The 112408-nt window shown below is 70.5% G+C and carries 111 protein-coding genes and 1 riboswitch (2 of these 112 cut by a window edge); of the genes, 46 read left to right on the top strand and 65 right to left on the bottom strand.

The window, feature by feature from the left end:
• Positions 1-1421, bottom strand: the 5' portion of a protein-coding gene (locus EAH86_RS08650) for a purine-cytosine permease family protein (protein WP_140739214.1). It extends 100 nt beyond the left edge of the window; the window shows 1421 of its 1521 coding nt (coding positions 1-1421); it begins with the start codon at positions 1419-1421; its stop codon lies beyond the left edge, outside the window.
• Between the two features lie 109 nt (positions 1422-1530).
• On the opposite strand from EAH86_RS08650, the gene EAH86_RS08655 reads away from it, so the two are divergent.
• The gene (locus EAH86_RS08655; protein ID WP_161988602.1) at positions 1531-3048 is read left to right on the top strand and encodes a PucR family transcriptional regulator; all 1518 of its coding nucleotides are present in this window, start codon (positions 1531-1533) and stop codon (positions 3046-3048) included.
• Between the two features lie 61 nt (positions 3049-3109).
• Positions 3110-3595 (top strand): nucleoside deaminase, encoded by a 486-nt coding sequence (locus EAH86_RS08660; protein ID WP_140739220.1) that lies wholly within the window; start codon positions 3110-3112, stop codon positions 3593-3595.
• A gap of 444 nt (positions 3596-4039) precedes the next feature.
• On the opposite strand, the gene EAH86_RS08665 is transcribed toward EAH86_RS08660, so the two are convergent.
• On the bottom strand, positions 4040-4963 hold the full coding sequence (locus EAH86_RS08665) for an Ig domain-containing protein (RefSeq protein ID WP_140739223.1): 924 nt from the start codon (positions 4961-4963) through the stop codon (positions 4040-4042).
• A gap of 1763 nt (positions 4964-6726) precedes the next feature.
• The gene (locus tag EAH86_RS08670; RefSeq protein ID WP_140739225.1) at positions 6727-7287 is read right to left on the bottom strand and encodes a GNAT family N-acetyltransferase; all 561 of its coding nucleotides are present in this window, start codon (positions 7285-7287) and stop codon (positions 6727-6729) included.
• A gap of 143 nt (positions 7288-7430) precedes the next feature.
• Here EAH86_RS08670 and EAH86_RS08675 point away from each other — a divergent pair, with 143 nt between their 5' ends.
• A complete protein-coding gene (locus EAH86_RS08675) occupies positions 7431-10820 on the top strand; it encodes a PAS domain-containing hybrid sensor histidine kinase/response regulator (protein ID WP_140739228.1) in 3390 nt (1129 codons plus the stop codon).
• Between the two features lie 185 nt (positions 10821-11005).
• Here EAH86_RS08675 and EAH86_RS08680 read toward each other — a convergent pair whose 3' ends face one another.
• Together EAH86_RS08680 and EAH86_RS08685 are read right to left on the bottom strand one after the other, a co-directional pair.
• Entirely contained in the window at positions 11006-11398 is a 393-nt protein-coding gene (locus tag EAH86_RS08680; RefSeq protein ID WP_140739231.1) for a hypothetical protein, read from the bottom strand.
• 395 nt (positions 11399-11793) lie between these two features.
• Positions 11794-11982, bottom strand: a complete 189-nt coding sequence (locus EAH86_RS08685; RefSeq protein WP_140739234.1) for a BldC family transcriptional regulator — start codon at positions 11980-11982, stop codon at positions 11794-11796.
• A gap of 201 nt (positions 11983-12183) precedes the next feature.
• Here EAH86_RS08685 and EAH86_RS08690 point away from each other — a divergent pair, with 201 nt between their 5' ends.
• The 4 genes from EAH86_RS08690 to EAH86_RS08705 all read left to right on the top strand — a co-directional run bounded on the left by EAH86_RS08690 (position 12184) and on the right by EAH86_RS08705 (position 15885).
• Complete coding sequence (locus tag EAH86_RS08690) at positions 12184-13275, top strand: Glu/Leu/Phe/Val dehydrogenase dimerization domain-containing protein (protein WP_241668293.1); 1092 nt, start codon at positions 12184-12186, stop codon at positions 13273-13275.
• A 173-nt stretch (positions 13276-13448) separates the two neighbouring features.
• Positions 13449-13646 carry a DUF3073 domain-containing protein gene (locus EAH86_RS08695; RefSeq protein WP_140739237.1) on the top strand — a complete coding sequence of 66 codons (198 nt, stop codon included), beginning with the start codon at positions 13449-13451 and terminating at the stop codon, positions 13644-13646.
• Between the two features lie 200 nt (positions 13647-13846).
• On the top strand, positions 13847-15337 hold the full coding sequence (locus EAH86_RS08700; RefSeq protein WP_140739239.1) for a purine-cytosine permease family protein: 1491 nt from the start codon (positions 13847-13849) through the stop codon (positions 15335-15337).
• Positions 15334-15885, top strand: a complete 552-nt coding sequence (locus tag EAH86_RS08705; RefSeq protein ID WP_140739242.1) for a cysteine hydrolase family protein — start codon at positions 15334-15336, stop codon at positions 15883-15885. The genes EAH86_RS08700 and EAH86_RS08705 overlap by 4 nt, the downstream gene beginning before the upstream one ends.
• A 28-nt stretch (positions 15886-15913) precedes the next feature.
• Here EAH86_RS08705 and EAH86_RS08710 read toward each other — a convergent pair whose 3' ends face one another.
• The 6 genes from EAH86_RS08710 to EAH86_RS08735 form a co-directional block, all read right to left on the bottom strand.
• Complete coding sequence (locus EAH86_RS08710; protein WP_140739245.1) at positions 15914-16414, bottom strand: hypothetical protein; 501 nt, start codon at positions 16412-16414, stop codon at positions 15914-15916.
• Between the two features lie 35 nt (positions 16415-16449).
• Positions 16450-16872, bottom strand: coding sequence for a hypothetical protein (locus tag EAH86_RS08715; RefSeq protein WP_140739248.1), 423 nt, complete (start codon positions 16870-16872; stop codon positions 16450-16452).
• A gap of 134 nt (positions 16873-17006) precedes the next feature.
• The gene (locus EAH86_RS08720) at positions 17007-17498 is read right to left on the bottom strand and encodes a hypothetical protein (protein WP_140739251.1); all 492 of its coding nucleotides are present in this window, start codon (positions 17496-17498) and stop codon (positions 17007-17009) included.
• A gap of 223 nt (positions 17499-17721) precedes the next feature.
• A complete protein-coding gene (gene purM, locus EAH86_RS08725) occupies positions 17722-18837 on the bottom strand; it encodes a phosphoribosylformylglycinamidine cyclo-ligase (protein WP_140739254.1) in 1116 nt (371 codons plus the stop codon).
• A gap of 48 nt (positions 18838-18885) precedes the next feature.
• A complete protein-coding gene (gene purF, locus EAH86_RS08730) occupies positions 18886-20445 on the bottom strand; it encodes an amidophosphoribosyltransferase (protein ID WP_140739256.1) in 1560 nt (519 codons plus the stop codon).
• A gap of 64 nt (positions 20446-20509) precedes the next feature.
• On the bottom strand, positions 20510-20734 hold the full coding sequence (locus tag EAH86_RS08735; RefSeq protein WP_140739259.1) for a hypothetical protein: 225 nt from the start codon (positions 20732-20734) through the stop codon (positions 20510-20512).
• 81 nt (positions 20735-20815) lie between these two features.
• Here EAH86_RS08735 and EAH86_RS08740 point away from each other — a divergent pair, with 81 nt between their 5' ends.
• The 4 genes from EAH86_RS08740 (at position 20816) to EAH86_RS08755 (ending at position 24796) form a co-directional block, all read left to right on the top strand.
• Positions 20816-22477 (top strand): molybdopterin-dependent oxidoreductase, encoded by a 1662-nt coding sequence (locus EAH86_RS08740; protein WP_140739262.1) that lies wholly within the window; start codon positions 20816-20818, stop codon positions 22475-22477.
• A gap of 280 nt (positions 22478-22757) precedes the next feature.
• Complete coding sequence (locus EAH86_RS08745; RefSeq protein ID WP_140739264.1) at positions 22758-23393, top strand: fasciclin domain-containing protein; 636 nt, start codon at positions 22758-22760, stop codon at positions 23391-23393.
• 24 nt (positions 23394-23417) lie between these two features.
• Complete coding sequence (sigK, locus tag EAH86_RS08750; RefSeq protein ID WP_241668294.1) at positions 23418-24014, top strand: ECF RNA polymerase sigma factor SigK; 597 nt, start codon at positions 23418-23420, stop codon at positions 24012-24014.
• Positions 24011-24796, top strand: a complete 786-nt coding sequence (locus EAH86_RS08755) for an anti-sigma factor (protein ID WP_140739267.1) — start codon at positions 24011-24013, stop codon at positions 24794-24796. The genes sigK and EAH86_RS08755 overlap by 4 nt, the downstream gene beginning before the upstream one ends.
• 115 nt (positions 24797-24911) lie before the next feature.
• Here the strand turns inward: EAH86_RS08755 and EAH86_RS08760 are convergent, their stop codons facing one another.
• Positions 24912-25775, bottom strand: a complete 864-nt coding sequence (locus tag EAH86_RS08760; protein WP_140739270.1) for an LLM class flavin-dependent oxidoreductase — start codon at positions 25773-25775, stop codon at positions 24912-24914.
• A gap of 69 nt (positions 25776-25844) precedes the next feature.
• Here EAH86_RS08760 and EAH86_RS08765 point away from each other — a divergent pair, with 69 nt between their 5' ends.
• Genes EAH86_RS08765 through EAH86_RS08775 form a run of 3 tightly spaced genes read left to right on the top strand, consistent with a single transcriptional unit; the run spans position 25845 to position 28761 of the window.
• On the top strand, positions 25845-26891 hold the full coding sequence (locus EAH86_RS08765) for a zinc-dependent alcohol dehydrogenase family protein (protein ID WP_140739273.1): 1047 nt from the start codon (positions 25845-25847) through the stop codon (positions 26889-26891).
• A gap of 5 nt (positions 26892-26896) precedes the next feature.
• A complete protein-coding gene (locus EAH86_RS08770; RefSeq protein ID WP_140739276.1) occupies positions 26897-27700 on the top strand; it encodes a spermidine synthase in 804 nt (267 codons plus the stop codon).
• 26 nt (positions 27701-27726) lie between these two features.
• Positions 27727-28761 (top strand): Gfo/Idh/MocA family protein, encoded by a 1035-nt coding sequence (locus EAH86_RS08775; RefSeq protein ID WP_140739279.1) that lies wholly within the window; start codon positions 27727-27729, stop codon positions 28759-28761.
• Positions 28762-28905: 144 nt separating this feature from the next.
• On the opposite strand, the gene EAH86_RS08780 is transcribed toward EAH86_RS08775, so the two are convergent.
• Positions 28906-29298: a VOC family protein gene (locus EAH86_RS08780; protein ID WP_140739282.1), complete on the bottom strand. Its 393-nt coding sequence runs from the start codon at positions 29296-29298 to the stop codon at positions 28906-28908.
• A gap of 37 nt (positions 29299-29335) precedes the next feature.
• A complete protein-coding gene (locus tag EAH86_RS08785; protein WP_140739285.1) occupies positions 29336-29701 on the bottom strand; it encodes a sterol carrier family protein in 366 nt (121 codons plus the stop codon).
• Between the two features lie 199 nt (positions 29702-29900).
• Here EAH86_RS08785 and EAH86_RS08790 point away from each other — a divergent pair, with 199 nt between their 5' ends.
• Entirely contained in the window at positions 29901-31019 is a 1119-nt protein-coding gene (locus tag EAH86_RS08790; protein ID WP_140739288.1) for a hypothetical protein, read from the top strand.
• A gap of 98 nt (positions 31020-31117) precedes the next feature.
• Here EAH86_RS08790 and purL read toward each other — a convergent pair whose 3' ends face one another.
• From purL to purS, 3 genes are read right to left on the bottom strand one after another with little or no spacing between them, the layout of a single operon-like run.
• Positions 31118-33418: a phosphoribosylformylglycinamidine synthase subunit PurL gene (gene purL, locus EAH86_RS08795; RefSeq protein ID WP_140739291.1), complete on the bottom strand. Its 2301-nt coding sequence runs from the start codon at positions 33416-33418 to the stop codon at positions 31118-31120.
• The gene (gene purQ, locus EAH86_RS08800) at positions 33415-34086 is read right to left on the bottom strand and encodes a phosphoribosylformylglycinamidine synthase subunit PurQ (protein WP_140739294.1); all 672 of its coding nucleotides are present in this window, start codon (positions 34084-34086) and stop codon (positions 33415-33417) included. The genes purL and purQ overlap by 4 nt, the downstream gene beginning before the upstream one ends.
• On the bottom strand, positions 34083-34340 hold the full coding sequence (gene purS / locus EAH86_RS08805; RefSeq protein WP_140739297.1) for a phosphoribosylformylglycinamidine synthase subunit PurS: 258 nt from the start codon (positions 34338-34340) through the stop codon (positions 34083-34085). Before purS ends, purQ begins: the two co-directional genes overlap by 4 nt.
• Before the next feature lie 131 nt (positions 34341-34471).
• Between purS and EAH86_RS08810 the strand changes: the two genes are divergently transcribed.
• Positions 34472-34912, top strand: a complete 441-nt coding sequence (locus EAH86_RS08810; protein ID WP_161988603.1) for a nitroreductase/quinone reductase family protein — start codon at positions 34472-34474, stop codon at positions 34910-34912.
• A 7-nt stretch (positions 34913-34919) separates the two neighbouring features.
• Here the strand turns inward: EAH86_RS08810 and EAH86_RS08815 are convergent, their stop codons facing one another.
• Positions 34920-35843 (bottom strand): phosphoribosylaminoimidazolesuccinocarboxamide synthase, encoded by a 924-nt coding sequence (locus EAH86_RS08815; protein ID WP_140739303.1) that lies wholly within the window; start codon positions 35841-35843, stop codon positions 34920-34922.
• 314 nt (positions 35844-36157) lie between these two features.
• On the opposite strand from EAH86_RS08815, the gene EAH86_RS08820 reads away from it, so the two are divergent.
• Entirely contained in the window at positions 36158-37597 is a 1440-nt protein-coding gene (locus EAH86_RS08820; RefSeq protein ID WP_161988604.1) for an MFS transporter, read from the top strand.
• Positions 37598-37600: 3 nt separating this feature from the next.
• Here EAH86_RS08820 and purD read toward each other — a convergent pair whose 3' ends face one another.
• On the bottom strand, positions 37601-38884 hold the full coding sequence (purD, locus tag EAH86_RS08825) for a phosphoribosylamine--glycine ligase (protein WP_140739309.1): 1284 nt from the start codon (positions 38882-38884) through the stop codon (positions 37601-37603).
• Between the two features lie 245 nt (positions 38885-39129).
• On the opposite strand from purD, the gene EAH86_RS08830 reads away from it, so the two are divergent.
• On the top strand, positions 39130-40167 hold the full coding sequence (locus EAH86_RS08830; protein ID WP_161988605.1) for a helix-turn-helix transcriptional regulator: 1038 nt from the start codon (positions 39130-39132) through the stop codon (positions 40165-40167).
• A gap of 124 nt (positions 40168-40291) precedes the next feature.
• On the top strand, positions 40292-42514 hold the full coding sequence (locus EAH86_RS08835; RefSeq protein WP_140739315.1) for a HelD family protein: 2223 nt from the start codon (positions 40292-40294) through the stop codon (positions 42512-42514).
• Here EAH86_RS08835 and EAH86_RS08840 read toward each other — a convergent pair.
• The 3 genes from EAH86_RS08840 to EAH86_RS08850 form a co-directional block, all read right to left on the bottom strand.
• Positions 42511-43071, bottom strand: coding sequence for a DUF402 domain-containing protein (locus tag EAH86_RS08840; RefSeq protein WP_140739318.1), 561 nt, complete (start codon positions 43069-43071; stop codon positions 42511-42513). The genes EAH86_RS08835 and EAH86_RS08840 overlap by 4 nt on opposite strands.
• Positions 43064-44365, bottom strand: coding sequence for an adenylosuccinate synthase (locus EAH86_RS08845; RefSeq protein ID WP_140739321.1), 1302 nt, complete (start codon positions 44363-44365; stop codon positions 43064-43066). Before EAH86_RS08845 ends, EAH86_RS08840 begins: the two co-directional genes overlap by 8 nt.
• 87 nt (positions 44366-44452) lie before the next feature.
• A complete protein-coding gene (locus EAH86_RS08850; protein WP_140739324.1) occupies positions 44453-45295 on the bottom strand; it encodes a hypothetical protein in 843 nt (280 codons plus the stop codon).
• A gap of 312 nt (positions 45296-45607) precedes the next feature.
• On the opposite strand from EAH86_RS08850, the gene EAH86_RS08855 reads away from it, so the two are divergent.
• Complete coding sequence (locus EAH86_RS08855; RefSeq protein WP_140739326.1) at positions 45608-46144, top strand: hypothetical protein; 537 nt, start codon at positions 45608-45610, stop codon at positions 46142-46144.
• 45 nt (positions 46145-46189) lie between these two features.
• Here EAH86_RS08855 and EAH86_RS08860 read toward each other — a convergent pair whose 3' ends face one another.
• The 8 genes from EAH86_RS08860 to EAH86_RS08895 form a co-directional block, all read right to left on the bottom strand.
• Complete coding sequence (locus EAH86_RS08860; protein WP_140739329.1) at positions 46190-46594, bottom strand: DUF3151 domain-containing protein; 405 nt, start codon at positions 46592-46594, stop codon at positions 46190-46192.
• A gap of 118 nt (positions 46595-46712) precedes the next feature.
• The gene (gene fbaA, locus EAH86_RS08865) at positions 46713-47741 is read right to left on the bottom strand and encodes a class II fructose-bisphosphate aldolase (RefSeq protein WP_140739332.1); all 1029 of its coding nucleotides are present in this window, start codon (positions 47739-47741) and stop codon (positions 46713-46715) included.
• Between the two features lie 126 nt (positions 47742-47867).
• Positions 47868-49130, bottom strand: coding sequence for an RNA polymerase sigma factor (locus EAH86_RS08870; RefSeq protein ID WP_140739336.1), 1263 nt, complete (start codon positions 49128-49130; stop codon positions 47868-47870).
• Positions 49131-49134: 4 nt separating this feature from the next.
• Entirely contained in the window at positions 49135-49497 is a 363-nt protein-coding gene (locus EAH86_RS08875; RefSeq protein ID WP_140739339.1) for a YciI family protein, read from the bottom strand.
• Positions 49494-49856, bottom strand: a complete 363-nt coding sequence (locus tag EAH86_RS08880; RefSeq protein WP_140739342.1) for a YciI family protein — start codon at positions 49854-49856, stop codon at positions 49494-49496. Before EAH86_RS08880 ends, EAH86_RS08875 begins: the two co-directional genes overlap by 4 nt.
• A gap of 10 nt (positions 49857-49866) precedes the next feature.
• Positions 49867-50229 carry a YciI family protein gene (locus EAH86_RS08885; protein WP_161988606.1) on the bottom strand — a complete coding sequence of 121 codons (363 nt, stop codon included), beginning with the start codon at positions 50227-50229 and terminating at the stop codon, positions 49867-49869.
• Positions 50230-50330: 101 nt separating this feature from the next.
• Complete coding sequence (locus tag EAH86_RS08890; RefSeq protein ID WP_140739347.1) at positions 50331-51347, bottom strand: hypothetical protein; 1017 nt, start codon at positions 51345-51347, stop codon at positions 50331-50333.
• Between the two features lie 45 nt (positions 51348-51392).
• On the bottom strand, positions 51393-52046 hold the full coding sequence (locus EAH86_RS08895) for a TrmH family RNA methyltransferase (protein ID WP_425325223.1): 654 nt from the start codon (positions 52044-52046) through the stop codon (positions 51393-51395).
• 72 nt (positions 52047-52118) lie between these two features.
• Here EAH86_RS08895 and EAH86_RS08900 point away from each other — a divergent pair, with 72 nt between their 5' ends.
• From EAH86_RS08900 to EAH86_RS08910, 3 genes are all read left to right on the top strand, one after another.
• Positions 52119-52967: a CoA transferase gene (locus tag EAH86_RS08900; protein ID WP_140739353.1), complete on the top strand. Its 849-nt coding sequence runs from the start codon at positions 52119-52121 to the stop codon at positions 52965-52967.
• A gap of 163 nt (positions 52968-53130) precedes the next feature.
• Positions 53131-55059, top strand: coding sequence for an elongation factor G (locus tag EAH86_RS08905; RefSeq protein ID WP_140739356.1), 1929 nt, complete (start codon positions 53131-53133; stop codon positions 55057-55059).
• A 77-nt stretch (positions 55060-55136) separates the two neighbouring features.
• The gene (locus EAH86_RS08910; protein WP_140739359.1) at positions 55137-55823 is read left to right on the top strand and encodes a DedA family protein; all 687 of its coding nucleotides are present in this window, start codon (positions 55137-55139) and stop codon (positions 55821-55823) included.
• Between the two features lie 13 nt (positions 55824-55836).
• On the opposite strand, the gene EAH86_RS08915 is transcribed toward EAH86_RS08910, so the two are convergent.
• On the bottom strand, positions 55837-57144 hold the full coding sequence (locus tag EAH86_RS08915) for an MFS transporter (RefSeq protein ID WP_140739362.1): 1308 nt from the start codon (positions 57142-57144) through the stop codon (positions 55837-55839).
• 50 nt (positions 57145-57194) lie between these two features.
• Here EAH86_RS08915 and EAH86_RS20625 point away from each other — a divergent pair, with 50 nt between their 5' ends.
• Positions 57195-57761, top strand: a complete 567-nt coding sequence (locus EAH86_RS20625) for an ArsR/SmtB family transcription factor (protein ID WP_206665788.1) — start codon at positions 57195-57197, stop codon at positions 57759-57761.
• A gap of 55 nt (positions 57762-57816) precedes the next feature.
• Here the strand turns inward: EAH86_RS20625 and EAH86_RS08925 are convergent, their stop codons facing one another.
• The 6 genes from EAH86_RS08925 to pyrE form a co-directional block, all read right to left on the bottom strand.
• Positions 57817-58464, bottom strand: coding sequence for a response regulator (locus EAH86_RS08925; RefSeq protein ID WP_206665789.1), 648 nt, complete (start codon positions 58462-58464; stop codon positions 57817-57819).
• Positions 58461-59681 (bottom strand): sensor histidine kinase, encoded by a 1221-nt coding sequence (locus EAH86_RS08930; RefSeq protein WP_140739364.1) that lies wholly within the window; start codon positions 59679-59681, stop codon positions 58461-58463. Before EAH86_RS08930 ends, EAH86_RS08925 begins: the two co-directional genes overlap by 4 nt.
• 30 nt (positions 59682-59711) lie before the next feature.
• Positions 59712-60515, bottom strand: coding sequence for an ABC transporter permease (locus EAH86_RS08935; RefSeq protein WP_140739367.1), 804 nt, complete (start codon positions 60513-60515; stop codon positions 59712-59714).
• Complete coding sequence (locus EAH86_RS08940) at positions 60512-61426, bottom strand: ABC transporter ATP-binding protein (protein ID WP_140739370.1); 915 nt, start codon at positions 61424-61426, stop codon at positions 60512-60514. Before EAH86_RS08940 ends, EAH86_RS08935 begins: the two co-directional genes overlap by 4 nt.
• Positions 61427-61507: 81 nt before the next feature.
• Complete coding sequence (locus EAH86_RS08945; protein ID WP_140739372.1) at positions 61508-62287, bottom strand: LemA family protein; 780 nt, start codon at positions 62285-62287, stop codon at positions 61508-61510.
• A gap of 112 nt (positions 62288-62399) precedes the next feature.
• Entirely contained in the window at positions 62400-62954 is a 555-nt protein-coding gene (pyrE, locus tag EAH86_RS08950) for an orotate phosphoribosyltransferase (protein WP_140739375.1), read from the bottom strand.
• Positions 62955-63051: 97 nt separating this feature from the next.
• Here pyrE and EAH86_RS08955 point away from each other — a divergent pair, with 97 nt between their 5' ends.
• Positions 63052-63405 (top strand): VOC family protein, encoded by a 354-nt coding sequence (locus tag EAH86_RS08955; protein ID WP_140739378.1) that lies wholly within the window; start codon positions 63052-63054, stop codon positions 63403-63405.
• A gap of 42 nt (positions 63406-63447) precedes the next feature.
• On the opposite strand, the gene EAH86_RS08960 is transcribed toward EAH86_RS08955, so the two are convergent.
• Positions 63448-64215: an SDR family NAD(P)-dependent oxidoreductase gene (locus tag EAH86_RS08960; protein ID WP_140739381.1), complete on the bottom strand. Its 768-nt coding sequence runs from the start codon at positions 64213-64215 to the stop codon at positions 63448-63450.
• 37 nt (positions 64216-64252) lie between these two features.
• Between EAH86_RS08960 and EAH86_RS08965 the strand changes: the two genes are divergently transcribed.
• Positions 64253-65038: an exodeoxyribonuclease III gene (locus EAH86_RS08965; RefSeq protein ID WP_140739383.1), complete on the top strand. Its 786-nt coding sequence runs from the start codon at positions 64253-64255 to the stop codon at positions 65036-65038.
• Between the two features lie 91 nt (positions 65039-65129).
• Positions 65130-66020 carry an alpha/beta fold hydrolase gene (locus tag EAH86_RS08970; protein WP_140739386.1) on the top strand — a complete coding sequence of 297 codons (891 nt, stop codon included), beginning with the start codon at positions 65130-65132 and terminating at the stop codon, positions 66018-66020.
• Between the two features lie 22 nt (positions 66021-66042).
• Here the strand turns inward: EAH86_RS08970 and EAH86_RS08975 are convergent, their stop codons facing one another.
• Genes EAH86_RS08975 through EAH86_RS08985 form a run of 3 tightly spaced genes read right to left on the bottom strand, consistent with a single transcriptional unit; the run spans position 66043 to position 68766 of the window.
• A complete protein-coding gene (locus EAH86_RS08975; protein WP_140739389.1) occupies positions 66043-66444 on the bottom strand; it encodes a hypothetical protein in 402 nt (133 codons plus the stop codon).
• The gene (locus tag EAH86_RS08980; RefSeq protein WP_194150768.1) at positions 66441-68096 is read right to left on the bottom strand and encodes an MFS transporter; all 1656 of its coding nucleotides are present in this window, start codon (positions 68094-68096) and stop codon (positions 66441-66443) included. Before EAH86_RS08980 ends, EAH86_RS08975 begins: the two co-directional genes overlap by 4 nt.
• Positions 68077-68766 (bottom strand): LppX_LprAFG lipoprotein, encoded by a 690-nt coding sequence (locus tag EAH86_RS08985; RefSeq protein ID WP_161988607.1) that lies wholly within the window; start codon positions 68764-68766, stop codon positions 68077-68079. Before EAH86_RS08985 ends, EAH86_RS08980 begins: the two co-directional genes overlap by 20 nt.
• Before the next feature lie 107 nt (positions 68767-68873).
• Here EAH86_RS08985 and EAH86_RS08990 point away from each other — a divergent pair, with 107 nt between their 5' ends.
• Positions 68874-69710 (top strand): NlpC/P60 family protein, encoded by an 837-nt coding sequence (locus EAH86_RS08990; RefSeq protein ID WP_140739395.1) that lies wholly within the window; start codon positions 68874-68876, stop codon positions 69708-69710.
• Between the two features lie 39 nt (positions 69711-69749).
• On the opposite strand, the gene EAH86_RS20795 is transcribed toward EAH86_RS08990, so the two are convergent.
• Positions 69750-69980 carry a hypothetical protein gene (locus EAH86_RS20795; protein ID WP_161988608.1) on the bottom strand — a complete coding sequence of 77 codons (231 nt, stop codon included), beginning with the start codon at positions 69978-69980 and terminating at the stop codon, positions 69750-69752.
• On the opposite strand from EAH86_RS20795, the gene EAH86_RS08995 reads away from it, so the two are divergent.
• Entirely contained in the window at positions 69922-70704 is a 783-nt protein-coding gene (locus EAH86_RS08995; protein ID WP_170212793.1) for a glycerophosphodiester phosphodiesterase, read from the top strand. The two genes, EAH86_RS20795 and EAH86_RS08995, sit on opposite strands and share 59 nt — an antisense overlap.
• On the opposite strand, the gene clpB is transcribed toward EAH86_RS08995, so the two are convergent.
• Complete coding sequence (gene clpB, locus EAH86_RS09000) at positions 70691-73264, bottom strand: ATP-dependent chaperone ClpB (protein WP_140739401.1); 2574 nt, start codon at positions 73262-73264, stop codon at positions 70691-70693. The genes EAH86_RS08995 and clpB overlap by 14 nt on opposite strands.
• A gap of 140 nt (positions 73265-73404) precedes the next feature.
• On the opposite strand from clpB, the gene EAH86_RS09005 reads away from it, so the two are divergent.
• Together EAH86_RS09005 and EAH86_RS09010 are read left to right on the top strand one after the other, a co-directional pair.
• Positions 73405-73824 carry a nitroreductase family deazaflavin-dependent oxidoreductase gene (locus EAH86_RS09005; protein WP_161988610.1) on the top strand — a complete coding sequence of 140 codons (420 nt, stop codon included), beginning with the start codon at positions 73405-73407 and terminating at the stop codon, positions 73822-73824.
• Entirely contained in the window at positions 73821-75320 is a 1500-nt protein-coding gene (locus EAH86_RS09010) for a glycoside hydrolase family 3 protein (protein WP_241668295.1), read from the top strand. The genes EAH86_RS09005 and EAH86_RS09010 overlap by 4 nt, the downstream gene beginning before the upstream one ends.
• A gap of 9 nt (positions 75321-75329) precedes the next feature.
• On the opposite strand, the gene EAH86_RS09015 is transcribed toward EAH86_RS09010, so the two are convergent.
• The 5 genes from EAH86_RS09015 to dnaK are packed head-to-tail and all read right to left on the bottom strand — an operon-like array spanning position 75330 to position 79699.
• On the bottom strand, positions 75330-75602 hold the full coding sequence (locus EAH86_RS09015; RefSeq protein ID WP_140739407.1) for a ribonuclease E inhibitor RraB: 273 nt from the start codon (positions 75600-75602) through the stop codon (positions 75330-75332).
• 46 nt (positions 75603-75648) lie between these two features.
• Entirely contained in the window at positions 75649-76104 is a 456-nt protein-coding gene (locus EAH86_RS09020) for a heat shock protein transcriptional repressor HspR (RefSeq protein WP_140739410.1), read from the bottom strand.
• Between the two features lie 6 nt (positions 76105-76110).
• Positions 76111-77118 (bottom strand): DnaJ C-terminal domain-containing protein, encoded by a 1008-nt coding sequence (locus EAH86_RS09025; protein WP_140739413.1) that lies wholly within the window; start codon positions 77116-77118, stop codon positions 76111-76113.
• A 32-nt stretch (positions 77119-77150) separates the two neighbouring features.
• Positions 77151-77798 carry a nucleotide exchange factor GrpE gene (gene grpE, locus EAH86_RS09030; protein WP_241668296.1) on the bottom strand — a complete coding sequence of 216 codons (648 nt, stop codon included), beginning with the start codon at positions 77796-77798 and terminating at the stop codon, positions 77151-77153.
• Positions 77795-79699, bottom strand: a complete 1905-nt coding sequence (gene dnaK, locus EAH86_RS09035) for a molecular chaperone DnaK (protein WP_140739416.1) — start codon at positions 79697-79699, stop codon at positions 77795-77797. Before dnaK ends, grpE begins: the two co-directional genes overlap by 4 nt.
• Before the next feature lie 187 nt (positions 79700-79886).
• Between dnaK and EAH86_RS09040 the strand changes: the two genes are divergently transcribed.
• On the top strand, positions 79887-80687 hold the full coding sequence (locus tag EAH86_RS09040; protein ID WP_140739419.1) for an SDR family NAD(P)-dependent oxidoreductase: 801 nt from the start codon (positions 79887-79889) through the stop codon (positions 80685-80687).
• Positions 80688-80908: 221 nt separating this feature from the next.
• Positions 80909-82288 (top strand): sensor histidine kinase, encoded by a 1380-nt coding sequence (locus tag EAH86_RS09045; RefSeq protein ID WP_161988611.1) that lies wholly within the window; start codon positions 80909-80911, stop codon positions 82286-82288.
• A gap of 57 nt (positions 82289-82345) precedes the next feature.
• Here EAH86_RS09045 and EAH86_RS09050 read toward each other — a convergent pair whose 3' ends face one another.
• Both EAH86_RS09050 and EAH86_RS09055 read right to left on the bottom strand, forming a co-directional pair.
• On the bottom strand, positions 82346-83029 hold the full coding sequence (locus EAH86_RS09050) for a response regulator transcription factor (protein WP_140739425.1): 684 nt from the start codon (positions 83027-83029) through the stop codon (positions 82346-82348).
• The gene (locus EAH86_RS09055) at positions 83010-83804 is read right to left on the bottom strand and encodes a phosphatase PAP2 family protein (protein WP_140739428.1); all 795 of its coding nucleotides are present in this window, start codon (positions 83802-83804) and stop codon (positions 83010-83012) included. The genes EAH86_RS09050 and EAH86_RS09055 overlap by 20 nt, the downstream gene beginning before the upstream one ends.
• A gap of 163 nt (positions 83805-83967) precedes the next feature.
• Between EAH86_RS09055 and EAH86_RS09060 the strand changes: the two genes are divergently transcribed.
• The 5 genes from EAH86_RS09060 to EAH86_RS09075 all read left to right on the top strand — a co-directional run bounded on the left by EAH86_RS09060 (position 83968) and on the right by EAH86_RS09075 (position 87308).
• Positions 83968-85026, top strand: a complete 1059-nt coding sequence (locus tag EAH86_RS09060; RefSeq protein ID WP_140739431.1) for a lysylphosphatidylglycerol synthase domain-containing protein — start codon at positions 83968-83970, stop codon at positions 85024-85026.
• Entirely contained in the window at positions 85023-86159 is a 1137-nt protein-coding gene (locus EAH86_RS09065; RefSeq protein WP_140739434.1) for a glycosyltransferase family 4 protein, read from the top strand. Before EAH86_RS09060 ends, EAH86_RS09065 begins: the two co-directional genes overlap by 4 nt.
• On the top strand, positions 86156-86338 hold the full coding sequence (locus EAH86_RS09070) for a hypothetical protein (protein ID WP_140739437.1): 183 nt from the start codon (positions 86156-86158) through the stop codon (positions 86336-86338). Before EAH86_RS09065 ends, EAH86_RS09070 begins: the two co-directional genes overlap by 4 nt.
• 151 nt (positions 86339-86489) lie before the next feature.
• Positions 86490-86630 carry a hypothetical protein gene (locus EAH86_RS20200; RefSeq protein ID WP_161988612.1) on the top strand — a complete coding sequence of 47 codons (141 nt, stop codon included), beginning with the start codon at positions 86490-86492 and terminating at the stop codon, positions 86628-86630.
• 36 nt (positions 86631-86666) lie between these two features.
• Positions 86667-87308 carry a DNA-3-methyladenine glycosylase family protein gene (locus EAH86_RS09075; protein WP_140739440.1) on the top strand — a complete coding sequence of 214 codons (642 nt, stop codon included), beginning with the start codon at positions 86667-86669 and terminating at the stop codon, positions 87306-87308.
• 78 nt (positions 87309-87386) lie between these two features.
• On the opposite strand, the gene EAH86_RS09080 is transcribed toward EAH86_RS09075, so the two are convergent.
• Genes EAH86_RS09080 through EAH86_RS09090 form a run of 3 tightly spaced genes read right to left on the bottom strand, consistent with a single transcriptional unit; the run spans position 87387 to position 92742 of the window.
• Complete coding sequence (locus EAH86_RS09080) at positions 87387-89480, bottom strand: elongation factor G-like protein EF-G2 (RefSeq protein ID WP_140739443.1); 2094 nt, start codon at positions 89478-89480, stop codon at positions 87387-87389.
• A gap of 54 nt (positions 89481-89534) precedes the next feature.
• Complete coding sequence (locus tag EAH86_RS09085) at positions 89535-91958, bottom strand: ATP-binding cassette domain-containing protein (protein WP_140739446.1); 2424 nt, start codon at positions 91956-91958, stop codon at positions 89535-89537.
• 10 nt (positions 91959-91968) lie between these two features.
• Entirely contained in the window at positions 91969-92742 is a 774-nt protein-coding gene (locus EAH86_RS09090; protein ID WP_194150769.1) for an ECF transporter S component, read from the bottom strand.
• Between the two features lie 90 nt (positions 92743-92832).
• Positions 92833-92935, bottom strand: a riboswitch (TPP riboswitch).
• Positions 92936-93021: 86 nt separating this feature from the next.
• Here EAH86_RS09090 and EAH86_RS09095 point away from each other — a divergent pair.
• Positions 93022-93300 (top strand): DUF4235 domain-containing protein, encoded by a 279-nt coding sequence (locus EAH86_RS09095; protein WP_140739449.1) that lies wholly within the window; start codon positions 93022-93024, stop codon positions 93298-93300.
• Positions 93301-93304: 4 nt separating this feature from the next.
• Here the strand turns inward: EAH86_RS09095 and hutI are convergent, their stop codons facing one another.
• Genes hutI through EAH86_RS09110 form a run of 3 tightly spaced genes read right to left on the bottom strand, consistent with a single transcriptional unit; the run spans position 93305 to position 97040 of the window.
• Positions 93305-94483: an imidazolonepropionase gene (hutI, locus tag EAH86_RS09100; RefSeq protein WP_140739451.1), complete on the bottom strand. Its 1179-nt coding sequence runs from the start codon at positions 94481-94483 to the stop codon at positions 93305-93307.
• On the bottom strand, positions 94480-95835 hold the full coding sequence (locus EAH86_RS09105; RefSeq protein WP_241668297.1) for a formimidoylglutamate deiminase: 1356 nt from the start codon (positions 95833-95835) through the stop codon (positions 94480-94482). Before EAH86_RS09105 ends, hutI begins: the two co-directional genes overlap by 4 nt.
• Entirely contained in the window at positions 95832-97040 is a 1209-nt protein-coding gene (locus EAH86_RS09110) for an allantoate amidohydrolase (RefSeq protein ID WP_277752325.1), read from the bottom strand. The genes EAH86_RS09105 and EAH86_RS09110 overlap by 4 nt, the downstream gene beginning before the upstream one ends.
• A 182-nt stretch (positions 97041-97222) precedes the next feature.
• On the opposite strand from EAH86_RS09110, the gene EAH86_RS09115 reads away from it, so the two are divergent.
• Complete coding sequence (locus EAH86_RS09115; RefSeq protein WP_140739454.1) at positions 97223-97696, top strand: aminoacyl-tRNA deacylase; 474 nt, start codon at positions 97223-97225, stop codon at positions 97694-97696.
• Between the two features lie 54 nt (positions 97697-97750).
• Here EAH86_RS09115 and hutU read toward each other — a convergent pair whose 3' ends face one another.
• The 7 genes from hutU to EAH86_RS09150 form a co-directional block, all read right to left on the bottom strand.
• Complete coding sequence (gene hutU / locus EAH86_RS09120) at positions 97751-99406, bottom strand: urocanate hydratase (RefSeq protein WP_140739457.1); 1656 nt, start codon at positions 99404-99406, stop codon at positions 97751-97753.
• A 61-nt stretch (positions 99407-99467) separates the two neighbouring features.
• Positions 99468-101036, bottom strand: a complete 1569-nt coding sequence (gene hutH / locus EAH86_RS09125) for a histidine ammonia-lyase (RefSeq protein WP_140739460.1) — start codon at positions 101034-101036, stop codon at positions 99468-99470.
• Positions 101037-101189: 153 nt separating this feature from the next.
• Positions 101190-102581 carry an aldehyde dehydrogenase family protein gene (locus tag EAH86_RS09130; protein ID WP_140739463.1) on the bottom strand — a complete coding sequence of 464 codons (1392 nt, stop codon included), beginning with the start codon at positions 102579-102581 and terminating at the stop codon, positions 101190-101192.
• Complete coding sequence (locus EAH86_RS09135; protein ID WP_140739466.1) at positions 102578-103009, bottom strand: cupin domain-containing protein; 432 nt, start codon at positions 103007-103009, stop codon at positions 102578-102580. The genes EAH86_RS09130 and EAH86_RS09135 overlap by 4 nt, the downstream gene beginning before the upstream one ends.
• Positions 103002-104099 carry an isocitrate/isopropylmalate dehydrogenase family protein gene (locus tag EAH86_RS09140; RefSeq protein ID WP_140739469.1) on the bottom strand — a complete coding sequence of 366 codons (1098 nt, stop codon included), beginning with the start codon at positions 104097-104099 and terminating at the stop codon, positions 103002-103004. The genes EAH86_RS09135 and EAH86_RS09140 overlap by 8 nt, the downstream gene beginning before the upstream one ends.
• A complete protein-coding gene (locus tag EAH86_RS09145; RefSeq protein ID WP_140739472.1) occupies positions 104096-104410 on the bottom strand; it encodes a putative quinol monooxygenase in 315 nt (104 codons plus the stop codon). Before EAH86_RS09145 ends, EAH86_RS09140 begins: the two co-directional genes overlap by 4 nt.
• Entirely contained in the window at positions 104407-105519 is a 1113-nt protein-coding gene (locus tag EAH86_RS09150; RefSeq protein WP_241668298.1) for an Ldh family oxidoreductase, read from the bottom strand. Before EAH86_RS09150 ends, EAH86_RS09145 begins: the two co-directional genes overlap by 4 nt.
• An 80-nt stretch (positions 105520-105599) precedes the next feature.
• On the opposite strand from EAH86_RS09150, the gene EAH86_RS09155 reads away from it, so the two are divergent.
• Positions 105600-106265, top strand: a complete 666-nt coding sequence (locus tag EAH86_RS09155; protein WP_140739478.1) for a GntR family transcriptional regulator — start codon at positions 105600-105602, stop codon at positions 106263-106265.
• Positions 106266-106364: 99 nt separating this feature from the next.
• On the opposite strand, the gene EAH86_RS09160 is transcribed toward EAH86_RS09155, so the two are convergent.
• A complete protein-coding gene (locus tag EAH86_RS09160; protein ID WP_140739481.1) occupies positions 106365-107039 on the bottom strand; it encodes a response regulator transcription factor in 675 nt (224 codons plus the stop codon).
• A complete protein-coding gene (locus EAH86_RS09165; protein ID WP_206665790.1) occupies positions 107036-108670 on the bottom strand; it encodes a sensor histidine kinase in 1635 nt (544 codons plus the stop codon). The genes EAH86_RS09160 and EAH86_RS09165 overlap by 4 nt, the downstream gene beginning before the upstream one ends.
• Positions 108671-108814: 144 nt before the next feature.
• Between EAH86_RS09165 and EAH86_RS09170 the strand changes: the two genes are divergently transcribed.
• The 5 genes in view from EAH86_RS09170 to rraA are tightly spaced (at most 2 nt apart) and all read left to right on the top strand, a layout consistent with a single transcriptional unit that may run on beyond the window.
• Positions 108815-109819: a Bug family tripartite tricarboxylate transporter substrate binding protein gene (locus EAH86_RS09170; protein ID WP_425325224.1), complete on the top strand. Its 1005-nt coding sequence runs from the start codon at positions 108815-108817 to the stop codon at positions 109817-109819.
• The gene (locus EAH86_RS09175) at positions 109819-110325 is read left to right on the top strand and encodes a tripartite tricarboxylate transporter TctB family protein (protein ID WP_140739488.1); all 507 of its coding nucleotides are present in this window, start codon (positions 109819-109821) and stop codon (positions 110323-110325) included. The genes EAH86_RS09170 and EAH86_RS09175 overlap by 1 nt, the downstream gene beginning before the upstream one ends.
• Positions 110325-111893, top strand: a complete 1569-nt coding sequence (locus tag EAH86_RS09180; protein WP_140739491.1) for a tripartite tricarboxylate transporter permease — start codon at positions 110325-110327, stop codon at positions 111891-111893. The genes EAH86_RS09175 and EAH86_RS09180 overlap by 1 nt, the downstream gene beginning before the upstream one ends.
• Before the next feature lie 2 nt (positions 111894-111895).
• Positions 111896-112294 carry a universal stress protein gene (locus EAH86_RS09185; protein WP_140739494.1) on the top strand — a complete coding sequence of 133 codons (399 nt, stop codon included), beginning with the start codon at positions 111896-111898 and terminating at the stop codon, positions 112292-112294.
• Positions 112294-112408: the beginning of a ribonuclease E activity regulator RraA gene (rraA, locus tag EAH86_RS09190; RefSeq protein WP_140739497.1), read on the top strand. Its footprint extends 359 nt past the window's final position; only the first 115 of its 474 coding nucleotides appear in the window; its start codon is at positions 112294-112296; its stop codon lies beyond the right edge, outside the window. Before EAH86_RS09185 ends, rraA begins: the two co-directional genes overlap by 1 nt.

Here is a 112408-nt window from a genome sequence, read left to right on the forward strand (position 1 = left end):
GCGGCATACCGACGGTGCACCTTTCCACCGATCAGTGCATAGGTGCCCGCCGCGGACAGGCCACCGGCCAGCCACGAGAGGTCGAGCCCGCCCATGGCGCGGGCGGCGAAGCCCTGGAGAGCCGGGGTGAGGCCGTAGAGGAACAGCCAGGTGAAGAACACGCCGACAGCGAAGGAGGCCATGGTCGCCCAGTTGACGTCGGGGAGCTTCTTCGACCCGACCGGCTCGAAGAGCACATCTGCGTCGATGTGACCCTTCGCGAACTTGTAGTAGTGGACGAGCATGATGCCGCCCCAGGCCGCGATCCACGCGACGATGCCGATCAGCCAGGTGTCGAGGACGCTGCCCAGGTCGCCCGCGTAGATGAAGAAGATCACCGCCGCCATGGAGAACACACCAACGACGAGGCTGAGCGTGCGACGGTTGATCTTGATGTCGAGCGCCTGGGCGGCCACCGAGAAGGTGTAGATGTTGAGGATGTTGGTCGCGATCGGACCATGGACGACCAACAAGAGCACGGGGATGGCGAGCGCGCCGAAGTTGTCGACGACGAGCGCACCAGGGTCGACGGTGCCGTTCTTGGTGGCCAAGGTGGCTCCGAGGACACCGAGCCACACGACGGGGATGAACTGGCCCAACACGCTGGCGGAGTAGAGCTTGCGTCGCGACATCGTGCGGCTCACGAATCGCGAGTAGTCCGCGGCATACGTGAACCACGTGATCCCCCAACCGATTCCGATCGCGGTCATGACACCCGACATCACGACCCAGCGGTCGGCACCGGTGAGGATGTGACCGGCCTGGCCTGCGTAGCCCCAGTCGATGTCGAGGAAGAACCAGGCCGCGATCGACATGGCGACGAGCACGACGATAGTGGGGGGCACGGTCCAGCGTTCGAAGGCGGCGATGGTGCGGTAGCCCGCCCACGAGATCGCGACCTGGATGCCCATGATGAGCGCGGCCACCCCGATCTTCCACGGGTAGTTGCTCGCATCCGGGTCGACGACACCGATCTTGCCCAGCAGGGCCATGACGAGGTCGAGGATGATCCAGGTATTCACCGCGCACCAGCCCACGGCGAGCGCGGCCTGGATGGTGGCGGGGAGGTAGGCGCCACGGCGCCCGAAGGCGGCGCGAGAGAGCACCATCCCGGTCACACCGGTGCGCTGACCCATCAGGACGAACAGGCCGAAGAGCGCCATGCCGATGAGGTTGCCGACGACGAGGACGATGAGGGTGTCGCGCAGGCCGAGGCCCAGGGCCACCCCGAGCGCGCCGAGCACCCAGTTGATCGGGGCGATGTTGGCACCACACCAGATCCAGAACTGGCCGGACACGCTGTGGGTTCGGGCTTCTTCGGGGATCGGCTGGAGAACCTGCTCGACCTCGTAGATGATGTGGGACTGGTCCGCAGAGCTCATCTGCGCCTCCATTCATGGCGGGGTGTTACCGCACAGAGTGACCTTCCGCGCAGCCCTACGACAAGATACATTTCGACAGTCAACAGCCCCAATGATTGGACGAAATGTCATGCCGATGCCACTGCGGGAGGTGCTCAAGGATCCAACCGTGCTGGCTGCCGAGCCCCTGGTGCTCGCAGGCAGAACCCGGCTGGGACGCCTGGTTACCTGGGTACACACGAGCGAGGTGCTCGACATCGCCACACTGCTGCGCGGTGGCGAGCTGCTGCTCGTGGGCGGCGTCAGCCTCGCGACCGCATCACGGGAACAACGGGTCGCCTACATCCAGGAGCTGGCGGCGCGGGAGGTCGCGGGCATCGCCATCGAGACGGGTGGGCGCCTGCCCACTGTGCCCGAGGAGATGGTTCAGGAAGCCGAACGGCTGCACCTACCCCTGCTCGAGCTGCGCAAGGTCGTGCGGTTCGTCGAGGTGACACAGTCGATCAATGGCCTGCTCGTGAACGAGTCGGTCCGCCGCCTGCAGCTCGCGGACCGGGTTTCGCACGCCCTGGCCGCCGGCCTCGCCGGTGGTGCCGAGGTCAGCCAGCTGATGGACATCCTCGCCGCGGAGGTCCAGGCCGACGCAACACTGACCGCGCCGAACGGCGACGTCATCGCCGAGGCAAGCGCCGACCTCGAAGGGCCCTCTCCCCGGAGCAAGGAGCACCCGATCGTGGCGCCCGTGAGCAGCGCAGGCGTGACCGTCGCCCTGCTCACCCTCAATCCACGCCCCGGAGCGGACCTGCTGCTGCTCGACGCCGCACGGGATCGCGCGCCTGAAGCGCTCGGCCTCGCCCTACTGCGGTCTCGGCCACTGTCCCGGGTCGAGCGGGACGCGCACGAACTGCTGGGACTGGCAGTGTCCGGTGGACGATCGCCGCGACGATTTGTCGAACTCGCGACCCGACTGGGCATCAACGCCCACGACGCCTGGGTCTGCACGGTCGCCAGAATCGGACCTGGCCAGGGTCTGACGGCCGGGATCGAGGCCGCCGTCAGCCGCAGTGGCCGCACCGCGATCAGCCAGATCGACCACGACTCCTACCTGTCGGTCATCGCGCTGCGGCTGGATGGCACGACCCTGGGTGCCGCCCGGGCCAGCATCATCGCGGACTTACGAGACGTGCCGATGCCCCCGCAGGTGAAGGTAGCTGTCGGGCCGGCCACCCGGGCGCTGGCCGGCATCGGACACTCCTTGGCCGAGGCGGAGTCAGCTCTGGACCTGGCCGAGGACTCTGGCGAGGTGGTTGTCGACGCGGTCGCCCTCGGCGTCCCGCGGTTGCTCGGGGCGCTGGGACGCCCCGACCTAGTCGGCGCTTTCATCGAGGAGCAGCTGGGCGACCTCCTCGAGCTCGACCGTCGCCGCAGCGGTCAGCTCTTCGAGACCTTCGCGATGTACCTGCGGCAGTCAGGTCACAAGACCGACACCGCCGCCGCCCTGCACCTGCAGCGACAGAGCCTCTACCAGCGGCTGGACCGCATCATGACCGCCTTAGGGAATCCCGAGCCAGGCACGAGCCGATGGGGCGCCCTGACCCTGGCGACCGAGCTGGAAGCGGCCCGACGGCGCACCGGGGAGCGACAGTGAGGGATGGGACACTGCACCGACGACCGCAGCAGCCACGAACCGTGGAACGGCAGGAGGCGCGATGACGGCGAACGTCGAGGATGACCAGCGTTGGCTGGCCCTGGCCGTGGAGCAGGCACGGATCGGGTGGTCCGAGGGCGGCATCCCGATTGGGGCGGCCCTCGTGCACAACGGGCAGCTGATCGCGGTCGGACGCAACCGACGGGTCCAGCAGGGCAGCGTCATTCGCCACGGAGAGACCGACTGCCTCGAGAACGCCGGCCGACTGACGGCGCGGACCTATCGCTCCAGCGTGCTCTACACCACGCTGTCACCATGCTTCATGTGCGCGGGAACTGTTCTGCTGTACCAAATTCCGCGCATCGTCGTCGGTGAGAACCGCACCTTCGAGAGCTCGGAGGACCTGCTTCGGTCGCGTGGCGTTCGGGTAGACGTCTTCGACGACCTGGAGTGTCGTTCCCTCATGGACCGGATGATCGTGGAGAAGCCTGAACTTTGGAGGGAAGACATCGGCCTCGAGCCCTCAGCGCAGAGCCGGACCGTCTGACGCGTTTGCACCGATCTGGCACCGTCGAAGGTCATGGCCTCGGACACAAGAGGTTGCACGAGATATCGCACGGCCGGTATAGCAACCCTGACGCGCGCAAATGCGTAGGTCCGAGATTGGAAGGGCAACAGCACCTCCGATACAGCACAGAGGTACAGCAACCGGTCCGACGGAGCTTGGCGCTCTGCGCAGGCTGATGGCGGGTCCCAAGCACGATCACGGCTCCCGAGGCCGATGCCTAGAGTTCGGGACGAAGGGGCGGCGAGATGTTGCACGAGATGTAGCACGGCGTCCGAAAAGGGCCCTCTGACCTGCGCAATTGCGTACGTCTGAAGATCGGAAGGTCGGCGGTTCGACCCCGCCCCTGGCCACCACGAAAGCCGCAGGTCCGCGCCGTGCGCGGCCTGCGGTTTCTGGTTGGGCGACGAAGTCCGGACGCCGAGACTAGGCCGTCACCGTGATCACAAACCGGCGCGAGGTCGAGAGCCCGCCCTGGTCCTCCGCGCGGATCACGAACGGGTAGGTGCCAGCCGTCGTCGGCACTCCCACGAAGAACTTGCAGTCGACGCTCGAGTTCGGTGCACAGGGCAACGTCCGGACGGCTAGACCGGGCGGAAACTCACCGTCCGGGAAGCTCAGGTTGTAGCCACCATTACCGCCAGTGATCGCGACCATGGCCTGATACTCCGACCCCACCAGGCCGTCCGGCATCGAGTCGACCTGGAACTGGGGGACACCGTGGAACGCGAGGATCTCGACGACGTAGTTCAGGTAGGCCAGTCGCCCCTGCGCGTCATGCACGCGGATGAACGGCGCATACGAGCCGACAGTGGTGGGTGAGCCCTCCAACCGCCCGGTCTGGCTGTTGAGGGTCAGTCCCGGAGGGATCGTGCCCGACCTCACCTCCAGGGTGTAGGGCGCACCTGCCGGATCCAGCTCCCCTCGCGCGGAGTACGGCTGACCCACCGTGCCCGGCCCGTAGCCGAGGGAGGTGATGAGGTAGTCCTGGACATCCAGCCGAAGGTTCTGGCTCGTCGTGGTTCCCCAGGCGTCAGTGACCAGGACCGTGAACGAGAACTCGCCTGAGCTCTGGGCCGGCTCAGCCACTAGGAGGCCGCTGCTCGACAGGGTGAACCCCGGGGGGAGCGTGCCAGCCGTGAGTGACCATGAGTATGGCGCCACCCCACCCTGGGCAGTGAGCTGCAGCCGGTAGTCGTTGCCCACCACCCCCCGGTCGGGATAGGGCCATTCGGCGACCAGCGGTGCCGGGGCGGCATACAGGCTGTAGGCGACATCCATGGAGGTGCCGTCCACGCACTCGTAGTGCAGCGTGAAGTAGTACGTCCCCCAGTGGGGTGGCAGGAACATGAACTGCCAGTGCGAGCCCTTCGGGTCCCCCCTCCCGGTGGCTGGTCGCCGCCTCCGGTTGTCTGGTCATACAACTCGCTGTTCGGCGGCAACGGCGTCACGGGTGTGACCTTGCAGGAGGTGAAGAAGCCCTGGTCGGCGATCTGGCCGTAGTAGCCGCGGTCGGCCATCCCGTCTGGGAGGGCAACCGCCCCACCCGGAGAAGGATCGGCAAACCACCCTGCCACATCCACTGCGAGGTTCACGTTCCCAGCGAAGTCCAGGAGTCGGACCTTTCCCGTCACGCCGACCTTCACCACGACCAGGTTGGATCGGATTTCTCCTACGCCGAGGTTGACCGTCGAGGTCTCCGGCCAGTGCTCCCAAGCGGGAAAAGCGCTCACGAAACCAGCGCGGTCCGGTCTGATTGCCGTGATGTTGAGGACGACGGCAGTGGCAGTGGTGGGGATCCCGGCGCGGCCGACTACCTGGACGTCGCGCAAGCCGGTTGGCACGCCTCCTCCGGACTCCTTCCCGTCGATGGTCAGGCCACCGGGTCGCGAGTCGGTCAGCCGTGCGGGGGTCATCGGTCTGTACATCGTCCCGGTGGGGATCCATCCCGCAACGTCAACCACCATGTTGAGCAGTCCCGCGGCGTTCGAGATGGAGACCGCTCCGCCGTCGCCCACCATGGCGATGACGAGGACCGGCTTCGTGTCCCCGTTGGCGAGGTTGAGGTTGGAGGCATTGGGCCGCGGTGCACCGGCGGGCCAGACCGTCGCGTAGGTCGCCGCTGTCGCCTTGACGCCGGTGACATTGAGGACCACGGCCGCCACACCAGTCGTGGGAATGCCGTATCGGCCCGCGAGTCGCAGTTGCCGCACCTCGCCGCTTCGGAGGGGACCGCCTCTCTGGGCTTGGCCGTCGACGCTCAGGCCGGTAGCCCGGGTGTCCATCAACCTGCCGGGATCGAGTGCGGTGTAACCGGCGCCTGCAGGGAAATACCCGGACACGTCGACCGTGACGTCGACCCTGCCAGCCCCGTTGGCGAAGGTGATGGACCCCTGCGGTCCAACCTTCACGATGACGAGGTTCGCGGAGGTCTCACCCCTGCCGACGTTGAGGTTGGAGGCTCTCGGTGGCGCCCCTCCGGCCGGATACACGGTCAGGTACGTGTCGCTCGTGGGCTGCACGGCGGCGACGTTCACCACGACGGCTGAGACGCCGTCGGCCGGGACACCGCCCCGACCCAGGACGTGGAGACTGCGGGGGGTCGCGGCGCCGATCACCCCGGCCTTGGCCCCGACTCCGTCGACGGTCTGTCCAGACGCCCTGGTGTCCATCAGGCGAGCCGGCGTCAGGGGGACATAGGTCGGGCTCGTCGCCCCTGGGCTCGCCGACGCAGACACGGCCTGATCGGGTGCAGCCGCCGCCAGGGCGCTGGTACCAAGCACGCCCGGAAGGACCGGCAGGAGGAGCGCGAGAGGGACAACAGAGCCCAGGACCACACGAGCTCGGCTGCGCTGGCCGCCCATCCATCACCCCCACAGGTGCCGCACCCCGCGTGCGACGGGCCATCGTTGCACGGGGCCACCGCGGCGCAGCGACGTTTGGGGACAATTCGACACGGACGGACGAGGCCGATGGCGGCCCCGATCGGCAGTTCGTCGCCGTCTTCGCCGAGATCGACGGCCTTTATGTCGGGAAGCTGCTCTACGTCAACGCCGGCGAGTCCCTGAGCTTGCAGCTGCACCACGAGAAGACGTCAGGCGGCGGTCCGTGCGTCAGAGCCGTCTCGTCGTGAACAGGGTGGTCCCGTGGACGACATCCAGCTCCTTGCGCCCGGTCTCGGTGAACCCGAGCTTGGCGAGGACACGGCGAGAGGGCGTGTTCCACTCCCAGACCGTGGCCCACACACGTTCGTATCCGGACGATCTCGCCCAGTCCAGGACCGCCAGCGAGGCCTCGGTCGCGTACCCCTGACGCCAGAATCGGCGCAGCATCTCGAACGCCAGTTCCGGTTCGTCCTCCGCCCCCCTGCCACTGTCGACCAGCCCGCAATAGCCGAGGACCTCCCGATCGGCCCTCCGCTCGACCGCCAGCAGGCCGATCGACGATGTCTGGTTGGCGCGGATCAAGTCCTCGAGCTCCGCGACCGTGGGGTGTCCGGTCGCGTCGATTCGACGATGCGGCGGCACTCGTGGATCACGCTCGGTCCACAGCTCCCACTGAACGACGGCTTCGGCCACCCGCCACGGTCTGAGCCACAGGCGATCCGTCTCGAGCACGACGTCGGGGCGCGCGGGGTCGCATGATCCGCCCCCCGGAGTCGCTCCGTCTGCCATGACAGCACCCTCTCACCGCCGACGCTACGTCGTTCCCGACCCCCGCAGCGTCATCGTGCGGCCACCCGGACAGCTCCCGCGGCCGACCTCGGCCCACCGGTTTCGGGGCGAATCGAGTGTTTGAGTGGGCTTCCGTGCATCTGATGAAGGAAGATCACTGGGTGCAGGATCCGCAGACTCGCGACCTCGGTGCCGTCGGCGATACGTCCGGCCTCGGCGACCGCCTGGACCCAGGCGACCTCAGCCGATGGCTGATCGAGGCCTCCCCTGACGGCCTGTGGGTGTTCGATGCCGAGGGCAACACGGTGCTCGGCAACGCGCGGTTGGCAGAGATGCTGGGTCGCACGGCCGCGGAGATGGAGGGGCTGTCCGTCTTCGAGACCCTCGACGAGACCGGACAGGCGCAGTTCGCCGACCACCTGCGTGGGCTCGAGTCCACCAGCGAGCCCGGCAGCAACCTCGAGTGCAGCCTGCTGCGCAAGGACGGCGAGCGGTTCTGGGCGCTGGTCAGCCACAGCCCCATCAAGGACGACGACGGCAACCACGTCGGCTGGTTGCACCGTGTCACCGAGTACAGCCAGCAGCGGCGTCTGATCGACACCCTGCAACGCCGCGAGGCGCAGCTCGCCGAGGCTCAGCACATCGCCAAGATCGGCAGCTGGGAGTGGGACGTCGTCAGCGACGTCGTGTCGTGGTCCGACGAGCTGTACCGCATCTACGGCCTCGAGCCCGGCACGGACTTCGCGCCGAACTACCAGGGGTTCCTCGACCGGATGCACCCCGACGACCGGGACGGCGTCGAAGCCGCCATCACCCGCGCCCTAGAGGAGACCGACGAGTTCGTCTTCGACGCCCGGATCTCCCGGAAGGACGGGTCGCTGGCGTGGATCCGCGGCCGGGGCCGGGTCGCCAGGGACGAGACCGGTGCGGTGGCACGCATGGGTGGCACGTCGCAGGACATCACCGAGACCAAGGACGCCGAGCAGGCGTTGGCACTGCTGACCTCGATGGCGACCGCGGCCAACGAGGCGACCACCCTGGCCGAGGTCATCCCCAAGATCCTCCTGGACGTGGCGCGGCATACCGGATGGCAGCCGGTGGCTGTCTGGTTGGTCAACGCCGACGGCGACCTCGAACCCTTCCCCGGTGAGACGCGAGACGTGCCGGAGCAGGACCTCGCCGAGGCGACCCGGATCGCCCACGAGGCGGTCGAGTCGCACGGCCTGAGCGCGTCGCTGACCACGGAGGGCACCAGCCTCGTCGCGGCGCCGGTCGTGGCCGGAGAGCGCGTTGCCTGCGTCATCGTCATGGACACCCGCGCCAACACCGCGCCGACCGACTCCGACGGGCTGACCGTGGGTCGGGCCACCGCGATCTTCGCCCGCGTCGCCGAGCGTGAGCTGGCCGCGGAGCGTCTCGAGCAGGCCCGCGACAAGGCGATGAGTGCGTCGATGGCCAAGTCAGAGTTCCTCGCGACGATGAGCCACGAGATCCGGACCCCGCTCAACGGCGTGATCGGGCTGTCGGAGCTGTTGGGGCGGACCGAGCTCACCGCTCACCAGAAAAGGCTTGCCGACGGCATCGACGGGGCGGGCCGCAGCCTGCTGTCGCTGGTCAACGACATCCTCGACCTGTCCAAGATCGAGGCCGGGCGGCTCGACCTCGAAGCCGTGGACTTCGACCCGCGCGCCATCGTCGAGCAGAGCACCACGATGATGGCCGAGCGCGCCCGCGCCAAGGACCTCGAGCTCGCTGTGACCTGCCACCCCGACGTCCCTGCCGCCGTGAGCGGTGACCCGGTCCGGTTCGGCCAGGTGATCTCCAACCTCACCTCCAACGCGGTCAAGTTCACCACCAGCGGCGAGGTCGTCGTCCGCGCGATGCTCGAGACCATCGAGGAGCCCAGCCAGTCCGGCTCCTCCGACGCGTCCGGCTCCTCCGAGGCGTCCGGCTCCTCCGACGCGTCCGGCGAACGCCGCGAGCCCGGGGAGGCAGAAACCTCGGGCAGCTCCGACGGCGGCGGCATCGTCCTGCGCGTCGAGGTCAGCGACACCGGCTCCGGCATGACCGCCGAGGTCCAGGAACGGCTGTTCACCGCGTTCTCCCAAGGCGACAGCTCCACGACCCGCGAGTACGGCGGCACCGGTCTCGGTCTGGCCATCAGCCGCCAGATCGTCGAGGCGATGGGCGGCGAGATCGGGGTCAACAGCGAACCGGGGTCCGGGAGCACCTTCTGGTTCACCGCCCGGTTCGCCCCGGCGACCGAGACCGAGCGTGAGCAGCCGCCGCTGCCGGCGGTGGAGGGTCTGCACATCCTGGTCGTCGACGACAACGAGACCAACCGGTTCATCCTCGAGGAGCAGCTCGCCGGCTGGCGGATCGAAGCGGCCCTCGCCTCCTCGGGCGTCGAAGGCCTCGGCCTCCTCGACGACGCCCACCGCAAGGGCACACCCTTCGACGTCGTGCTGCTCGACTACGTCATGCCCGGCGTCAACGGCGAGCAGTTCGCCCGGATGGTGCGCGGCGACGGCCGGTTCGGCGACACCCGGATCATCCTGCTCACCTCCGCGATGGACCTCGACCCGACCGTCCTGACCGCCGCCGGCATCGACGTGTCGCTCACCAAGCCGGTGCTGCCGTCCAGCCTGCTCGACACCCTCGCCAACGTGGCAGGGGACCGGGCCGAGTCCCAGCCCGCCGCGGCGGTCGGCCGACTCGACCGCATCCCGATCGGCACCCGCGGCCGGATCCTCGTCGTGGAGGACAACGAGGTGAACCAGCTGGTGGCGGTCGGCATCCTCGAGAGCCTCGGGTATGCCGTGGACGTCGCCGAGAACGGGCTGGCCGGCTACTACTCGTTCCAGTCCGCCGACGGGAACTACGACGCCGTCCTGATGGACTGCCAGATGCCGCAGATGGACGGCTATGACGCGACTCGCATGATCCGCTCGTTCGAGGACGACCAGTACCGCACCCCGATCATCGCGATGACCGCGGCAGCGATCGCCGGCGAGCGCGAGCGGTGCCTCGAGTCGGGGATGGACGACTTCCTCACCAAACCGGTCGACGTGACGCTGCTGCGCGAGACCCTGGACCGCTGGGTCCCTGCCGACGGCGGCCACGGGACCGAGGCCGAAGCCACGAGCAGCCGGCGGCTCGCGGCCCGCGCCGACACCACGGTGCTGGACCCGTCGCGCCTCGAGGAGCTGCTCGACCTCGACCCCGGCGACCCCACCATGCTGCTCCGGTTCATCGACAGGTTCGGCCCCAACGCCCGGGCCACCCTGGCGACCATGCGCGACCACCGCGTGGCAGGTGCGGCGCACGAGCTGAGCCGTGCGGCGCACGGCCTCAAGGGCAGCGCCGCCAACCTGGGAGCGGCGCGACTCGCCGAGCTCTGCGCGGACGTCGAGCACCAGGGCGAGGACGGCGTGGTGGTCGACCAACCGGCGCTGGTGGCGGTCGAACGAGCGCTGGACGCAGCAGTGCGAGCCCTCGAGTCGTTCGCCGTCACCCTCCGACGTCTGACCTGAACGCCGCACGGGCAGCCCGGAGCCACCGGCACACCCGAAACCGCCGGCCATCTGTGTCGATGACCGGCGGTACGGGTTGAAAGGGACGTGCTCTTTCGGTGTTCCAGCACTCGTCTGGCTGAGGGACGGGAGCTGGGCCTTACTGTCGTGCGACCAGGCGCCGCAGGGGGTGGCGCCTGTCGCTGCTACGCCGGCTTTGCGCCGGTGTCGACACCCCGGTGCTGGGGTGCGCTGGTGAGGTACTGCCCTGTACGGGCACCGAGGGCGAGCCGGCGACGCACTTCGCGCATCAGCTCGTCGTTGGTGGCCAGCAGTACGGCCTCGGTGTGCTCGATGCCCCCGAGGACGGACAGGCCGCAGCCCTCCGCGGTCCGCAGCACGATCTCGCGGACGGAGACGCACAGCGCCCGGCTCAGGGCGAGCATCTCGTCGGGCTGGGGCCACTCCGGCAGGACCGGTGAGTCGAGGATCCCTTCGAGCGTCCACTCGTCCAGACCGGTACGAGTGGCGAGCGTGGCGCGACTCCAGCCGAGCACACGAAGCTGCTCCTGAAGGAAGGTGCCGAGGCTGTTGGTCACTGGGGCTCCAAAGGGGGTGAGAGGTCTACCCCTTGATGGAAGCGTGGATTTCGCCTTCAGAACATTAACTTTAACAAGCCTTGACCATTGGGTCGGCTGTTCGGTGGAGCGCCCATCCGCCTAAAGTTCAACGCCTCAAAACGGCATAAACCACCCTCCCGAATGCCGTTCCGGCACGTCGACTGGACGGCTCCAGGAAGCGGGCACGCGGCATACCGGTGCCTGGAGGATTGCCCCTGCGCGGGCGCGACAAAGCGGCGCAAACCAGGTCCGCGCGGAGTGGCCGTGCGAGAGGGGCGGAGAGGCGCGTTGTGCCCTGCGATGACACGCGCCGTCAGTGGTACCGCCTGTTGCGCGCCGGGCCCTGCTCCCGACGCGCTGGTCCTGAGGTGACGTCAGATGACGTCAGTGAGCAGCGCGCGAACCTCTACCTCGCGGTAGCGGCGGTGGCCGCCGAGCGTGCGGATGGAGTTGAGCTTGCCCGCTTTGGCCCAACGCGTCACTGTCTTGGGGTCTACCCGGAACAGCGATGCCACCTCCGCAGGCGTGAGCAACTTCTCGACCTCGGTGGTGCGAGTAACCATGACTAACTCCTAGTGCAGGGGACGTCCCTCCATAATCGGACAAGCGGGACCCTTTGGGAACATTCCCAACGGGTCATCCGATATGGCTCGTTGGGACTAGTCACAGGACCACTGCATGAGCGGGATTACCCTTGGAACCGGCGCGTGATCCGCGCCACCCTCCCCGCCACTGCGCCTCACCGAGCTCAAGGAGTCACCACCGTGACCGCGTCCTCGTCGCCCACCACCTCGATGTCCCAGCACGAACAAGTGGTCTTCTGCCACGACCGGACGACCGGCCTGCGGGCCATCATCGGGATCTACAGCACGGCCCTCGGGCCGGCCCTGGGCGGCACGCGGTTCTACCCGTACGAGAACGAGGACGCGGCGCTGGCCGACGTGCTGCGCCTGTCCAAGGGGATGGCCTACAAGAACGCCGTGGCCGGCCTGGACCTCGGCGGCGGCAAGGCCGTCATCATCGGCGACCCGGCGACGGACAAGACGCCGGACCTGTTGCGCGCCTATGGCCGGTTCGTCGAGTCGCTCGGCGGCCGCTACGTCACAGCCTGCGACGTGGGCACCTACGTGGCAGACATGGACATCGTGAGCGAGACGACCCGCTTCGCCACTGGCCGCTCCGAGGCCAACGGCGGTGCCGGCGACTCCTCCGTGCTCACGGCCTACGGCGTCTTCCAGGGTCAGCGCGCAGCCGCCCAGCACCTGTGGGGGCAGCCCACCCTCAAGGGCCGCACCGTCGGCATCGCCGGGGTCGGCAAGGTCGGGCGCATCCTGGCCGGGCACCTGCTCGACGACGGCGCCAAGGTCGTCGTGACCGACGTGAACGAGCAGGCACTGGCTGCCCTCACCGCCCAGCACCCCGAGATCGAGGTCGTGCCCGACACAGCGACCCTGGTGACGTCCGACATCGACGTCTACGCGCCCTGTGCGCTCGGAGGTGCTCTGGACGACACCACGGTCGAGGCCCTGCGGGCCACCGTCGTGTGCGGCGGCGCCAACAACCAGCTGGTCGTCGAGGGCGAGGGCGGCACGGCTGACCGGCTCCGCGAGCGCGGCATCACCTACGCGCCTGACTTCCTGGTCAACGCGGGCGGGGTGATCCAAGTCAGTGACGAGCTGCACGGGTTCGACTTCGAGCGCGCCAAGAAGGGCGCCACGGCGATCTTCGACCACACCCTCGAGGTGCTCGAGACAGCCGACGCCCGCAGCATCACCCCCGCGGCGGCGGCCGACCACATCGCCGAGGAGCGGATGGCGGCCAGGCAGGCTGCCGGGATCTGGCTGCCTGCCCGCTGACCCACCTTTTCACGCAGTGAGACGTGGGTCTCGCCGCAGAACTTGCATCGCTCATGTAGCGTTGACCTCACGACAAATACACGATTCCCGGGACCGCTCCGCGGAGTCGAGGCACCGACAAGGTGACTTGGCTAGGCGATGCCGTCCCGGCAGACGCATGAGGGGGTCACGCCATGGGGCGCGGCCGGGCCAAAGCCAAGCAGACCAAGGTCGCTCGGGAGCTGAAGTACTTCTCTCCCAACACCGACCTGACGGCGCTTGAGCGAGAACTGCACGGGTCCTCCTACGCGGAGCCGGAACCTGTTTCCGACAGCTCCGTGGGCGAGGACGAGTACGACGAATACGGAAAGTGGGCCTCTGGTCAGCAATGACCTGATGTCCTGACTGACCTCCACCTCATGCGCGGGCCCTCGGGCTCGTGTGTCACCTCCGCCGCGCCGCGGCGTGCGGCCATGGCTGCATGCCGCGGCGTTGCCGTGTCGCCGACCTCCACGACCGCGGGAGTGACCGCTCCGGCCGGCGTGTGCCGTGCTGCCACGCCCGGACGACGGCCGCGGTCTACGCTCGCGTCATGAGCACAGACACGCGCGCCGAGACCCAGCGCCTTGGTGTGGAGACCACTGGTATCGAGATCATCGACGAGGCCGATCGGACGGCCAAGCCGAAAGACCTCTTCTGGCCCTGGTTCGCGGCCAACGTCTCGGTTTTCGGGATCAGCTACGCCGGCTTCGTGCTCGGCTTCAAGATCTCGTTCTGGCAGTCCGTGCTCGTCACGGTCGTCGGCGTCGTCGTGTCGTTCCTGCTCTGCGGACTCATCGCGATCGCCGGCAAACGCGGCTCGGCACCGACGATGATCCTGTCCCGCTCGGCGTTCGGCGTCACCGGACAGAAGGTGCCGGGGGTGATCTCCTGGCTGACCTCGATCGGGTGGGAGACCTTCCTGGCGATCCTCGCGACGCTGGCCACCGCAACGATCTTCAAGCAGCTCGGCTGGGGTGGCGGCACCGGCACCAAGATCGTGGCGTGCGTCGTCGTCGCCGCGCTCATCGTGGCCGCCTCGGTGGCGGGCTACCACATCATCATGAAGATGCAGTCGTACCTGACGTGGATCACGGGGATCGCGACGATTGCCTACATCGCGCTCACCATCGACGACGTCAAGATGGATGCCGTCAACGCGCTGCCGAGCGGGTCCAGCCAGCAGGTGGTCGGCGCCCTGGTCCTGGTGATGACCGGCTTCGGACTGGGCTGGATCAACATCGCGGCCGACTGGTCGCGCTACCAGCGCCGCGACGCCTCGGGCGCGTCCATCGTCGCCTGGAACACCTTCGGCGGAGCCCTCGCGCCCGTCGTCCTGGTCATCTACGGACTGCTCCTGGCGGGGTCCGACGAGAAGCTGCGCGACGGCATCCAGACTGACCCGATCGGCACCCTCGCCACGATCCTGCCGACGTGGTTCCTGCTGCCGTTCCTCGTGGCGGCGATCCTCGCGCTGGTCAGTGGCGCTGTGCTCGGCATCTACTCGTCTGGGCTCACCCTGCTGTCCCTCGGTGTGCGCATCCCCCGGACCCGGGCGGCCTTCGTCGACGGTGTCATCCTCACGGTGGGGACGATCTGGGTGGTCTTCTTCGCGAAGAGCTTCATCAACCCGTTCCAGTCGTTCCTCATCACGCTCGGCGTCCCCCTGGCGGCGTGGGCGGGGATCATGATCGCCGACCTCGTGCTGCGCAAGCGGGACTACGACGACGACGCGTTGTTCGACCCGAACGGCCGCTACGGCCGCTGGGACTGGACCTCGATCGGCATCATGGTCGTGGCGACCGTGCTGGGCTGGGGGCTGGTCGTCAACAGCTTCGCCGGTGACGCATCGTGGAACAACTGGCAGGGCTACCTGCTCGAGCCGCTCGGTCTGGGGAAGTTCGTCGACGACCCCGCGGGCCCCTACTGGGACGGCAACTGGCCCTACGCAAACCTCGGCGTGCTGCTCGCCCTCGTGCTTTCCTTCGTGCTGACCCTGGTCCTGCGGCGCGGCACGGTGCGTCGTCAGGAGGCCGGCACGTGACTGGTCGCCCCTGGTTCGTGGCGATCGACATGCAGCGGGTCTTCGGCGACCCCTCCAGCGCCTGGTGCGCTCCCCGGTATGCCGCGGCCGCGACCAACGTGGTCCGGCTCGCGTCCCGCTTCGGTGACCGCGCGGTCTTCACCCGCTTCGTGGCACCGGCCGAGCCGACCGGGGCGTGGGTGCCGTACTACGAGGACTTCCCGTGGGCTCTTCAGCCGGCGGACAGCCGGCTGTACGAGCTGACCGACGATATCGCGGCCCAGGCGCAGACCACGGTCGCGGCCACGACGTTCGGCAAGTGGACCGCAGACCTGCGGGCGGTGGTCGGCGAGCAGCCGACGCTCGTCGTGGCCGGGGTGGCGACCGACTGCTGTGTCGTGTCAACGGTTCTGGCTGCGGCCGATGCTGGTGCGTCGATCACTGTGGTGACCGACGCCTGCGCCGGGTCGACGGACGACAACCACCAGAAGGCCGTGGACGTGATGGCCCTCTACGGACCGCTGGTCACGTTGGCGAGCACCGCAGAGGTACTCGCCAACCTCGCGTGACCAGCACCCGGCCAGAGCTGACGTCGGGCTAGAACCCGCCGCCGGCCCAGGGCTGCACCGCCATGGCATGGCTGTTGGCCAACGCCTTGGCCTCGGCACCCGCGTCCTCGAGCCTGGTCGTCTGCGGAGCACCGCCCTGGTCCACCCCCACGTAGGCGGGCTCCGGGTCGACACCGTCCCACGCGGCATACCCGGCGAAGCGGCCGAACATGGCCTCCGACTGGTTGACCGCCGAGGCGAGGGAGCGCAGCGTGGTCGGCTCACAGGAGTCGAGAAAGCCGCGCGGGTTGCGACGCTCGCCGATGCTGACCAGACGAGCCACGGCAGCCGTGTCACCGGGGCCGAGTCGCTGCCCCGACACCAGCCCGTCCTGCACCGCCGTCAGGACGTGGGCACGAGCCCCTTCGGTGAGGCGGTCGAGCGCCTCGTGGTGAGCGGCCTGCAGCGCGTCCAGCGGCGCGGTGCGGAGCAGGAAGCGGTACTGCCGGACCGTCTGGTCCTCCGACGCACGATCAGCGTTGTTCCCCATGCCTCATAGTAGGTGAGGTCGGGCTCCGTCACGGGCTAACCGGGCAGCTGCCTGCGCAGGGCGGGGTCAGGGTCGAGGCCGTCCCAGTCCTCGTGGCCCTCGAGCAGGGGCAGCGCGGCTGGCCTGCTGATGACCCGGTGGGCGAGCCGTTCGAGGGCTGCGTCGGTGAGCGCCGACACGAGGATGCCCGGGGTACGGGCCTCGCCGGCGGCGACGAGGTGGGCCAACCCGGCCACGTCGTCCACGGTGAGCTCCCGACCGCTGAGCAGGCGATCCTGCGCCGTCCGCAGGATGTGGGCGCGGATCAGTGGGTCGAGGGTGGCGATCGCCTCGCGGTGCAGGGTCTCGAGGGAGGCGAGGTCCGCCGTCCGAAGTAGATAGCGGTACTGCCGGACGTCGGGCCGCTCGACCGGGGCCAACGGCTCAACCGGACGCCGCCTGAACAGCGTGATGCTCACCTGACCGACGGTAGGCACCCGCGCGGTCAAAGGGCTCACCCAGAATGCGCTTTCGGACTCCCTCAGATGGTGGATCTCACCTGGGCTGTCGGGGTTTCGGGAGGCGGGAGAGCGGACGGGTTCTCGGCGCCTGCTCAGTGGCCACCGAAGGCGGTGTCCGGCGAGCTCGGCCCGCCCGCGAAGTTGCGGTAGAGCACGTGCGCCACCAGGGCGTCGTGCCAGTGCTCACCGAACCCGCCGTCGACCCACTCACCACCTTCGGTGAGCTCGGGTTCGGCACCGTCCCACGCGGCATACCCACCGAACCGGCCGAACATCGCCTCGGCGACGATGACCGCCTCCGCGAGGGGCAGTAGCACAGTCGCGGAGCAGGCACCCAGGAACTCACCCGGGCGGCGCCGCTCCCCCAGCGCGACGAGGTGGGCGATCGGTCGGACGTCGTCGGGCGACAGGCGCAGGCCCGCGACCAGACCGTCCTGCACGGCGCGCAGCACCATCGAGCGGCGGGACCGCGCCATCGGTGCGAGGACCTCGACATGCGCCTCCTCGAGGGCGTCGAGCGGGGCGGTACGCAGCAGGAAGCGGTACTGGCGCACCGACTGGTCCTCGCGCGATGGAGCCCACACAACCCGACGGTAACCCCGAGGCCGCCACCTGCGGAAGCCGCTGGAGGGCCCGGACGAGCGCCGCTCCAGCGTGCTCAGATCGGGGTGAACCCGAGCGCGATCGCAAACAGCGCGCCGCCGGTGACGACGCCCACCAGTCCCGCTCCCAGACCGGCCAGCCATCGCTGGGTCAACCCCTCGGGAGCGCGCGCCGGTTGCCGTCTGCCCGCATGGGATTGGGTACTCAGCTGGTGGGGTGGTCCCCGACCAGCTGCACCGCGCCGCCTTCGACGCCCTTGGCGCCGCGGACCACCTCGTGGCCACCGTCCACCGGCGCGTCCTCGGCTCCCGTGACCGCACCGATCACCCATGCAGGTATGCCGCGCCCCTCGAGCTCGCGGGTGGCGGCGTCGACCTGGTCGGCGGGGAGCATCGCCACGAAGCCGACGCCCATGTTGAGGGTGCGTTCGAGGTCGGCGCGGGGCACCTGGCCGAGGGCGCCGATCGTGGAGAACACCGCGGGCGGCGTCCAGGTCGAGCGGTCGAGCCGGGCGAAGACGTTGGGCGGCAGCACGCGAGCGAGGTTGGCGACGAGCCCGCCGCCGGTCACGTGGGAGAGGGCGTGCAGGTCGATGCCATCGGTGCGGATCAGGTCGAGGAGATCTGCTGAGTAGACCCGGGTCGGCGTGAGGAGCTCCTCGCCGAGGGTCTGGCCGAACTCCTCGACATGGCGGTCCAGCTGCCAGCCGGCCGCGCCAATCACCTTGCGCACCAACGAGTATCCGTTGGAGTGCAGACCGCTAGAGCCGAGCGCCAGGACCACGTCGCCGGCGACCACGCGGTCGGGACCCAGCACGTCGGCATACTCCACGACACCGGTGGCGGCACCCGCCACGTCGTACTCGTCGGGTTCCAGCAGCCCGGGGTGCTCGGCGGTCTCGCCACCCACGAGGGCGACCCGAGCCTGCTCGCAGGCGGCGGCGATGCCGGACACGATCGCGGCGATCCGCTCGGGCACGACCTTGCCCGTGGCGATGTAGTCGGTCATGAAGAGCGGTTCGGCTCCACACACCACGATGTCGTCGACGACCATGCCGACGAGGTCGAACCCGATCGTGTCGTGCCGGTCGAGCGCCTGCGCGATCGCGACCTTGGTCCCGACGCCGTCGGTGCTCGTCGCGAGGACGGGGCGGCTCATCCGCGCGATCGCCGAGGCGTCGAACATCCCGGCGAACCCGCCCAGACCCCCCAGGACTTCGGGACGGGTGGCCCGGCGCACCGAGGCCTTCATGAGCTCGACGGCCTTGTCACCGGCCTCGACGTCGACACCGGCGGAGGCATAGGTGATCGGCTCGCTCACGGGCCCAGCCTAGACGGGTACGACGGGGCGACCCGACGCGGTCCGGGGTCAGGGGCGGGTGAGGGCGTCCTCGGCGCCGCCGCGCACGCCGAACGAGACGCCGTCCACGTCGACGTCGCCCGAGCCGAGGTCGATCGGCAGGGTCTCGAAGAGGTTCTTGCCGAGCCGGCTCACGTCGGGCAGCTCGACCGGGTAGGAACCGGTGAAGCAGGCGGTGCAGAGGTTGGCCTTCGGCTGGTGGGTGGCCGAGACCATGCCCTCCTCGGAGATGTAGCCGAGCGAGTCGGCGCCGATCGAGGTGGCGATCTCCTCGACCGCGGCCCCGGTGGCGATCAGCTCCGCCCGGGTCGGGAAGTCGATGCCGAAGAAGCAGGGCCACTTGACCGGTGGAGCGGAGATCCGCAGGTGGACCTCGGCGGCCCCGGCCTCGCGCAGCATGCGGACCACCGCGCGCTGGGTGTTGCCGCGCACGATGGTGTCGTCCACGACCACCAGCCGCTTGCCCTTGATGACCTCGCGCAGTGGGTTGAGCTTGAGCCGGATCCCGAGCTGGCGGATGGTCTGGGACGGGGCGATGAAGGTGCGCCCGACGTAGGAGTTCTTGACCAGCCCCTGGCCGTAGGGGATGCCGGACTCCTGGGCGTAGCCGATCGCGGCCGGCGTCCCCGACTCGGGCGTCGGCATGACCATGTCGGCTTCGACCGGGTGCTCCCGGGCCAGGATCCGGCCCATCTCGACCCGGGCCTCGTGGACGCCGCGACCGTTGATCGTGGTGTCGGGGCGGGCCAGGTAGACGTACTCGAAGACGCAACCGCTGGGCTTGGCCTCCGCGAACCGCTGCGAACGTAGGCCGTCCTCGTCGATGGCGACCATCTCGCCGGGCTCGATCTCGCGGATCAGCGAGGCGCCGACGATGTCGAGCGCCGCGGTCTCCGAGGCCACCACCCAGCCACGCTCGAGTCGCCCGAGGACGAGCGGACGGAAGCCCTGGGGGTCGCGCGCGGCATACAGGGTGGTCTCGTCCATGAAGACGAAGCAGAAGGCGCCGTGCAGCTTGGGCAGGATGTCGAGCGCGGCAGCCTCGAGGGAGCGGTCGGGGTCGTCCGCGAGCAGGGCGGTGACCAGGGCGGTGTCGGTGGTGTTGCCCCGCAGCACCTCGCTGCCGCTGCTGCCGTAGCCGTCGGCCGCCCGCTCGGCCATCAGCTCGCGCAGCTCGGCCGAGTTGGTGAGGTTGCCGTTGTGGGCCAGGGCGACCGTGGACTCGGCGTGCCCTCCGAGGGTGGGCTGGGCGTTCTCCCAGGTGGAGCCCCCGGTCGTGGAGTAGCGGCAGTGCCCGACAGCCAGGTGTCCGCGCAGCGAGGCGAGCGATCGCTCGTTGAAGACCTGCGACACCAGCCCCATGTCCTTGTAGACCAGGATCGAGCGCCCGTCGGAGGTCGCGATCCCTGCCGACTCCTGCCCACGGTGCTGCAGGGCGTAGAGCCCGTAGTACGTCAGCTTGGCGACGTCCTCCCCTGGGGCCCAGACACCGAAGACCCCGCAGGCGTCCTGCGGGCCCTTCTCGCCGGGAAGCAGATCATGCGAGAGCTGTCCGTCGCCGCGTGCCACGTGACTCAGTCTCCCACAGAGCCGAGCCGCGCCACTCCAGGTGGCAGCCGCGTCGCTCCGGGTGTCAGTCGCGTCGGTCGAGCAGCACCGCGACGACCGCGGCGAGCAGCCCGAAGACGAACGCCCCAGCGACGCCCAGGAAGAGCACCGCACTGGTGACGCTGTAGTCGTGGCCGTAGGTCGTCCCGTCGTCACTGCGGTAGGCGATCAGCGAGCCGACGACGAACCCCAGGATGACTCCGGTCGCGATGAACGCGACGAAGTTCGGGTAGCGGCGGGTGGGTGGCACGTGCTCAACGCTACCTGCGTCACCACCTCGTAATAGGTCGGGGACCCCATCCGGGGAGGGGTGCGAGTACGAATAGCAGATATGGAACACAACTCACGTCCGCCCGGCACCAAGAGCCAACGCGTCAGGTATGCCGTCAGCGGCGTGCTCGCGGCGGCCGCCGGGATGGCGGTGGGTCACCTCGTCGCCGCGTTCGTGAACCCGGCGGCGTCGCCCGTGCTCGCGGTGGGCTCCACCGTCATCGACGCCACCCCGACGCCGATCAAGGAGTGGGCCGTCCGGAACTTCGGGACCGCCGACAAGCCGGTCCTGCTGGGCAGCGTGACTCTCGTTGTCGTCATCGCGGCCGCAGTCATCGGGCTGGTGTCACGCACCAAGCCGAGTCTGGCCAACATCCTCGTGGTCGGCTTGGCCGCACTCGCCGGCCTCGCCGCGTGGTTCCGCCCGGCCTCCGCGACGTTCGACATCGTCCCTGCGTTCGTGACCGCCATCGTCGGAGTCATCACCCTCACCGGCCTGCGAGCGCTCATCCCCAACCTGCCCACCCCCGGTGCGGCGACGGCCAGCGGCCCCACGAGCGGCGCCGCGGGGACCCCGGCGACCGCGGCGACCGCGGCTGGCAGGGCCAGCCCCGCGCAGGAGTCGCCCCTCGACCACACGGCATACGCGAAGGGGGCCAGCGCCACGCCGGCTCGCCGCAACTTCCTCATCGGCGCCGCCGGTGTCACGGTCGGAGCCGCCGCGCTCGGCACCCTGGGCCAGAAGCTCGCCGCCCCTGCCACGCCGCCGTCCTCGGTCGCGCTCCCGGAGCCACAGAACACGCTTGCGGCCCTCCCGACCGGGATCGAGGGCAAGGTCAAGGGCGTCAGCGCCTTCAGCACCCCACTCAACGACTTCTACCGGGTGGACACCGCGCTGGTCATCCCACGCATCGACGTCGACAAGTGGGTGCTGGAGATCGACGGAAAGGTCGACAAGAAGCTCTCGATCACGTTTGCCGAGCTGCTCAAGATGCCGATGATCGAGAAGGACATCACGCTCAACTGCGTCAGCAACGAGGTGGGGGGCCCCTACATCTCCTCCACCCGCTGGCTGGGTGTCCGTGTGCGCGACCTGCTCGAGCGCGCCGGAATCCAGGACGGGGTCGACCAGATCCTCAGCGAGTCCACCGACGGCATGACGATCTCGACCCCGGTCGAGGCCCTGACCGACGACCGCGACGCGCTGATCGCGGTGGCGATGAACGGCCAGCCGCTGCCCACCCGCCATGGTTTCCCTGCGCGAATGGTCACCCCCGGGCTCTACGGCTTCGTGGGTGCCACCAAGTGGTTGACCAAGCTCACGGCGACGACGTATGCCGCGGAGAAGGCCTACTGGACCAAGCGCGACTGGGCGATCGACGGCACCGTGAAGACGCAGGCGCGGATCGACACCCCCGCCGGACTCGCGACCTACAAGCCCGGCAAGGTCGCCATCGGCGGTGTCGCCTGGGCTCAGCTCCGTGGCATCAAGGAGGTCGAGGTGCGCGTCGACAACGGCCCGTGGCAGAAGGCCACCCTCGGCCCGGATGGCGGCACCGACTACTGGCGTCAGTGGTTCTGGGTGTGGGACGCGACGACCGGACGGCACGACCTGACCGTGCGGGCAACCGACGGCACCGGCCAGGTGCAGACCAAGGATCGGGCCGACCCCTTCCCCGGTGGCGCATCCGGCTGGCACTCGATCGTCGTCCTCGTCTCCTGAACTTCTGCGGGTGGAGCCGCCCCCCCGGCTCGGCTCCGCCCGCAGTCCCGCCGTCCCGGCGCCGCACGTCTGGTCGTGCGGCGCCGGGATCTCTCCGTTCACGGTCCGACCGAAAGCTCCCGGTCGGGCCGTGAGCTCGTGCTGCGTTCGCCACGAGTCACGTACGCGTGGCTGCGGCACGAATCATGCACTGGCAGAAAAAGATTCGGGCTGGCCAATCCACCCGCGGGGCAGGTCCGAATATCGGGTGTCAGACAGTCCACAACAAGGAGCCACCATCATGCGACTCGCACGCCGCAGCACCATTGCTGCCCTCAGCCTCGCCCTTCCGCTCAGCCTCGCTGCCTGTGGGAACTCCGGTTCCGACGACACCGCGGCCTCCAGCGCCTCGTCCGCCCCGAGCTCGTCCAGCTCCAGCTCCTCGAGCACGACCGAGGACATGGCTGCCAAGCCGTTCGGTGCCGGTTGCGCCGCAGTTCCCACCTCGGGCAAGGGTTCGTTCTCCGGCATGGCCACCGACCCGGTCGCCACCGCCGCCAGCAACAACCCCGCACTGTCCACCCTGGTCACCGCGGTGACCGAGGCCGGCCTCGGCGAGACCCTCAACTCGGCCAAGGACATCACCGTCTTCGCCCCCAGCAACGACGCCTTCGCTGCTGTCCCGAAGGCCACGATGGACGCCGCGATGAAGGACCCGAAGGGTCTGCTCACCAAGGTGCTCACCAACCACGTGGTCCCCGAGAAGCTCACCCCGGAGATGCTCGCCGGTGACCACAAGACCCTCGGCGGCGGCACCATCACAGTGGCCGGCTCCGGTGAGGACTTCACCGTCGGCAAGGCCAAGATCATCTGCGGCAACGTGCAGACGGCGAACGCCACGGTCTACATCATCGACGGCGTTCTTCTCCCGAGCTGATCTGAATCAGTGATGATGGTGTCCATGGCAGCCACCCCCTCAGGTCCCCAACCGACATGGGGAGGTGCTGCCGTGGGCACCGACCTCGCCGGTTTGCTACGGGCCAGCGCCCTCGGTGACGAGAACGCCTTCGCCCAGCTGTACGACGCGGTGTCCGCCCGGATCTACGGGTTGGTGCTTCGCGTGGTGCGAGACCCGGCACAGTCCCAGGAAGTTGCTCAGGAAGCCTTGCTCGACATCTGGCGCACCAGCGCCCGGTTCGACCCCGCGCGGGGCAGCGCGGTGAGCTGGATGCTCACCATCGCCCACCGCAAGGCGGTCGACCGGGTGCGGTCCGCGCAGGCGTCGACGGACCGTGAGCACACCTACGGGTCACGGAACCAGGAGCGCACCTTCGACGAGACCGCCGAGACGGTCGACCGTCGCCTGGACGCCCAACGAGTACGCAACGCGCTGGACTCGCTCACCGAGACCCAGCGCGGCGCAGTCGAACTTGCCTACCTCGGTGGTTACACGCACACCGAGGTGGCCTCCCTCCTGGACGTGCCCCTCGGCACCGCCAAGACCCGAATACGTGACGGACTTATCCGCCTGAGAGACACCCTGGGGGTGCAGTCATGAGTGCCGACATCCACGGTTTGGTCGGCGCCTATGCAGTCGATGCGATCGACGAGCAGGAACGCAGCGCCTTCGAGCTGCACCTCGCCGAGTGCCCCGAGTGCCAGGCGGAAGTCGCCAGCCTGCGTGAAGCAGCCGCACAGCTGTCCTTGATGAGCGAGACCGCGCCCCCGTCGTCGATGCGGGACTCGGTGCTCGCCGGCATCCGGACCGTGCGTCCCCTCCCCCCTCTCGAGGCGCAGTCCCCTGGCGCGGTCGCCTCTGGACCCGTTGGCGGCACCTCGCCCACGGCTGACGCGCCACACCCGGCCGGGACGAACGTGCTCACCTTCCGTCCACGGCGTCGGGTGACCACCTGGCTCGCGACGGCTGCGGCAGCCGCGGCCCTCCTCATCGGGGGAATCACCTGGAGCCCGTGGGACAACGGCGTCAAGGAACCCGTGACCGCCACGCAGGTGCTGCAGGCCAAGGACGCCCAGCGGTTCGAGCGGACGATCGGTGGTGCCAAGGCGACCATCGTGCGCAGCGCCTCGCTCGGCACGGCCGTCATCATCGCGGACAACATGCCTGCGGCACCCGATGGCAAGGACTTCCAGGTGTGGCTGAACGAGCCCAACAAGGGAATGGTCAGCGCAGGCCTCATGCCGCACGCGTCAGCGCCGACGGTGACCATGGTGCTGAGTGGCGACGCCGCCACCGCCACCGCGGCAGGCATCACGGTGGAACCAGCGGGCGGGTCGACGTCGCCCACGACGGCACCGATCGCGCTGTTCGCGTTCACCTGACCGAACCCACAGCAGACTGAGGCGGACCCTGGACACGGACCGGGGCCCGCCTCAGTCATGTCCGCGGGTCCAACGACGCTGTGCGCGACCGCTCGCGATGGACGCTGGGGCTCGGCTACCTGAGGCCGGGCAGCTGGGTCGCGACCTCCTCGAGGACCGCCTCGCTGCCCGCATAGACGCCCTCGGCCCGCGGCCAGTGCGTGACGGCGTCGGTGAACCCGAGCTCGCCTGCCCGCCCGACCATCTCGGTGAACAGGTCGACGCTCTCGAGAGAGAAGCGCGGCGCTCCGTCGAGCGAGAGGTAGCGGTCAAGGGGGGCGGTGCGGGCTGCCGCCGCCTCAGCCTCGTCGAGCTTCGCCGACAGGTCGGCGATACCGGTCCACCAGTCGTCCATGGTCTCGCCGCCCTTGCCGAAGGTCACCCAGCCCTGGCCGTGGGCCGCGGCCAGGCGCAGGGATCGCGGCCCGTTGGCGGCGATGACGAACGGCACCCGCGGCTCCTGCACCGGGCCGGGGAGGGTCCGCGCGTCGACGGTCCGGTAGTGGCTCGCCTCGTGCGACACGTGGTCCTCGCGGAACAGCCGGTCGAGCACCTCGACGAACTCGTGGAACCGATCGACGCGGTCCTTCAGGGGGCGCTGCTCGCCGAGGATCCCAGCGTCGAGGTCTCCACCGGTCCCGAGTCCGCAGATCAGCCGGCCCCCCGAGATGTCTTCCAGCGCAAGCAGATCCCGCAGGAACACATAGGGGTGACGGTAGTTGGGCGAGCTGACGAAGGTCCCCAGTCGGATCGTCGAGGTAGCCATCGCGGCTGCCGTCAGGGTGGGCAGTGCACCGAACCAGGGCGAGTCCTGCAGTCCCGCCCAGACGAGGTGGTCGTACGTCCAGGCGTGGTCGAACCCGTACCCCTCGGCGCGCTGCCACAGGGGTTCGGCGACGGACCAGCGGTGCTCGGGGAGGATGGTGATGCCGAAGCGCATGCAGGGAGCGTATGCCGCGTGGTGACCACGCGGCATACCCCTGCCTGTCCGCGTGGCAGGCTGGGAGGCATGAAGGCCACCATCCTGAACGCGCCCGGCGACATCCGCGTCGAAGGCGTCCCTGACCCGACCATCGCCAAGCCCACCGATGCCCTGGTCCGGGTGACGGCCGCCTGCGTGTGCGGCAGCGACCTCTGGCCCTACCGCGGGATCAACGCGGTCACCGAGCCAACCCGTATCGGCCACGAGTTCGTCGGGATCGTCGAGGAGGTCGGCAGCGAGGTGCGCAGCGTCCGCGCGGGTGACTTCGTCATCGCGCCGTTCATGTACTCCGACAACACCTGCCCGCACTGCCGCGTCGGGATCCAGTCGCGCTGCGACCACGGCGGTTTCTGGGGCGGCCCGGACCGCGACGGCATCATGGCCGACGGCGGTCAGGGCGAGTACGTCCGCGTTCCGCTCGCCGACGGCACCCTGGTCGCCACCCGGGACGTGCCGGGCGACGACCTGGTCCCCAGCCTGCTCAGCCTGTCCGACGTGATGGGCACCGGCTGGCACGCGGCGGTCGCCGCCCAGGTGCAGGAGGGTGACACGGTCGTGGTCGTCGGTGACGGCGCGGTCGGGCTCAGCGCCGTCCTCGCCGCGGCTCGGATGGGTGCCGAACGCATCATCGTGATGTCCCGGCACGAGAGCCGCCAACGGATCGCCCGCGAGTTCGGCGCCACCGACGTCGTCGAGGTCCGCGGCGACGAAGCCGTCGCGGCGGTCAAGGAGCTGACCTCCGGCGTAGGTGCGGACGCAGTCCTGGAGTGCGTCGGCACCAACGAGTCGATGTCGACGGCGATCGCTGTGGCGCGGCCGGGAGCCACCGTGGGCTATGTCGGCGTGCCACACGGGATCGAGTACCCGGTGCGGGACCTGTTCGCCCGCAACGTCGGGATCGCCGGCGGGATCGCGCCGGCCCGGCAATACCTCCCGCAGCTGCGTGACGACGTGCTGGCCGGGGCGATCAACCCCGGACTGGTCTTCGACCTCGAGGTGCCGCTCGCCGAGGTGGCCGAGGGCTACGCCGCCATGGACGAACGCCGGGCCATCAAGTCACTGATCCGTCCCTGACGCAGATGCAGGAGTTCCGCTTCGAGGTGGACGAGCACGGCGGGAGCACCGTCCTCGTCGACGGCTACCCGCAGTCGTACGTGAGCCTGGACGACCCGGAGCTCTTGGTCTTCGGCTACATCCAGCACCTCGCAGCGGTGATCGACTCGCTGCCCGACGGGCCTGTGGCGGTCACCCACGTCGGCGGTGCCGCGATGACGCTGCCGCGCTACGTGCAGCACACCCGGCCAGGCTCACCGCAGATCGTCCTCGAACCCGATGCGTCCCTCACCGAGGAGGTGCGCCGTGAGCTGCCGCTGCCGCGCGGGCACCGCATCCGGGTGCGTCCGCAGCGCGGTCGCGAGGGGCTGGCAGTGCTCAGGGACTCCAGCGCCGACGCAGTGGTCGTCGACGCGTATGCCGACAGCCAGGTGCCCGCCGACCTCACCAGCGAGGAGTGGTTCGCAGACGTGGCAAGGGTGCTGCGGCCGAGTGGGGTCCTCGTGATGAACACCGCCGACGAGCCAGACCACCGCCATGCGGCCCGCGTCCGGGCCGGCCTGGCCCGCCACCTGCCCTACACGGCGGCGATCGCGCAGGTGGACATCTGGAAGCGGCGCCGGTTCGGCAACCTCGTGCTGGTCGGGTCCCGCCAGCCGCTGCTGCTGGGTTCGATCATCCGCAGCGTGGCCAAGGGCGCGTTCCCCAGCACGGTGCGCGAGGGAGCCGAGCTGACCCGCGCGCTGGGTTCGGGACGGCCCTTCACCGACGCCGACGCCGCGCCCTCGCCACCTCCCCCGACGCCAGCAGATGGATGGCGGGTGCGCTGACCTCGGCGAACGCCGATGATGGGTCGATGTCTTCCCTGACGCTGCCTGCTCCCCGCACGCCCGACCCGCGTGACGCACCCACCCTGCGTTGGGGCATCCTCGCCCCGGGCGGAATTGCCCGGTCCTTCGCCACCGCACTGCAGGCCCGCACCGGCCAGCACCTCCAGGCGGTCGCGTCCCGGAGCCTGCGCCGGGCCCAGGACTTCGCCGACGACTTCGGGATCCAGACCGCCCATGGTTCGTATGCCGACCTGGTCTCGGACCCGGATGTCGACGTCGTCTACGTCGCCTCACCCCACTCCGAGCACCGCACCCAGGCGATGCTCGCGACTGCTGCCGGCAAGCCGGTGCTCGTCGAGAAGGCCTTCGCCCGGAACTCCAGCGAGGCACGAGACATCATCGAATCTGCCAGCGCCGCAGGGGTTTTCGCGATGGAAGCCATGTGGACCCGATTCCTGCCCCACATCGACGTGGTGCGGCGCTGCCTCGAGGACGGCCTGCTCGGCGAGGTCCACACGGTGCAGGCGGACCACGGCCAGGCGCTCTATCCGGACGGCCCGCAGCGCCTCTCCGACCCGGCCCTCGCCGGTGGCGCCCTGCTCGACCTGGGGATCTACCCGGTGTCGTTCGCCCACTTCGTCCTCGGGGACTTCGTCGACGTGACCGCGACCTGCGTCCGCACCGAGTCGGGCGTGGACGCGCAGGACGCCATCGGCGTCACCAGCAGCAATGGTGCGATGGGCCTCCTCGGCGCCACCATGCTGACCAAGACCCCGACCGTGGCGACCGTCTGCGGCACCCGGGCGCGGCTCGAGATCGACGGGGACTTCTACGGGCCTCGGGCCGTGGTGCGACTCGTGGCCAACGACGGCACCGAGCTCGACCGGTTCGTCAACGAGGACACCGATTTCGGGCTGCACTTCGAGGCCGCCGAGGTGGCGCGTCAGGTCACCGCCGGCAACCTTGAGTCCCCGCTGATGCCGCTCGCCGAGACCCTCACGATCATGGACGCACTCGACGACATCCGGGCCCAGATCGGGGTCCGTTACCCGGGCGAGTGAGCGCGCCTTCCCGAGGTCGACTTGTTGCCGCCTCGTGGTCACCGGAGCTGCGATTCGGGGTCCGGTGACGATCTGCGCGCAACAAGTCGAGCACCCAGTCCTCGGCCCTTGCCCGCCAGTCGGCGCCCGCCCTCGGCTGAACCGCTAGAAGGTCTCGCCCCGGCGCCACTCCATCTCCTGCAGCTCGAACGAGTTGCCGTCGGGGTCGGCGAACTCCGCGCCCTTGACCCCACCGCCGAACTCGTGGACCTCGCTCACCTCGACCCCTCGGCGGACGAGCTCGGCCCGCGCCTCCGCAATGTCCTCGACCACCAGGTGCAGTCCCCTGATCGTGCCGGGCTCTCCGCGGTAGACGTCCAGCCCTGTGCCGAAGCCGATCGAACAACCGGAGCCCTCGGCCGTCACCTGCACGATCCGGACTCCCTCGGCGGGCTGCACGTCGACGTCCTTGGTGAAGCCGAGCTTGCCGACGTAGAACTCGATGGACCGCTCGACGTCCGCAACCGGCACGGGGACGAGCTCCAGCTTCATCTGCATGGGAAGAGATCTCCTTCGACTGTTCGGGTGCGGCCGATCATTTCACCAGGGGCAGGTATGCCGCGAGGTCGGCGCGGTGCCCGCTCACCCGGAGGGTGCCCGCCTCCCAGGCACCGTCCCAGCTGAGCGCGCCGGTCGCGACGGCGAGCCAGGTCTGGGCGTCGGTCTCCACCACGTTGGGCGGCGTGCCGCGGGTGTGGGTCGTCCCGGCGACGCACTGCACGGCGCCGAACGGTGGCACGCGTACTTCGACGCTGCGTCCGGGCGCGACGACCGACAGCTCCTCCAGCGTGTAGCGCACCGCCATCGCGAGGTCCGACCGCTGGGTCGACTCCCCGTGGGCCTGCCACGCAACCACGGCCGCCCGGCCGTCGACGACGGGAACTCGGCGGCGCGGCGGCATACCGGCATCGTCGCACGACGCACCCACCCGCCCGGTGGCCGGCAGGTCCCCCCGTTCGGTGGGCGAGAAAGGGTAGTTCTACCCATCGACGGCGTCAGACCCCAGACGTACTGTTCGTGGCGGGGACAAAGAGGGGTCGAACGGCCCGGACGCGTTGGGGACGCGACCGGGCCGCTCGCATGGTGGGAAGGTGAAACCCATGCCGACCGATCCGCCGAGCGGACGCTCGAGAAGCGCCCGCTGGTTCGTGCCGCTGGTGGCGATCGCGTTGGCCGTCACCGGCGGGACGGCCTGCACGGGTAGCCCGGAGCCGGGGCCGACGACGCCGAGGCTGAAGCTCGCGTGGCAGGGGGTCACGTTGCCGGACGGTGCCGAGCCGGAGTCGTTGGCCGGCGCGGGCAACACCGTCGTCGTCGGGGGTCGCTCCGACGGGGCACCGAGGATGTTCGTCCTGCGTGACGACCTCGCGGTCCGGAGGGTCGATCTCGTCGGGCACGGGGTCTATGCGGCCACGGCCACCTGGGTCGATCTCGCCATCGACGGCCCGCAGGTGCTCGCCCTGGGCCGCGCGAGCGGCGGAGCCCACGGACTCCCCAGATGGACGGTGTGGAGCGGTTCGACGCAGCGGGTGGAGGAACAGCCACAACCCTTCGAGACGTTCGGTGGGCCTCGGTCGGGGGGCCTCGCCGGCGTCGCGCTGGGGTCAGGGAGGGCCCTCGTCGTGGGTTCGTGGGATGACGGCGGCGCTGGCCTGGACGCGGCGGTGTGGGGCGTCTCCGGCACCTCGTGGGGACGCACGGGGATGACCTCGGGGGCACTGGCCAGCACCGCCACCCGACTGGTTCAGCCTGCGGCAGCGGCGGTGACCAGCACGGGGGTCTACCTCGTGGGGTCGACGACCGACCTGGGCGGGGACGACGTCGTCCTCGGCGCGAGCGCCTGGACAGCTCCTCACCCAGAAGGCCCGTGGACCCGGGTCGACCTTCCTGCGACCACCACCAGCTCCAGGGCCACCGGACTGTCCTGCGACAGCACAGGATGCTGGGTCGTCGGTCTCGACGGTGACGCTGTGGCGCTGTGGCGCCTTGACCCCGACAGGGCAGCCCGGGTCACCCTGCCGCGCGATGCGTCCTCGTCCCCCGGCCGGGTCGCGGCCGTGGCTGCAGTGAGCGGACAAGTCTGGGTCGCGACTTCCGTGCAGGACGGGTCGCAGCTCCTCAGGCGCGACGCCGAAGGTTCCTGGACGGTGTTCGACGGACCCACGGCCAACCGGCCCGAGTCGCCCTGTGGGGACACCGGGTCGGCGTCGTCAGCATGACCAGCAGCGCCAGCCGGCTCGCGGTCGCGACACCCTGAGCCCGATGGTCCCGCGGCGGCGCGGCCGGCTCCGGCTCTCACTGAGCCCGCGCCCGCGTCCTAGCCGCCGAAGACCGCGGCCAAGGTGCCCGTGTGGGCCTCGCGCAGGTCGGCGAGCGACACCGTGAACTGGCCCTGGACGTCGAGGCCGTCGGTCTCGTCGTCGACGACGCCGATCCGCGCGTGCACCTGCCCACGGGCGGTGCACATGTCGGTGAAGCGCACCTCCTCTGAGCGCGGCACCGACACGATGACGCGGGCGGTGGACTCGCTGTAGAGGGCGGTGAACGCGTCGATGGCGTCCCGTTCGCACAGCTCGTCGAGCCAGATCCGGGCGCCGACGCCGTAGCGCATCGCCGCCTCGGCGAGCGCGATGGCGAGGCCGCCGTCCGACAGGTCGTGCGCGGCGTCGACGAGACCGTCACGGCTCGCGTTGACGAGGATCTCGCCGAGCAGCTGCTCGGCACCGAGGTCCACAGCCGGCGGCAGACCACCCAGGTGGCCGTGGACGACGTGCGCCCATTCACCGCCGGCGAGCTCGTTGCGTGTCATGCCGAGCAAGTAGATGACCTGGCCGGCCGTCTTCCAGCCCGACGGGGTGCGCCGGGAGACGTCATCCATGACGCCGAGGACGCCGATCACCGGAGTCGGGTGGATCGCGATGTCACCGGTCTGGTTGTAGAACGAGACGTTGCCGCCGGTGACGGGGATGCCGAGCGTCTTGCAGCCCTCGGCGATGCCCTTGACCGACTCGCGGAACTGCCACATCACGCCCGGGTCCTCCGGCGAACCGAAGTTGAGGCAGTCCGTGACCGCAAGCGGGGTCGCGCCCGCGGTGGCGACGTTGCGATAGGACTCGGCCAGCGCGAGCTGCGCCCCGGTGTAGGGGTCGAGCTTGGCGAACCGGCTGTTGCAGTCGGTCGAGACCGCGACACCGCGGCCGGTCTCCTCGTCGACGCGAACCACACCGGCGTCGTCGGGCATCGCGAGCGCGGTGTTGCCCAGGACGTAGCGGTCGTACTGGTCGGTGACCCAGGACTTGTCGCAGAGGTTGGGTGAGGCCAGCAGGGTGAGCAGGTCGGACTTGAGCCCGTTGCCGTCGACGGGACGACCGAGCGTGTCAGTTCCGTTGGCCTGCAGGTCATCGAGGTATGCCGGCCGCTCCAGCGGGCGGTGGTAGGTCGGCCCTTCGTGGGCGACCGACCGCGGCGGGACGTCCACGATGACCTCACCGTGCCAGGTGATGACCAGGTGGTCGCCGTCGGTGACCTCGCCGAGGACGGTGGCCTCGACGTCCCAGCGGTCGGTGATGGCCATGAACTCGTCGAGCTTGCCGGGCTCGACCACGGCCATCATCCGCTCCTGGCTCTCCGACATGAGGATCTCCTCAGGGCGGAGCGAGGCGTCGCGCAGCGGCACCCGGTCGAGCTCGATCTGCATGCCGCCGTCACCGTTGGACGCGAGCTCGCTGGTCGCGCACGACAGGCCGGCGCCGCCGAGGTCCTGGATGCCGTCGACCACGTGCGCGGCATACAGGTCGAGACAGCACTCGATGAGCACCTTCTCTGCGAACGGGTCGCCGACCTGGACCGCGGGACGCTTGGTGGGGCCGCCCGCGTCGAAGGTCTCGGACGCGAGGACGGAGACGCCACCGATGCCGTCGCCGCCGGTCTTGGCGCCGAAGAGGATCACCTTGTTGCCGACGCCGGATGCCTTGGCCAGGTGGATGTCCTCGATGCGCATGGCCCCGACGCACAGGGCGTTGACGAGCGGGTTGCCCTGGTAGCAGTCGTCGAAGACGACCTCGCCGCCGATGTTGGGCAGGCCGATGCAGTTGCCGTAGCCGCCGACTCCTGCGACGACGCCCGGGAGCACGCGCTGGGTGTCGGGGTGGTTGAGGTTGCCGAACCGCAGCGGGTCCATGATCGCGATCGGGCGGGCACCCATCGACATGATGTCGCGGATGATGCCGCCGACGCCGGTGGCCGCGCCCTGGTAGGGCTCGACGTAGGACGGGTGGTTGTGCGACTCGACCTTGAAGGTCACCGCCCAGCCGTCGCCGATGTCGACCACGCCGGCGTTCTCACCGATGCCGACGAGCAGCTTCTCGCGCATCTCGTCGGTGGTGTTCTCGCCCCAGAGGGAGAAGTGCACCTTGCTCGACTTGTAGGAGCAGTGCTCGGACCACATGACCGAGTACATCGCGAGCTCGGCGCTGGTGGGGCGGCGGCCGATGATCTCGCGGATGCTGGCGTACTCGTCCGCCTTGAGACCGAGCGCGGCCCACGGCTGGTCGACCTCGGGGGTCTGCGCCGCATGCCCGACGGTGTCGACTGTGGGGCGATCAATCTGTGCGGTCATGCGTTGACAACTGCCTTCAGGACGGAGGTGAAGAACGGGAGCCCGTCGGTCGAGGGGCCGTAGCCCTCCTCGACCGCGTGCTCGGGGTGGGGCATGAGGCCCACGATGTTGCCGCGCTCGTTGGTGATGCCCGCGATCTTGCGGTACGAGCCGTTGGGGTTGTCACCGGCATACCGGAAGACCACCCGACCCTCGCCCTCGAGCCGGTCCAGCGTCGGCTCGTCGGCGACGAAGCCGCCCTCGCCGTTCTTGAGGACGATGGTGATCTCCTGGCCGACCTCGAAGTCCGAGGTCCACGCGGTCTGGGTGTTCTCGACCACGAGCCGCTGGTCGACGCAGTTGAACTTGCGGTGGTCGTTGCGGATCAGCGCGCCGGGCAGCAGGTGCGACTCACAGAGCACCTGGAACCCGTTGCAGATGCCGATGACCGGCAGGCCGCCCTGGGCCGCGGGGATGAGCGCGTCCATCACGGGCGCGAAACGGGCGATCGCCCCGCAGCGCAGGTAGTCACCGTAGGAGAACCCGCCGGGCAGGATGACCGCGTCGACGCCCTTGAGGTCGGCGTCGCCGTGCCAGAGGGTGACGGCCTCGGCTCCGACGGCACGCACGGCCCGCGCCGCGTCGCGGTCGTCGAGCGACCCCGGAAACGTGACGACCCCGACCTTCACTGGTCGGGGTCCTCGGCACGCACGGACACGACGTCCTCGATCACGGGGTTGGACAGCAGCTTCTCGGCAGCCTCCGCGGCGGCCGCGAGGTGCTCGTCGGTGACCTCGCCGTCCACGGTGAGGACGAACCGCTTGCCCTGCCTCACCTCCGTGAACTGCTCGAAGCCGAGCCGGGGAAGAGCCCCGCCGACGGCTTGACCCTGGGGGTCGAGGATCTCTGGCTTCAACATGACGTCAATGACGACGTGGCCCATTCGGGTGTCTCCTGGGTTGAGCACGGTGGCGCGGGGAAGGGAAGCGACCACAGTCTATCCGCGCCACAACCGTGGGTATGCCGCGCGGTCACCGCGCGGACGGCGCACAATCAGGAGTGGAGGTGGGCCTGGTGAACAGAGTGTCGAAAGCGATGATGAGGACTGCCGGCAAGGCGGCGGTGTTCGTCTACCGCCGAAGTGGCGGACGGATGGGGGGCAAGGCACTCGGAGGCGCCCCGGTCCTGCTCCTCACCGTGGCGGGCCGCAAGTCCGGAACTCCGCACACCACCGCGGTCAGCTACTTCGAGCACGACGGGGGCTACGTGGTGGTCGGGTCCGCCGGCGGCACGCCGAATGAACCGCAGTGGTTCAAGAACGTGCGCAAGGCGGCGACCGCAGCCGTCGAGGTCGGGCCAGCACCTCGGCGCTCCGTCGGGATCCGCGTCCTGACCGGCGAGGAGCGCGACCGGGTGTGGACCGATGTCGTCCTCGCGCAGGTCCCGGCGTTCGCCAAGTACGAGACCAAGTCCGGTCGTCCCATGCCGCTCGCCCTCCTGACTCCCGTCGGCTGATCCGCCCTCAGCCGGCTGAGAAGGAACGGCCCGTGAGGCGCTCGTAGGCCTCGACATACTTGGCCCGGGTGCGCTCCACGACGTCGTCGGGAAGGGGCGGTGGGGCCTCGCCGGAGGCCTTGTCCCAGCCACTGGCCGGGGAGATCAGCCACTCGCGGACGAACTCCTTGTCGAACGACGGTTGCGTGTGGCCGGGCTCCCACTGGTCGGCGGGCCAGAACCTCGACGAGTCCGGGGTCAGTACCTCGTCGGCCAGCACCAACGTGTCGCCCTCGAGGCCGAACTCGACCTTGGTGTCCGCGATGAGGATCCCGCGCTCGGCCGCGATCTCGTTGCCCCGCTTGAGGATCGCCACGGTCAGTTCCCTGGCCCGCGCGGCCAGGTCGGCGCCCAGCTCACGCTCCACGTCGGCATACGGCATCGGCTCGTCGTGCTCACCCACCGGCGCCTTGGTCGACGGGGTGAAGACCGGTTCGGGGAGCCGTGACCCGTCGACGAGGCCCTCCGGGAGCCGGACGCCGCTGACCTGGCCGTCGGCGACGTACTCGCGAAGGCCGCCACCGGTGAGGTAAGCCCTCGCGACACATTCGACGGGGAGCATCTTCAGCCGGTTGACCAGCACCGCCCGCCCAGCAACCGCGGACGGGACGTCGGTCGAGACCACGTGGTTGGGCACCAGGTCGACCAACTGCTCGAACCACCAGAGCGAGAGCTGCGTCAGCACCGCGCCCTTGTCGGGGATCGGGCTGTCGAGGATGAAGTCGAACGCCGACAGCCGGTCGCTCGCCACGAGGAGGAGCTGGTCGTCGCGCGGTGCGCCGGAGTCGTCGAGCGGCGCGTAGAGGTCGCGGACCTTGCCCGAGTAGACGTGGGCGTAGCCGGGGAGGGCCAGCGGCGCGTCGGGCGCCTGGTCGGGCTGGGAGGACGTCATGCCGACATCCTTCCAGCCGCCTCGACTTGTTGCTCCCTGCTCGTCATGTGGACCCGAATCCGCCACTCCATGACCACACGAGAGCAACAAGTCCCGACGTGGCCCGACTTGTTGTCTCCAGGTCGTCATGCGGACCCGAATCCGCCGCCCCATGACCACACGAGAGCAACAAGTCGTGACGTGGCCCGACTTGTTGTCTCCAGGTCGTCATGCGGACCCGAATCCGCCGCCCCATGACCACACGAGAGCAACAAGTCGTGATCGGCATGGGGCGGCTTGACTTGAAGTCCACTTCATCTTTCAGACTCGTCGCCATGCCCACTGCCACCCACGACGCCACCGCGCGCACCGCCTCCCTGCGGGACCGCGCGCACCTCCCCTTCGCCGTGGGGGCGGTCGCGCTGGTGACCTTGGGCGCCTTCGAGAACCGCGCGACGATGACGGTGCTGCCGACGGTCGCGCGAGAGCTCGACGGGTTGTGGCTGTTCGGTGCGGCGAGCGCCGCGCCCCTCGTGTCGTTCGTCCTCGCCACGGTCATCGCGGGCGCCTGGGCGGACCACCGTGGTCCGGTGCGGCCGTTACAGGCGGGCATGGCGGTGTTCGTGGTCTCCCAGGTGCTGATGGCCCTGGCACCGGGAATGGTGCTGTTCACCCTCGGGCGGTTCGGCTCGGGCATCGCCGAGGCGCTGATGGACGTGTCGCTCACGGTGCTGCTGGCGCGTGCCCTGCCGAAGGAGCTGCGCGCCAAGGTCTTTGCCGCGTTCGCGGCCGCCTGGGTGCTGCCCTCCCTGGTGGGCCCACCTGTCGCCGGGCTGCTCACCGAGGTCGTGTCGTGGCGGGCGGTCTTCGCAGTGGGTGTCGCCCTGCTCCCGCTCGCCTGGCTCCTCCTGCGACCGTCGATGCGGACCGCCGGAGTCCCGGCTGCGACCGGCACCGCGTCCCCCGGCACCCGGTCGGCCGGCTCGGAGCCTGCGTCCACCGCCTGGTCGCCCCGCGAGCACCGCGCCGTCCGGGCTGCCGCGGTGGCGGCAGCGGGCCTGGCGGCCCTCACGGCCGGCGGATCCCTGCTCGGCCGGTCCGGACCCGTCGAGCTCCTCGGCGCCGCTCTCGTCCTCGTCGGCGTCGCCTGCACCGGGCCGGCGATCCGCACCGTGCTGCCGGCCGGGACCCTCCGGTTCGCCCACGGCATACCCGCGCTGGTCGCTCTCCGCGGCCTGGTGGCGGCCGCGTTCGGCACCGCCGGAAGCCTCCTGCCGCTCATGCTCACGACGATCCACGGACTCGGCCCAGCGGCTGCCGGCATCAGCCTCACCGTCACGGGTCTCTGCTGGGCGGCCGGCTCCCAGGTGCACGGGCTCGACGCCGTCCAGCGTCGGGTCAGCCCCGTGCGCCGGCTCCAGATCGGCTTCGGGCTCATCGCCGTCGGCGTCCTGGGTCCGGCTCTGACCAGCCTGCAGAGCCTCCCGGTCGCCGCCGGCCTCGCGCTCTGGGGCCTGGCCGGTCTCGGGATGGGTGTGGTGTCACCGACACTGTCCACCCAGCTGCTGCGCTTCGCCCCGGTGCACGACCAGGGGCGGATCACCGCCGCGTCGAGCCTGACGGCGTCGGTCGCCCAGGCCGTGGGGCTGGCTGTCGCCGGCTCCCTCATCGCGTGGCAGGCGCCTGACCTGCCCGGCTGGCTCTTCGCCTCGACGATGGCAGGCTGCGCCGCGGTCGGCGTCGTCGGCTTCGTGGCGGCGCGCCGAGCCGGGTGACCCTCAGCCGACGTGCAGCTCGTTGCGCTCGGCAGCGAGGGCGATGTCGGTGCGGTGGTGCGAACCCTCGAGCTCGATGTGGTCCACCGCCTCGTAGACGCGTTCGCGCGCCTGGGTGAGGCTCTCGCCGAGTGCCACCACGGACAGCACCCGTCCCCCGGCAGAGACGAGCATGCCGTCCTTGTCGCGGGCGGTGCCCGCATGGAGCACGTATGCCGCGGGCACGTCGGCCGCGTCCTCGACCCCAGTGATCGCGTCGCCGGTGCGCGGCGTGCCCGGGTAGTTGTGGGAGGCGACGACCACCGTGACGGCGTGCTGCTCCGACCAGTGGAGCGAGCCCACGCCATCGAGCCGGCCGGTGGCAGCAGCCTTCAGCAGGCCACCGAGGGGCGTCTGCAGACGGGCCAGCACCACCTGCGTCTCGGGGTCACCGAACCTGGCGTTGAACTCGATGACGCGCGGACCGCGGGAGGTGATCGCGACGCCGATGTAGAGGACCCCCACGAACGGCGTTCCGCGGCGCGCCATCTCGTCCACGGTCGGCTGCGCCACCCGGCTGACCAGCTCGTCGACCATCGAGGCCGGCGCCCAGTCCAGCGGCGAGTAGGCGCCCATCCCGCCGGTGTTGGGGCCCTGGTCGTCATCCCCCACGCGCTTGAAGTCCTGGGCCGGGGCGAGGGGGAGGACCGTGCTGCCGTCACACAGGCAGAACAGCGACACCTCCGGGCCGTCGAGGAACTCCTCGATGACGACCGTGCCCCCCTCCTTGGCCAGGCAGAGCTGGGCATGGGCCAGCGCCTCGTCGCGGTCGTTGGTGACGACCACCCCCTTGCCTGCGGCCAGTCCGTCGTCCTTGACGACGTGCGGTGCGCCCAGGGCGTCGAGCGCGTCGGCGACCTCGTCGAGGGTGCTGCAGACGCGAGCCAGGGCCGTCGGTACGTCGGCCGCGGCCATGATGTCCTTGGCGAAGGACTTGCTGCCCTCCAGGCGTGCGGCCTCGGCCGAGGGGCCGAACACGGCGAAGCCCGCCTCGCGAACCTGGTCCGCGACTCCCGCCACGAGCGGGGCCTCCGGACCGATCACGACCAGGTCGACGGCGTGCCGACCGGCGAGGGCGGCGATACCTGCCCCGTCCAGCAGCCCGCCGGGGAGGGCTTCGCACAGGGCGATCGCGTCCATCCCCGGGTTGCCGGGAGCCACGATCACCGCATCCACGTCCGGGTCGGCGCCAAGGGCCTTGACGATGGCGTGCTCGCGAGCACCGGTACCGATGACGAGAACCTTCACGGGGCCAGCGTAGAGACTCGGCCCGGACATGAGTGCGCGGCGTCCCGGGGAGGCAGGGGGGACAATCTCCCAGGGACGCCGCGCAGCCGACGTGCGGTCGCCTGGCGGGGGAACCTGCAACCATGCACGTGGGTCGACGCTGTCGACTGAATAAAGAGTGGACCATGGTTGGCCTGGAGGTAAAGCCCATACGTGGCGGACTTGCGTCATTGACGGAAGTTCGCCAGCGGACGAGCATGAGGGGCATGGTCGTCGAGAACCAGGCAGACGTGGTGGAAGGCATCGACCGGGCCACCCTCGCGACCAAGCTCGACATCGCCGCTGACGACGACGACGCCGAAGGTGCCGTCACCCGGATCTTCCTGGCCGCCCTGCAGCACCCCGAACCGACCCGCGCCCTGCTGATCGCCCAAGGCATGAAGGGCCCGCTGGTCGACCACTCCCTCGAGGTGCTGGGCAGCCGCGGACTTGTCCGCCTGCACCCGGGCGGTCGCATCGAGGTCATCCCGCCCGACATCTCGCTGCCGGCCCTCGCGCTCGACTACGAGCGCCGCGCGCGCGAGACCCGCTCCGCCGCACACGAGCTCGCCCAGGTCTTCTTCCTGGCGCGGTCTGCGTCGCGCACTCCGGACGTGGGCACCGTGCGCATCCTCAACTCGCTGGACGAGATCGCCGCCGTGACAGCCGAGGCGGTGGCTGCCGGCACCCAGCAGATCCGCAGCTTCCGCTCCCTCTCGCCACGCACCCGGGCGGTGTTCGCCAGCCCGCTGCACAGCCACGAGGAGCCCACCCTGGGCGTCAGCGGCAACCAGCTCGAGTACACGACGGTCTACGACACCGAGGTGCTGGAGATCGACGGGGCCCTGGAGATCCTCGAGGCCCGCGAGCGCGGCGGCGAACGGTTCCGGTTCACCTCGTCGGTACCGTTCTCCGCGGTGATCGTCGACGACGCCTCGGCGATCGTGGACGTGAGCGCCTTCGACCCCTCTGGCTTCGGGTCAGCACTGATCCGGGCCCGCTCGATGGTGCTCGCACTGATCGCGCTCTCCGACCACCTCTGGGACCTCGGTTCCCCCCTCAGCGTCGGGGGGGTGGCCACCGAACGTCGCGACCAGATGATCCTCTCCCTGCTCGCGGCGGGGGCCCCGGATGCCACCATCGCGCGCCAGACCGGCGTCTCGCAGCGCACCGTCGAGCGCCGGGTCCGGGCCCTGATGGACCAGCTCGGCGCCGGGACGCGCTTCCAGGCCGGTGTCCAGGCCGCCCGCCGCGGAATGATCTAGCCGCCTCCAGTCTGTGAACTGCTGCACGGTGGGGTCTCCCCTGCTCGCTAGACTCGTGCGTTCCCCCCAGGGGGACACCAAGCCGCACAACCAGACCACGCCGTCCAACAGAAGGTGTTGCACCGTGACGGGATCGGACCACTCGAGCGCCAAGGCGTCCAGCGCCGAGGTCGCCCGTGAGATCGCCATCGAGCAGACCCATGTGGACCTCGTGTATGCCGAGCTCCTCAAGGCTCAGGCCCGGGCCGGCCTCGTCGAGGCCGATGGCCTGGCGCGCGGCCGCACCGACCGCACCGGCGACGTCCGCGACGAGGAGCTGACCGGGCTGTTCGAGCGGGACGCCTTGGTCTTCAACGCCGCCCGACGCCGGTCCACCCTCGACACCCAGTACGAAGGGTTGGTCTTCGGCCGGCTCGACCTCGACCACGCGCTGGCCGACGAGGCCAAGGACCCCGACCGCGAGACCCGCTACATCGGTCGGCTCGGCGTCCGCGACGACGACTACGAGCCCCTCGTCATCGACTGGCGCGCACCCGCCGCCGCTGCCTTCTACCGGGCCACCCCCGTCGAACCCATGGACGTGCTGCGCCGCCGGGTGCTGCGCTGCAAGGGCGCCGACGTCGTCGGGGTCGAGGACGACCTCATGGTCACCGACGCCCCTGACGACCTCGTGATCGTCGGGGACGGAGCCCTGCTCGCCGCCCTGACCCGCAGCCGCGGGGCGCAGATGCGCGACATCGTCGCCACCATCCAGCGCCACCAGGACGAGGCCATCCGGGCCTCGGCCCGCGGGATCACCGAGATCACCGGCGGCCCGGGCACCGGCAAGACCGTGGTCGCCCTGCACCGCGCGGCCTATCTCCTCTACTCCGACCGTCGTCGGTTCGAGGCCGGAGGCATCCTCGTCGTGGGCCCCTCGTCGGCCTACACGGCATACATCGAGCGGGTGCTGCCCTCGCTCGGCGAGGAGTCGGTGACCCTGCGCTCGCTCGGTGACGTCGTCGACGGCGTCACGGCAAGCCGGTTGGACACCCCTGAGGTGGCCGCCATCAAGGGGTCGCTGCGGATCCGTCGCCTCCTGGCGCGCGCCTCCTCCGACGCACCGCCCGAGGCGCCCCCGTCGTTCCGTGCGTTCGTCAACGGCAAGGCCGTCCGCGTCGACGCGTCGGTCCTCGACCGGATCCGCGCCCAGGTGCTGCGGAACCACCAGCGCAACCTGGCGACCAAGGCGGTCCAGAGCGCGCTGGCAGAGGCGGCCTGGGCGAGCGTGCGGGACGGCGACCGCGCCGAGTTCATGGACCGGTTCGACGACCACCTCGAGGTCGACGCCTTCCTCGCCGTGTGGTGGCCCCAGGTGGACCCCCGGGACGTCCTCCTGTGGCTGGCCGACCCCGAGCTGGCCCGTCAGCACGGCGCGGGGGTGCTGTCACCGCACGAGTGCGACCTGTTCGCCGCGTCGATGCGCCACGCGCTCGAGACCGGCACCTGGTCGGCTGCCGACGCCGCCCTCGTGGACGACCTCGCCGCCCGTCTCGGGCCGGTCCAGGACGGACCGTCCGAGGAGCGCGGGTTCTACGAGATCGAGGAGTTCGAGGACGTCTCGCAGTTCGGCGTCGCCGAGGTGCGCGCCGGTGCCGACTCCCGCGGCGTCGGCACCAGGTCGTCCCGGACGGCACCCACCGACCCGCGCGAGCTGCTGCTCCAAGGTCGCATCGAGGGCCCCGGCGAGTACGCCCACGTCCTCGTCGACGAGGCCCAGGACCTGTCCCCCATGCAGTGGCGGATGCTTGGCCGCCGCGGCCGCTACTCGTCGTGGACCGTGGTCGGCGACGCTGCACAGGCCTCCTGGCCCGACGCCGTCGAGGCCGGCCGCGCTCGCGAGGAAGCCTTCGGGACGCAGGAACGTCGGCTGTTCCACATGGACACCAACTACCGCAACGCCCGCGAGATCTTCGACTACGCAGCCAGGATGGTCCGCGTGCACGTGCCGGACGCCGACATCCCGCAGGCCGTGCGGGAGACCGGGGTAGACCCGGTCGACACCACGGTCGCCAGCGACGGTTGGGCGGCAGCGGCCACCTCCGCGGTCGAGACCCTCCTCGACGAGGTCGAGGGTTCGATCGCGGTCATCACCCCGGCGAGGCATGCCGCGGCGCTGGCTGGGGTGGGTGACCTCAGCGACCGGGTTGCGGTCATCGACCCCATGTCGACCAAGGGCCTCGAGTACGACGCCACGGTCATCGTCGACCCCGACGAGATCACGGCCGAGTCACCCGGTGGGGCCCGGGTCCTCTACGTCGCCCTCACCCGAGCGGCACACCGGATGACGGTGCTGCACCCGGCCTAGCGGGACTGCAGGGTGCGGAACACGGCCCGCCATGGCGCAGCCGTCTCCATCGCGAGAACCGTTGCGCCTGAACGGATCTCCGCACTCACCCGGGCACACTCGGCCTCGGCGGCGGCCACCAGCTCGGACGGGTATCCGTAGCTGACCTGGTGCTCGGCGAACTCGTCCTCGTCGTCGACGTACCAGCTGCCGTCGAACCGGCGGATCACGTCGAGGTCGAGGTCGACGGCAGTCACACGGTCACCGTCCCAGGCAGGTGGGGTGGTGATGTCGACGTAGAGCTCGAAGGCCTGCTCCGGGTGCTCGCTGTAGAACATCGCGGTCATGCCCCGGCCGCGTGGGACGAGCAGGACGTTGTCGGTCACGCTCATGAACGACTTCGGCCCGCCGGACCACTGGTTGCCGACCGGGTCTCCCAGCCAGTCGCCGTGCTCGTCGGCACCGAGGTAGACGAGGTCGGCGCCATGGTGCCGTTTGCCGCCCCACTTCGTGTAGCGAGCGCGCACCGGGCCGCCCGGTGCGAACCGGGGTCGTGGGTCAGCCGTCGGGTCAGTCACCGAGCAGGGAGTGCCGGCTGATGATCTCGTCGCGACCCGGCCCGACCCCGATGGCCGAGACGCGGGCGCCGATGAGCTGCTCGAGGCGCAGCACGTAGGCCTGGGCGTTGGCCGGCAGGTCCCCGAAGGTGCGGCAGGTCGAGATGTCCTCCCACCAGCCGGGCAGGTCCTCGTAGATCGGCTTCGCGTGGTGGAAGTCCGTCTGGTTGACCGGCATCTCGTCGTGCCGGACCCCGTCCACGTCGTAGGCCACGCACACGGGGATGGTGTCGAGCCCGGTCAGCACGTCCAGCTTGGTGACCACGAAGTCGGTGACCCCGTTGATCCGGGTCGCGTAGCGGCCGACCACCGTGTCCACCCAGCCGCAGCGGCGCGGTCGACCCGTGGTGGTGCCGAACTCGGCGCCGGTCTTGCGCAGGAACTCACCGTTCGCGTCGAACAGCTCGGTGGGGAAGGGCCCCTCCCCCACCCGCGTGGAGTAGGCCTTGAGGATCGCGATGACGGTGTTGACCCGGGTCGGCGGGATGCCCGAGCCCGTGCAGGCACCACCGGCGGTGGCGTTGGACGACGTGACGAACGGGTAGGTGCCGTGGTCGACGTCGAGCAGGGTCGCCTGGCCGGCCTCCAGGAGCACCGTCTTGCCCTCGTTGAGGGCCTGCTCGAGGACCAGCGAGGTGTCGGCGACCATGGGACGCAACCGCTCGGCATACCCGAGGAGCTCCTCCAGCACCTCATCGACCTCGACCGCCCTGCGGTTGTAGATCTTGGCGAGGATCTGGTTCTTGAGCGCCAGCGCGGCCTCGACCTTCTGGCGCAGGATCTTCTCGTCGAAGAGGTCCTGGACCCGGATGCCGTTGCGCGCCATCTTGTCGGCATAGGTCGGGCCGATGCCGCGGCCGGTCGTCCCGATCTTGCGCGACCCCAGGAACCGCTCGTTCACCTTGTCGAGCACGCGGTTGTAGGGCGCGATGATGTGGGCGTTCGCGCTCACGAGGAGGCGGGACGTGTCGACGCCGCGGGCCTCGAGCCCGTCGAGCTCCTCGAACAGCACGGCCAGGTCGATCACCACGCCGTTGCCGATGACCGGTGTGCAGGTCGGCGTGAGGATGCCCGAGGGCAGCAGGTGCAGGGCGTACTTCTCCCGCTTGCCGTTCTTCTCGATGACGATGGTGTGGCCGGCGTTGTTGCCGCCGTTGAACTTCACGACGTAGTCCACGTCGCTGCCCATCAGGTCGGTGGCCTTGCCCTTGCCCTCGTCGCCCCACTGAGCGCCCACGAGCACGATTGCCGGCATACCCGCACCTCTCCCGTATTTCTGCGTTGGTCCCGCGGTCATGCAGCAGGCCCCGTGGTGTTCGCACGGGGCCCGTACCGGGAAAGGCTACCGGTCCGCGCTCTCTTGGGGGGAGCCGAGTTCACCCGCGGCCGCCGCCAGCCCGAGCTGGAACCTCGTCTGCACGCCGTGCCGGGTCATCATGGCGGCCACCCGGCGCCGCACGGTCCGCAGGCTGCACCCGAGGTAGCGCGCGATCGACTCGTCCTTCAGGCCCAGTCCCAGCAGCTTGACGAGCCGGACCTCCTCGTCGTCCTGGTCCTCGTCGCGCACCACCGGCAGGCCGCGCTCGAAGGCCCGGTCGAAGAGCTGGGTGAAGGCCGCGATCAGCATCGGGTCACGCACGACGACGTAGTCGCCGTGGACGTTGCCCCACTCCGCGACGGCCACGAGCGCGTGCTGGTCGAAGATCGTGAACTCGCTCGGGGGGGCCAGCGACAGCCGCTGCTCCTCGCCCACGCCCGCGAAGGAGTGCACCCAGGCGCGACCGTCCTCGCTGTCCATGATGTCCATCGGGTAGATCGTCCGCTGACGGAACCGGCCGGCCGTCATGAGGTCCTGGTTGAGCCGATAGTTCTCCTGCTCGATCCCGGCACCCGCGTTGACGCTCAGCGTGCAGACCCGCGAGATCTCGGTCGTCTGCTCGAGGAGGTAGCGCAGCACGGGAGCGGCGCGTTCGGCCGTCAGCGGCTCGAAGGCGCCACCACCGCGCCTCGACCCCTGCGTCGCCCCCTCTGCAGAGAGCTCGAACAGGGCGTAGCGAACCTCGGCGAGCTCCGCCCGGCGTGCGTCGAGCTGCTCCTCACCACGGTCCAGGATGGCGATCAGCCGCTCCATCGGCTCGGTGACGAGCCGGGCCACCTCGCGCGAGGATGCATCGCCGCTGGTCACGCCTGGCCTCCCACGCCGGGATGTCATCATCTGTCCTTTGGCATCATAGTGCCACCTTAGGTAGCCCTTATGCAGGCACAATGACCTGACGCCACTCGTCAGACGGCAGGGGACGACTCGACGAGTTGCACCGCGGGCTTCGGCCCGCGTCAGGGGGCGACGCCGGGGGACGGGATCCAGGAAATCGGGTCCGGTCCCCCGGCGTCACTGTTTCCGGCGCCAGCTGTTCCAGCGCCATCTGCTGGGCAACCCCGGTAGGCCGAACGGCGTCCACAAGGGTGAGAGCACATCTCGTTCGAGCTGAGGGATTCCATGCAGACTCACCTGGTCGCCCGGGCAGCCGCGGCTGCCGCCGCAGTTGCGGCTGCGGTCCTCCTCAGCGCCTGTGGCAGCTCCGCGGGCGCGGGGTCGAGCGACTCCAGCACCACGACTGGAACGTCCGGACCGGCGACACCGACCGTCACGGTGACGGTCACCGCCACGCCGACCCTTCCCGCACCCACGCTGAGCAAGCCCACCAAGCCCAACCCGACGATGCTGACGCCACCGCCCGCCAAGGACCCCCTAGTGCTCCCGGACAGCCCGAAAGCCTACGCCCAGGCGTTCGTCACCGCGTGGGTCGACAGGGACCGCCCCCGGGCGGCCAAGCTGGCCACCGCGTCCGCCGTCGACGCCGCCTTCGCGTCGACCGTGCAGAAGTCACCGACGTTCACGATGTGTGAGGGTGCGGCTGGCTCGAGCTACTGCAGCTGGCAGGGCGACGAGTACACGATGGTCGTCCGGGTCGGCAACGAGAGGGTGGCGCAGCACCAGGAGCAGGCCGTCGGGGAGGTCAGGTTCACCCACTGAGGTGAGCGGACGGCCTACCCCGTCGTGGCGGGCCGCCCGATGCGCTCAGAGCCCGAGCTCGCGGGCACCCGTCATGGAGGAGTCGCGCAGGAACTGCGCACAGCGCAGCTCCTCCTCGGTCTCACCGATCGCGCCGGCGGCCCTCGAGAGCGCAGCGAGCGCGCGCAGGAACCCGCGGTTGGGCTCGTGCTCCCACGGCACCGGACCCTGGCCGCGCCAGCCGTTCTTGCGCAGCGAGTCCAGCGCGCGGTGGTAGCCGGTGCGCGCGTAGGCGTAGCCCTCGACGGTGCGCCCGTCCGCGAGCGCGTCCTCGGCCAGCGTGGCCCAGGCCAGCGACGACGTCGGGTATGCCGCGGCGACCTGGTCCGCTGCGACGCCCTCGTCGAGCTTCGCGGCGGCGGGGTCGACGGGCAGGCGGGTCTCGGGGATGCCGAGGAGGTTGTCGGTCATGCGACGACCTTCCGAGGAAACGAGCCGGGTCCCACGCTCCGCGTGGGCGGCACGAGGGAGGCCCGCGGGTCCCACGCTCCGCGTGGGCGGAACGAGGAGCGGGGCCAATTGAGCTCGGTCATGCGTGGGTGCCGGCCGACCGGAGGTTCTGGCAGGCCTCGACGACGCGGGCAGCCATGCCACCCTCGGCCTCCTTGCCCCAGGCACGCGGGTCGTACTGCTTCTTGTTGCCGACCTCGCCGTCGATCTTGAACACCCCGGAGTAGTTGCTCAGCATGTAGCCGGCGACCGGGCGGGTGAAGGCGTACTGGGTGTCGGTGTCGATGTTCATCTTGACGACGCCGTAGTCCACCGCGGCGGCGATCTCCTCCGCCGTCGAGCCGGACCCGCCGTGGAAGACGAGGTCGAACGGCTTGGCGTCGGCGGACAGCCCCTTGGCCGCGATGACGGCGTCCTGGGCGGCCTTGAGGATCTCGGGGCGCAGCTTGACGTTGCCCGGCTTGTAGACGCCGTGCACGTTGCCGAAGGTCAGCGCGGTGAGGTAGCGGCCGTGCTCACCAAGGCCCAGTGCGTCGACGGTCGCGAGCGCGTCCTCGGGCGTGGAGTAGAGCTTGTCGTCGATCTTGCCCTCGACACCGTCCTCCTCGCCGCCCACGACGCCCACCTCGATCTCGAGGATGATGTGCGCGGCCTTGGCCAGGTCGAGCAGCTCGCGGGCGATCTCGAGGTTCTCATCGAGCGGAACCGCGGAGCCGTCCCACATGTGCGACTGGAACCACGGCGTGCCACCGGCGTTGACACGCTCGGCGCTCGCGGCCAGCAGCGGGCGGACGAAGCCGTCCAGCTTGTCCTTCGGGCAGTGGTCGGTGTGCAGCGCGATGTTGACGTCGTACTTCTTGGCGACCTCGTGCGCATAAGCGGCGAGCGCGATCGAGCCGGTCACCATGTCCTTGACGGTCGAGCCGGAGAGGTACTCGGCGCCGCCCGTGGACACCTGCACGATGCCGTCGCTGCCAGCCTCGGCGAAGCCACGGATCGCGGCGTTCAGCGTCTGCGATGACGAGACGTTGATGGCGGGGTACGCGAAGGAGCCGACCTTCGCGCGGTCCAGCATGTCGGCATACACCTCGGGGGTGGCGATGGGCATGGAAGTCTCCTTCGACTCGTGCGTGGCGTCGGCCTTGCGTCGTCGCCGATCTTTGCACGACCCGCGCACGGCCGGACACCCGTGTCTCAGGCTGGTCCGTGGTCGCCCACGAGTGGGGCGGTGCGCTCAGTGCGGCGCGTCGTGGAGGGCAGCCCGCCGCTCGCGGAGCAGGGCGCGCTCGGCGTCGTTGCCGCAGCGCTCGATGGCAAGGGCGTATGCCGCGTCGGCGCCTTCGACGTCGCCGGCGCGGGTGAGCAGCTCGGCCCGGACCGCCGGAAGCCGGTGGCTGTGCGAGAGCTCCTCGTCCAGCCCTGCCATGGCGGCCAGTCCTTCGTGGGGTCCGCGCGCCTCCGCGACGGCCACGGCACGGGCCAGCCTGGCACTGGGAGTGGGGGTCAGCGCCACGAGGTCGTCGTAGTGAGCGACGATGCGGTCCCACTCCGTCGCCTCGGCCGTCGGCGCGGTGGCGTGCTCGACCGCGATCCGGGCCTGCACGGCATACCCGGCAGCCTGGACGGTGATAGGGCCGGTGAGGCTCGGCGACCGGAGCAGCCGCACCGCCTCGACGACCTCGTCGCGGTGCCAACGCGACCGGTCCTGGTCGGGCAGCAGCACGATCCGGCCGGCCTCGTCGACTCGAGCGTCGCGCCGCGAGTGCTGCAGCAGCATGAGCGCCAACAGGGCGACGAGCACGGGCTCGTCGGGGCGCAGCCGAAGCACGACCCGCACCAGCCGGATCGCCTCCCCCGCCAGCCCGGTGCGCACGGCGTCCGGGCCGGAACCGGGCGCGTAGCCCGCGGTGAAGGCGAGATAGGCCGTCTGGGCGACGGCGCCGAGGCGCTCTGGCAGCACGTCGGCCGAGGGGACCGCGAACGGGATGCCGACCGACACGATCTTCTTCTTGGCCCGGGTCAGGCGGGCCGCCATCGTGGGCTCGGGGACGAGGAACAACCTGGCGATGTCGTGGGTGCTCACGCCGAGCACGAGCCGTAGGGCCAGCGCGCTGGCGGCGGCTGGGTCGAGCGCCGGGTGCGTGCACATGAGGACGAGCCGCAGCAGGTCGTCCTCGACGAGGTCACCGGTGTCGACTCGCACCGCGGCCTCCTCTCGTCCGGACTGCTCGACGACGAGCAGGGGCACCTTGCGCTGCGCCATCGCCTCGGCACGCAGCCGGTCCAGCACGCGGCGGCGGGCGGCCGTGTGCAGCCAGGCAGGCGGGTTGTCCGGGACGCCGTCCCGCGACCAGCGCCGGGCCGCCGACTCGACCGCGTCGCCGAGGGCGTCCTCGACCAGGTCGAGCCGGCGGAACTGCGCGAGCAGCAGGGACGTCAGCCGCCCCCACTGCTCGCGCACGACCGCCGCGAGCGCGGCGTCGGCTTCTGCAGTCACCCGCTCACGCGCTCTCGTAGCCCTCCACACCGACCACCGGGCGGATCTCGAGCGTGTAGGCCTTCGGCAGCAGCCGAGCGGCCGCGATCGCGCGGTCCAGGTCGGGCAGCTCCACGTCGTAGTAGCCGCCGAGCTGCTCGGTCAGCTCCACGAAGGGGCCGTCGGTCACGACGTCGGCCCCGTCGGCGTCGCGCCGGATCGTGGTGGCCAGGTCGGCGTCGCTCAGCGCCGCACTGTCCAGCCGCTTGCCGTGCTCGTCGACGTACCGCTCGAACGCGTGGTGGGCGTCGAAGTACTCCTGCCGCACCGCCTCGTCGGTCCCGTCATAGTGACCGGGCTCGTAGGCGATGAGGACGACGTACCTCACGACCCGCGGTCCTCGGGCTGGACCACCCGTCGGACCTCGATGCCGTCACCGACGCTGGCGATGATCTGGCAGCAGTCCAGCAGGTCGTCCAGGTCGTCGGTCTCGATCTGGTAGAAACCGCCGACCTGCTCGGTCACCTCGGCGAACGGGCCGTCGGTGACCGGCCCGCCGCCGCGCGGGATCCGGTGTCCCTCGGTGGTCGCGTGCAGCTCGGCGCCGCCGGTGATCTTGTGACCCCGGCTGTTGAGCTCTTCGCCGAAACGCGTGTACTCGGCATACCCGGCCTGGCGCTTCTCGGCGCTCATGGTGGTCCACCACCGGTCGGCATCACCGACGATCAGCACGACGTACTCGGTCATGACGGACTCCTCACATGCCTTCGACGAGCTGACGGATCTCGACGGCCTGGTGGAACGGGGTGGCGAAGAGGCGTCCGCAGACCTTGGCCAGGTCCATGGGGTCGGAGGTCTCGACCACGTAGTAGCCACCCACCTGCTCGGCGCTCTCGGCGTAGGGGCCGTCGGTGACGGTCACGTCGTCCACTGCACTGCCGCGGACCACGCGGGTCTGGCTGGACGGCATCAGCTGGGCGCCGCCGGTCATCTTGTGCCCGCGCTCGGCGAGCAGCTGGACGAACTCCCCGTGCGCGGCCGTGAGGTCGGTGCGCTCCTGTGCGGAGCCCGACGCGTAGCGGGCCTCGTCGGCTGGCAACAGGACGATGTACTGGGTCATGGCTGTTCCTCTCATCGGTGGGGTACTTCCACCCTGATGACGGGCGAGCAGTGCGCTAATCGACAGCCTGCCCGAAAATGTTCCAGCGCGTTCAGCCGCGATCAGACGGAGGCGTCGGCCAGCCGGACGACGACCGCATCCCGAAAGGTCGCAAAGCGGTCGATGTCGTCCTTGCCCGGCGGGATGTTGTACTCCCAGGGCATCGACGAGACGTTCCGATCGGTCGCCTTGAAGGCGTCGAAGGCTTCCTGGTGACGGTCGAGCATTGCGTACATGAACCCGAGCATGCTCCGCGCCTCGGCGGCCTCCCTCGCTCCCTCGGGGAAGCGGTCGGCAAAGGCCTGGGCCGTTGCCAGCGCCTGCTCGACCCGGCCACGCATCGGCTTCTTGGCCGACTCGTCCTCGATCCACATCTCGTAACCGGCCCGGAGCGGCAGGATGCGGACGGCGCGGTCGTCGGGGGCACCAGCAGCTACCTGCTCGGCGAAGTCGAAAGCCGCCTCGTGCGAGCCGCCCCACTTGGCCGAGAGCCGGTTCACGGCCTGCTCGTTCGACTGGTAGTGCCACGGGTCGGCCTGCTGGGCATGGGCGAGGTGCTCGCGGAAGTCCTCCTCCGGTGCCTCCAGCCCGGTCGCGTGCTGCATCGCCAACCGCCACGGCTCGGGGTCACCGGGGTTGAGCTCGATGGCCCGGTGGAGCTGTGGCGTGGCGGCTTCGAGCTGGTCGTGGAACTCCTGGAACCGCCATTGCTCGACGTTCTCGGTCGAGTGCTTGGTCCGGGCCTCCCACGCCAGCCGGATGAGCAGCGCGGCCTGGAGGAGCTGGGCGTCCGGGTCGTCCGGCTCGGCCTCCGCCCACCTCGTGACCCACAGCGGCGACTCGACGGCGTCGGTCGCGATCCGGTCCACGGCTCGGCTGCGCAGGTCCCACGCCTTCGCCTGACGCAGGCCGGCGAGGTAGCTGCCCACCGGACCGGGGTCGCCCGACTTCGCCCCAGCGAGAGCTGCTGCGAAGTCCTCCTCGGGCGGGTCCACCGCCAGCTCGTCCCGCGGTGCCAGCTGCGCCCGCAGCCCGTCGGCGATCTCCGCCTTCTTCCGACTCTTGCCAAACAGCGCCACAGCCCGCCCCCTTCGTCCCGCGCAGGCCTGCCACCTGCGGCGATGTCAATCTAGGCGCTGGTCGAAGACATGTCGACGGATCCACGCGTGCATCGCGACAGCGGCTGCCGCGCCTGCGTTGATCGACCGCGTGGAGCCGAACTGCTCGACGTGCAGGACCACCTCGCACGCCTCCCGCATGTCCGGCGAGAGCCCCGGACCCTCCTGCCCGAAGACGAGCACGGACTCGCGGGGCAGGTCGTGGGTCTCGAGCGGAACCGAGCCGGGCAGGTTGTCGATGCCAATGAGGGGTATGCCGCGGGGCCGGCCCTCGTCGTCGGTCCCGGCTGACACGGCCCAGGCGACGAGGTCGTCCACCGTGCGGTGGTGGTGCTCGTGCTGGTAGCGGTCCGTCACCATCGCACCGCGCCGGTTCCACCGTCGTTTGCCGACGATGTGGAAAGCCTTGGCGTTGAACGCGTTTGCCGTCCTGATGACGGAGCCGATGTTGAAGTCGTGCCCCCAGTTCTCGACGGCGACGTGGAAGTCGTGGCGATGGGTGTCCAGGTCGGCGACGATCGCCTCGTGCCGCCAGTATCGGTAGGCGTCGACGACGTTGCGCCGGTCGCCGTCCCGCAGCAGCTCGGCGTCCCAGTGGTCACCTGCAGGAAGCTCGCCCGTCCACGGCCCGACGCCGACCTCCTCGCTCACGGTGGCCACCCTAGGCGCGTTAGGTTTCCCAGATGGTCGCGGACCGCGACCGACGCCTTCCTCATCGACAGGAGCACCGCGATGGCAGAGTCCACACCCCGGCTGCCGCTGGACGGCGTTCGCGTCCTGAGCCTGGCGGTCAACCTGCCCGGTCCGGCCGCGGCGGCACGGCTGGGGGCGCTCGGCGCCGGGGTCACGAAGGTCGAGCCCACGTCGGGTGACCCGTTGGCGCTGCACGCCCCCGCGTACTACGACCGGCTGGCCGCCGGCCAGGAGGTCGTCGTCCTCGACCTGAAGGCGGCCGCAGACCTCGACCGGCTGTGGGAGCTGCTGACCGAGACGGACCTGCTCGTCACGTCGTCACGACCGTCCTCCCTCGCACGGCTGGGGCTGGACTGGGAGACGCTGCACGCCCGGTGTCCGCAGCTGTGCCAGGTCGCGATCGTGGGGCACCCCGGTGCCGACGTCGAGATCGCCGGGCACGACCTGACCTACCAGGCGACGGTCGGCACGCTGCGGCCGCCGGAGCTGCCGACCGTGCTGATAGCCGACCTGGCCGGAGCCGAGCGCGCCGTCGCGGACGGACTGGCCACCCTCGTGCAGCGCTCCCGCACCGGCGTCGGGCACCATCGCGAGGTCGCGCTGAGCGACGTGGCGGCCGACCTGGCGCAACCGCTCCGGCAGGGGATGACCACACCGGACGGACTGCTCGGTGGGTCGCTCCCGAGCTACCGGATCTATGCAGCAGCAACGGGTTTCGTCGCGGTGGCCGCTCTGGAGGCGCACTTCTGGAAGCGCCTCACCGAGGCCCTCGGCGTCGAAGGCGCCGCTGCCGACCTGGAGCAGGCCTTCGCCCAGCGCAGCGCCGAGGAGTGGCAGGCCTGGGCACAGGAGCACGACCTCCCCATCGCCGCCGTACGCACTCCCTGAGCCCTGACCGACCGTAAACCTGTTGCCCACCACGGCTGCGCTCTGCTGCCATGAAGGAGTAACCGTTCGACCAACCGACTGACCCGACGACCACGGAGAACCCCGATGCGAGCTGCTTTCACGTCCCGCCAGGTACCCACTTACCGAATGGATGTGAAGGCGCATGACAGCGCGCAGCAGAACCCTCAACGTGGGGATCGTCGCCCATGTTGACGCCGGCAAGACCAGCCTGACCGAACGAGTCCTCTTCGAAGCAGGGGTGCTCGACGCCCCGGGGAGCGTCGACGCTGGTGACACCCAGACCGACAGCATGGCGCTGGAGCGCCAGCGCGGCATCACGATCCGGTCTGCCGTCGTGTCCTTCGACTGGCGCTCGACCACCGTCAACCTGATCGACACCCCCGGCCACTCCGACTTCATCGCCGAGGTGGAGCGCGCCCTCGCGGTGCTCGACGCGGCGGTCCTGGTGGTCTCGGCCGTCGAGGGCGTGCAGGCACAGACGCTCGTCCTGATGCGCGCCCTGCAGCGGCTCGGGCTGCCCGTGGTCGTCTTCGTCAACAAGGTGGACCGGACCGGCGCCGAGCCGGACCGGGTCCTCGGCGAGGTGGCCAGCCGGCTGAGCCCGGAAGCCATCGCCCTCGGGCAGGTGACGGGCGCCGGCACCCGCGCCGCGGCATACCTGCCGTTCGAGATGGGACCCACCGAGCTCGCTGCCCTGCGCGGAGGAGTGCGGGCGGCGACCGCCCACCCGGTCGTCTTCGGGTCGGCCATCACCGGTGCGGGCGTCCACGAGCTGCTCGACGTGCTCGCAACCTTCCTGCCGGGGACCGGCCACGACGTCTCAGGTGAACCAGCGGGCGTCGTGTTCAAGGTGGAGCGCACCAACGGCGAACGCACCGTGCTGGCCCGGGTCAGGTCAGGGTCCCTTCGCGTCCGCGACCGGGTCGCCGTCGACGGACGGGCCGCCGAGAAGGTGACCGGGCTGCGGGTCTTCGACCGCGGCCGGCTGGTGCGCGTCGACGAGGTGCCCGCCGGGCGGATCGCCGCGGTCCAGGGGTGGTCGTCGGCACGGATCGGCGACCGGTTCGGAGGGGGCCGCGGGGGCGGAGGTGCCGCCTCTGGAGGCAGCTGGGCTGGGCAGTTCTCGCGGCCGAGCCTCGAGACGGTGGTCGACGCGGTGCGTCCCGAGGACGTCGGAGCCATGTATGCCGCGTTGACCGAGCTCGCGGACCAGGACCCGCTCATCGACCTTCGCCAGGACGACGGGCGGCGTGAGATCGCCGTGTCCCTGTACGGCGAGGTCCAGAAGGAGGTCATCGCGGCGGTGCTGGCGGCCGACTACGGGGTCGAGGTGACGTTCCGACCGACCACGAGCATCTGTGTCGAGCGAGTGGTCGGATCCGGAACCGCTTGCCAGCTCATCGGCGTGGCGCCGAACCCGTTCCTCGCCACGGTTGGGCTGCGCGTCGAACCGCTGCCTCTCGGCGCGGGGCAGCAGTTCGCGCTCGAGGTGGAGCTGGGGTCGATGCCGCCCGCGTTCTTCACCGCCGTCCGCGAGGGGGTGGACGCGACGCTCGAGGAGGGCGTGCACGGCTGGGCCATACCCGACGCCCGGGTCGTGATGACGCACTCGGGCTACTACCCGCGCCAGAGCCACGCGCACGCGACCTTCGACAAGGCGATGTCGAGCACGGCACAGGACTTCCGCAGCCTGACCCGGCTGGTGCTGGCGGAGGCCCTGACCCGGGCCCGGACGGTGGTGTGCGCGCCGGTCCACCGGTTCGAGCTCGAGATCCCCGAGGACGTGCTGGGATCCGTCTTGGGCGAGCTGGCCCGGCACCACGCGGTGCCGCTGGAGACCACGCTGCGCGCTGGGGTTGCCGTGCTGGCCGGCGAGGTGCCGGCTGACTCGGTCCATGGCGTGCAGCAGCGGATCCCGCACCTGACCCGCGGCGAGGGAGTCTTCACCTCCGGCCTGGACCACTACGCGCCGACGAATGGTCCGGCACCGACGCGGGCCCGTGCCCAGCCCGACCCGTTCGCCCAGATCGGCGACTGGTCGCGGATCCAGCGAAGCTGGCCCTCCGGCTGACCGGGTGGTTGTCGTCCACAGGCTGCTCTCAGGTGAGGATTCGGGCGCGGGCGGGCACCCGGCATACCCTTGACGCCATGCACTCACTCAGCACCAACTGGATGGACCCGCAGTGGCTCCTGGACCACTTCGGCTCGCAGTTCTTCTGGGTGAGTGTGGCGATCGTCTTCATCGAGTGCGGGCTGCTCTTCCCGATCCTGCCGGGTGACTCGCTGCTTTTCGCCATCGGCCTGTTCATCAGCACCGGCGACTTCTCGATGAACCTCGTGGTGGCGCTGCTGGTGCTCAGCGTCGCTGCCTTCGCGGGCAATGTCGTCGGCTACGAGATCGGCCGGGCGGTGGGTCGCCCGCTGTACGAACGCGACGGCCGGATCCTGAAGAAGAAGTACTTCGACGACAGCCACGCGTTCTTCGAGAAGCACGGGGCCAAGGCACTGGTCATCGGTCGCTTCGTGCCGATCGTGCGCACCTTCATCACCGTCGTCGCCGGGGTGAGCCGGATGGAGCGGCGGCACTTCTTCCTGTGGAGCGGCGTCGGCGCCGTCCTCTGGGTCTGGGTCGTCACCCTGCTCGGCTACTTCCTGGGCAACTCCTTCCCTGCCCTCAAGGACCACCTCGAGCTGGCCATCCTCGCGATCGTCGCCGTCTCGGTGATCCCCATGGTGGTCGAGGTGGTCCGAGCCCGTCGCGGCCGGACCTCCACCGAGGCAGTCGTCGGGGAGACCGACGAGGCACTGGACGACCAGCGCGACGACCGCGTCTGACCCCTCTCGTCCCTCACCTCCCCTGTTGGAAGTGAACCTTCCGGAGATCCGGTGGTTCTGGCACGGACTCACGGGCTGCCTGGACCGCCGGCGCGTCTCCAGGAGCTCGCAGTGCGCCGATGCGGTGCAGTGACCAACCGGCCCAGCACGCCACCGCAACCCCGCAGCACCCGGCCACCACGAACGAGCCCCTGGGTCCGATCGTCGAGGCGCCTACCCCGCCCAGACCCAGCGCAAGCATCGTGCAGGTCCTGGCCATCCCGTTGACGACGGCGAGCGCCTTGCCCCGGTCGCCCGGTGCGGTGCGACGCATGAAGACGGCGAACAGCGCGGCGTTGCTCACGGCGTTGGCCAACCCGAGCGCTGCACCGAACCCGAACAGCCAGGCGAGCGTCGGTGCCAGTCCCGAGCCGACCTGGGCCAGCGACATGGCCACCAGCGCGACGACGAGGGCGCGCAGCCTCGTCGGGTCGGCGCGCAGGACTCCCGCCGCGACAGCTCCCAAGACCGCACCCACCCCGGTCAGCGCCTGCCAGTAGCCGAACTGCGCCTGTGTGGCGTGCAGCTCGTCGCGGGCGAGGAACACCTCCACCGCGTTCATGCTCTCGAGGCTCACGACGAACGGCAGCATCGCGCACACCAGCACCCACACCACCCGATCGGCGCGGACCACCGCCAGTCCGGCCCGCGGGAGGAACGACACGGCTGCTCGGGTCGCGTCATCGCGCCGGGCCGCCGTTCGGCCGTTGCCCGCCACTCGCGTCCGGACGGCCAACCCCGCGACGAGCAGCACGGCACACGTGGCGGCATCGAGGACGAAGACGACGGAGTCCCCGCGCAGCTCGACGAGCACGCCGCCCAGTGCTGCCCCGATGGGCGCAGCCACGGCGCCCAGCGCCTGCTGGGTCGAGACCAGTCGCCCCACGTGGTGGTCGCCCACCGCCCGGGTCAGCACCGACGACCACACCGGGTTGGCGAACGCGAATCCGGTCTGCAACACCACCACCAGCGCGTAGGTCGCGGCCAGGCCGTTCCACGTCGCCAGGCCCAAGCAGGCCAGCACCTGCACCAGCCCACCTGCGCCGAGGACCAACCGCGGGTCGACGGAGTCCGCCACGTGGCCGACCAGCCCCATCGTCACCACGACGGGGAGTGAGAAGCAGACGAGCAGCAACGCCACGGCATACGGGCCGGCGCCGCTGTCGTGGACCCGCAGGGTGAGGGCCACCATCGCCATGGCGTCACCGAGGAGCGAAACCATCGCGGCCGGCAGTGCCAGTCGCACGTCCCACACTCGGAATATCTGAAACAGTTCCTTCATAATTGTGAAGGCTACGTTTCACATCGCCCGTCGTCAACTACGATTCCGGTATGCCGCGGAGCCGGAAACGCACGTCCCTCACCATCGACGACCCCAAGGCGCTGCGCGCCCTGGCCCACCCGGCACGACAGCGTGTCATCAGCGAGCTGTTCAACGGCGAGGTGCTGACCGCGACCGAGGCGGCCCGGCTCTGCGGGATCACGCCGTCGGCCATGAGCTACCACCTCCGGGCGCTCGAGCAGTGGGGGATCGTCGAGCGCGACGAGTCCAGCGACGGCCGCGAACGTCCCTGGCGGGCCACGGCCGACCACTTCACGGTCCCGGCAAGCGCCCACCGCGCGGCGGGCCCGGCGGTGAGCCGCACCTTCATGGTCCCGTGGGCCACCGAGCTCCAGGCGGGGATCGAGCGCGCGGCCGACGACCTCGCCGACGGCGCCCGCGACGAGTTCACGACCTTGAGCCGCGGCCGGGTCTGGCTCACCAGCGCAGAGGCCAAGCAGCTCGACCGTGACCTTCGGTCGGTCCTCAAGCCCTACCAGGCACGGACCTCACGCAAGCACCCCGAGGGCGCCGTGGCGCGGGACGGCTACTGGCTGCTGCTCCCTCCGCCCGGCTGACCTGCCCAGACGCGCGCCTGTTGATGATTGACATTGCTGTGGCCAGGTCAGGGGCTCAGAGCTCGATCAGACCGGCCCGGTATGCCGCGGTGACGGCTGCGGTGCGGTCGGTCACCCCGAGCTTCTCGAAGGCCCGCAGCAGGTGCGTCTTCACCGTCGCCTCCCCGATGTGCAGCTCGCGGCCCACCTCGGCGTTGGACAGGCCCTTGGCGACGCACCGCACCACCTCGGTCTCGCGGTCGGTCAGCGTCGGCGGCGCGGGGGCCCGCATCCGGCTGGCCAGCCTCGCGACGACGGGTGGAGCGAGCACCGTCTCGCCGCGGGCCGCTCGCCGGATCGCGTCGGCCAGCGTCTCGCGGGGCGCGTCCTTCAGCAGGTAGCCGTTGGCACCAGCCTCCACCGCACGCACGATGTCAGCGTCCGTGTCGTAGGTCGTGAGCACGAGGACTGCCGGGGCGTTCTCGGTCGCCCGCATCTTGGCGGTGGCGTCGGCTCCGTCCATGACCGGCATCCGCAGGTCCATGAGCACCACGTCCGGATGCAGCCGCGCCGCGAGCACCACCGCTTCGGCGCCGTCGGCGGCCTCGCCGACGACCTCGAACTCCGCGTGCTCGGACAGCATCGCGACCAGGCCCATGCGCACCACGGGATGGTCGTCGACCACCAACAGCCGCAACGTCATCGGGCCCCTTTCGCCGTTCATCGCGGCACCTCCACCCTCAACCGCGACCCTGATCCAGGCGTGCTGTTCACGTCGAACCGGCCGCCGACCTCGGTGGCCCGGGCAGTCGCACCGTCGAGCCCATAGCCGCGCGCTTCGGCGCCGGGGTCGAACCCGACCCCGTTGTCGGTGACCACGAGGGCCACCGGCCCGTCCGCGCCATAGGACAGGGACACCTCGAACGTCGTGGCGCCGGAGTGGCGTCGCACGTTGGCCAGTCCCTCCTGGGCGGTGCGTAGGAGCACCACCTCGGAGTTGGCCGACAGGACGACCGGCTCCCCCTCGACCCGCAGCGTCCCTGACATCCCGCTCTCCGCCGAGACCGCGTCGACGAGCCGCTGCAACGCCTCGGAGAGGGTGCGCGACTGGAGGTGGCCGGGCGTCATCTCGGCGACGATGAGCCGAGCCTCGGAGAGGTTGTCCACGGCCGTCTGCTCGATCATTCGCAGTCGCTCCCGGACGGCGGCGAGGTCACCGCGGTCCAGCGCCAGCTCGGTCGCTCGCGCCAAGGTCACCACCGAGGTGAAACCCTGCGCAAGGGTGTCGTGGATCTCGCGCGAGATCCGCTCGCGCTCGCCGGCGACACCCTGCGCGCGCTCGGCCGCAGCGAGCTCGTCCTGGGTGCGCTGCAGCTCGTCGATGGTGCGAGCACGGCTGTCGGCCTCGCGGATGATGCGGTCGATGAACAGGCCGAGCGTCAACGACAGCACCAGCATGATCACCGTGCTGATCGCGATCCCGATGAACTCGTCAGCGGTGCGCGGACCTTGCCACACGCGGACGACCGCGATCCCGACGACGGCAACGGCGACAGTCCCGGCTGCCTTGTTGCGCGGCAGGATCGCCCACGTCTGCGGGAAGAGGCCGAAGGTCAGGATCCACGCGGTGCCCGTGCCGTCCAACGCCATCAGGACGACCATCAGGCCCCACGCGAGCACCATGTAGGTGATGCCGGCTCGCAGGTCGCGCTCGCCCATGCCGCGGCGGCCCCAGACGGCATACGCGGCGCCGATGGCGACCACGCACCCCAGCCGCCAGCCGAGGTGCTGCGTGTCCTCCGCGACCATCACCACGACGGTCGTCACGACCAGGACGGCGAACAGCCCGTGCCACCAACGCAGCTGGCCGCGCCACATCTCGTTGAGGTCGTCGGCGGACGACCCCGCTGGAGGGCAGTCGGACGGCAGCTCGGTGCTCACGCGACCCTCACCTCAGTACCCACGCGACCATCATGTCGTGCCGCGCTTGGTCCAGCGGAAGGTGCGGGCGCAGACCACGAGTCCGGCCACGAGCCACGCGGCGAGGACCAGGGCGGTGCGGCCGTGCTCCCAGGTGCCCGCCATCTCCTGGGTCTGCCAGTCGCCGGGGAAGAACACCGACCGCATCCCCTGCGCGATCCACTTCAGCGGGAACACCGAGGCCACCTGCTTGAGCCACACCGGCAGGTCGGTGAAGGCGAAGTAGACACCTGAGATGAACTGCAGGATCAGGGTCGGCGCGATGACGATGGCACCGACGGACCGCGAGGAGGATGCCATGGAGGAGTAGGCGATTCCGAGCACCGTGCCCGAGGCGACACCGAGCAGGAACACCCAGATGAAGGTCACCCAGTGGCCGGCGTCGGACGGCAGCTGCACGCCGAACCCGAGCTTGGCGACCGCGATGAGGAGCGCGAACTGCGCCAGGCTGGTGCTCGCCACGAGCCCGACCTTGCCGAGGAAGTAGGCCACCGGTGGCATCGGCGTGGAGCGCAGCCGCTTGAGCGTGCCGTCGTCCCGCTCGACCGCGACGCTGAGCGCCATCGACTGGAAGCTGGTCAGCATCACGCCGGCCGCGACCATCCCGGGCAGGAAGAACCGCGCCGCGTTGACGCCCTCGGTGTCCCCCTCGCCGAACCCCTCGCTGAAGATCACCGAGAACATGCTCAGCATCAGGATCGGGAAGATGAAGGAGAAGAACACCGCCTCCTTCTCGCGGAAGTACATCTTCAGCTCCAGGACCGTGCGGTCCCAGCCGATGGCGACGGCGTTCACGGGACGACCTCCAGGTCGGGTACGACGTTGGCTGTGGCACTAGTGGTGGCGTCGGCGTCGAGGTGCGGCGCGATCAGCGACAGGTAGGTGTCCTCGAGGGAGGGCCTGGTCACCGTCAGCTTGGGGACCTCACCGCCCACGCGGGCACTGAGCGAAGAGACGAACTGCGTTGGCGTGCTTGTCTTTTCGGTATGCCGCCTGCCTTGCGCGTCCTCCCACGTCACCGTGGCCTCCGACGAGGCGCGGCCTCCGAGGTTGGCAGGGGTGTCCAGTGCCAGCATCTTGCCCGCCGCGATGACGCCGACCCGGTCGGCCAGCTGCTCGGCCTCGTCGAGGTAGTGCGTCGTGAGCAGGATCGTGGTGCCGCCGTCGGCGAGCGAGCCGATCAGCTCCCAGAAGTCGCGGCGCGCCTGTGGGTCGAAGCCGGTGGTCGGTTCGTCGAGGAAGAGCAGCTCGGGGGTGCCGAGGATGCCCAGGCCGACGTCGAGCCGGCGGCGCTGTCCCCCGCTGAGCTTGCCGATCCGGTCGTCGGCCTTGTCGACCAGCCCGACAGCGGCCAGGACCTCGTCGACATCTCGTGGCGTGCGGTAGACCTTGGCGGTGCTGGCCAGCGCCTCACGAGGCGTGATCAGGTCCAGCCCGGTCGAGGACTGCAGCACGATGCCGAGCCGGTTGCGCCAGCCCAGCCCGGCCGACTCGGGGTCCTCGCCGAGGACGCTGACGGTGCCCCCGTCCCGCTTGCGGAAGCCCTCGAGGATCTCGACGGCCGTCGTCTTGCCGGCGCCGTTCGGACCGAGCAGGGCGAAAACCTCCCCGTGCTCGATCTGCAGGTCGATGCCGTCGACGGCCTCGCGGTTGCCGTAGGTCTTGCGTAGGCCGGTCACGCGGATGGGTGCCTCTGGTGCTGACATGGCTCCAGACTGCCGTGCTCGTCGGGGCCGGCGTCAGCCCCACCCGGTTGACTCCCCGTCCACCGACCGGTGGACGCGCCCCTACTGCTGGCTGGGCGGCGTGTCCTGCGGCGACGGGGCGGTGGGCGGGGGCTCCACCGAGGGCGCTGCCTCGGGTGCCGGCGCCGCTCCCGTCGGCGCGGGGCCGGCCGCGGTGGCCTCAGCAGGCGAGGGTGCGGCAGGTTCTGCGGGCGGCGCTGAGGACGGGGCGCCGGCGGGCGTGCCCCCGGCATACCCGCTCGGCGGCGGGATCGTGGCGTCGCGCTGGCCGAAGTCGACCTTCACCGGGTCGCGCTCCTCGCCCTCGACCTCGAAGTACTCGGCGCGGTCGATGTTGAACAGGCCGGCGACGATGTTGGAGGGGACGGTCTCGACCTTGGTGTTGAGCTCGCGCACGTTGGCGTTGTAGTAGCGCCGGGCGGCGGCGATGCGGTCCTCGGTCGAGGTGAGCTCCTGCTGGAGCGCCATGAAGTTCTGGTTGGCCTTGAGGTCGGGGTAGGCCTCGGCGACGGCGATGAGGCGACCGAGCGCCTGGCTCAGCATGCCCTCGCTCTGGGCCTGCTGCACCGGGCTCTGGCCGCCCGCCATCGCGGCGGACCGGGCCTTCATGACGTCCTCGAGGGTGCCGCGCTCGTGGGCGGCGTAGCCCTTGACCGTCTCGACGAGGTTGCCGATGAGGTCGTGCCGGCGCTTGAGCTCGACGTCGATCTGGCGCCAGGCCTCCTGCACCAGGTTGCGCAGCTTGATCAGCCCGTTGTAGACGCCGACCGCCCACAGGACGAGCAGCACGAGCACGACCGCGATGATGATCCAGACCCACATGAGCATTCCCCTTGTCTTGTGCAGTGCGGCTCGCGTTGAGGCAGCGCTGGTTGACCACGTGCAGCCTAGGCCAGCGCGGCCCGGGTCAGCCGGATCTGGCACCCGGGTGCAGCTAGGCCAGCCCGAGCTCCTCGAGACCGTAGACGAAGCGGTACTCGAGTCCGGCGTCCTCGAACCGCTGTCCGGCGCCCGTCGCGCGGTCGGCGATCGTGGCGATGGCGACGACCTCGGCGCCGGCCTCGCGGGCGGCGCCCACGGCGTCCAACGGCGAGTTGCCCGTGGTCGTCGTGTCCTCCACCACGACCACGCGCCGACCCTCGATCGACGGCCCCTCGATCCGCTGCTGCAGACCGTGCGCCTTGCCCGCCTTGCGGACCACGAAGGCGTCCTTGCGGTCCCCGGCCGCGGCACTGGCGTGCAGGATCGACGTCGCCACCGGGTCGGCGCCCAGGGTGAGCCCGCCGACGGCGTCGTAGTCGAGGTCCTGGACGAGGTCGCGCATGACGATCCCGACCAGAGGGGCGGCCTCACCGTCGAGGGTGATGCGTCGCAGGTCGACGTAGTAGTCGGCTTCCTTGCCGGAGGAGAGGGTGACGCGGCCGTGCACGATGGCTTTGTCCTTGATGATCTCGAGCAGGCGGGCACGGGCGGCGGCGGTGTCAGTCACGGTTCGTCACCCTACCGAGGACTCACCGGCGCGTACTGCGGCCCACGCGGCATACCTCACGCCGGCGCCCAAGGCGGCGCAGGTGCACACTGGCCGGATGGAACGCGTGCTCGGAATCGGTGGCCACTTCCTGCGGGCAACCGACCCGGCGGCGCTGAACACGTGGTACCGCGAGTGCTTGGGGCTGGACGCCGACGAGTTCGGCGAGTGGCACCAGGCCGACGGGCCGACGGTGTTCGCGACGTTCGAGTCCGACACCGACTACTTCGGGTCGCGCACGCAGCAGACCATGCTCAACTTCCGGGTCCGCGACCTCGAGGCGATGCTCGCGCAGCTGCGCGCCAAGGGAGCCGATGTGGCCGGGGAGACGCAGGACATGGACGGCGTCGGTCGGTTCGGCTGGGTCACCGATCCCGAGGGCAACCGGATCGAGCTGTGGCAGCCAGAGTGACGCTCGGCGCCGGGTAGGGCCCGAGCGACCAAGAGCCAGAGGTCAGGTGCGGGGGCGGTGCACGCCAGCGCCCCGACGACGGACCAGCGAGCGCGGCACCACGCGCAGGGCCGCGACGATGGCCTTGTACTGCGGCGACGGGACAGAGACCACGCGGCCCTTGGCGACGTCGTCGAGGCAGTCGCGCACCAGGCGGTCGGCGTTCAGCCACATGAAGTCGGGGATGCTCGACATGTCGACGTTGGCCCGCTGGTGGAACTCGGTGTGGGTGAAGCCGGGGCAGAGGGCCGTTGCGGTCACGCCGCTGCCCTTGAGCTCGGCTGCCAGGCCTTCGGTGAACACCGTGACGTAGGACTTGTTGGCCGAGTAGGTGCCCGACGTGATGAACGAGGCGACCGACGAGACGTTGACGATGGCGCCGTGGCCCCGCTCGCGCATCGCCCGCCCGGCGGCGTGGGACAGGACGAGCACCGCGCGACAGAGCACGTCGAAGTTGGCCACCTCTTGGCTCACGTCGTGCTTGAGGAACGAGCCCTTGAGCGAGTAGCCGGCGTTGTTGACGAGCAGGTCGACGGGGCGAGCCTGGTCAGCGAGCCGTTCAGCGACCTTGCCGGTGTCGGCGTGGTCGGACAGGTCAGCCACGAGGATCTCGGTGGCGACGGAGTACTTGGCCTGCAGCTCGTCGGACACGTTCTCCAGCCGCGCGCGGTCGCGGGCCACGAGCACGACGTCGTGCCCGCGCTCGGCGAGGAGGTGGGCGAAGGACAGTCCGATGCCGGCGGTCGCGCCGGTGACGAGGGCGGTGCTCATGGAGCCACTGTAGGCGGCTCCACATAGGGTTGCCTGCGTGCGTATTGCCACCTGGAACGTCAACTCGATCCGCTCCCGCATCGACCGTGTCGAGGCCTGGCTGGAGCGCAGCGACGTCGACGTGCTCGCCATCCAGGAGACCAAGGCCACCGACGCGCAGTTCCCGTTCGACCGGCTGCAGGCCCTCGGCTACGAGGTCGCCCACCACGGGCTCAACCACTGGAACGGTGTCGCCATCGTGTCGCGCGTGGGGATCTCGGACGTGACGCCGTCCTTCCCTGACGCGCCCGCCTGGGGCGATCCGCCGGTTGTCGAGGCCCGCGCGCTCACCGCCACCTGCGGTGGCGTCAAGGTGACCTCGGTCTACGTCCCCAACGGGCGCCAGATCAAGGACCCGCACATGGTCTACAAGCTCGAGTGGCTGGCCCAGCTGCGACGGCAGGCGCAGCTCTCGGTCGACGCCGGCGAGACCGCAGCGATCATGGGCGACTGGAACATCGCGCCGCAGGACGAGGACGTCTGGTCGATGGAGTACTACCTCGACAAGAGCCACGTCTCCCCCGGCGAGCGAGCGGCCTTCCAGGGGATTCTCGACGCCGGTTTCGTCGACGTCGTGCGGCCACACACCTCCGAGCCCGGGACCTTCACCTACTGGGACTACACCCGGCTGGCCTTCCAGAAGCGTCGCGGGATGCGGATCGACTTCATCCTCGGGACGCCGGCCTTTGCTGCGCGGGTGGCCGGCGCGGCGATCGACCGCGAGGAGCGCAAGGGCAAGGGCGCGTCCGACCACGCGCCCGTCGTGGTCCAGCTGGAGGACTGACTCCGTCGGCGCCTGGTGGTCCGCGAGGCTCTGGTCTGGTCTGCGGGTCCACTGTCCCGCAGCGGAAGTTACCGTCGGTAAGATCCGAGTCATGACCTCCCGCACCTTCACCGTCGTCACCACCGACGGAGTGCTGCTCCGGGTTGAGGAGCATGCTGCGGGGCCCACTCCCGAGGGCATCGGCGCCGACCACCCCGGTGGGGTCCCGACTGTGGTGCTGGCCCACGGCTGGACGCTCACCCGCGCCTCGTGGCTCCCCGTCGTCGAGCACCTTGGTGCGGCTGGGGTGCGGGTCGTGACTTACGACCAGCGCGGGCACGGCGAGTCGAGCCCGCTGCGCGACCACCCGACGGTGCGGGTGCTCGGTGACGACCTCGGCGCAGTGCTCGACGTGGTCGCGCCCAGTGGGCCGGTCGTGCTCGGCGGGCACTCGATGGGCGGGATGACGGTGATGGCGTATGCCGGGCTGCACCCGGATGACTTCCGCTCCCGGGTGGCCGGCACGGTGCTGGTCGCGACCAGCGCGGGCGAGCTGCAGAACCGCCTCCGGGCGCTCGAGGCCCGCGCAATGTCCTTGGCGGCGCGGATGCCGCGGATCCCGGCGGGCCGGTTCGTGACCACCCGGGGTCAGCGCCGACTGCTCTTCGGCGCCGACGCCGACCCTGCCCAGGTGGAGCTGACCCGCGACATGGTGGCGAGCACGCCCCTGCCGACCATGGGGCGCTTCTTCGGAGCCCTCGGCGAGCACGACGAGAGCGAGGCACTGACCCAGCTGGACGGCATACCCACGGTCGTGCTGGTCGGGGACCGTGACAGGCTCACGCCGCCGGGCCACAGCCAACGGCTCGCCGAGCTGGTCCCGCACGCCGAGCTGCGCATCCTGCCCGGCCGCGGTCACATGCTGATGTACGAAGCCACCGACGAGGTCGTCGACGCGTTCCACTCGGTGCTCGACGCCGCGATCCAGCCCGGGGCCCACTGACCGTCAGCCGACAGGGCCAGGGCTACGAGACGGCTACGGCCACGGCTGCTTGGTAGGCGGTCGGGTCGCAGCCGGGACCGTTCGGCTGCACGGAGCGCGGCGTGCTCCTGACCTTCGTGGCGGGCACGAGCACCTGACCGGTCTGCGTGCGCACGGTGACGGTGACCTCGACGGGGTCGGTGGAGTCGATGCCGGCGAGGCCGACGAATGCGCCGCCCGTGTCGTCCGCGAAGAGCGTCCCGCTGCTGCAGGCAGTCTCGACACAGGTCTCGACGACGAGATCCTGGGACCGGTCCGCTCCATCGACGCTGACGTTGACACCGTTGGCGGCACCGATCTCCGTGCAGGCTCTCGGCTGTTCGCAGGCAGACGTCAACGCGAGACCGACGAGAGCGACGCACAGGACTGCGTGACGTGGGTTCACAGGGGTCGGATGGGGCCGACCGGTTCGCGGTTCCGGCGCAGGCCGAGTCCGGCCGACGCCAGGGCCCCCAGGAGGGCTGCCAAAGCAGCGCCGAGGAAGACCGTCTGGACCTGCACGATGCCGGCTGCGAGCAGTGCCTTCGTGTCCGTCTGGTCCGGCAACGCAGCCACTGTCTCGTAGTAGCGGTGCAGCCCGATCGCGGTGAGCAGCGCCAGACCCACGACCATCCCGACCATGCGCGCCACGACCACCAGGGCTGAGGCCACGCCGTGTGCGTCGGCCGGGGCATCGGCGAGGGCCGCGTTGTTGACGGGCGCGAGCGCCAACCCGATCCCCAGGCCCACCATCACCAGGACCACCGTCGCCATCGGCCCGTCGAGGGACCCGTCGCTCCAGCCGCTCATGACGAACAGCCCGATCGTCGCCACCAGCAGACCCACTCCGCTGACCAGCCCGTCGCCGAACCGCCGCAGGCTCCAGCCGCCCAGCAGCGCGCCGACCGGCACCGCCAGCAGGAACCGCACGAGCACGAACGCGGCGACGGTCTGCGAGTCGGTGAGGGTCAGCCGCGCCAGGACCGGCACGTCGACGATGACGGCCACCAGCGCGGCGCCCACCATCAGGCTCACGACCAGGGAGGTCCGCGCTCGACCGCGGACGACGCCACGCGCCACCAGCGGCTCGGCGGCGGTGCCGTGCCGCCAGAGGTAGAGGCCCAGCGCGATGGCCCCGACCGGCAGCAGGGCGAAGCCGAGTGGGCCGACCACCTCGCGCTCGGGGTCACTGGCGGCAAAGGTGAGGACCACGCTGCCGAGCGCCAGGCCGAGGAGCAGCGCACCCGGCAGGTCGGCGCGCCGCAGCAGCGCCCACCAGCGAGGGGCCGTCACCACGACGAGGGCCAGCACGAGCGCGAGTGCGACGACGCCGATCGGCGTGAGCACCCGCGACGTCGAGCCGCCGAACGGCACGAACGGCACCCCCAGCGACACGTCGGTCACCAGCCGCTCCGGGGCGGCGAGAGCCAGCCCACCCACGAGCAGCGCCAGGACGCCCAGCACGAGGGGTAGGCCGCGTGGTCGTCGCAGCCGCTCGCCTCCGATGAGCAGCACCGCACCGGCCAGGACGAGACCGGTAACCACGTTGACCCAGAAGATCATCCGCCAGCCCGAGATGGCCAGCACCACGGCACCGAACACCGGTCCGAGGACGCTGCCCACCTCCTGCACCGCGCCGACCACACCGAGGGGCGTGCCCCGCCGGTCGGCCGGCCAGAGGTCGGCCACGATCGCGAGGGTGGCGGGCACGAGGCCGCCGCCGCCGATGCCCTGCAGGACGCGTCCGGTCACCAGGACCGGCAGCTCGACAGCCAACGCCGTGATCGCCGAACCGAGGACGAAGATCATCAGACAGGCGACCAGGATCCGTTGTCTGGAAACGAGATCCGCGAGACGGCCGATCAGCGGCAGGACGGCGATGTAGCCAAGCAGGAAGCCCGAGATGATCGGCGTCGCCTTCTGCAGGGCATCGATCCCGAGACCGACACCGGTCATCATGTCGGTCAGGGCCAGCACGACGACATAGGTGTCCGCGGCAGCCAGCGCCACCGCCACCGAGGCCGTGGCGAGCAGCCGCCTAGGGGCGGGTGATCGCAACGGGTGCAGCCAGGCTCTTGAGTCGCAGCGAGTAGGTCGAGGTGGAGCCGGCGTAGAACGGACCCTTGAGGAGCACCGTGCGCAGCTCCTGACCGGCCTGGGTCACCCCGTAGGTCACGTCGAACGTGCCGGTGCGGTCCCCGATGACGAACAGGTCTGCCACGGCGGCGCCGGGGACCTTGCCCGTGAACGAGGTCAGCACGTCCGACCCGTCGCGGACCTGGTCACCCTTGGCGAGGGACTGGGTCTTGCCGATCAGGCTGGTGATGCCGGTCTCCTTGTTGAACAGCTGCGCGGGATTGGGCGCGCCGTAGGTGGCTGGGTCGATCTTGTTGTAGCCGGGCGTGAAGAACTTCATGTAGGTGTCCTGCTCGACCGCGACCACGTCGACGGTGCCCGTCACACCCGCGATGGTCGCGTTGAGCGTGCCCTTGAAGGACGGCGGCGTGAACAGTCCGGTGCCCTTGGCGGCGGACACGCCGATCGCCTTGCTGGGCAGCCCGGTCGCGTCGAGGGTGAAGGTCACCGCGGGACTCTTCTCGAGGTTGGTGCGCGCCGCTGCGAGCTGCTCGGCGGGACTGCCTTCCTTGACCGGCGCCTCCCCGCCCGACGAGCAGGCCACGAGGGTCAGTGCCGCGATCCCGGCGATGGCGAATCCCTTGAGGCGCATGGCACCCACGGTAGTCGGAGGGGACTGCTCCCCATGGTCGCAACGCGGCATCCCGCCCTAGCGTTCGAGCGAACCGGCACCGGCCGGCATACCGAGGGGGACTTCTCATGGAACTGCTCAGCACCCGCAGGCGCAGGCTGGTGACCGCCGCCGCCACCGCCGCGTTCATCGCCGTGCCACTCGTCACGGGGCTGGCGGCGAACGCCGCCACCGCGACCGGCGCCGTCAACACGACCGGCAACCCCGGCCCGGCCCTCACTGTGCGCGCCCACCCCACGTCGCAGTCCGACGCGGTCGGCAAGCGCGCCGACGGCGCCACGATCACCATCGTCTGCCAGACCTACGGACAGCAGGTGACGGGCACCTACGGAACGACGAAGATCTGGGACAAGGTCAAGAGCGGCGGCTATGTCAGCGACGCCTTCATCAGGACCGGCTCCGACGGCCTGGTCGCGCCGCTGTGTGCGGGCAGCACGCCGCCGACCGAACCCAGCCAGAGCGCCAAGGTCAAGGCGACCATCGCAGCGGCCAGGGCCATGACCGGCAAGTACCCCTACTCGTGGGGTGGCGGCAACTACACCGGTCCCACCAAGGGAATCTGCTGCAGTCCCAGCGGGATCGACGACCGCAACACCGTCGGCTTCGACTGCTCGGGCCTGATGGAGTACGCCTTCTTCAAGGGCGCCGGCCTCAAGGTCTCCAGCACCTCACGCAGCCAGTACGCCGACGGACCGCGCGTCCCGATCGGCCAGCTCAAGGCCGGCGACATGGTGTTCTGGTCCAGCGCCAGCAAGACCGAGTCCGGCATCCACCACGTCGCGCTCTACATCGGCGACGGGCAGATCGTCGAGGCCGACCGGGTGAGCGGCCCGGACGTCCGCGTCCGCTCGTTCTCCACCGGCGAGTCCGGCGTCATGCCCTTCGCGGTCCGGCCGAACCGCTGACCGTCCCGCACGCAGCGCACACCGAGGTATGCCGGGTGGTCACCACCTGGCATACCTCGCGCTGAGCGGGCCGGCAGCTAGCCTCGCCCCCATGCGCCGCGCCCGGACCCGCCTGTGTGCGGCTGCCGCGCTGGCGCTGCTCACGGCCTGCGGGGCCGGCTCACCGGACGCCGCGACGAGCCAGTCGTCGCCGTCCGCGACGTCGTCCGCAGTGTCGTCCTCGCCGTCGTCCTCGCCGTCGTCCTCGCCGTCGTCCACGCCGTCGTCCACGCCATCCTCCTCGGCGTCGGGGCCCGGCGCTGGACCGCTCTCGGGGTATCCCGTCATCGCCCACCGCGGGGGCCCGGCGCGTCACGCGGAGGAGTCGGTGGCCGCCTACCGCGCCGTCGCTGCCCAGGGCTTCGCGCTCGAGCTGGACGTGCAGCCGTTGGCCGACGGCACCCTGGTGGTCATGCACGACGACACGGTCGATCGCACGACCGACGGCACCGGGGCGGTCCGGGACCTCACGCTGGCTCAGTGGCAGCGGCTGCGGCTCGCCGACGGCAGCACCCCGCCCACCTGGGACCAGGTCGTCGAGGAGTTCGGGGACAACCTGCTCGTGCCCGAGGTCAAGTCACCGGACGCGCTGCGGCCGCTCATCGCCTCTGTGCAGTCGCACCGCCTGGAGGACCGCCTCGTGGCGCAGTCCTTCCTTCCCGAGGACGCGAGAGCACTGGCAGCCAGCGGCATCCCCGCGATGCTGCTGACGTCCGCTGCCGCACCAGCCCGCGACCTGGCGTCGCTGCGTGACGCGGGGGTCGACTACATCGGCGCCAGCGCAGCGACCCCGGACCTCACCCGATATGCCGACCAGACCCGCGAGGCAGGCCTCGGCTTCGCCGTGTGGGTCGTCAACGACGCCGGCGCAGCCGCCGGTCTGGTCCGCTCAGGTGCGGTCTCGGTGTTCACCGACGACCCCTGGGCGATGCGCACGGCGCTCAGGTCAGGGTGAGGGTGTCCGCTGCCCCGTCGAGGTCGACGGTGACGGTGTCGCCGTCGCGAACCCGGCCACCGAGCACGGCCTTGGCGAGGCGGTCGCCGATCTCCTTCTGCACCAGCCGGCGCAACGGCCGGGCGCCGTAGGCCGGGTCGTAGCCGGTGATCGCCAGCCACTCGCGGGCGGCCTCGGTCACCTCGAGGGTGATCCGCCGGTCGACCAGGCGGGTGGCCAGCTCGCGGACCTGCAGCTCGACGATGTGGCTCAGCTCAGCCGAGGTGAGGGCGTCGAAGATGACGACCTCGTCCAGCCGGTTCAGGAACTCGGGCTTGAAGCTGGCCCGCACCACCCCCATCACCGCCTCGCGCTTGTCCGCTTCGGGCAGGCTGGGGTCGACCAGGAACTGGCTGCCGAGGTTGCTGGTCATCACCAGGATGACGTTGCGGAAGTCGACGGTCCGCCCCTGGCCGTCGGTGAGCCGACCGTCGTCGAGCACCTGCAGCAGGATGTCGAACGTCTCGGGGTGCGCCTTCTCCACCTCGTCGAGCAGGACGACCGAGTAGGGGCGACGCCGGACCGCTTCGGTGAGCTGGCCGCCCTCCTCGTAGCCGACGTACCCGGGTGGCGCACCGATGAGACGGGCGACCGCGTGCCGCTCGGAGTACTCGCTCATGTCGATGCGGACCATCGCCCGCTCGTCGTCGAAGAGGAAGTCCGCCAGCGACTTGGCGAGCTCGGTCTTGCCGACACCCGTCGGTCCCAGGAACAGGAACGACCCGGTCGGCCGGTTCGGGTCGGCGAGACCCGCGCGCGAACGACGGACCGCGTCGGACACGGCCTCGACGGCGGCGGACTGCCCGATCAGCCGGGACCCGATGATCGACTCCATCGACAGCAGCTTCTCGGTCTCACCCTGCAGCAGCCGGCCCGCGGGGATGCCGGTCCAGGCCGAGATCACCTCGGCGATGTCGTCGGCACCCACCCGCTCCTTGACCATGAGGTCGGCGCTGGCCCGGCCGGATGCGACCTCGTCCTCGTTGGCGACGGCCAGCGCCTTCTCGAGCTCGGGGATCTCGCCGAACTCGATCCGGCTGGCGGTCTCGAAGTCGTAGTCACGCCGGGCCTTCTCGAGCCGGGTGCGAGCCTCGTCGATCTGGGTCTTGAGGTCGCCCACCCGGTTGAGGCCGGACTTCTCCGACTCCCAGCGGGCGTTGAGCCCGGCCAGCTCCTCGGACTTGTTGGCCAGGTCCTCGCGGAGCCTGGCGAGCCGCTCCACCGAGGCGTCGTCGGTCTCCCGCTCGAGATGCAGCTCCTCCATCTTGAGCCGGTCCACCGATCGCCGGAGCTCGTCGATCTCGACCGGGCTGGAGTCGATCTCCATCCGCAGTCGCGACGCTGCCTCGTCGACGAGGTCGATCGCCTTGTCCGGCAGCTGGCGGCCGCTGATGTAGCGGTCCGACAGGCTTGCGGCGGCAACCAGCGCGGCGTCCTCGATCTCCACCTTGTGGTGCGCCTCGTAGCGCTCCTTGAGCCCACGCAGGATGGCAATGGTGTCCTCGACCGACGGCTCGCCGACGAAGACCTGCTGGAAGCGGCGCTCGAGCGCCGCGTCCTTCTCGATGTGCTGGCGGTACTCGTCGAGCGTCGTGGCACCCACGAGTCGCAGCTCGCCGCGCGCCAGCAGCGGCTTGAGCATGTTGCCGGCGTCCATCGCGCCCTCGCCGGACGCACCGGCTCCGACGACCGTGTGCAGCTCGTCGATGAACGTGACGACCTGGCCGTTGCTCTCCTTGATCTCCTCGAGCACGGCCTTGAGCCGCTCCTCGAACTCGCCGCGGTACTTCGCCCCGGCGACCATCGCCCCCAGGTCGAGGCTGATCAACCGCTTGTCCCGCAACGACTCCGGGACGTCACCGTCGACGATGCGCTGAGCCAGTCCCTCGACGACAGCGGTCTTGCCGACGCCGGGCTCGCCGATGAGGACGGGGTTGTTCTTGGTGCGGCGGGACAGCACCTGCACCACACGACGGATCTCCGAGTCGCGTCCGATCACCGGGTCGAGCTTGCCGTCGCGGGCCTCCTGGGTGAGGTCGGTGCCGTACTTCGCCAGCGCCTCACCGGCCTCCGCGGGGGTCTCGCTCGTCACCTTGCGGCCGCCGCGCAGCGCGTCGATCTTCGCCTCCATGTCCTTGGCACCGCGCTTCTCGACCGCAGCCAGGTGACCGGTCTCGGCGAGTGCGAGCAGGAGCAGGTCGAGGGCGAGGAAGGTGTCGCCCTTGGCGCGCATCATGGTGTCGGCCTGCTGGAGCACAGCCGCTGCCTGTCGGCCGATGCCGGGCGCCTGGGCTGCGCCGGAGGCGGTGGGCAGCGCACGCAGGCGGGCGTCGGCCTGGGCCAGCACCTGCGACGCGCCAGTGCCGGCCGCCTGCAGGAGGGTGTCGGCCAGCGGGGTGTCGAGCCGGACGAGGGCGCTCGTGAGGTGGTCGGGGGTGATCTCGGGGTGGCCGGCGCCCTGCGCCTCGCGTTGTGCGAGGGCCAGCGCTTCGGCCACCTTCGCTGTCGGCTTCAGCTCCATGCGTGGATGTTCTCCTGTTGTCGGTGTTGGGTCCACTGGGGACAACCCTGCCAAAGTTGAGCCTATTCCACTCAACTTTGTTTCGCCGCACCCTGGGTATGCCGGGTGCGCGAGCCGGCCACGCGGCATACCGTCAGGGCATGCCCGTCCCACGCGCCGTCGGCACGCTCAACCGGGTCGGGTTCAACCACCTGACCCGGCCGATCCTGCGGCACCTGCCCGGCTTCGCGGTCGTCCACCACCGCGGTCGGTCGTCCGGTCGGGAGTTCCAGACTCCGGTGATGCTGTTCCGGACCGACCGCGGGTTCGTCATCGCACTGGCCTACGGGCCGCACACCGACTGGGTCAAGAACGTCCTGGCCGCCGGGTCGTGCACCGTCGAGACCCATGGGGTGCCGGTGCCGTGCACCGCGCCGAGGCTCTATCGCGACCAGAGCCGACAGCACATCCGCCCGATCGAGAGCACCGTCCTCGGCTGGCTCGACGTGGAGGAGTTCCTGGGGCTCGACCGGGCGACCGATGGTGACTCCGCCGGCGGCCAGGCAAGGGTGTCCACGTGAACGGCAGCCGGCCGACCCCGTCTGCCCCGGGACAGGACGTCGCCGGGCTGCGTCGCCTCGCCCTGGCCGTGGTGCAGCCCGGCTTCACCGGGCTGACCGCTCCCGACTGGTTGCTGCGCCGGCTCGACGAGGGGCTGGGCGGCGTGGCGCTGTTCGCCCGCAACATCGCCTCGCCCGACCAGCTGGCCGCGCTGACCTCGGCGATCCACGAGGCGAACCCCGCCGCCCTCGTGGCCGTGGACGAGGAGGGTGGCGACGTCACCCGGCTGGAGTACCGCACCGGTTCCTCGTGGCCGGGCAACCTCGCCCTCGGCACGGTCGACGACGTGGACCTGACACGGTCGGTGGCGGGCGAGATCGGGACCGCGCTCGCGGACGTCGGGATCGACCTCGACTACGCCCCGGACGCGGACGTCAACGTCGAGGCGAGCAACCCGGTGATCGGCGTTCGCAGCTTCGGGTCCGATGCCGCGCTCGTGGCGCGGCACACGGCCGCCTGGGTGCAGGGACTTCAGTCCGCTGGGGTGCTCGCGTGCGCCAAGCACTTCCCCGGGCACGGCGGGACACGGGTCGACAGCCACCTGGGACTGCCCGAGGTCGACCTCGGCGACGACCCCACCACCAGCCCGGCGCTCGACCCGTTTCGCGCGGCCGTCGCCGCCGGGACGGCTGCGGTGATGAGTGGTCACCTGCGGGTCACCGGTCTCGACCCACGCCCGGCGACGCTGGTGCCCGCCGTGATGACCGGCCTCCTGCGCGACCACTTGGGCTTCACGGGGCTGGCCGTGTCGGACGGCCTCGAGATGGGTGCCGTCGCAGACACTGCCGGGCTGGCCAGCGGTGCCGTCCAGGCCGTTGCCGCGGGAGTGGACGCGCTCTGCATCGGCGGCGGACTCGCAGGGGCGGACACGCTGGACCTGGTCGTGGCCGCGCTCATCGACGGGGTCCACGACGGACGGCTCGGGGAGGAACGCCTGGCCGAGGCTGCGGCACGGGTCACGACGGCATCGGTGCTGCGGAACTCGTTGCGGGAGAATGCAACCCGTGCATCCGCTGGCGCCCCCGCAGGGCTTGCTGCCGCCGCGCGCGGGTTGGCCGTGCGTGGAACTCCTGGCGTCCGACCAGAGCGCCCGGTCGTTGCTGAGCTCGTGGCGGCGGGGAACATCGCCGTCGGGGACGAAACCGCCTCCGGGCTGGCCGCTGCGGTCCGTCGCCGTTGGCCGGACACGCCACTGTGTCACCTCACCGAAGGGGCCGACCTGGACGCCGCACTCGCCGCGGCGGTCGACCGACCTATGTGGGTCGTCGTCCGCGACCCGCACCGTCACCGGTGGATGGCCGAGCTGGTGGCGGCCATCGTCCGACGCCGACCCGACGTCGTCGTGATCGACACCGGCTGGCCGGGGTGGTCACCGCCCGAGCCGGCCGTCCACGTCATCACCCACGGGGCCTCCCGGGCCAGCGGTGAGGCTGTCGTCAGGCTGCTGGCCCCCTGACCTCGCGACTCAGGAGCCTGCAGCAGGCTCCGGGTCGTACCATCCGCCATGCTCCTCGGCCAGCGCACTGAACCGGTCTCGGAGCCCCGACTCCACGGGGCCCGACTCGTCGGCAACCATTTCCTCGACGATGTGGACGGCCCACTCGTGGTCATCCGAGTCATCTTCTCCCGCAAGGGCTTCGCGCACGACACGCACCTCGGAGAAGCCCTCATGGGCCAGCTCGGCAGCCACGTCCTCGGCGGTCTCACGGTCGGGGAAGACCAACAGGTGTTCGCTCACAGACAGGAGTATGCCGCGTGGCCGGGCCACGCGGCATGTCCAGGTGTCAGTGCGACGAGGGGCGCCAGACGACCAGCGCCTGCGACCCGCCGAGACGCGGACGCTGGCCCGCGCGGACGGCAATGACGTCGCCGGTCGGACCGACGGCGAAAACCCTCGAGGACGAACGGGTTCCGGTCGCCAGCCGGGCGCGCTCCACCTCGTCCGAGAGCTCGAGCACCCGCGCCCGCAGGGCAGTCACCTGGTTCTCGAGCTCCAGGATGCGCTGGATGCCGGCGAGGCTGACGCCCTCCTCCTGGGAGAGGCGCTGCACCTCACGCAGCATCGCGACGTCACGGCCGGAGTAGCGGCGCCCGCCCCCGCGCGTCCGCGACGGGCTGACCAGCCCGAGCCGGTCGTACTGACGCAGCGTCTGGGCGTGCATGCCGGCCAGGGTAGCCGCCACCGAGATGACGAAGATCGGCACATCGTCGTCGGGCGAGAACCCACGCACCTCAGTCATCGCACGTCACCTCGTCGCGTTCTCGAACAGCTCCGCCCGGGGGTCGAAGCCCTCGTCCAGCGACTGCAGGGTCTCGACAGCGGCCTTCGCCTCGTCGGAGAGTCGTTGCGGCACCACGACGCTGACCCTGGCCATCAGGTCACCGGGCTTGTCCTTGACCGGCACCCCGCGCCCCTTGAGGCGCAGTACGCGACCGCTCGGGGTTCCCGGTGCCACGCGCACCTTGACGGAGGACCCGTCGAGGGTCGGCACCGCGACGGTGGCCCCCAGGGTGGCCTCGGCGAAGGTCACCGGCAGGTCGATGGTGAGGTTGTTCCCATCGCGACCGAACACCGGGTGCTTCTCCACCGTGACGGTGAGGATGAGGTCACCGGGCGTGGCGCCGGCGTCGCCGCGCTGGCCCTTGCCGCGGAGCCGGATCTTCTGGCCGTCCTTGACGCCGGCGGGGATCCGCGTGGTGATCTGGTCACCCCCGTTGGTGCTGAGCGTGACGGTCGCACCCTCGACCGCGTCGCGGAACGACAGGGTCGTGCGAGCGGTCAGGTCGGCGCCCTTGCGCGGTCCCTGCGGCGCACGGAAGCCAGCGCCCCCGTATGCCGGGCCGCCCCCGCCGCCGAACATTCCGCCGAGCAGGTCCTCGAGGTCGGGCTGCCCACCGCCGCCGGTCGAGTACCGCACCCGGGCACCGCCGCCGCCGCCGCCGAACATCGAGGAGAAGACGTCGTCGAAGCCGCCGTTGCCGCCGCCGGGACCGCCCGCCGTGAAGCGGGCGCCGCCGTGCGCCATCTGCCGGACGGCGTCGTACTCGCGACGCTTCTCGGCATCGGACAGGACCGAGTTGGCCTCACCGATGTCCTTGAAGCGCTGCTCGGCTGCTGCGTCCCCTGCGTTCTGGTCGGGGTGGTGCTTGCGCGCGAGCTTGCGGTAGGCCTTCTTGATCGCCGCGCCGTCAGCATCCTTGGGGACGCCGAGGATCGCGTAGAAGTCCTTCTCGAACCAGTCCTGGCTAGCCATGTCGACGCCCTCCTCTCAGCTCGGTCGTGGTGTTACTCAGGATCGGCCACAGCGACCCGCGCGGCGCGCAGGACTCGCTCGCCGGCGCGGTAACCGGGCTGCAGCACTTGCACGACGGTGGTCGAGTCGGTCGGCTCGACAGAGCCGTCCTGCGGCCAGGCGGTGTGCATGAGAGCCTCGTGCAGGCTCGGGTCGAACTGCTCGCCGATCGCGCCGTAACGCTCCAGCCCGAACTTCACGAGGGTGGACTCCAGCTTGTCGGCGATGGCCGAGAACGGTCCGTCGACGAGGTCGCCGTGCTCACGTGCGGCGTGGATGTCGTCGAGCACCGGCAGCAGTGCCTCGATCACCGACTGGGCTGCGCGCTCCTGCACGACGGCCCGGTCGCGGTCGACGCGACGCTTGTAGTTGACGTACTCGGCCTGCAGTCGCTGGAGGTCGCTCAGCCGCTCGGCTGCGAGGAACGTGTCCGGGTGCAAGTCATCGGCCGAGCCGTCAGACGCCTCGTCGGACCTGTCCTCGGGCGCGTCACCGGCCTGAGCGACCGCGCCCTCCGGGACGTCACCCTCGTCGAGGATGTCGCCCTGGAGCGCGGCCGCCTCGGCGGTGGTGGGCTCGACTGTCTCGTCGGCGCCCACCACCTCCTCGGCACCGTCAGCAGGCTGGTGCTGCTCGGTCACTTCTTCTCCCCGTCGGTGTCGTCGTCCTCGACGACCTCGGCGTCCACGACGTCGTCGTCAGACCCGGCCTCGTCGGCGGAGCCGGCTTCACCCGAAGGTGCACCGTCCTCGGAGGCGCCGGCCTGCTCGGACTCGGCGGCCGCGGCATACATCGCGGTGCCCAGCTTCTGCGACTCCTCGGAGAGCTTCGACGTCTTCGCCGAGATGTCCTCGGGCGTGGCGCCCGACTCCGGCTTGAGGGCCTCCTTGAGGTCCGCGAGCGCGGTGTCGACGTCGCCGCGGCCGTCGGCCGGGAGCTTGTCGGCGTTGTCACCGAGGAACTTCTCGGTCGAGTAGACGAGGTTCTCCGCCGTGTTGCGGGCCTCGGTCTCCTCGCGACGCTGCTTGTCCTCGTCGGCGTGCGCCTCGGCTTCCTTGATCATCCGCTCGATGTCCTCCTTGGCGAGGGCCGAGCCACCGGAGATCGTGATCTTCTGCTCGGCGCCGGTGCCACGGTCCTTGGCGGACACGTTGACGATGCCGTTGGCGTCGATGTCGAAGGTGACCTCGACCTGCGGCACGCCACGGGGGGCCGGCGCGATGCCGGTCAGCTCGAAGGTGCCGAGCTGCTTGTTGTGCTGCGCAATCTCACGCTCGCCCTGGAAGACCTGGATGAGCACGCTCGGCTGGTTGTCCTCCGCCGTGGAGAACACCTCGGAGCGCTTGGTCGGGATCGCCGTGTTGCGCTCGATCAGCTTGGTGAACAGCCCACCCTTGGTCTCGATGCCGAGGGACAGCGGTGTGACGTCGATGAGCAGGACGTCCTTGCGCTCGCCCTTGAGGACGCCGGCCTGCAGTGCCGCGCCGACGGCGACGACCTCATCGGGGTTGACGCCCTTGTTGGGCTCCTTGCCGGCGAGCTCCTTGACCAGGTTGCTCACGGCCGGCATCCGGGTAGAACCACCGACGAGGACCACGTGGTTGATGTCGGAGACGGAGATGCCGGCGTCCTTGATGACGTTCTGGAACGGCTGGCGGGTCCGGTCGAGCAGGTCCTTGGTCAGCTGCTCGAACTGGGCGCGGCTGATCGTCTCCTCGAGGTGGATCGGGCCGTTCTCGGACATCGAGAGGTACTGCATCGACACGTTGGTGCTGGTCGAGGAGGAGAGCTCCTTCTTGGCCTGCTCCGCTGCGTCACGCAGCCGCTGCATGGCGATCTTGTCCTTGGACAGGTCGACACCCGTGTTGTTCTTCACGGTGGTCAGCAGGTGGTTGACGATGCGCTCGTCCCAGTCGTCGCCACCGAGCTTGTTGTCGCCACTGGTGGACCGGACCTGGATGGTGGAGAACCCGTCATCGGGGTCCTTGCCGACCTCGAGGAGGGACACGTCGAAGGTGCCGCCACCGAGGTCGAAGACGAGGATGAGCTCGTCCTCCTTGCCCTTGTCGAGTCCGTAGGCGAGGGCCGCGGCGGTGGGCTCGTTGATGATGCGCAGCACATTGAGGCCAGCGATCTCACCGGCCTCCTTGGTCGCCTGGCGCTCGTGGTCGTCGAAGTACGCGGGGACGGTGATGACGGCGTCGGTCACGTCCTCACCGAGGTAGGACTCGGCGTCGCGCTTGAGCTTCTGCAGGATGCGGGCGCTGATCTCCTGCGCGGTGTAGGTCTTGCCATCGATCTCCGGCGACTTCCAGTCGGTGCCGATGTGGCGCTTGACGGAACGGATCGTCCGGTCGACGTTGGTGACGGCCTGGCGCTTGGCGATCTCGCCGACCAGGACCTCGCCTCCCTTGGAGAACGCGACGACGGACGGGGTCGTGCGACCGCCCTCTGCGTTCGCGATGATGGTCGGCTCGCCGCCCTCGAGGACGGCGACAGCCGAGTTGGTGGTACCGAGGTCGATGCCGACCGCACGTGCCATGGTGAATCTCCTGTTGCGTTGGGGTTGAGTCTGGGTTGAGTTGCCTGCACTCAAGTTAGGAGCCGGTATGCCGCGTGGCAAATCGGTGCGCGAAACTTGCGTTCACTCGACTCAACTTCGTGCGTGGCGAGTCTGTTCCCGGTTCGATCGTCTTTCTTGGTGGGTACTTCGCTGAGAGGGTGGGGACATGCCACGTGAGGGTGCTCGCTTTGCCGGTTCGCGGGTCTTGGTGACCGGCGGTGCGCACGGGATCGGGCGGGCCTGCGCACGGTGGCTGGCGGGTGAGGGCGCTCGGGTGGCGGTGGCCGACCTCGACCTCGCGGCGGCGACGGAGGTCGTCACCGCACTGGACAGCACCGAGTCCGGCGGCGAGCATCGAGGCGACCAGCCGGCCGAGCACCTCGCGGTCGAGCTGGATGTCACCGACGACGACTCGGTGCGGGCGGCCGTCGCGGCGGCTGCCGATCATCTCGGTGGCCTCGACGTGCTGGTGAACGTCGCCGGCGGGGATGTCGAGCATCCCGACTTCGAGCACACCGGTGACGACGTGTGGGCGTGGACCCTCGAGCTCAACCTGATGAGCGTCGTGCGTTGCACCCGGGCCGCCATGCCCCACCTCCGCCGCAGCACCCTCAGCCCGGCCGTCGTGTCGGTGACGTCGGTCAACGCGCTGGCCGCCCTCGGCAGTGAGCCCTACTCGACGGCCAAGCTGGGCATCGTGGCACTGACAAGGAATCTCGGCGCGGAGCTCGGCCCCGCGGGTATCCGGGTCAACGCTGTCGCACCCGGGACGGTGCGCACCCGGGTGTGGGACAGCCAGGAGGGCGGTGCCGAGCGCATGCTGCCCCTGTACCCGCTGGGCAGGGTGGGCGAGCCCGACGACATCGCGGCCGCGGTCGCCTTCCTCGCCTCCCGCGAAGCCGGCTGGATCACCGGCCACACCCTGCCGGTCGACGGCGGTCTCCTCACCGGCCACCGTCACCTCTGACCCGCCCTGCCGCAGGCGTCGCCCGACGGTCGTCGAACAGCAGGTGACGCTCGCCTCTGCCGCCGCGGCGTGCCGCAAGGGTGCTCGACCGGCTCGCACCATGACGCCCGGCGTGCTCAGGAACGTCTCAGGTGGACGACCGGCGGCGGAGGTAGAGTCCGGCTCGGGCGATCCCGAGCGCCGCGGCGTCCGCCCGGCCGATGTCCACGAGGGGGACCGACGTGAAGCGGTGGCGGTCCTGGTCGCTGCAGCGACGGGTGCTCGTGGGCGCCGCAGCCGTCGCCACCATCGTGCTCGTGCTGGGGCTGACCGCCTTCGCGGTGACCCTGGACCGCATCCTCTACAGCTCGGCGCAGGACTCTGCCCGCGTCCAGGCGGCGCAGGTCGCCGACGTCGTGGGCAAGGGGGAGGCGCCGGTCGAGGCCGCCCTGGAGGAGATCCCTGGGCACGGCTCGATCCTGCAGATCATCGAGCGGCGCGGTGGCGTCGTGGCCAGCTCCGAAGTGGCTCGGCGCGCGCCGATCACCAAGCTGCGGCCCGCTCCGGGCAGCGTCGCCCTCGACCAGGTGACCGGCATACCGGGCGAGACCGGTGAGCCGCACGCGATCGTCGCGCAGGGGGTCCGCGACCCCCGCGGCGCCGAGTTCGTGGTCGTGGTCGGCACTCCGCTGGACGTTGCCACCGACACGGTCCAGACCGCGACCGGGCTGCTGGCGATCGGCGCGACCACTCTGCTGGTGCTGCTGCTGGTCCTGATCTGGCGGATCCTGCGGCAGGCCCTGCAGCCGGTGGAGCGGATCCGCAGCGAGGTCGCCCGCATCACCAGGGTGCGCGGCCGCGGCCACCTCACCGTCCCGCCCTCGGGGGACGAGATCGCCCGGCTGGCCGAGACGATGAACCTGATGCTCGACCGGCTCGAGCAGGCGGACGCCACCACCCGGCGGTTCGTCAGCGACGCGTCCCACGAGCTGCGCAGCCCGCTGGCCACGATCATCGCCGCCATCGACGTCGCCGCACGCAGCAAGCCCCTCGACCGGACCACTGACCAGGGCCGCGACGAGGTCATCGCGTCCGAGGCGCTGCGCATGCAGCGGCTCGTCGACGACCTGCTGACCCTGGCCAAAGCCGACGACGGGCTCCCCCTGGCGTTGCAGGACGTCGATGTCGACGACCTGGTCGACGTCGAGGTGCGGCGACTTCGTGCCACCGTGGAGTTCCGGGTCACCGCCTCGATCTCGGCCGCCCGCGTCACCGGGGACCCGGTGCGGCTCAGCCAGGCCATCCGCAACCTCGTGGACAACGCGGCCCGACACACGACGGGCGGCGTCGACCTCGGGGTGGGCGTCGACGGCGGCGACGTGGTGGTGACGGTGGACAACGACGGCCCGCCGATCCCCGAGTCCGAGCGGGGCCGGGTGTTCGACCGCTTCGCCCGGCTCGAGGAGGCGCGCGGCCGGGACCGCGGTGGCAGCGGGCTGGGGCTGGCGATCGTGCGCACTGTCGTCGAGGCCCACGGCGGAACCGTGCACGCGGGTGCCTCACCCACGGGTCAGTGCCGGTTCGAGATCAGACTGCCCGGCGACGGCGCTTCGTCGGCCTGAGCGGGATCAGCCCCCGCGTGCGGGACCAGTGCGCGAGTCCGTCGGACGAGGGTTGGATCAGCGCGTCGTGGTGACCGGCATCAGCCGGTAACCCATGCCGCGCACCGTCTCGACCGAGACCACCCCGAAGGCCGAGTCGATCTTCCGGCGCAGGTAGCCCACGTAGACCTCGACGATGTTCTCGCTGCCGTCGAACGCGGGGTCCCAGACGTTCTCGAGGATCTCGGCCTTCGAGAGCACCATCTCAGGGTGGCGCATCAGGTAGTGCAGCACGGCGAACTCCCGTGCCGTCAACGAGATCTGGTGACCTGCCCGGCATACCGTCCGCTTGTTGGGGTCCAGCTCCAGGTCGCCCACCGTCAGCGTGACCGGTCGCGCCGGTGCGCCGCGACGGACCAGCGCCCGCAGCCGGGCCACGAGGACCATGAAGCTGAACGGCTTGGTGAGGTAGTCGTCCGCCCCGAGCTCGAACGCGTCGGTCTGGTCGTACTCGCCGTCCTTGGCGGTCAGCATCAGTGTCGGCGCCCAGATCTTGAGGGCCCGCAGGTTGCGCAGCACGTCGTAGCCGTTGCGCCCGGGCAGCATGATGTCGAGCACGATGACGTCGTAGGGGTTCTCGGTCGCCATCCACTGGCCGGTGATGCCGTCGTGCGCCACGTCCACGACGAAGCCCTCGTTGGTCAGGCCACGGCGGACCGTCTCGGCGAGGGCCGCCTCGTCCTCAACGAGCAGGACGCGCATCGGACCACTCCCCTTCGCTGGCTGACTGCGAGCCTCCAGCGTAGGGCTGCGAACCGCCCCGGGGAGCAGTCTGACGACGGCGCTCGACCACGCCCACTACCGCCGCGGTGGCAGCGAGCACGCCCACCGCCAGGCACCACCCCGCCAGGACGTCGGTCAGCCAGTGGTAGCCGAGATAAAGCCGGCTCGCACCGATGGCCGCGCTGAGCACGGCCCAGGCTGCCACGACGAGCCAGCGCCGTGACCCCTGCCAGGACCCGCGCAGCAGCAGGCCCGCGACCAGCCCGAAGAAGACGGTGGAGAACACCGTGTGTCCCGAGGGGAAGGAGGCTCCGGAGTCGAAGGCTCCCATCATCACCGAGGCCGGCGGCCGGGTCCGGCCGACGACGTGCTTGACCGCGAGGGTCAGCCCCGCGGCGACGACCATGGCGCTGCCCACCACTGCTGCAGTGGTCACCTCCCGGCGTCGCACCACGAGCCACGTGACCAGGGCCAGGGTCAGCAGGCCGATCGAGACCTCGCTGCCGACCGCCGTCACTGCGTGGGCCAGCGCCGTGAGGACTGCGGTCCGGTGGCTGACCACCGCATCGGTGACAGCCGGGTCGTGGGCGGCGAGGTCGCCGTGCTCCCCCGCTCCGTCAGCCAGCGCGACGGTGCCGAGCCCCGCGGAGGCGGCGGCCACGGCATACGCGACGACGACGCGGCCCAGGACCGCATCGGGGCGGCCTGACAGCCCTCGTCCGGGGGACGTCGGCAGCGCGACGGGGTGGCTCATCGGTGGGGCTCCTCAGGTGTGCGGGTCACCAGTGTCGGCTGCGGAGTCTGAGCGATTCCTGAGGAATCGGACCGACGGCCGGTCTCTCAGGAATGGCTCAGGTTCGAGCCGTCATGGTGGGGCCCGGTAGCCACCGCAGCTACCTGCCGATCGAGGGGACCCCATGTCAGCACTGGCAGCGCCGACCGCACCGCGGCGGGGCTTCACGGTGCCCGGCGCGGTGCGTGTGGTGACCGGCATCGCCGTCACCGGGGCGATGTTCGGCTGGGTCGTCCCCGCCCTCGCAGGTGCCCGGTGGTCCGCGATCGGCGAGGTGCTCGCCCGCGTCAGCACACCCCAGCTGGCAGCCCTGGCCCTGCTCTGGGCGGCAGGGCTCTTCGCCCACTCGTTCGTGCTCACCGGCGGCCTCCCCGGACTGAGCCGGCGCCGAGCGCTGACCCTGAGCCTGACGGGCAGCGCGGTCTCCAACGTCGCGCCGATGGGTGGGGCGCTCGGGGTCGGGACCAACCTGGCCATGATCCGCGCCTGGCGGTTCCGCGAGACCGCCTTCGCCGCGTTCACGATCGTCACGAACATCTGGGACGTCCTCGCCAAGCTGCTGCTCCCCGTCATCGCCATCGCCGCCCTCGTGCTCACCGGGCACGCCACCGGCCACCTCCTGCGCAGCACAGCTGCGGTCGCCTCGCTCCTGCTGCTGGCGGTGGTCATCGCCATCCTCGGGGCCCTGGGCAGCGAGCGGGCAGCCACCCGCACGGTCGATGCCTTGGTGCGGGTGCTCCGCCTGGTCCTGCGCGGCCGTGGCGAGAAGTGGCTGGGGAGCCTCACCCGGAGCGTCCTAGAGACGCGCGGTGCAGTGCGTGCCGTCGCCTCGCGCACCTGGCCGCAGCTGACCACCGGCATGGGCGCCTACGTGCTCCTCCAGGGAGCGCTCCTCTGGGGGTGCCTGCACGTGGTCGCCGCGGACCTGCCCTGGTATGCCGTCCTGACCGGCTTCGCGGTCGAACGTCTCCTCTCGCTCGTCGTGGTCACGCCCGGCGGCACCGGGACGACCGAGGCCGGGACGGTCGCGGCGCTGGTCGCCCTCGGCGGTGACCCGCTGACGGTCGCCGCGGGCGTCCTGCTCTACCGCGGCTTCATCTTCCTGCTCGAGATCCCGGTCGGCGGCGTGTGGCTGGGTGGCTGGTTCGTGGCTCGCAGCCGCGCAGTTCGGGTGCCCGGATGAAGATCCTGCACGCCACGGACACCTACGCCCCCACGGTGGGTGGCATCGAGGTACTGGTCCACGACCTCGCCGCCCACCAGGCCGCCGCCGGGCACGACGTCACCGTGCTCACCCGCACCCCGGGACCGACCGGGGTCGACTCCAACGGTGTCATGGTGGTCAGAGATGCCCGCGCCATGCGCGCGCTGGTGGCGGAGGCGGACATGGTCCACGCGCACGTGTCTGCGATCTCTCCGCTCGCCCTGCGCGCGGCCGAGATCGCTGCGGCGCAACGAGTTCCGGCCGTGGCGACGGTGCACTCGATGTGGGCTGCGGCCTGGCCGTTGTTCCGTGCCGCGGCGCTGGCTCGCGGCTGGGACCAGCTCTCGATCCAGTGGACCGCGGTGAGCGAGGCGGCAGCCGACCCGGTGCGCCGCGTCCTCGGAGGTCGACCGGTGTTGATCCTCCCCAACGCTGTCGACACGGATCTCTGGGCGGCGGCGCACGCGGCCGACTCCACACCATCGGGGCAGGAGCGTGGACCGGTCACCATCGTCAGCGTCATGCGAGTCGCCCGCCGCAAGCGCCCCCTGCGGCTGTTGGCCGTGCTGCGTCGGGTGCGAGCAGCCCTGCCCTCGGACGTCGAGGTCCGCGTGGTGCTCGTGGGCGACGGACCCCAGCTGGGCCGGTTGCAGGCCCGGATCTCGGACTGGGGCATGCAGGGATGGGTGGAGGCGCCCGGCGCCCTGGAGCACCACCAGATCCGGGCCCTCTACGAACGGGCAGACGTGTTCGTCGCCCCCGCCACGCTCGAGTCGTTCGGGATCGCCGCACTGGAGGCCCGCGCCTCGGGGCTGGCCGTCGTGGCACGGGCCGGCACGGGCGTGGCCGACTTCGTGGCGGACGGCGTCGAGGGACTGCTGGCGCGCACCGACGCCGAGATGGTCGGCCAGCTCGCGCTGCTCTGCACCGACGCCGCCGCGCGGGCACGCATCCAGCGGCACAACGCCACTGTCCGCCCGGCATACGACTGGTCCGACGTCCTGTGGCGCACGACGTACGCCTACGACGCGGCTGCCGAGCTCACTGCGGGCACGAGCCGGTCCGCACAGCAGGCGCCCCTGAAGACCGACCGACCACGGTCTGCGGCATGACGACGACGCCACGCTCGAGACCGCGGTCCTTCGGCCCTGTCGGCCTCGGCCCTGACACCACCACGACGAGCGCCGGTACCCCCACCGGCACGCTCGGACTGGTCACCAACCTCGCCCGGTTCCTGCGCGATCGTCCCCCTGGGATCGCCACGAGGGACCTCGAGGGCGAGCCAGCCTGAGCGGGTCCCCCCACCCGCCGGCTGGCCGGTGGCGTCTGGCGGCGCCTTTCCGCCGTCAGACGCCACCTCCGCACCATCTCACCCCGTCCCGAGCACGGCGCGGGCGGGCACGGACGTCCCGCTGTCGGTGGTGCGTCCTACCGTCTGTGCCATGGCCGAACAACGCACCACACACCTTCGGGTGGTCCGCCCGCCGAGGTCCGCGACGCCAACGCCAGACGCCTCCCGGGCGGCCTACTGGGCCGAGGTCCAGGCGTTGCGCGACCAGCGCCAGCGGCTGCGCGCCGGCTGACCACTCGGCAGTCCGCTCCTCGGATAGCGTCGCCGCGTGGATGACGAGCTCTTCCAACGCGCCGTGGCCGACCTGACGGCGGCCGACCCACGGCTCGCGAAGCTCGTCGCCACCCACGGGGTCCCGGCGTTGTGGCTGCGCCCGACCGGGTTCCCGAGCCTGGTCCTGTTCATCCTCGAGCAGCAGGTGTCCCTCGCGTCTTCCGCGGCGGCATACCGCAAGGTCCTGGACCGCGTCGGCACGATGGTGCCGGCCGCACTGTTGGCGACCACTCCCGACGAGCTGCGGCTCGACGGGGTCTCCCGGCAGAAGGACCGCTACCTGCGCGCCCTGGCGGTCGCGGTCGACACGGGCGACCTCGATCTCGACGGACTCGCCCACCTCGACGACCAGGCCGTCCGTCGCGCCCTGACCGCCCTGCCCGGCATCGGTCGCTGGACCGCCGACGTCTACCTGCTGGCCTGCCTGGGCCGTCCAGACCTGTGGCCGGTCGGCGACAGGGCGCTCCAGGTGGCGACCGCTGAGACCCTCGGGCTCGACGCCGTCCCCGACCAGGCGGCTCTCGAGGTGTTGGGCGAGCGCTGGAGACCGCACCGTTCGACTGCGGCGCGGCTGCTGTGGCACGGCTACCTCGTGCGGCGGGGCCGCGTCGAAACAGCCGGCGACCTCTTCGCCTAGGGCACCCGCCGGCCGCCCGGCCCCTTGTTGGAAGTGGAACTTCCGGATATCCGGAAGTTCCGCTTCCAACAGGCGAGCTCAGCCTGCGGTCACCTCTCGGGCCAGGGCGGGTGGCATGTAGTCGTAGCGGACGAAGCTGCGGGTGAACGAGCCGGTGCCGTGGGAGACCGACCTCAGGTCGACCGGATAGCGGGCCAGCTCATGAGCGGGTACCTCGGCGTGGATGACGGTGCGCCCCACGAACTCCGACGGCTCGGTGCCGTGGACCTGCCCGCGTCGGCCGCGCAGGTCGGCGAGCACGCCGCCGACCGCCTCGTCGCTGACCTCGATGTGCACCTCGTCCACGGGTTCGAGCATGGCCACGGTGGAGTCGTTGGCGGCCTCGCGGAGCGCCATCCCGGCAGCCGTCTGGAAGGCCATGTCGGAGGAGTCGACCGAATGGGACTTGCCGTCGACCAGGGTGATCCGCACGTCCACGACCGGGTAGCCCGCGAGCACGCCCTTCTCCAGCTGGAGGCGGGCGCCCTTCTCGACCGAGGGGATGTAGTTGCGAGGCACCGAACCGCCGACCACCTTGTCGACGAACTCGATCCCCGCCCCACGCTCCAACGGCTCGATCTCGAGGTGGCACACGGCGTACTGCCCGTGCCCGCCGGACTGCTTGACCAGCCGGCCCTGGACCTTGGTGGGACGCACGAACGTCTCGCGCAGGGACGTCCGCACCGGTTCCACCTCGACCGGCACGTGGTAGCGCGCCGCCAGCATCGCGATGAGCTGGTCGACGTGGGCCGGTCCCATCGCCCAGAGCACCAGCTGGTGCGTCTCGGCGTTGTGCTCGAGCCGCATGGTCACGTCCTCGGCCACGAGCCGCTGCAAGGCCGTCGCCAGCTTGTCCTCGTCGCCCTTGGATCTCGCGTGGATGGCCACCGGCAGCAGCGGGTTGGGCAGCACCCACGGCTCGACGAGGGCGGCCTTCTCCTTGCGGGACAACGTGTCCGACGTCTCCGCGCCGGCGAGCTTGGACACCACGACGATGTTGCCAGCGATCCCTGCGCCGATCGGTCGGGTCTCGTCGCCCACCGGCGCGGCCAGCGGACCGACGCGTTCGTCGTCGGAGTCGTGGTCGGCGTGCTCGTCCACGAGGTGGGTGGCGAAGTGCTGCAGGTGCCCCGAGATGTGCACCGGGTCGTCGGGATGCAGCGTCCCGGAGAAGACCCGGACCAGCGACTGACGGCCCACGAACGGGTCGGTCGTCGTCCGCACCACCTCGGCCACCAGCGGGCCATTCGGGTCACAGGTGACGGTGCCGAAATCACCACCCGCCGACGTGTAGACGGTTGGCACTGCCGCGCCGACCGGCGAGGGAAATCCCTTCTCGCACAGCTCGATCAGCGCCTCGATCCCCGCTCCGGTGGGCGCATGAGTCGGCAGGATCGGGAAGAACCGGGCCGTGGCGATGGCCAGTCGCAAGTCACCAGAGATCACCTCCGTGTCGATCTCCTCACCCCCCAGATAGCGCTCGAGGAGCCCTTCGTCCTCGGACTCCTCGATCACGGACTCGATCAGCTCGCCCCGCTGGGCGTCGATCAGCTCTGCCTCGTCGACGCTCGGCTCCCGGTCGGCCTCACCGCCACCCGGCTGCTGCTCGGTCACGGTGCGGCGCAACAGGTTGAGCAGCCCGGTCACCGTGCCGTCGACCATCAGCGGCAGCGCCAGTGGCTCGGCGTCGCCGAACGCCCGCTGGCAGGCATCCACGGTCGCCTCGAAGTCCGCCCGCGCCTGCTCGAGCCGCGTGATGACGACCGCCCGCGGCATACCGAGCACGTCGCACTCTCGCCACAGCAGGCGGGTGGCTTCGTCGACGCCGTCCGCCGCGGACACGACGAACACGGCCGCGTCGGCGGCACGCAGCCCCGCGCGCACCTCTCCCATGAAGTCCGGGTGGCCGGGGGTGTCGAGCAGGTTGACGGTCACCTCGCCGGTCGGGACCGATGCTGCGGCGAGCGACAACGTCGCCGACGAGTCCCCCTCACGAGCGCGGCGGCCCGGGATCCGAGCCGCCACAAACTGGTCGAACAGAGCCGTCTTGCCGGCCCCGCTCGACCCCACCAGGACCACGTTGCGGATCTGCTCGGGAGTGCTTGGACCCGCGGCGTCGCTGACACGGTTCATGGGGTTCACCTTGCTCCGGTCACCCACGCCGCACAAGACCCGGACCGCAGCGGGTCAGCGTCCGGCGGCCGCCACGAGCACCGGCAGCACGCTGGCCACGACGACCAGCCAGTCCGCCCCGCGCCACGGTGCCGGCGCCGCCCAGGTGCGCCGGTATGCCGTGGCGAACCCTCGCGCGTCCATCGCGACGGCCAGCGTGGCTGCGGCCTGGAGCGAACGCACGAGGATCCCGATCGTGAGCGCCCACAGCTCGGCCAGCACGGAGCGCGGCGACCGGGCCGTGGCACCGATCCCGCGCACGCGACGGGCGCGGGCGATCTCGGTCCAGAGGTCGCCGAACGTGTGCACCCGCTGCAGCGCCGCCGCCAGGGCCACCACCGGACGGGCCGGCAGGTGCAGCTGCTGGGCCAGGTGGTCGCCCAACGCATCGGCATCGACGTAGCGGACCAGCACGGCCGAGGGGAGCACGATGATGAGGACCCGCAGTCCCGCCGTGAATCCTGTGGAAAGGTCATGGCCTCCGAGCAGCCACGTCGACCACGCGACGGACAGGCCTCCCACCAGCCCGGGCAGCATCCGCAGGAACACCGCCTTGGCGCGGCTCCTTGGGGCCGGGGCGCCGGTGTCGGCATCGCGGGACGGGGCCCACAGGGCCACCACTGCCAGCAGCACCTGGATCCCGAGGACGACCAGACTGGTGGTCCAGTGCGGCGAGAGCACGCCGGCCGGTATCGCGAGGACGGCGGCCGCGAGCAGGGAGAGCGGACCGCACCGCGCGACCAGGGGTCGTCTCGGTGCTGGCGCGGGTGGCGACTGCTCGGGGCGCGTCATGGCCGTCGTGCGGTCGGCGAGCTCGACGACGTCGTCGTCATGGGTGGTGAGGATGACGGCTGACCCCGCGTCGCGGAGGGCTGTGACCACCCCGGTGACGGCGGCCCAGGTGAGTCGGTCCTGCCCGACCGTGGGCTCGTCGGCGAGCAGCACCGCGGGGTGGTGCACCACCGCGGAGACCACGGCCAGCCGGCGCTGTTCGCCACCGGACAGGTGACGCGGATCGACCTGCTCCAGGTGCGCCAGGCCCACGACGTCGAGCAGGGTGCGGGCCCGGGTGAGCGCCTCGGTCTCCACCAGTGCGAGCGCGCGCGAGGTCGTCATCACCTCGTCGAGCACGGTGTGCGCGACCAGGGTCGAGCTGGCCCACTGCGGGACCCAGGCGAGAACCCGAGCGAGGTCGGTGGTGCTCCAGCCTGCGGGGTCTGCGCCAGCCGCGCGGCCCGAGCCTCCAGGGCCGCCAGGGCCACCAGGGCCACCAGGGCCACCAGGGCCACCAGGGCCACCAGGGCCACCAGGGCCACCAGCGCCGCCCGAGCCACCGGCCCGGCCCGAGCCGTGTGGGACCAGGTCGGGATGGACGGCTACCGACCCTGCGTGCTCGAGCAGGCCGGCCATCGCGAGCACCATCGACGACTTGCCGGACCCGCTCGGGCCGACCAGGGCCTGGACCTGTCCGGCGCGGGCGGCCAACGCCTGGCCCCGGACGGCCGTTGTCGTACGGGTCGACCCGTCGAGACGCCGGACGCTGCGACGCACCGTGACGTCCTCGGCCGAGAGCGCGACGACGTTCGCCCCTATCGGGCTCGTGTCAAAGGTGCCTGCGGGCAGCTCGAGGGGTGCGGGTCCAGCGACGCCCGGGACCCAGATCCCCTCGGCGGCCAGGCTCGCACCGTGGCGGGCGAGGACCTCGTGCGGGTCACCATCGGCAGCGACGGCACCGCTGTGGTCGAGCACGACGAGCCGGTCCGCGAAGTCGAGCCACGGACCGAGCTTGTGCTCGACCACCACCGTGGTCAGGCGCTGGGCGTCGGCGACCTCGGCGACGCTGGCTCGGACCGATGCGGCACTGTCGGGGTCGAGCATCGCCGTCGGCTCGTCGAGCAGCAGGAGCGAGGGCCCCAGCGCCAGCGCACCGGCCAGCGCCAGGCGCTGCTGCTCTCCCCCCGACAGGGCGTGGGTCGGGGTGTCCTGGGGCATGTCCAGACGGACCGCGGCCAGCGCAGCAGCGACCCGGGCAGGCATGTCGGGCCTGGCCACACCGATGTTCTCGAGGCCGAACGCGACGTCCCGGCCCACCGTGGCCGACACGATGCCGGCGCCCGGTTCCTGCAGGACGAGGCCGACGGCACCGGCCCGCGACCCGGGCTCGGCGCCGTCCAGCCGGACCGTCCCGGACCGCTCTCCCGAGTCGGCCACCTCCAGCACCCCTGCCAGCGCCCGGAGCAGCGTCGACTTCCCGGAGCCGCTCGGACCGACGAGGAGCACCCGCTGACCGGCCGGGATGTCGAGGTCGAGACCCGGGATCACCGCTGTTCGTCGACCGAACGGACGCCACCTCAGCTGACTGACCTCGACCCGCCCCCGGGGCGCAGCGACCTCGACGGGGTCGGTCGCGGCATGCGACCGACCCCGCCCGGCGGTCACGTCGAGGTGCTCAGACAGCGCGCGACTCCCGTTCCTCCTGGCCGGCGGGAAAGGCTCCCAGCGCCCCGGCCCTGGCGAGGGCCTTGGTCAACAGCCAGCCACCCGCGCCGGCGACGACGGCGCCGCTGACGGTGAGGATCCCGGCATACGCGAACTTCCAGCCGAGCGCCCAGTCCTTGATCCAGTTGGTCGCCTCGTACCCTGCCTCGAGCGGCCCCGCGAGCGCGCCGGCGGCGATGGCGGCGACGAGCCCGAAGGCGGTGTAGCCGAGGAGTGCGAAGGCGAGCTCGGTGCCCACGCCCTGGACGATGCCGGAGACCAGCGTCGTGGCTCCCCACTGGGTGCCGGGGAGCATGGAGACCAGCGCGGCGATGACCTCGCAGGCCAGCGCCGCACCGGGCCTCCGGATGACCAGGCCGCCGACGACGCCGGCGATGAACCAGGGACCGGCGAACAGGCCGGACAGCGGCGGGAACCCGGCGCTGATGGCGTTGGCCGGGGCTTCGTAGGCCAGGCCCCAGCCCCAGTAGGCGATGCCGAACGCTGCTCCGAGGAACGCGACGGTGAGCAGGTCGACGGTGCGCCACCCGGCGAGGGGCGCCGACGCGCGGATGCTGCCGCGACGTGCGATGGTGGGCGTGGGGTCGACCGAGGCGGACGAGGTGTCGGCCGAGGCGGACGAGGTGTCGGCCGAGGCGGACGAGGTGTCGGCCGAGGCGGACGTGGTGTCGGCCGAGGCGGACGTGGTGTCGGCCGAGGTGGCCGGGGTGTTGATGCTGCTCATGTGTTCTTCTCCCGTGGAATCCGGTGGATGCCTCGGGGAGACCCCTTGCCGAGAGAAGGACACCTGTGGTGGCGCACTTCGCCCGACAGGTGTCTGAGATTCTCGACTCCCTACGCCGGTGCGAACCGGATCAGGTGTGAGGGTCTGCGGTCTCCCGCACTCTCAGCGCTCACGCGCTCCCCTGTCGTTACGTGTCGAACCATACTCCTGCGTGTGGCAGGGTGGAGCCGCAGGTCAGTGGCACTTTTGCGGCGACCGGAACTCGGAGAGGTGTGCGACATGGGACCACTGGTGTGGCGAGTGCTGGGGACCGGATCGGCGGTGCTCGCAGGTGTCGTCGCCAACAAGCTGGTCACCACCGTGTGGAAGAAGGCCGGCCGCGACGCCGTGGTCGACCCCCGCGACCCTCGGACCCCGTGGCGGGACGCCATCGCCTTCGCGGCCCTGACCGGTCTCGCCGCCGGTGCGGCCAAGGTCATCGCGACCCGGAAGGCCGCCGAGTACTACGAGAAGTCGGCCGGCCACCTGCCCAAGGCGATGCAGGAGGGCGACGCCTGACCGCTCACACCTCGTCGACCGGCAGGTCGAGGGCGCGCGCGATGGGCACCCCGGCGCGGTAGGACAGGTGGACGTGTGAGGGTGCGTCCAGGACCGTGAGATCGGCTCGCGCCCCCAGGACGAGGCGACCGATATCGCTGCGCCGCAACGATTTCGCCGACCCCACCGTCGCCGCGAGCACCGCCTCAGCCGGCGTCAGACCCATCTCGCGCACCGCCAGCGCGATGACGAAGGGCATCGACGACGAGTAGCAGGTGCCGGGGTTGCAGTCGGTCGCCAGCGCGATCGAGACGCCCGCGCGCAGCAAGGCCGCGGCGTCCGGGTAGGGAGAGCGGGTCGAGAACTCCACCCCCGGGAGGAGGGTCGCCACCGTGGTGTCCGCCGCACCGGCAAGGGCGTCGACGTCGGCGTCCGAGAGGTAGGTGCAGTGGTCCACGCTCGCGGCCTCGAGCTCGACGGCCAGCTGGACTCCGGGACCGTGGCCGAGCTGGTTGCCGTGCACCCGCAGCTCGAGTCCCGCCTCGCGACCGGCGAGCAGCACGGTCCGTGCCTCGTGCTCGGTGAAGGCGTGCGTCGAGTACGGCTCGCAGAACACGTCGATCCACCTCGAGTGCGGAGCCGCCGCGGCCAGCATCGGCCCGGTCACCAGCTCGAGGTATGCCGCGCGGTCGCCGGCATACTCGCGTGGCACCACGTGGGCGCCGAGGAAGGTGGTCTCCGAGGTGAACTCCCCAGCGATCACCAGGGCCCGCGCCTCGTCCTCGACCGTCAGGCCGTAGCCGCTCTTGATCTCGACGGTGGTGGTGCCCTGCGCGCGCATCTCGGCCACCCGGGCGGCGACGAGCGAACGCAGCTCGTCGTCGGTGGCGGTGCGGGTGGCATCCACCGAGACGCCGATCCCACCGCCGTCATAGGGGGTGCCGGCCATTCGCGCAGCGAACTCGTCGCCGCGGTCCCCCGCGAACACGAGGTGCGAGTGGGAGTCGACGAAGCCCGGCAGCACCGCCCGGCCACCCACGTCGACCTGGTGGTCAGCCATCGGAGCGTCCGATGCTGGGCCGAGCCAGGCGACATGGCCGTCCTCGATGACCACCGCCGCATCCGCGACGATGCCGAGCCCGTCAGGGGTGGACCCGTCACACGTGATGAGCTCGGCGATACCGGTGACGACGGTGCTGCTCACTGGTGCTCCCTCACGTCGGACAGTGCCTTGCCGAGCATCGAGGCGACGTCACCGAGCAGGTGACGCCCCGATTCCACGACGGTACGGCCGCCGACGACCACCCGGTCGACGTCGGATCGTGTTGCGCAGTAGAGGATCTGGCCCGCCTTGGCGCCGACCGTGTTGACCGTGTCGGTGCGGACGACGATGAAGTCCGCTGCGGCCCCCTCGGCGATGAGACCAGCGTCCTGCCAGCCGAGACTGCGGTAGCCGTCCACGGTCGCTGCCGTCAGGAGCTCGTCCGCGGTGAACCGGCCGCGTTCGTTGCTGGCGAGCCGCTCGTGCATCTCGAGCCCGCGCACCTCCTCGAACGGGTCGATGACGGCATGCTGGTCGGAGCCGAGCGACAACCGGGCGCCCGCATCGGCCAGGGCCCTGGCCGGACCGATGCCGTCGGCGAGGTCGCGCTCCGTCGTCGGGCAGAAGCAGGCCGTCGAGTCCGACTGGCCGAGCAGGCTGATGTCCCGGTCGGACAGGTGGGTCGCGTGCACCGCACTGAACCGCTCGCCCAGCAGCCCAGCGTCGTGGAGGAGCTCGGTGGGCGTCGCCCCGTAGAACATCTGGGTGGCGAGGTTCTCGGCCGGCTGCTCGCTGACGTGGGCGTGCACGGTGCGGCCGCGAGTCACCTCGGCCATCGCCCGGAGGTCGTCGCGGGGCACGGCCCGCACCGAGTGCACGGCGGCGCCGATCCGGGTGGTCGGGTCAGGGGTCAGGGCGGCAACGCGGGTAGCCCACGCGTCGACGTTGCCGTCGGTGAACCGTCGCTGCACGTCGTCGAGCGGCACGTGCCCGTCGCCCGCCAGACCACCGGCGAGGTAGCAGGTGTCGAGCAGGGTGAGCCGCAGACCCGCGTCCCGCGCGGCCTCGATGAGCGCCTCCCCCATGGCGTTCGGGTCGGCATACGGCCGCCCGCCCACGTCGTGGTGGAGGTAGTGGAACTCGCCGACGACGGTGATCCCGGACAGCACCATCTCGGCGAAGACCGCCCGCGCCAGGGCGAGGTAGGTGTCGGGCGTGAGGTGCCGCGTGACGGCATACATCTGCTGGCGCCACGTCCAGAAGTTGCCACCGTCCCCGTGCGTCCGCCCGCGCAGGGCGCGGTGGAAGGCGTGGCTGTGCGAGTTGGCGAAGCCCGGCAGAACGACCCCGTGCAGCCGTTCGTCGCCGGCCTCGGCCCGGCCCCGGCGGTGCACGCCGGCGAAGACGCCGTCGACGACCTCGAACCGGACACCCGTCGCCAGCCCAGAGGGGAGCCAGGCGTGCTCGGCCCAATAGCTGGTCGATCCAGGGTTGATCGATCCCGCGGTGGTCACGCCGGCGCCCCCGCCAGGTCTTCGAGGACCGCGGTCAGGGCTGCGACACCTTCGAGGCAGTCGGAGAGCTCGGCGTGCTCCTCGGGCGAGTGCGAGATGCCGGTGGGGTTGCGGACGAACAGCATCGCGGTGGGGATGCCGGCGTTCGCGAGGATTCCTGCGTCGTGGCCCGCACCGGTGCCCAGGACAGGTATGCCGCCGAGCCGGGTCCCGAGGCGGGCGCTCAGTGCGGCGTCGAAGGGGGTCGACGGCGTCCACGACTCCTCAGTGATCTGACCCCCGGACTGCTCGACCATCGCCGTGATGTCGGCGACCGCCCTGCGCACGGCGCGAGGGCTCGCCCCACGGGCGTCGAGCCACCCGGTCACCGCGCTGGGGATGGCATTGACGCCGCCGGGGACGACGTGGACCTTGCCCACCGTCGCCACGCAACCGTGCTGGGTCGCGGCCTCGCGCGCGGCGAGGACGGCCGCGGCATACGCGAGCATCGCGTCGTGGCGGTCCTCGAGCCGGGTGGTGCCTGCGTGGTTGGCCTCGCCGGTGAAGTCCATCCGCCACCGGCCGTGCGGCCAGATGTCGCTGCCGACAGCCACGGGGTGGTCGAGGTCGATGAGTCCGCGGCCCTGCTCGACGTGGAGCTCGACGAAGCTGCCGATCCTGCGCATCGCGTCGTCGTCGCGGCCGATCTGGTGCGGATCGCGGCCGGCCGCCTTGAGGGCCTCGGCCATGGTGGTGCCGTCGGTGTCGGTGAGGCTGCGGGCCCGTCGCGCGGTCATGGCTCCGGTGATGACTCGCGACCCGGCGCAGGCGACACCGAACCGGGCACCCTCCTCGTCGACGAAGTTCACCACGCCGATCGGTCGGGAGGGCTGAAATTCCTTGTCCTGCAACACGTCGATCGCCGCCAGGGCGCTCACGACGCCGAGCGGACCGTCGAACGCGCCGCCATCGGGAACGCTGTCGAGGTGCGACCCGGTGACGACGCCCCTGTCGCCGGCGGAGGCCGCTGCGTCGGGGTCACCCCACCAGGCCCACTGGTTGCCCATCCGGTCCTCTGTGAGGTCGAGACCTCGAGCGGCACACTCGCCCCCGAACCACTCGCGCAGGTCATGGTCCTCGCGGGTCCAGGCAAATCGTCGGTAGCCACCCGACTGGGCGCTGCGTCCGACCGGCTGCAGGTCAGCCCACATCGACTCGAAGCTCACGGTGCCCTCTCTGGCGGCGGCTGGACTGGGGGCGGTCCGCGATGGCGCAGACCGACCACGAGACCATTCCACACCAGCGGACGCGATGATGCGGGGGCTCCCCGGTCAATCCGTCTCGGATCGGAGACAGGCCCGGTCCGAGCGGGCCGGGCGCGACCAGCCTCGGCGCCTAGGCTGGCCGCATGAGTGAGGACGGCGCGGACCGCGCAGCGGCGGCCCTGCACAGCAGCGGCATCGAGCACACCATCACGCGGCACGGTCGGGTCGGGTCGCTCGAAGAGGCCGCCGCAGCGCGAGGCGTCGAACCCAGCGACATCATCAAGACGCTCGTGGTGCGCCGGGGAGAAGGCGACTACCTGTTCGTCCTGGTGCCGGGAGGCCGGGAGATCTCCTGGCCGAAGCTGCGTGCCCTGCTGGGGGTGAACCGGATGTCGATGCCCGATGCCGCGACCGCCAAGGAGGTCACCGGCTACGAGCGCGGCACCATCACGCCGTTCGGCTCGCTGACGGCCTGGCCGGTCGTGGCAGATGCCACCGTGTCCGGTCGGCTCATCTCCATCGGGGCCGGCGCCCATGGCGTGGCGGCGACGGCAGAGGCGGACGACGTGGTGCGCGTGCTCGATGCCCAGGTCGCCGACGTCACCGACCCCGCCTGAACGCGAGGTATGCCGGGTGGCGGCCACCCGGCATACCTCATCGTGGGTGCGAGCTCAGCTCTCGCGCATAGGGATTCGCACGCCCTGCTCCTGCGCGGTGCGCTCGGCGATGTCGTAGCCGGCGTCGACGTGGCGGATGACGCCCATCGCCGGGTCGTTGGTGAGGACGCGGGCCAGCTTCTGGGCGGCGAGCTCGGTGCCGTCAGCGAGGGACACCTGTCCGGCGTGCAACGACCGGCCGATGCCGACGCCGCCGCCGTGGTGGATCGACACCCAGGAGGCACCTGACGAGGTGTTGACGAGGGCGTTGAGCAGCGGCCAGTCGGCGATGGCGTCGGAGCCGTCGAGCATGGCCTCGGTCTCGCGGTAGGGGCTGGCCACGGAACCGGTGTCCAGGTGGTCGCGGCCGATGACGATGGGGGCGCTGACCGCACCGGTGCGGACCAGCTCGTTGAACGCCAGACCGGCCTTGTCGCGCTCACCCTGGCCGAGCCAGCAGATGCGAGCAGGCAGGCCCTGGAAGGCGATCCGGTCCTGGGCGCCGCGGATCCACTTGTGCAGCCGGTCGTTGTCCGGGAACAGGTCGAGGACGGCCTTGTCGGTGGTTGCGATGTCCTTCGGGTCGCCCGAGAGGGCCACCCAGCGGAACGGGCCCTTGCCCTCGCAGAACAGCGGCCGGATGTAGGCCGGCACGAAGCCGGGGAACTCGAACGCCCGGTCGTAGCCGCCCTGCCTCGCCTCGTCGCGGATCGAGTTGCCGTAGTCGAAGACCTCGGCGCCGCCGTCCTGGAACTCGACCATCGCCTGCACGTGCTTGGCCATCGACTCACGGGCCCGGTCGGTGAACTCTTCCGGCTTCTTCTCGGCGTACTCGTGCCAGTCGCCGAGCTCGATCCCCTCGGGGAGGTAGGACAGCGGGTCGTGCGCCGAGGTCTGGTCGGTGACGACGTCGATCGGCACGCCGCGACGCAGCAGCTCGGGGAAGATCTCGGCGGCGTTGCCGACCACGCCGACCGACCACGCGCGCCGCTCGTTCTTGGCGGCGACGGCCTTGTCGATGGCCTCGTCGAGCGAGTCCGCGACCTCGTCGAGGTAGCGGTGCTCGACCCGACGGCGCAGCCGCGACTCGTCGACGTCGACGATCAGGCAGGCGCCCTCGTTCATGGTGACGGCGAGCGGCTGCGCGCCACCCATGCCGCCACAGCCGCCCGTGAGGGTCAGGGTGCCGGCCAGGGTGCCGCCGAACCGCTTCTCGGCAATCGCGGCGAACGTCTCGTAGGTCCCCTGCACGATGCCCTGGGTGCCGATGTAGATCCACGACCCCGCGGTCATCTGGCCGTACATCGTCAGCCCGAGGTGCTCGAGGCGGCGGAACTCCGGCCAGGTCGCCCAGTCGCCGACCAGGTTCGAGTTGGCGATCAGCACGCGGGGTGCCCACTCATGGGTCTGCATGACGCCGACCGGTCGCCCGCTCTGCACGAGCATGGTCTCGTCCTGCTTGAGGCTGGTCAGGGTGCGGACCATGGCGTCGAAGGACTTCCAGTCCCGCGCCGCCCGACCGGTGCCGCCGTAGACGACCAGGTCGTCAGGGCGTTCGGCGTTCTCCGGGTCGAGGTTGTTCATCAGCATGCGCAGCGGGGCCTCGGCCCCCCAGTGCTGGGCGGTGAGCTGCGAGCCGCGCGGTGAGCGGACGGGGCGGGCGCCTTCCATGTCGTTCTCCTTCAGTGCCTTGGTCAGACGGTTCAGTGACGAGCGGGGTATGCCGGTGGGTTCAGTTGAGGGGTCCGGTGACCGATTCTGCGGCCACGACGGCGGCGCCGCTCGCGACGAGCTGGAACGCCACCTCGATCTCGGGGGCAAGGAAACGGTCGGTGCCGGGCGCCGGAGCACCTGCTCCGCGGAGCGCAGCCACCACCGCGCCCGTCGCGGGGGCCGGGGTGAGCGGTGCGCGCAGGTCGATCGCGCGGGCAGCGGTGAGCAGCTCGACCGCCAGGACACGGGTCAGGCCGTCGACCGAGCGGCGCAGCTTGCGTGCGGCCGACCAGCCCATCGAGACGTGGTCCTCCTGCATCGCCGAGCTCGGGATCGAGTCGACCGAGGCCGGGACGGCGAGCCGCTTCATCTCCGAGACGATCGCGGCCTGGGTGTACTGGGCGATCATGTGGCCGCTGTCCACGCCCGGGTCATCGGCAAGGAACGCGTTGAGCCCATGACTGCGCGACACGTCGAGGAACCGGTCAGTACGACGCTCCGAGATCGAGGCGAGGTCGGCGGCGACGATCGCGAGGAAGTCGAGCACGTAGGCCACCGGCGCACCGTGGAAGTTGCCGTTGGACTCGACCCGGCCGTCGGGGGTCACGACCGGGTTGTCGACCGCTGAGGCGAGCTCGAAGCCGGCGACCGTGGCGGCGTACTCCACCGTGTCGCGGACGGCACCGGCCACCTGTGGTGAGCAGCGCAGCGAGTAGGCGTCCTGTACCCGGGTGCAGGCCTCCGGGTCGCGGTGGCTGTCGCGGATCCCGCTGTCCTGCATGATCTTTCGCAGGTTCGCGGCCGCGAGCGCCTGCCCCGGCTGGGGGCGCAGCGCGTGCAGGTCGGCGGCGAAGACGTCGTCGGTGCCGAGCTGGCCCTCGACGCTCATCGCAGCCGTGATGTCGGCCGTCCTGAGCAGCATCCGCAGGTCGGTGATGGCGAGGATCAGCATGCCGAGCATGCCGTCGGTGCCGTTGATGAGGGCCAGGCCCTCCTTCTCGCGCAGCTCGACCGGCGTGATGCCTGCGGCCGCGAACGCGTCGGCCGTCGCCATCTTCTCGCCCGCGACGTCACGCACGACGCCCTCGCCCATCAGCGCCAGCGCGCAGTGCGACAGCGGGGCGAGGTCACCCGAGCAGCCGAGCGAGCCGTACTCGTGGACGACCGGGGTGATGCCGGCGTTGAGCATCGCGACGTAGGTCTGCAGGGTCTCCTCGCGGATGCCGGTGCGTCCGGTCGCCAGGGTGGAGATGCGCAGCAGCATGAGCGCACGGACCACCTCGCGCTCGACCTCGGCGCCCGAGCCGGCCGCGTGCGAGCGCACCAGCGATCGCTGCAGCTGGGCGCGGAGCTCGACCGGGATGTGCCGCGTGGCCAGGGCCCCGAAGCCCGTCGAGACGCCGTAGTGGGCAGTGTCCGCATCCTCGGCCAGGGCTTCGATGACCGCTCGACTGCGCCGCACCTCCTCGAGCGACTCCGGCGAGATCTCCACGCGGGCATCGTGCCGCGCGACCGCGACGACGTCATCGAACGAAACAGGCCCGGTCCCGACGGTGACCGTCGGCGCGGAGGTGGCAGTGGTCGTCATGCCTCCATTGCAGCGGAGGTATGCCGCGATCGCGCCCTGCGAACGCGGCATACCGTCTCGCATCCGAGACGAGGCGACCTGCTCGCCCTCTGTTGGAAGCGAAACTGCCGGATATCCGGGTGTTTCACTTCCAACAGACGGGCAGCGCAGCGGTCAGCTGGACACCCAGTAGGTGCGCTGGTTGGTGAACTCGAGGATGCCGGCCTCAGCGAGCTCGCGACCGTATCCACTGCGCTTCGTCCCGCCGAACGGGACCCGGGGGTCGGAGGCGACCACCGCATTGACGAACGCAGCACCCGAGGTGATCCGGCGGGCCACGGCGACGGCTCGTTCCGTCGATCGGCTCCAGACGCTGAGGCCCAGGCCGTACTGCGTGGCGTTGGCCAGTCGGACCGCGTCGTCCTCGTCGACGGCCACCGCCACGGCGGCGACCGGGCCGAAGGTCTCCTCGTCGAAGGCCGGCATCCCGGGAGCTGCGTCCAGCAGGACGGTCGGCGCGTAGAAGTACCCCGCACCATCGACACTCCGACCACCGGCGGCGAGGGTCGCCCCTGCCGCCACCGAGAGGTCGACCTGACGCTGCAGGGCCTCACGCAGGTCGGCTCGGGCCAGCGGTCCGACCGTCGTCGCCGGGTCCGTCGGGTCGCCGACGACCAGCGCCCGGACCCCCTCCAGGAACAGCCGTGTGAACTCCTCCGCGATCGGCGCCTCGACGATGAAGCGCTTCGCGCAGACGCAGCTCTGGCCAGAGTTGGTGAACCGGGTACCGACGGCGGCGGCTGCGGCGGCCGGCACATCGGCGTCCGCGAGGACGACGAAGGCGTCCGAACCACCGAGCTCGAGGACGGACCTCTTGGAGGCTCGCCCTGCGGCGGCTCCGACCATCTCGCCGGCGCGGTTGCTCCCAGTCAGGGTCACTGCGGCGATGCGGTCGTCCTCGATGAGCTGGCCCACGGTCGCCGGGACGTCCTCCTCGGCCACGACCAGCGTGGTGAACAGTCCGGTCGGGAAGCCTGCAGCGACGAACGCGTCCGCGAGAGCCAAGGCGGACCCGGTGACGTTGGGCGAGTGCTTGAGCAGGACTCCGTTGCCGGCGGCGAGAGTGGGGATGGCGAACCGCATGACCTGCCAGACGGGGAAGTTCCAGGGCATCACGGCCAGCACCAGTCCCAACGGCTCCGGCGACACGAAGGCGGAAACGCCTGCGGGAGAGTCGATCTCAACGTGTCGGGCAGCGAGAATCGAGGGTGCCTGGCTCGCGTAGTAGTCCGCGGTCACTGCGGACTTCTCGACCTCCCCCCTGGACTGGGCCAGCGGCTTGCCCATCTCGGAGGTGACCAGGGCGGCATACCGCTCGGCATCGGCGCGGAGGTGGACTGCAAGTCGGGCAAGCAGGTCCGCGCGCTCTGTGACGGGGACCTGCCCCCACGCTGCGGCCGCATCGGCACCCGCCGCGAGGGCCTGTTCGATCTCGGCCGGGCCCATCGCGTCGTAGCCCGCGAGGACGCTGCCGTCGGCGGGGTTGATGGTCGTGACGGTGGTCATGGCGTGCTCAGCCCGCCACGGTCGCTCTCCGAGAGGTGCTCGAAGGTCTCGCCGGTCGCCGTGATCGTGCGGGTGACGTCGCGTCCGCCGTACACCCAGTAGATCCGCATCAGCCCCTCACCACGGTTGTAGAAGCGGTGCGGGACTCCGGCCGGCACCCAGGTCGCCTCGCCTGCCACCAGGTCGAAGCGCTCCTCACCGATCTCGGCGACCGCCTCGCCCTCGAGGATCAGGACCGACTCCTCGACGTTGTGGCTGTGCAGCGGCAGTCCGGTGCCCGGCTGGAACTGGGTTTGCCCGGTGGTGACCCGGTTCGCCTCGCAGTTCCACTTCCCGACGTAGGGGAGGGTGACGACGCCGTTCCCGCGGTCGACGGGCCGGACCTGGTCGGGGCGGATCAGCAGGGTGGGGGCTTGCGGCTCAGACACGGGAGTCCTCCTGGTCGGGGGTGGACGGGACAGCGGCCAGCCGGTCGAGCAGCGCGCTGGTGAACTCGGCGGTGCCGAGGGTGCCCCCGAGGTCGCGGGTGCGGGTGGTGGGATCGGCGATGGTGGCGGTGACGGCCGCATCGAGCAGCCGCCAGGCCTCACGCAGCTCTGGGCGACCCTCGCGAGCGCCGAACCAGTCGAGCAGCATGCCCGCCGAGAGGATCAGCGACGCCGGGTTGGCCACGCCCCGCCCGGCGATGTCCGGGGCCGAGCCGTGCTGGGCCTGTGCGACACAGATCCCGTCGCCGGCGTTCACCGCCCCGCCGAGGCCGAGGCTGCCGCAGAGCTCGGAGGCCTCGTCGCTCAGGATGTCGCCGAACATGTTGGTCGTCACGACGACGTCGAACGAGCCCGGGTCGCGGATCAGCCGAGCCGCCGCGGCGTCGACGATCAGCTCGCGCAGCTCGACGTCGGGGAACTCGGCCGCGACCTCGCGCACACAGCGCAGGAACAGGCCGTCGGACAGCTTCAGCACGTTGGCCTTGTGCACCGCGGTGACGTGGCGACGGCGGGTGCGCGCGAGCTCGAAAGCCGCACGGGCCACCCGTCGCGAGGCTGTCGCCGTCACCTTGCGGATCGAGAACGCGGAGTCCTCGTCGGGCATGAACTCGCCGGCGCCGGCATACATGTTGCGGTCGGAGTAGAAGCCCTCCGTGTTCTCCCTGACGATGACGAGATCCATCGACGTGCGCAGCACGCTGAGTCCCTCGACGGACCGACAGGGCCGGATGTTGGCGTAGAGGGCGAACCTGGTCCGCAGCTCCGCTGACGGGTTGATCCCGCCATCAGCGCGCGGCGGGTAGTCGTAGTGCGACACCGGGCCGAGGATGGTGCCGTCGACCTCGCTGACCCGCGCCAGCACTGGGTCGGGCAGGGTCGACCCGCTGTCCGCGAGGGAGGCGAGCCCGATGTCGTGCTGCTCGAGCTCGAGCCCGAGACCCAGCCGGTCGTCAAGGGCACGCAGCACCTCCACGGTCGCGGCGGTGATCTCCGGACCGATCCCGTCGCCGGGAAGCACGAGGATCCTCACAGTCCCTCGCCACCGTGGTGGAAGCGTTGCACGGCAAGGGTGTTCACCTGACTGCCGGGCACCACACACCGGGCCACGGCCGCGCGCCAGTCGGCGAAGTGGGGCGCCGCACGGTGCGCGGCCACTGCGTCATCGTCGGCGTACAGCTCGTAGAGCACGAAGTGGTGGTCGTCAGCGACGTCCTGGGTCACGTCGAAGTAGAGGCAGCCGGGTTCGTCGGTGAACGATCGCTCGGCGTTCATGGCGATGGCGGTGACGAACTCTTCGAGCCTCCCGGGGATGACGGCGAGGGAGACGGTGAGGGCGATCATGCGGGGACCTCCGGTCCGACGGGCGACAGTGGACTGGGCAGGACGACGTGCGCTTCTCGTCCCAGGGCGGCGAGGGCTTCGGTCGTGGTGAGGGCCAGGGGTATGCCGTCGGCGGACAGCCGACGTCGGTTCCGGTCTTCGAGCTCGCCGGGGACCAGGATCTCGTCCGCCCAGGCCGCGAGCGCGCCACCACGGGTCTGGTCTACGAGTGCTTCGATGCGGGCCGCGAACTCCGTCGGGTCGGACACGGCCGACACGTCGATGGTGATCAGGAGGTGCCCGGCGCCGCTGCGACGCTGCGGGTCGTAGGGGCCCGCGACGCCGTCGCCGAAGGCGCTCCCCGTCAGCACCCCCGCCAGCACGTCCATCATGAACGAGATGACGTACCCCTTGGGACCGGCCATCGGCAGGATCAGCCCGGCGATCGCGGCCGCCGGGTCGGTGGTGGGAGTCCCATCCGCAGCGGCGGCCCAGCCGTCAGGAATCTGCTCGCCGCGCTCGGCCGCGAGGTAGACCTTGCCGCGGGCTACCGCCGTGTTGGCCAGGTCCATGACGACCACCCCATGGCGACCTGCAGGGGCAGCGATGGACCAGGGGTTCGTGCCGATGCTCTTCACGGTGCCGCCCCACGGCGCCATCGCGGGGCTGGCGTTCGTGACGAGCAGGGCGACGCAGCCCGCCTCGGCCGCCTGTCGGGTGAAGTAGGCCGCCGTTCCGAAGTGACCGGAGTTGCGGACCGCGACCCCGCTGATCCCGTGGGTCCGGGCCCGCTCGATCCCCAGCTCGACCGCCCGCTGGGTGATCACCTGACCGATGCCGTGCTGCCCGTCGAGGACGACCACGGCAGCGCTGTCCCGAGCCACCTCCGGGGCGGTGACCGCCTGCATCGCACCGGAGCGCAGCCGGGTGAGGTACCAGGGAAGCCGGAGCATCCCGTGCGAGGCGTGGCCCCACAGCTCCGCGGTGACCAGGGAGTCGGCCAGGAGCGCGGCGTCCGGTTCCGGGACCCCCTCGAGCAGCAGGAGACGGGTCGCGAAGTCCGCGAGGTCAGGCGCCGCGAAGATGGCACTACGAGGAGCGGCGGCTCCGGCGGCCTCGGACGGTGTCACGTGGTGCTCCTCGCTCGGACTGTGCAAGACTGGACGAAGGAAAGCATACTTGTATACAAGTGTGCAAGATGGGAGACCAGATGGTGGATCGTCCACGCCGGGCATCCGGCGGACAGCTCGTCTACGCCGAGCTGCGCCGGCAGATCCTCGACCTCGAGCTCAAGCCCGGGCAGCGGCTCTACGAGCCCGACCTGGCCAGCCGCATGCAGGTGAGCCGGACGCCGCTGCGCGAGGCGCTGCGCTTGCTGCTGGCCGAGGACCTCCTCGACCAGCTGCCGACCGGTGGGATGGTCGTGCGACAGCTGAGCGCGCGCGAGATCGAGGAGCTCTACTCGGTACGCGGCGCACTGGAGGGCCTGATGGCCGCCGAGGCCGCGACCCGGCTGGACGACGTGGGGGCGGCCACGTTGCGTCGGCTGGTGGACCGCAACGAGAAGCTCGTCGACCTACCGACCGACGCGATGAATGCAGGGCACGACTTCCACCTGGCCATCGCCGAGATCGCCGGGCACGAGTGGGCCTCCCGCCTGCACTCCCAGGTCGACGGGCAGATGGCGCGCTACCGCGCCTTCACCAACCAGTCCCAGGAACGTCGGACCGCCGCCCTGCGAGAGCACCAGGACATTCTCGACGCCCTGGTGGCCCGCGACCCGGCCCGCGCCCACGCCGTTGCGCAGGCGCACGTGCTTGCGGCACGTGACACCGCACTCAAGGCCATCTCCGACCGCCTCGAACAGTCCGGCTGACGTCGCGCGACACCGGTCTGTGAGGCAGGTCAGGCGTCGGCAGGTCAGACGACCCAGGTCCCGCGGCCGGCACGGCCAGTTCTCCGGGCTCGGACGGCCTCAGCGAACCCGGTAGCGGCGTTCGGGCCTCCCGGCCGCGCCGTACTTCGGGCGCATCTCTGCCGTGCCGACCGAGACGAGGTGCTCGAGGTAGCGCCGGGTGCTGCTGCGCGACAGCCCGGTCGACTCGGCACACTCCGTCGCCGACAGACCGTCCTCGTCAGCTGCCTCGAGGGCCCGGAGCACCAAGTCAGTCGTCTCCGGGCTGATGCCCTTGGGCAAGCCGCCGACGACGCGCACCCCGCTCGCCCGGAACACCCGGTCGACGTCGTCCTGACCCGCCTCGGTGAGCTCGGCCAGCTCGGTCCGGTGAACGGCATACTCGCCGAGTCGTTGCTGGAGGGACTCGATCTCGAACGGTTTGACGAGGTACTGGAAAACACCGCCCCGCAAGGCGGTTCGCAATGTCTCGAGGTCGCGCGCGGCACTGATCACGATGACGTCGACGTCCTCCCCAGGTCCCTCGCGCAGGCGGGCCAACACCTCGAGGCCGGTCATGTCGGGGAGGTAGATGTCGAGCAGGAGCAGGTCGGGGCGGGTCGCCTCGACTGCCCGCAGCGCATCGTTGCCGGTGCTCGCGATGCCCGCGACCTCGAAGCCCTGCTGCCTCGCCACCACGCTGGAGTGCAGCCGGGCCACCATGAAGTCGTCGTCGACGACGAGCACCCTGATCACGATGCCTCCTGGTGCACCAGCACCGGCAGGGTGGCCACGAAGACCGCTCCGTCGTCGTTGGTGACGACGATGTCGCCGCCGCGGTTGCGACAGATGAGCCGCACGATGGCCAGGCCGATGCCGCGCTCCTGGGCTGTGGTCGCCTTCGTGCTGAAGCCCCTCGTGAAGACCATCTCGCCAATGGTTGAGTCGACGCCGGGACCGCTGTCGTGGACTGTCACCCTGACCGCATCTCCGCCGTGCGAAAGGGCCACCCGCACCACGGGATCGGCACTGCCGGCGGCCGCGTCGAACGCGTTGTCGATCAGGTTGCCCATCACGGTGTTGACATCAGCCGCGAGCGCGTCGTCGAGGGGAGGCACGTTGCTCCTCTCGTCGACGACGAGGTCCACGCCCCGCTCTGTGGCCTGGCTCGCCTTGGCGATGAGAAGGGCCGCGACCGCAGGATCCTGGACGTGCTCGCCAACGCTGGTGCTCAGCGTGCTGGAGTCGTCGGTGATCTGCCGGATGTAGTTGCGAACGCCGTCGTACTCCTCCAACGCGATCAAACCGCTGACGACGTGCATCCGGTTGCTGAACTCGTGGGCCTGCGCCCGCAAGGTGTCGGTGGTGCTCTTGGTCAGGTCCAGCTCGCGCTGGAGCGCGAGCATCTCGGTGCGGTCGCGCATGGTCGCGACCCAGCCGATGTGCCTGCCCCGACTGGTCACCGGCATCCGGTTCACCGTGAGCACCCGTCCGCGGACCGGCATCACATGGTCGGTCAGTTCCCCACCCTGGTCGAAGATCTGGGCAGCGCGACCGGTCGCGTCCACCTCCGAGAGCGTCCGACCTCCAGACGTGAGGGGTATGCCGAGCAGGTGTGCCGCTTCGTCGTTGACCATGGTGATCCGGTCGTCCAGGTCGACGGCGAGCACGCCCTCCTTGATCCCGTGCAGCAGCGCCTCCCGCTGCTCCACCAGACCGGCGATCTCGCGAGGCTCGAGTCCGAGGGTCTGCCGTTTGACCCGCCGGGCCAGCAGCAGCGACCCGACCACCCCGAGCAGGCTGGCGATGCCCAGGTAGGTCAGCAGGTTCGGCATCGCCTCGGCCAGGTTGTCCAACACGGAGGGATAGGCCCGTGCGACCGCGACCACGCCGTCGGTCTCCCGGGTGTCGAGGTTGATGATGGGAGCCATGGCGAACGCCGCTCCCGTGCCGTCTTGCGTCCCGACCCAGGCACGCCCCAAGAAGCCCTCAGTGTCCTGCAGGTAGACGGAACGGCTCGTGGGCACCGGATCGGTCGAGGCGATGACACGTCGGTCTTCCGTGGCCACGATCACCGTGGTTGACCCAGAGAACGAGCGGCCGGACTCGACCACCGACTGGGCCTGGCCGAGGAAGTCCTGTCCGCCAGACGCCGCTGCCTCCCGCACCCCAGCGGTCACCGCCAGGCGCTCCGCCACGGCCAGCGCCCGACGACCCTCGGTGTCACGAGCCCTCGCGTCGGACTGGGCCAGTGACACGGCTGCCACGCCCACGAGGACGACGCACACGATGGCGAGCTGCATCGCCAGCATGCGGCTGGCGAGCGTCCAGCGCCGCTGCCAGGGCCACCGCCGGCCTTCCATCCACCCGCGCCATCGAACGTCCACGGGTTGATTGTGGCTGGGGCGCCTCCGTCCGGCCAGCGCCCCGTGAGCACAAAGGACGAAACAGAGTTTGCGCACCTAACCGTGACACCGCGGCCAAGGCCGGGCACGGTGTGCTTCGAACCCCCTCAGACAAAGGAGTCTCCCGTGCGTGTACGGACCCCCATCAAGGTCGTGGCAGCCGCCACGGTCGCCGGTCTTGCCCTCAGCGCCTGTGGCGTGAGCGGCGACGACTCGTCAACAGGGACGAGCAGCTCCTCGGGCCCCGTCAAGGGCCTGCGGATCCTCGTGCCCAACTCACCCGGCAGCGGGTACGACACCACCGCTCGTCTCGCGGCCAAGGCCATGCAGGACGCCAAGCTCAGCGAGACGATCGAGGTCTTCAACTCGGCAGGCGCCGGCGGCACCGTCGGCCTGCAGCGCCTCGTCAACGAGAAGGGCCACGACGACATCCTCATGCAGATGGGGCTCGGGGTCGTGGGCGCCGTCTACACGAACAAGTCGAAGGCCACGCTTAACGACACCGTCCCGATCGCCAAGCTGATCGAGGAGTCGGAGGCGATCGTCGTGCCGAAGGGCTCCCCCTACGACACCCTCGACAAGCTCGTCGCGGCCTGGAAGGCCAACCCGGGCAAGGTTCCCGTGGGTGGCGCCTCCAACGCCGGTGGCCCCGACCATCTGACCCCGATGCTGCTCGCCAAGGCCGTGGGTATCACCCCGAAGGACGTCAACTACGTCGCCTACGACGGTGGTGGCGAGCTGCTCACCGGAGTCCTCGGCAAGAAGGTCGCCTTCGCGGCGACCGGCATCGGCGAGGTCGCCGAGCAGGCGAAGTCCGGCGACGTGAAGATCCTGGCCGTCACAAGTGCCAACCCGGTGGAGGGCGTGGACGCTCCCACCCTCAAGAGCCTCGGCGTCGACATGGAGTTCACCAACTGGCGCGGCATCGTCGGCCCTCCCGGACTCAGCGACGCCAAGGCCAAGGAGTACGTCGACCTGCTGACCAAGATGCACGGCACCGACCAGTGGAAGAAGACCTTGGCCGACCAGGGTTGGACGGACTCCTTCCAGACCGGCGACGACTTCAAGACCTTCCTGACCGCGCAGAACGACAGCGTTGCCGGCGTTCTCAAGGAACTGGGACTGGCCTGATGTCCAGCAGCCCGACTGCGGCAGAGAAGGGGGGCCGCTCCGAGTACGGGGTGGCCCTCCTCCTCCTGGGCCTCGGCGCGTGGGCGATCGTCGACGCACTAGGGGTGACCGACACCGCATCCCGTGGTCCCGTCAATGCGCGCACCGTCCCGATCGCGGTCGGGCTGCTGCTCATCCTCATGGCCGTCCTGCTCACCGTGGACCTGGTCCGCGGTGGGCGGGGCGAGGCCGAGGGCGGCGAGGACGTCGACCTCAGCCACGGCAGCGACTGGCGCACGATCGGCCTGCTCGTCGGCTCGTTCGCCGCCAACGCCCTGCTGATCGACTCGCTCGGCTGGCCGATCTCGGGGGCGATCCTGTTCTTCGGGACCACCTACGCACTCGGTGCGCGGCACTACGTCCGCATGGCCCTGATCTCGATCGTGCTCTCGGTGGGGTCCTGGTACCTCTTCTTCCTCGGCCTGGGCATCAAGCTCCCGGTCGGGCTGCTCAAGGGAATCCTCTGATGGACGGCATCAATGCTCTCATCGACGGCTTCGGCACAGCCCTGACGCCGATCAACCTCCTCTACGCCGTCATCGGCGTGGTGCTCGGCACCGCCATCGGCGTGCTCCCCGGCATCGGCCCGGCGATGACCATCGCCCTGCTGCTGCCCCTCACCTTCACGCTCGAGCCCACCCAGGCGTTCATCATGTTCGCGGGGATCTACTACGGCGGCATGTACGGCGGGTCGACGACCTCGATCCTGCTCAACACGCCAGGTGAGAGCGCATCGGTCATCACAGCGATCGAGGGCAACCTGATGGCCAAGAAGGGAAGGGGTGCCGCCGCCCTGGCCACCGCGGCCATCGGGTCGTTCATCGCGGGCACCATCGGCACCCTCGCGCTGGCCCTGGTTGCCCCCCAGATCGTCAAGCTCGCGATCCAGCTCGGTTCGCCGGACTACTTCGCCATCATGATGTTGGCCTTCATCGCCGTGACCACCGTGCTGGGGTCGTCGAAGATCCGTGGTCTCGCCTCACTCGGCATCGGACTGCTCATCGGCACCGTCGGCATCGACCCGACATCTGGCCAGCAGCGGCTCACGCTCGGCATCCCCCAGCTCGCCGACGGCATCGACGTCGTCGTGGTCGCGGTGGGCCTGTTCGCGGTCGGCGAGGCGCTCTGGATCGCCGCGCACCTGCGCCGCAACCCCGCCGAGATCATCCACGTCGACGGTGCCCGCATGAACCGCGAGGACTGGCGCCGCTCCTGGAAGCCCTGGCTGCGCGGCACCCTGATCGGCTTCCCCTTCGGTGCCATCCCCGCGGGTGGGGCGGAGATCCCCACCTTCCTGTCGTACGCCATGGAGAAGAAGCTCACCAAGCACCCCGAGGAGTTCGGCCACGGAGCCATCGAGGGCGTGGCCGGCCCTGAGGCCACCAACAACGCCTCGGCCGCCGGTGGCCTGGTGCCACTGCTGACCCTCGGCATCCCCACCACCGCGACCGCGGCGGTGATGCTCGGTGCGTTCCAGTCCTATGGCATCCAGCCTGGACCGCGCCTGCTGGACGAGCAGGCGGACCTGGTCTGGGGGCTGATCGCCTCGCTGTTCATCGGCAACGTGATCCTGCTCGCCCTGAACCTGCCCCTCGCCACGATCTGGGCCCGGCTGCTCAACATCCCCCGCCCGTACCTGTATGCCGGCATCCTCTTCTTCGCCAGCATCGGGGCCTACGCGGCCAACACGTCGACGTTCGACCTGTGGCTGCTGCTGATCATCGGCGGGCTCGGGTTCTTCATGCGCCGCTTCGGCCTGCCTGTGGTCCCGGCCATCATCGCGATCATCCTCGGCCCGGTGGCCGAGGAGCAACTGCGACGCGCGTTGCAGATCAGCGACGGCGAGCTGTCCGGCCTGGTCAACACGCCGTTCTCCAAGGTGGTCTACGTCATCGTCGTCCTCCTGCTCGTCGTCCCCGTAGTCATCGACCGCGTGCAGTCGCGGCGCCGTGGCGGCGACCAGGGCGACCAGGGCGACGGCATCCAGGACGCGCCCTCGCTCGGCCACCAGCACGCCAACCAGGAAGGGCAGTAGTCATGGCCATCGTCGTGGGGTTCGTCCCCCGTCCGGAGGGTCACGCAGCCCTCGACCGAGCCATCGAGGAGGCCAAGCTCCGGCGGGTGAGGCTGGTCGTCCTCAATGTGAGCCGAGGTGACGCCCTGGTCGACTCGAGGTTCGCGTCATCCTCCGACTGGGAGGCCGTCAAGGCCAAGCTCGAGGCGTCCGGGGTCGAGCACGAGGTCGCCCAGACCGTCGAGGCCCGCGACCCCGCCGACCAGCTGCTCCGCGTGGCCGAGGAGACGAACGCGGAGCTGATCGTCATCGGCCTTCGTCGTCGGACCCCGGTCGGCAAGCTGATCATGGGCAGCGCGGCCCAGACCGTGCTGCTCGACGCGGACGCCCCCGTGCTGGCGGTCAAGGCAGCGAGGGACTGATGGGCGCGGTGTCCACCGCGGACCTCTACGACGAGCACGGCGACGACCTCCAGTCGTGCTCGGCGCAGTTCCGTCACTACGGTGCCGAGCGCTCGTTCGAGGGTGTCATCACCA

This window comes from Pedococcus bigeumensis (assembly GCF_006438965.1).
Taxonomy (GTDB): domain Bacteria; phylum Actinomycetota; class Actinomycetes; order Actinomycetales; family Dermatophilaceae; genus Pedococcus; species Pedococcus bigeumensis_A.

Excerpts from the sequence above, each read along its gene's own strand:
- EAH86_RS08655 (WP_161988602.1), top strand. The coding sequence starts at position 1,531 with ATGCCGATGCCACTGCGGGAGGTGCTCAAGGATCCAACCGTGCTGGCT.
- EAH86_RS08660 (WP_140739220.1), top strand. The coding sequence starts at position 3,110 with ATGACGGCGAACGTCGAGGATGACCAGCGTTGGCTGGCCCTGGCCGTG.
- EAH86_RS08665 (WP_140739223.1), bottom strand. The coding sequence starts at position 4,963 with ATGTTCCTGCCACCCCACTGGGGGACGTACTACTTCACGCTGCACTAC.
- EAH86_RS08670 (WP_140739225.1), bottom strand. The coding sequence starts at position 7,287 with ATGGCAGACGGAGCGACTCCGGGGGGCGGATCATGCGACCCCGCGCGC.
- EAH86_RS08675 (WP_140739228.1), top strand. The coding sequence starts at position 7,431 with ATGAAGGAAGATCACTGGGTGCAGGATCCGCAGACTCGCGACCTCGGT.
- EAH86_RS08685 (WP_140739234.1), bottom strand. The coding sequence starts at position 11,982 with ATGGTTACTCGCACCACCGAGGTCGAGAAGTTGCTCACGCCTGCGGAG.
- EAH86_RS08695 (WP_140739237.1), top strand. The coding sequence starts at position 13,449 with ATGGGGCGCGGCCGGGCCAAAGCCAAGCAGACCAAGGTCGCTCGGGAG.
- EAH86_RS08700 (WP_140739239.1), top strand. The coding sequence starts at position 13,847 with ATGAGCACAGACACGCGCGCCGAGACCCAGCGCCTTGGTGTGGAGACC.
- EAH86_RS08710 (WP_140739245.1), bottom strand. The coding sequence starts at position 16,414 with ATGGGGAACAACGCTGATCGTGCGTCGGAGGACCAGACGGTCCGGCAG.
- EAH86_RS08740 (WP_140739262.1), top strand. The coding sequence starts at position 20,816 with ATGGAACACAACTCACGTCCGCCCGGCACCAAGAGCCAACGCGTCAGG.
- EAH86_RS08745 (WP_140739264.1), top strand. The coding sequence starts at position 22,758 with ATGCGACTCGCACGCCGCAGCACCATTGCTGCCCTCAGCCTCGCCCTT.
- sigK (WP_241668294.1), top strand. The coding sequence starts at position 23,418 with ATGGCAGCCACCCCCTCAGGTCCCCAACCGACATGGGGAGGTGCTGCC.
- EAH86_RS08755 (WP_140739267.1), top strand. The coding sequence starts at position 24,011 with ATGAGTGCCGACATCCACGGTTTGGTCGGCGCCTATGCAGTCGATGCG.
- EAH86_RS08760 (WP_140739270.1), bottom strand. The coding sequence starts at position 25,775 with ATGCGCTTCGGCATCACCATCCTCCCCGAGCACCGCTGGTCCGTCGCC.
- EAH86_RS08765 (WP_140739273.1), top strand. The coding sequence starts at position 25,845 with ATGAAGGCCACCATCCTGAACGCGCCCGGCGACATCCGCGTCGAAGGC.
- EAH86_RS08770 (WP_140739276.1), top strand. The coding sequence starts at position 26,897 with ATGCAGGAGTTCCGCTTCGAGGTGGACGAGCACGGCGGGAGCACCGTC.
- EAH86_RS08775 (WP_140739279.1), top strand. The coding sequence starts at position 27,727 with ATGTCTTCCCTGACGCTGCCTGCTCCCCGCACGCCCGACCCGCGTGAC.
- EAH86_RS08780 (WP_140739282.1), bottom strand. The coding sequence starts at position 29,298 with ATGCAGATGAAGCTGGAGCTCGTCCCCGTGCCGGTTGCGGACGTCGAG.
- EAH86_RS08785 (WP_140739285.1), bottom strand. The coding sequence starts at position 29,701 with ATGCCGCCGCGCCGCCGAGTTCCCGTCGTCGACGGCCGGGCGGCCGTG.
- EAH86_RS08790 (WP_140739288.1), top strand. The coding sequence starts at position 29,901 with ATGCCGACCGATCCGCCGAGCGGACGCTCGAGAAGCGCCCGCTGGTTC.
- purL (WP_140739291.1), bottom strand. The coding sequence starts at position 33,418 with ATGACCGCACAGATTGATCGCCCCACAGTCGACACCGTCGGGCATGCG.
- purS (WP_140739297.1), bottom strand. The coding sequence starts at position 34,340 with ATGGGCCACGTCGTCATTGACGTCATGTTGAAGCCAGAGATCCTCGAC.
- EAH86_RS08815 (WP_140739303.1), bottom strand. The coding sequence starts at position 35,843 with ATGACGTCCTCCCAGCCCGACCAGGCGCCCGACGCGCCGCTGGCCCTC.
- EAH86_RS08820 (WP_161988604.1), top strand. The coding sequence starts at position 36,158 with ATGCCCACTGCCACCCACGACGCCACCGCGCGCACCGCCTCCCTGCGG.
- EAH86_RS08830 (WP_161988605.1), top strand. The coding sequence starts at position 39,130 with ATGGTCGTCGAGAACCAGGCAGACGTGGTGGAAGGCATCGACCGGGCC.
- EAH86_RS08845 (WP_140739321.1), bottom strand. The coding sequence starts at position 44,365 with ATGCCGGCAATCGTGCTCGTGGGCGCTCAGTGGGGCGACGAGGGCAAG.
- EAH86_RS08855 (WP_140739326.1), top strand. The coding sequence starts at position 45,608 with ATGCAGACTCACCTGGTCGCCCGGGCAGCCGCGGCTGCCGCCGCAGTT.
- EAH86_RS08860 (WP_140739329.1), bottom strand. The coding sequence starts at position 46,594 with ATGACCGACAACCTCCTCGGCATCCCCGAGACCCGCCTGCCCGTCGAC.
- fbaA (WP_140739332.1), bottom strand. The coding sequence starts at position 47,741 with ATGCCCATCGCCACCCCCGAGGTGTATGCCGACATGCTGGACCGCGCG.
- EAH86_RS08880 (WP_140739342.1), bottom strand. The coding sequence starts at position 49,856 with ATGACCGAGTACGTCGTGCTGATCGTCGGTGATGCCGACCGGTGGTGG.
- EAH86_RS08885 (WP_161988606.1), bottom strand. The coding sequence starts at position 50,229 with ATGACCCAGTACATCGTCCTGTTGCCAGCCGACGAGGCCCGCTACGCG.
- EAH86_RS08900 (WP_140739353.1), top strand. The coding sequence starts at position 52,119 with ATGGCAGAGTCCACACCCCGGCTGCCGCTGGACGGCGTTCGCGTCCTG.
- EAH86_RS08905 (WP_140739356.1), top strand. The coding sequence starts at position 53,131 with ATGACAGCGCGCAGCAGAACCCTCAACGTGGGGATCGTCGCCCATGTT.
- EAH86_RS08910 (WP_140739359.1), top strand. The coding sequence starts at position 55,137 with ATGCACTCACTCAGCACCAACTGGATGGACCCGCAGTGGCTCCTGGAC.
- EAH86_RS08915 (WP_140739362.1), bottom strand. The coding sequence starts at position 57,144 with ATGAAGGAACTGTTTCAGATATTCCGAGTGTGGGACGTGCGACTGGCA.
- EAH86_RS20625 (WP_206665788.1), top strand. The coding sequence starts at position 57,195 with ATGCCGCGGAGCCGGAAACGCACGTCCCTCACCATCGACGACCCCAAG.
- EAH86_RS08925 (WP_206665789.1), bottom strand. The coding sequence starts at position 58,464 with ATGAACGGCGAAAGGGGCCCGATGACGTTGCGGCTGTTGGTGGTCGAC.
- EAH86_RS08940 (WP_140739370.1), bottom strand. The coding sequence starts at position 61,426 with ATGTCAGCACCAGAGGCACCCATCCGCGTGACCGGCCTACGCAAGACC.
- EAH86_RS08945 (WP_140739372.1), bottom strand. The coding sequence starts at position 62,287 with ATGTGGGTCTGGATCATCATCGCGGTCGTGCTCGTGCTGCTCGTCCTG.
- EAH86_RS08955 (WP_140739378.1), top strand. The coding sequence starts at position 63,052 with ATGGAACGCGTGCTCGGAATCGGTGGCCACTTCCTGCGGGCAACCGAC.
- EAH86_RS08960 (WP_140739381.1), bottom strand. The coding sequence starts at position 64,215 with ATGAGCACCGCCCTCGTCACCGGCGCGACCGCCGGCATCGGACTGTCC.
- EAH86_RS08970 (WP_140739386.1), top strand. The coding sequence starts at position 65,130 with ATGACCTCCCGCACCTTCACCGTCGTCACCACCGACGGAGTGCTGCTC.
- EAH86_RS08985 (WP_161988607.1), bottom strand. The coding sequence starts at position 68,766 with ATGCGCCTCAAGGGATTCGCCATCGCCGGGATCGCGGCACTGACCCTC.
- EAH86_RS08990 (WP_140739395.1), top strand. The coding sequence starts at position 68,874 with ATGGAACTGCTCAGCACCCGCAGGCGCAGGCTGGTGACCGCCGCCGCC.
- clpB (WP_140739401.1), bottom strand. The coding sequence starts at position 73,264 with ATGGAGCTGAAGCCGACAGCGAAGGTGGCCGAAGCGCTGGCCCTCGCA.
- EAH86_RS09005 (WP_161988610.1), top strand. The coding sequence starts at position 73,405 with ATGCCCGTCCCACGCGCCGTCGGCACGCTCAACCGGGTCGGGTTCAAC.
- EAH86_RS09020 (WP_140739410.1), bottom strand. The coding sequence starts at position 76,104 with ATGACTGAGGTGCGTGGGTTCTCGCCCGACGACGATGTGCCGATCTTC.
- EAH86_RS09025 (WP_140739413.1), bottom strand. The coding sequence starts at position 77,118 with ATGGCTAGCCAGGACTGGTTCGAGAAGGACTTCTACGCGATCCTCGGC.
- dnaK (WP_140739416.1), bottom strand. The coding sequence starts at position 79,699 with ATGGCACGTGCGGTCGGCATCGACCTCGGTACCACCAACTCGGCTGTC.
- EAH86_RS09040 (WP_140739419.1), top strand. The coding sequence starts at position 79,887 with ATGCCACGTGAGGGTGCTCGCTTTGCCGGTTCGCGGGTCTTGGTGACC.
- EAH86_RS09050 (WP_140739425.1), bottom strand. The coding sequence starts at position 83,029 with ATGCGCGTCCTGCTCGTTGAGGACGAGGCGGCCCTCGCCGAGACGGTC.
- EAH86_RS09055 (WP_140739428.1), bottom strand. The coding sequence starts at position 83,804 with ATGAGCCACCCCGTCGCGCTGCCGACGTCCCCCGGACGAGGGCTGTCA.
- EAH86_RS09060 (WP_140739431.1), top strand. The coding sequence starts at position 83,968 with ATGTCAGCACTGGCAGCGCCGACCGCACCGCGGCGGGGCTTCACGGTG.
- EAH86_RS09065 (WP_140739434.1), top strand. The coding sequence starts at position 85,023 with ATGAAGATCCTGCACGCCACGGACACCTACGCCCCCACGGTGGGTGGC.
- EAH86_RS09070 (WP_140739437.1), top strand. The coding sequence starts at position 86,156 with ATGACGACGACGCCACGCTCGAGACCGCGGTCCTTCGGCCCTGTCGGC.
- EAH86_RS20200 (WP_161988612.1), top strand. The coding sequence starts at position 86,490 with ATGGCCGAACAACGCACCACACACCTTCGGGTGGTCCGCCCGCCGAGG.
- EAH86_RS09080 (WP_140739443.1), bottom strand. The coding sequence starts at position 89,480 with ATGAACCGTGTCAGCGACGCCGCGGGTCCAAGCACTCCCGAGCAGATC.
- EAH86_RS09090 (WP_194150769.1), bottom strand. The coding sequence starts at position 92,742 with ATGAGCAGCATCAACACCCCGGCCACCTCGGCCGACACCACGTCCGCC.
- EAH86_RS09095 (WP_140739449.1), top strand. The coding sequence starts at position 93,022 with ATGGGACCACTGGTGTGGCGAGTGCTGGGGACCGGATCGGCGGTGCTC.
- EAH86_RS09115 (WP_140739454.1), top strand. The coding sequence starts at position 97,223 with ATGAGTGAGGACGGCGCGGACCGCGCAGCGGCGGCCCTGCACAGCAGC.
- hutU (WP_140739457.1), bottom strand. The coding sequence starts at position 99,406 with ATGGAAGGCGCCCGCCCCGTCCGCTCACCGCGCGGCTCGCAGCTCACC.
- hutH (WP_140739460.1), bottom strand. The coding sequence starts at position 101,036 with ATGACGACCACTGCCACCTCCGCGCCGACGGTCACCGTCGGGACCGGG.
- EAH86_RS09130 (WP_140739463.1), bottom strand. The coding sequence starts at position 102,581 with ATGACCACCGTCACGACCATCAACCCCGCCGACGGCAGCGTCCTCGCG.
- EAH86_RS09145 (WP_140739472.1), bottom strand. The coding sequence starts at position 104,410 with ATGATCGCCCTCACCGTCTCCCTCGCCGTCATCCCCGGGAGGCTCGAA.
- EAH86_RS09155 (WP_140739478.1), top strand. The coding sequence starts at position 105,600 with ATGGTGGATCGTCCACGCCGGGCATCCGGCGGACAGCTCGTCTACGCC.
- EAH86_RS09175 (WP_140739488.1), top strand. The coding sequence starts at position 109,819 with ATGTCCAGCAGCCCGACTGCGGCAGAGAAGGGGGGCCGCTCCGAGTAC.
- EAH86_RS09180 (WP_140739491.1), top strand. The coding sequence starts at position 110,325 with ATGGACGGCATCAATGCTCTCATCGACGGCTTCGGCACAGCCCTGACG.
- EAH86_RS09185 (WP_140739494.1), top strand. The coding sequence starts at position 111,896 with ATGGCCATCGTCGTGGGGTTCGTCCCCCGTCCGGAGGGTCACGCAGCC.